Raw genomic sequence first — 114,262 nt, 5'->3', positions numbered from 1 at the left:
GAGGGCACCGGCGCCAGCCCGTACCTCGCCCGGATCACCGTCGGCGGCGTCCTCGTCCAGCTGCCGCTCGCGTACGGCCTCTCAGGTCTCGGACTGCCCGGCGTCTGCCTGGCCATGGCCCTCGCCATGGCCGCCCAGTGCGCGGCCCTGGCCCTGCTGCACCGGCGCACCCTCGCCGCACCTCAGCGCGAGCCGGACAGGGCCTTCTCGCGCTCCGCGTGAACCGCCTGCGCGGGCACGACCGCCCTCTCGGCGACGCGGGGCTCCGTCACCGTCTGGCGCCACAGGATGCGGCAGGCGATGAGGGTGGCGGCGATCAGCAGACCGTTCCGGGTGAACAGCACCGCGACGCCCAGCGGATCGCTCCGCGTCACGTGCGAGAACCACACCGGGAACTCGAACTGCGTCACCGCCGTCGCCCACACGACCAGACGCACCGGCCGCTCCATCCGGCTCGACCGGTACGCGAGACACACCGCCGCCAGGCCGACCAGCCACAGCATGTACTGCGGCGAGAGCACCCGGCTCGTCGTCGTGAACAGCAGCACCGCCACGAACGCCGTGTCCGCCACCGTCGACGAGGTGAAACGGCGCGCCCGGAAACGCCACACCAGCAGCCAGCCGAAGGCCGCGAACGTGAGCACCATCGCGGCCGTCGAGACGGTGGAGACGTACGGGCCGAGGAACTCGATCGAGCCGTAGTTCATCCGCGCCTCCCCGTCCCAGCCGAAGTGACGGGCCACATGGAAGACCATCGAGCCCAGCGACTCGACCTCCGTGCCCCGGTCGCGCTGGAAGGAGAGGAAGGCGAGCGCGCCCGGCATCCACAGCACGCAGAACAGCAGCACGGCGGCCGCCGCGCCCACCGCCGCCGGCCAGGAACGGAAGGTCGCCCGGCCCTTCGGCGTGCCCGCGAGCAGCAGCACCGGCCACACCTTCAGGACCGCGCCGAACCCGGCGAGCGCCCCCAGGACACGCGGACTCCGGCCCGCCGCGAGCAGCGCCGCCACCGCGACCGCCGTCACCATCACGTCGTACCGGGCGTACGCGGTCGGGCCGAGCAGCGGGACACCCGCGAGCCATATCCAGGCGCCGCGCGGCGAGCGGCCGGCGCGGCGGCCGGTGTGGAGGAGCAGCCCGAAGACGAGCGCGTCACAGAGGAAGGCGAGGACGAAGAACGCGGCCGAGTAGCCGAGGAACGGCAGCAGCCCCGGGGCGAGGATCGCGAACGCGGCGGCCGGCGGGTACTGCCAGGTCACGTCGTTCAGCGGATACGTGCCGGTGCGCAGGACCTCGTACCAGCCCTGGTAGATCTCCTCGATGTCGAACGTGATGTCCGGTCCGGGGATCACCACGACCTTGAAGACGCACAGCAGCAGGATGATCCGGGTCAGCGTCCAGAAGGTGACCGGAAGTCTCTGACCCGTGCGGAACCACTTCCCCACTGCGCCCGTCATCACTGTCTCGTCCTTCTCGCGTCGGCCCCGCTCACGCGGGGGAGTGGTGGTGCTGGGCGGTGGGTGCGCTCGCGGTAGATTCGGCCACGATGCACAAGACCCTGATCGTAACCAACGACTTCCCGCCGCGTCCCGGCGGAATCCAGGCCTTCCTGCACAACATGGCACTCCGCCTGGATCCCGAACAGATCGTGGTCTACGCCTCCACCTGGAAGCGCGGCCGCGAAGGGATCGAAGCGACAGCCGCGTTCGACGCCGAACAGCCTTTCACGGTCGTCCGGGATCGCACCACCATGCTGCTGCCCACTCCTCGGGTCACCGCCCGCGCCACCGCGCTCCTCCGCGAGCACGGCTGCGCGTCCGTGTGGTTCGGCGCGGCCGCGCCGCTCGGCCTGATGGCCCCCGCGCTGCGCAGGGCGGGCGCCCGCCGGCTCGTCGCCACCACCCACGGCCACGAGGCGGGCTGGGCCCAGCTGCCCGGCTCCCGGCAGCTGCTGCGGCGGATCGGCGAGGGCACGGACACGATCACCTACCTCGGCGAATACACCCGCTCCCGGATCGCCGAGGCCCTCACACCCGCCGCCGCCGGGCGGATGACACAGCTCCCGCCCGGCGTCGACGAGAAGACCTTCCACCCCGACTCGGGCGGCGCCGAGGTCCGCGCCCGCCTGGGACTCAGCGACCGCCCCGTGGTCGTCTGCGTCTCCCGGCTGGTCCCCCGCAAGGGCCAGGACACCCTGATCCGGGCGATGCCGCGGATCCTGCGCCGGGTCCCGGACGCGGTCCTCCTGATCGTCGGCGGCGGCCCGTACGAGAAGGACCTGCACCGCCTCGCCGCCGAGACCGGCGTGGCCGGATCCGTACGCTTCACCGGCGCCGTCCCCTGGTCCGAGCTTCCCGCCCACTACGGGGCCGGCGACGTCTTCGCCATGCCCTGCCGCACCCGCCGCGGCGGCCTCGACGTCGAGGGCCTCGGCATCGTCTACCTGGAGGCCTCCGCGACCGGCCTCCCGGTCGTCGCGGGCGACTCCGGAGGCGCCCCCGACGCGGTCCTCGACGGCGAGACGGGCTGGGTCGTCCGGGGCGAATCCGCCGAGGACACCGCCGACCGCGTCACCACCCTCCTCCTCGACCCCGAGCTCCGCGCCCGCATGGGCGAGCGGGGCCGCGCCTGGGTCGAGGAGAAATGGCGCTGGGACCTGCTCGCGGAGCGCCTCAGGGAGCTCTTGTAGCGCTCGGCCTCCGGGTCCGAGGGCGCGGTGAGGGTACGGAGACGGCCGGAGGCCCGGGGCGATCACCGCCCCGGGCCTCCGGCCGTACGTCCGCGCTCTCCGGGATCAGACCCCGTAGATCGCCTCGATCTCGTCCGCGAAGTCCTTCGCCACCACGTTCCGCTTCAGCTTCAGGGACGGGGTGATGTGACCCGCCTCCTCCGTGAACTGGGCCGGCAGGATGCGGAACTTACGGACCGACTCCGCCTTCGAGACCGCCGCGTTGCCGTCGTCGATCGCGCGCTGGATCTCCGCCATCAGCTCCGCGTCGTCGCGGAGGGTGGCCGCCGTCGAGCCCGTCGGCTTGCCGTGCTCCGAGGCCCAGCGGCCCAGGAACTCCTCGTCGATCGTGACCAGCGCGCCCACGAACGGACGGCCGTCGCCGACCACCATGCACTCCGCGACCAGCGCGTGCGCCCGGATCCGGTCCTCGATGACCGCCGGGGCGACGTTCTTGCCGCCCGCCGTCACCAGGATCTCCTTCTTCCGGCCGGTGATCGCGAGGTAGCCGTCCTCGTCGAGGGTGCCGATGTCGCCCGTGTGGAACCAGCCGTCCGCCAGCGCCTCGGCCGTCGCCGTCGGGTTGTTCCAGTACTCGGTGAAGATGTGCTCGCCGTGCAGCAGCACCTCGCCGTCGTCGGCGATCCGCACCACCGAACCCGGCAGCGGCTGACCGACCGTGCCGATCTTCTGCCGGTCCCAGGGGTTGAACGCCGTCGCCGCGCACGACTCCGTCAGGCCGTAGCCCTCCAGCACCGTGAAGCCGATGCCCCGGAAGAAGTGGCCGAGCCGCTCGCCCAGCGGCGCGCCGCCCGAGATCGCGTACTCGCCACGCCCGCCGAGCACCGCCCGCAGCTTGCTGAAGACCAGCTTGTCGAAGATCCTGTGCTTCAGCCTGAGGCCGAAGGACGGGCCCTGCGGGGTGCTCAGCGCCCGGCTGTAGGCGATCGCCGTCTGCGCGGCCTTGTCGAAGATCTTGCCCTTGCCGTCGGCCTGCGCCTTGGCGCGCGCCGAGTTGTAGACCTTCTCGAAGACCCGGGGCACGCCCAGGATCAGCGTCGGCCGGAACGAGGCCAGCTCGTCCGTGAGGTTCTTGATGTCCGGGACGCAGCCCAGCCGGATCGGCGCCATCACGGACGCGACCTCGACGAGCCGGCCGAAGACGTGCGCGGCGGGCAGGAACAGCAGCACCGAACACTCACCGGTACGGAAGAGCGGCTTCAGCCGCTCCACCACGTTGCCGCACTCCGCGAAGAACGCCCGGTGCGTCAGGACGCAGCCCTTGGGGCGGCCCGTCGTGCCCGAGGTGTAGACGATCGTCGCCGGGTCGTCCGCGTTCGCCGCCGACATGCGCGCGTCGAGCAGCTCGTCGGAGACGTCCGCGCCGGCGGCGGTGAGCCGTGCGACCGCGTCGTCCTCGATCTGCCAGACACCCTTGAGCTGCGGAAGCTCCGCCCGGACGGACTCCACCGCCTCCTGGTGCGCCGCGCTCTCGACGAGCACCAGGGTCGCGCCCGAGTCGCCGAGGATCCACTGGATCTGCTCCGCCGAGCTCGTCTCGTACACGGGTACGGTCACGCCGCCCGCGCTCCAGATCGCGAAGTCGAGGAGGACCCACTCGTAGCGCGTACGGGAGAGCAGCGCGACTCTGTCACCCGGCTCGACGCCGGCCGCGATCAGACCCTTGGCGGCCGCGCGGACCTCCGCGAGGAACTGGGTGGCGGTCACATCGGTCCACGCCCCGGCGACCTTGCGGCCCATCACGGCGACGTCTGGATGCTGGGAGGCGTTGCGGCGGATGAGATCCGTCAGGTTGCCGTCCGCGGGGACCTCGTACAGGGCCGGAAGGCTGAACTCGCGCAAGACTGCTGCTCCTCATCGGGCGCCGGCGCCACGGCTCTGTGTGATGCACCGGTGAAGTCCAAGAACGGTCAGGTGCTCCGTGGGGGTGAGCACGACTGGACTGCCCGGACGTTACCCACCAGTACATGGTTCCGGATAGGGGGTTCCGGCCAGATGTTCCGTGCGTCACACAAGTGTGGCGGTGCTCTGCGCACAGTAATCCACCGGTTTCCCGACTCGGAAGTAACCGCAGGTCCGACGCCCTAAGGTGGGCCCATGCGAGTCCATGTGGTCAGTGACGTGCACGGCAACGCCGGAGACCTCGCCAGGGCGGGGGACGGGGCCGACGCCCTCATATGCCTGGGAGACCTGGTCCTCTTCCTCGACTACGCCGACCACAGCCGCGGGATCTTCCCCGACCTCTTCGGCGTCGAGAACGCCGACCGGCTCGTGGAACTGCGCACCGCCCGCCGCTTCGACGAGGCCCGTGACCTGGGCCGCCGCCTCTGGGCGGAGCTCGACGTCGACCGCGAGACCGCGATCGAGGCCGCGGTCCGCCGCCAGTACGCCGACCTCTTCGCCGCCTTCCCCACCCCCACGTACGCCACCTACGGGAACGTCGACATCCCCCGGTTCTGGCCAGAATTCGCCGGACCGGGGACGACCGTCCTCGACGGCGAGCGGATCGAGCTCGGCGGCCTCGTCTTCGGCTTCGTCGGCGGCGGCCTGCGCACCCCGATGCGCACCCCGTACGAGATCTCCGACGAGGAGTACGCGGCGAAGGTCGAGGCCCTCGGCGACGTCGACGTCCTCTGCTCCCACATCCCGCCGGACGTCCCCGAGCTGACGTACGACACCGTCGCCCGCCGCTTCGAGCGCGGCAGCCGGGCCCTGCTCGACGCGATCCGGCGCACCCGGCCCCGCTACGCCCTCTTCGGCCACGTCCACCAGCCGCTGGCCAGGCGGATGCGGATCGCCGCGACCGAGTGCGTGAACGTCGGCCACTTCGCCTCGACGGGCAGGCCCTTGGCACTGGAGTGGTGACAGGCCCCGCGCCGCGGCGCGATAGCCTTCCGTCGGCACGTCTGTGCCCCCTTGACTTCCGCCGGACCGCACAGTGGAGGAACCACCACGATGGCCGAACACACCAGCTCGAGCATCACCATCGAGGCGGCACCGGCCGACGTCATGGGTGTGATCGCCGACTTCGCCCGATACCCGGAGTGGACCGGCGAGGTGAAGGAGGCCGAGGTCCTGGAGACCGACGGCTCCGGCCGCGCCGAGAAGGTCCGGCTGCTCCTCGACGCCGGGGCGATCAAGGACGACCACACCCTCGCCTACACCTGGACCGGTGCCGACGAGGTCAGCTGGACCCTGGTCAAGTCCCAGATGCTCCGCTCCCTCGACGGCTCCTACCGGCTCGCCGCGCTCGGCGGCGACCGGACCGAGGTCACCTACCAGCTGACCGTCGACGTCAAGATCCCCATGCTCGGCATGATCAAGCGCAAGGCGGAGAAGGTCATCATCGACCGCGCCCTCGCGGGCCTGAAGAAGCGCGTCGAATCCGGCGCGTAGCCCACTGCCGTGTGGGCGCGCACACGGCAGTCCCGCCCGGCCCACGCCGTGCGGGCCCGCCCGCGCCGCCCGGCCTTTGCCGCAGTGTGCGCGCGCTGCCCCCCCGCCACCGCCGGTGTGGGCATTCGTCCCGCTGGGGCGGGACGGGTGGGTACACGGGACGCGCGCTTGGCGGCGCGTCCGCCCCTTGTGCCTGGACCCGCACCAGTACTTTGGCGCGGATCGGGTGCGGGTCAGGGCGCGGAAGCCTGGGCCCGGCAAGGGGCGACGTTCCGTTGTGCCCACCCGTTCCGCCCTGGGGGTCCCCCCGGACGGAGTCTGGGGGAGGAACAACTGCCCACAACGGGGTGGGCAGCGCCCACAACGGGGTGACGCCGGTCGTGATCAGTCGTTCCGCGCCGGCGGAGCTGCTGTCCACAACGGAGGCGGCGGCGACGCCCGTCGACCCCCGCGTTTCCGCCCGGGGCAGGCGCGGGTGGGTGTGAGGCGTCCCGGTAACGTCCTCCGCATGCGGATCATCCTTGTCACCGGCCTCGGCGGCGCCGGGCGTACCACCGTCGCCGCCGCGACCGCCCTCGCCGAGGCACACGCGGGCCGCCGGGTCCTGCTGGTCTCCGAGGACGCCGACCCGCTCCTGGGCGGCGGTGGCGGTGGCGGCGGCCTCCGGGTCCTGCGTCCCGAGCCGGCCGCCGACTTCCGCCGCGAGTTCCTCGCTCTCCAGGCCCGTTCCTCCACCGCCCTCGACCTGCTGGGCGCCGTGCCCTTCGAGGACGCCGAGCTCACCGAACTTCCCGGCAGCCGCCAGTTCGCCCTGCTCCGTTCCCTGCGCGACGCCGCCGAGGGCGACCACGATCTGGCCGTCGTCGACCTGCCGCCGCTCGCCGAGGCGCTCGCCGTCCTGGCCCTGCCCGAGCAGCTCCGCCGCTATCTGCGCCGCCTCCTGCCCCCGGAACGGCAGGCCGCCCGCGCCCTGCGCCCGATGCTCGCCCAGCTCGCCGGGGTTCCCATGCCCGCGCAGTGGCTGTACGAGACCACCGGGCGCTGGGAGGCCGAGCTCGCCGCCGTCCAGGCCGTCGTCGAGGCCCCCACGACCTCCGTCCGGCTCGTCCTGGAACCCGGCCCCGCCGCCGTCCGTGCTCTGCGCACCGCCCGGCTCGGCCTCGCGCTCCAGGGCGTCTCCCTCGACTCCGTGGTCGCCAACCGGCTGCTGCCCGCCGAGTCGGAGGACCCCTGGCTCGCCGGGCTCACCGCCCAGCAGCACCGGCACCTGGCGGAGCTCCGTACCGCCGGCGGGGCCGTCGACGAGCTCCCGCACCTGGGCCGGGACCCGCGCGGGCCCGAGGACCTCGCGCTGCTCGCGCCCGCGAGGCCGGCCGCGCTGCCCGAGCCCGTACCGGAGTGGACGATCGAGGACCGGCGGGAGGAGGACGGTGTCCTGGTGTGGCACATCGGCCTCCCGGGGGCCGTCAAGGAGGAGCTGTCCCTCGTCCGCAGAGGTGACGAACTGCTCCTCACCGTCGGATCCGTCCGCCGCAACGTGCCTCTGCCGGCGGCTCTGCGCCGCTGCACCGTCACCGGTGCCGGACTCGTCGAAGGGGACCTCCGGGTGCGCTTCACCCCCGACCCCGGCCTCTGGCCCCGTACCTCCTGAGCGGGCGTGTACCGTCGAAGTACCAGCCACTGAGGAGTACGCCATGAGCGATTCGGATGCCTGGGCCAAGGCGTGCGCCGAGGACCTGGAGGCGGAGAAGGCCCGCCGTCGCGCGGAGCGCGGCGCGGAGCCCGGATCCCCGGCCGAGGAGTTCCGCAAGCTCTTCGAGGCCGTCGCCGGCAAGGTCTCGGGCGGCCTCGGGAACCCGCTGCTCGGCGGCCAGGCCGTGCAGACCGTGCAGCAGCTCGTCAACCAGGCGAAGGCCGCGGTCGAGCCCGTCATCGAGCGCAATCCGCAGGTCTTCGACCATCTCGCCGCCGCCGGGAGCGAGCTGCTCGCCGCCTACCGTTCCGCCGTCGAGAGCCATGAGAGCCGCTGGACGCGCGGCGAGAAGGTCACCCCCGACGACCCGACCGACCCGCGCCGGGACGCGGACGGGCCGCGCGTGGACGGGCAGGACGCCAAGCCCGAGGCCGACCGCGACGAGCACGGCGACGGCCACGACGACGAGCACGGGGCCGACCGTGAGGACGGCCGCGGCGACGACCGCAAGGACGACGAAGGGCCGGGAACCGGCCAGCACATCGACCTCGACTGATCGGGACGCCCGTCCCCCTCGGGTACGGTGGGCCCTAGCGGGGCTCGACCGAAAACTGAGGGACACATGGGACTCACCATCGGCGTCGACATCGGCGGCACGAAGATCGCGGCCGGCGTGGTCGACGAGGAGGGCAACATCCTCGACACGCACAAGGTGCCCACCCCGCCGACCCCCGAGGGCATCGTCGACGCGATCTGCGCGGCCGTCTCCGAGGCCGGCAAGGGCCACTCGATCGAGGCTGTCGGCATCGGTGCCGCGGGCTATGTCGACGACAAGCGCGCCACCGTCCTCTTCGCGCCGAACATCGACTGGCGGCACGAGCCGCTCAAGGACAAGGTCGAGCAGCGGGTCGGCCTGCCCGTCGTCGTCGAGAACGACGCCAACGCGGCTGCCTGGGGCGAGTACAGGTTCGGCGCCGGCCAGGGCCACGAGGACGTCATCTGCATCACCCTCGGCACCGGCCTCGGCGGCGGCATCATCATCGGCAACAAGCTGCGCCGCGGACGCTTCGGCGTGGCCGCCGAGTTCGGCCACATCCGGGTCGTCCCGGACGGTCTGCTGTGCGGCTGCGGCAGCCAGGGCTGCTGGGAGCAGTACGCCTCCGGACGGGCGCTCGTCCGCTACGCCAAGCAGCGCGCCCACGCCACCCCCGAGCGGGCCGAGGTCCTCCTCGGGCTCGGTGACGGCACCCCCGAGGGCATCGAGGGCCGGCACGTCAGCCAGGCCGCCCGCGCCGGCGACCCGGTCGCCGTCGACTCCTTCCGCGAGCTGGCCCGCTGGGCGGGCGCCGGTCTCGCGGACCTGGCCTCGCTCTTCGACCCCTCGGCGTTCATCGTCGGCGGCGGCGTCTCGGACGAGGGCGACCTCGTCCTCGACCCGATCCGGAAGTCCTTCCGGCGCTGGCTGATCGGCGGCCAGTGGCGACCGCACGCGCAGGTCCTCGCGGCCCAGCTCGGCAACAAGGCCGGACTGGTCGGCGCGGCGGACCTGGCCCGCCAGGGCTGAGAACGCGCACGGCCCGGGTACGGAGGCTCGCTCGCGAGGTCCCGCGCACGAAGGGCATCGGCAAGGCATACGGCGACCGCCCGTCGCGTCCCACGTGGACGCGGCGGGCGGTTGTCGTACGTTACGTGCCATGGCGATCAGTGAGCTGCCCAACTCCCGCACCGAGGCGGACGGTTCGGCCGTCCTCCGGGTCCTCAGCTACAACGTGCGCTCGATGCGCGACGACGAGGACGCCCTGGCCCGGGTGATCCGGGCCTGCGCCCCGGACATCGTCTTCGTCCAGGAGGCCCCGCGTTTCTTCCGCTGGCGCAAGCACGCCGCCCGGCTCGCCGCGAAGAGCGAGCTCCTCGTCCTGAGCGGCGGCGCCACCGCGGCGGGGCCGCTGCTGCTCTGCTCCCCGCGGGCCACCGTGGAGCGCACCGAGGACGTCCTGCTGCCGCTCACCCCCGGTCTGCACCGGCGGGGTCTGGCGACCGCCGTCGTCCGGTTCGCCGGGGCCCGGGTCGGGCTCGTCAGCTGCCATCTGAGCCTGCGGAAGGAGGAGCGGTACGCCCAGGCCGGAATGGTCCTCGACCGGGTCGCCGCCCTGGGAACGCCGTACACCCTCGTCGCCGGCGACCTCAACGAACGGCCCGAGGGTCCCGCCTTCCGGCGGCTGGCGAACGAGCTCCGGGACGGCTGGGAGGTCAGCCCCTGGGGAGGCGCGAACACCTCGACCCCCGCCGATCCGCACCAGCGGATCGACGCGATCCTGGCCACCCCGGGCGTCGAGTTCCTCGGCTGCGGGGTGCCCACGGACCTCGACCCCGCGGATCTGCGGGCCGCCACCGATCACCTTCCGGTGCTCGCGGCGGTCCGCGTCCCCGCGTCGTAGGACGGCTCAGACGACGGCGCCGTCCCCGCGTCCTAGGACGGCTCAGACGACGGCGCCGTCCCCGCGTCCTAGGACGGCTCAGACGACCGCGCCGCGGCCCGGGTCGTCGAAGCCGTCGTCATCCTCGTCGTCGTGCTTCATCCGCCCCACCAGGGTCGCGAAGCCACCCAGGAAGCCGCCGATGCAGAGGGTCGTCAGCCACCAGGTCATGTCCCACTGGAGCAGGACGGCGAGCAGCATGAGGACCGGGCCGCCGACGACGGCGAGCCAGGCGAACCTGGTCGTCACGTCCGCCTCGGGCAGCGGGGGCGGCTCCGGCGGGACGAAGTGGCCCTCGTCGGAGCCGCCGGGGGAGTCGTCGTCCGGCTCGGCGGGCGAGTAGTCCCGGGGGCCGGCGGGGCGGACGCCGGGCGCGAAGACGACGGAGCTGCCGAGCGCGGGCCGCTCGGGACCGGTCTCGGGCTCCTCCTCGGCCGCGGGCTCCTCGGCGGGCTCCGGCGCACTCTCCCCGGTCGCCGGCCTCGGCTTCCAGGGCGTGCCCTTCCCGGCGGCCGGCCCCGGCCGCACCGGCCGGACCTCGCCGGCGGCCGTGTCCCCGTCGCCGTCCTCGTCCTCCGGCTCCGGCAGCGACAGGTTCTCGACGGTCCGGTAGGGCTTCGCCCCCGGCGGATCCACCGGCTCCTCGCCGTACCCCGCGACGATCGCGGCCCAGGCCGCCTCCTCGTCGATGGGCTGCGGCTCCAGCTCGCCGCCGTCCTGCTGCTCAGCCACCGCTCCTGCTCCCCTTTTCGTCGACCGGAAGCGGGGCGAGACGCTCGACGAAGGCCAGGCTCTCGTCGAAGATCCGCTCCGCGTCATGGTCCAACGTCGCGACGTGGTAGCTCTGTTCCAGCAGGATCTCCCGGACGTCCGTCGAGGAGATACGGGAGAGGATCCGGGCCGAGTCGGCCGGCGGCACGACATGGTCCTGGGGGCTGTGGAGCAGCACCACCGGCTGCGTGACCTGCGGAAGCTCCGCGTCCACGGTCCGGAAGAACTGCCGCAGGGAGTGCGCGGCGTGCAGCGGTACCCGGTCGTAGCCGACCTCGGTCACGCCCTCCTTGGCGATGTCGCTTGCGATGCCCTTGGTCGAGGTGACCAGATGGCGGGCGACCGGCAGCGCGTGCGCGGCCAGGCCGTGCACCTTGTTCCCGGGGTTGACCAGGACGATGCCCTTCACGGCGTCCCCGTACCGGGCGGCGAGCCGCAGGGTCAGGGCGCCGCCCATGGAGAGGCCGAAGACGAAGACGGTCTCGCACCGCTCCACGAGCTCGCGCAGCGCCCGGTCCACCTCCGCGTACCAGTCGTGCCAGGTGGTGAGCTGCATGTCCTCCCAGCGGGTGCCGTGGCCGGGCAGCAGCGGCAGCGACACCGTCAGCCCGCGCGCGGCGAGATACTCGGCCCACGGGCGCATCGACTGGGGGGAACCGGTGAATCCGTGACAGAGAAGGACGCCGACCTCTCCGCCCTCGTGGCGGTACGGCTCGGCTCCGGGAAGGACCGGCACCGGGGTCTCCTGTTCGCTCGGCTTCGCGTGCTGCTTCGGGGTGCGCCTTCGGGTGCGCCGAAGCGACGGAAAATGGGGAAGGACCTTCACGGTACGCGACCGGACCGACACCGACCAGGGCCGTAGCGGGGGCCGTACGCCGGTACGGGATAAAGTCGTCGCGACGGCACACGGAAGGCATGGCGAGTTGATCTACGGCGCAATGAAGTTCTCCCTCGGAGGGTCCCTGAAGATTGCCTTCCGGCCCTGGGTGGAGGGTCTGGAGAACATTCCCGCCGACGGGCCCGCGATCCTGGCGAGCAATCACCTGTCGTTCTCCGACTCCTTCTTCCTCCCCGCCGTCCTCGACCGCAAGGTCACCTTCATCGCCAAGGCGGAGTACTTCACCTCGCCGGGTGTGAAGGGCAAGCTCACCGCCGCCTTCTTCAAGGGTGTCGGCCAGCTTCCGGTGGACCGGTCGGGTGCCCGCGGCGCGGGCGAGGCGGCGATCAAGGCCGGTATCGAGGTCATCGAGAAGGGCGGGCTCTTCGGGATCTACCCCGAGGGCACCCGTTCGCCCGACGGCCGTCTCTACCGGGGCAAGCCCGGTGGTCTCGCGCGCGTGGCCCTGGCCACCGGCGCGCCGGTGATCCCGGTCGCCATGATCGACACCGAGAAGATCCAGCCGCCCGGCAAGGTCGTCCCCAAGCTGATGCGCCCGGGGATCCGGATCGGCAAGCCGCTGGACTTCACCCGCTACCAGGGCATGGAGGGGGACCGCTTCATCCTCCGTTCGGTGACCGACGAGGTCATGTACGAGATCATGAAGCTGTCCGGCCAGGAGTACGTCGACATCTACGCGACCGCCGCCAAGCGGCAGATCGCGGACGCGGAGAAGGCGGCCAAGGAGGCCGTCAAGGCCGAGATCGCGGCTCGGGAAGAGTCCGGCGCGTAGGCGTCCCGTTCGGGGACGTCCGGGGGTGGGGGAGATGGCCAAGCGCGAGCGTGTCGTGCGCATGTCGGTCGAGCAGCCGTTGTGGCGGGCGCTGACCGGCTACCGCGTCCTGACGATGGTCTACGCCGTCCTGCTGTTCGCCTTCGGCGGCGACCGGTACGAACGGCCCTGGATCGCCGTCGCCTACCTGGCGGTGATGTGCGTCTGGACCCTCGCGACCCTTCCCAAGGTGGCGAACGCGGCCCGCTGCACCAAGCGCTTCCTCGGCGTCGACATCACCGTCGCTCTCGTCGGCATCCTCCTCACCCCGCTCGCCGACGCCCACGCCCAGACCATCGAAGGCCCCACCCTCCCGTCGATATGGACCGCCGGCGCCGTCCTCGCGTACGCGATCAAGGGCGGCTGGCGCTGGGCCGGAGTCGCCTCCTCCCTCGTCGCCGTCGCCAACATCATCGAGCGCGGCCACCCCACCCGGGACACCTTCCACAACGTCCTGCTCGTCTGGGTGGCCTCCATCGCCATCGGCTACGTCGTCGAGGTCGCCCGGGCCTCCGAGCGCACCCTCGCCCGCGCCCTGGAGATCGAGGCCGCGACCCGGGAGCGGGAGCGGCTCGCCCGCGACATCCACGACAGCGTCCTCCAGGTCCTCGCGATGGTGCAGCGGCGCGGCACGGCGCTCGGCGGCGAGGCCGCCGAACTCGGCCGGATGGCGGGGGAGCAGGAGGTGGCCCTCCGCACCCTCGTCGCGGGCGGGCTCGCCCGGCCCAGCCTGGTCTCCGAGGACGAGTCCGAGGGGGCCGTCGTACGGGTCGTCGAGGTCGACGACGACTCCGACGACGACACCCCCCTCGATCTGCGCCTGCTGCTCGCCCCGCGCGCCGGGGCCAGGGTCACCCTCTCCGAGCCGGGCGCGCCCGTCATGCTGCCGCCGCCGTCCGCGCGCGAACTGGCCGCCGCCGTCGGCGCCGCCCTGGACAACGTGCGGGTGCACGCCGGGGACGAGGCCCAGGCCTGGATCCTCGTCGAGGACTGGCCGGACGAGGTCGTCGTCACCGTCCGGGACGACGGGCCCGGCATCCCGGAGGGCCGCCTCGCGCAGGCGGAGGGCGAGGGCCGGATGGGCGTCGCCCTCTCCATCCGGGGGAGACTGCGGGATCTGGGCGGTACGGCCGAGCTGGTATCGGTCCCCGGACAGGGCACGGAAGTCGAGTTGAAGGTTCCACGGGGGAAGGCAGGACAAGGAAGATGAGCGAGCAGCAGGCCGAGCGGCAGATCAGAGTGATGGTCGTCGACGACCATCCGATGTGGCGGGACGCGGTCGCCCGCGACCTGGCCGAGGCGGGCTTCGACGTGGTGGCCACGGCCGGCGACGGGGAGCAGGCCGTACGCCGTGCCCTCGCGGTCGTGCCCGACGTCCTCGTCCTGGACCTGAACCTGCCGGTGAAGCCGGGCGTCCAGGTGTGCAAGGAGCTGGTGGGCGGCCGCCCCGGGCTGCGGGTCCTGGTCCTCTCGGCGAGCGGTGAGCACGCCGACGTCCTGGAGGCCGTGAAGTCCGGCGCCACCGGCTACCTCCTCAAGTCGGCGAGCACCGAGGAGCTGATCGACGCCGTGCGGCGGACGGCGGTCGGCGACCCCGTCTTCACCCCCGGCCTCGCCGGGCTGGTCCTCGGCGAGTACCGTCGGCTCGCCTCCGAGCCCGCCCCCGCGGCCGGCGCCGACGAGCCGAAGGCACCGCAGCTGACCGAGCGCGAGACCGAGGTCCTGCGGCTGGTCGCCAAGGGGCTCAGCTACAAGCAGATCGCCGAGCGTCTGGTCATCTCGCACCGCACGGTGCAGAACCACGTGCAGAACACCCTCGGCAAGCTCCAGCTGCACAACCGGGTGGAGCTCGTCCGGTACGCCATCGAGCGCGGCCTCGACGACGCCTGAGCCCCGCCCCGGGGCGTCCCGGGGCGTCCGGCGTGCCGGGCGGGGCGACGGGATGGGTCGTATATTCGCGAGGAGCGCGCACATACGACCCATCACCGGCATGAGGGGAATCCCGTGGAAATCCTGGCATTCGGGGTGCAGGCGGACGAGAAGCCCCTGATCGAGAAGGCCTTCGCGGGACACCACGACGTCCGCTGCCTGAGCGTCTTCCTCTCCGAGGACACCGCTCCCATCGCGGCCGGCTACGAGATCGTCTCCACCAGCGTCAACGCCAGCCTGGACCACCGGGTCCTGCAGACACTCGCCGCCGGTGGGACCCAGCTGATCGCCCAGCGCTCCACCGGCTTCAACAACATCGACCTGGAGGTCGCCGAGCGCCTCGGTCTCACCGTCGCCCGGGTCTCGTACTACTCGCCGTACTCCGTCGCCGAGTTCGCCTGGACCCTCGCCACCGCCGTGAACCGCAGGATCGTCCGCGCCTCCAACCGCACCCGCGACTTCGACTTCCGGCTCGACGGACTGATGGGCCGTGACCTGCGGGGCCGTACCGTCGGTGTCCTCGGCACCGGCAAGATCGGCGAGGCCTTCACCCGGATCGCCCACGGCTTCGGCATGAACCTCCTCGGCTGGGACGTCGCCGAGAACCCCGCGTGCCTCGCACTCGGCATGGAGTACGTCGAGAAGGATCGGCTCCTCGCCGAGGCCGATCTGATCAGCCTGCACGTACCGCTGCTCCCGGCCACCCAGCACATCCTCGACGCGGCCGCCCTCAAGTCCATGAAGGACGACGCCATCCTGGTGAACTCCAGCCGGGGCGGGCTCATCGACACCGAGGCACTGGTCGCCGAACTCCGGGCCGGACGCTTCGCCGGGGTCGGCCTCGACGTGTACGAGGCGGAGGCCGGGCTCTTCTTCCTCGACAAGTCCCTGGAGGTCGTCGAGGACGACACCCTGGCCCGCCTGGTCACCTTCCCGAACGTGGTCGTCACCTCCCACCAGGCGTACTACACCGAGGACGCCGTCGGCCAGATCATCGACACCACCGTCCAGAACGTCCTGGACTACACGGCCGGCCGGCGCAGCGAGAACGTCCTGGTGCCCCGCCTGCCCCGGTGACGGGCCGATGCCGGTGCCCCGCGATGCCTGCCGGTCTCCCGGACCGGCAGGCATCGCGCTCCCCGCGCCGGGACGCCTCCCTCAGACCAGGACCCCGGCGAGGAGCGAGGCCGTCAGAGCGGCGCCGTCCGTCGTCAGCACCGACTCGGGATGGAACTGCACGCCCGCGAAGCCCGGCCCGCGCAGCGCGTGCACCTCGCCGCTCTCCGCGTCCCGGCTCACCTCGATCCGGTGCAGCGCCAGCTCCGTCGCCGTCCGGTCGTCGCAGCGCGCGGTGAAGCTGTTGTAGAAGCCGACCGTCTGCTCCTGACCGAAGAGGTCGATCCGCACCTGGGCGCCCTGGAACGGGGTCCGCTTACGGACGATCTCCAGGCCCAGCTCGGCGGCGATCAGCTCGTGCCCGAGGCAGACGCCGAGGAGACCGTGCCGGTGGTCCCGGACCAGCTCCGCGGTCAGACCCCGCAGGAAGCGCATCTTCGGGTCGGCCGCGTCCGAGGGGTTCCCGGGGCCGGGACCGAGGACCACCGGTCCCTCGTGGGCGAGGGCCAGCTCGCGCAGTCCCGGCTCGTCGTAGCGGAGCACCGACACGTCGAGACCCGAGGAGCGCAGGACGTGCGCCAGCATCGCCGTGAAGGTGTCCTCGGCGTCGATCACCAGGGCGTGGCCCGCCAGTTCGGCCGACCGCACCTGCATCCGGAGCCAGAACGGCGCGAGGTCCGCCCGGCGCGCGTCCAGGGCGGCCCGCACCCGCGGATCGTCGGCGAGCGCGGCGGCGGCCGGTGCCGCCCCGCCGGCCGGCCGGCCCTCCCGCACCCCGAGCGCGGTGAGCACCCCGGCCGCCTTGGCGTGGGTCTCGGCGACCTCGCCGGCCGGGTCCGAGTGCCGGACGAGCGTGGCGCCGACCGGGACCCGGAGCCGGCCGTCGGAGGCGATGTCGGCCGTACGGATCAGGATGGGGGAGTCCAGGGTCTGCGCACCGTTCTCGTCGGTGGCGAGCAGGGCGAGGGCCCCGGCGTAGTAACCGCGCCCGCCCACCTCGTGACGTTCGATCACCCGGCACGCGTTCTGCACCGGTGAGCCGGTCACCGTCGCCGCGAACATCGTCTCCCGCAGCACCTCGCGCACGTCCAGGGTGGAGCGGCCCCGCAACTCGTACTCGGTGTGCGCGAGATGGGCCATCTCCTTCAGCCGAGGACCGATCACCACCCCGCCCATGTCGCCGACCGTGCACATCATCTTGAGCTCCTCGTCGACCACCATCGACAGCTCCTCCGTCTCCTTGCGGTCGGCGAGGAAGGCGAGCAGGCCCTCGGCGGTCGGAGCGGCCCCGGACGGGTAGCGGTACGTGCCGCTGATCGGGTTCATGACCACCGTGCCGCCCGACATGCGGACGTGCACCTCGGGGCTCGCCCCGACCAGCGTCCGGTCACCGGTGTGCACGACGAACGTCCAGTACGCGCCCCGCTCGCCCGCGAGCAGCCGCCGGAACAGGGCGAGGGCGTCGGCGCGCCCGAAGTCCGGGATCTCCCCGGTGTAGGTGCGCCGGATGACGAAGTTCGCGCCCTCGCCGGAGCCGATCTCCTCGTCGATGACCCGCCGCACGATCCGCGCGTACTCCTCGTCGGAGACGTCGAACCCGCCGCCCTCGACGGTCACGTCGTGCGCCGGAAGCTGCTCCAGGGCCTCGGCGAGCGGCAGCTCGTGGGCCTCCTCCGCGGTCAGGACGGAGAGCGGGGTGCCGTCGTCGCGCACATCGAAGCCGCGCTCCCGGATCTGGCGGAAGGGCACGAGGGCGAGGGTCGGCAGCGGGCCCACGGGCAGCTCCGCGAGGCGCTCGGCCTCGTGGACCCGGCCGATCAGCACCTCGACGGTGTCGTGGTCACGGCCGGGGGTGCGGCGGCGGATGAGGGCGAAGGGCGGGGCGGTGGGGTCGAGGAGACGGGAGAGGTCCATGGGGCGTTCGTTCCTTCCGTTGGTGTGCGGAGAGGAACGGCCCGGGCACGAGAAAGGCCGCCCCTCGGGGCGGCCTTGGCGTCTTTTCGTGTACGCGCGATCAGTGGGCCGCCGGATGAGCGGTCCACCACCAGTTCTGGATCTGAGGCGCGAACATGCGAGCACTGTAACGCAGCCGGGCACGGGAACGGGGCCCGGTCCGCACCGTGGACGGTGCGAGCCGGGCCCCGTGGAGCCGTCGAGCTGCCTCGACTACCGGATCCGCGTGATCTGTTCGATCAGAAGATCAGGTTGTAGATCTGCCAGCCCGGGCCGACCTGCACGCGCGGGGCGTACGGGGCGGTGGCGCTGCCGGTGCCCTTGTACAGCCACATCGCGCCGGAGCCGTCACGGCCGACGAAGTCGACCTTGCCGTCACCGGTGAGGTCGCTCGGGCCGACGACGCTGTTGTAGACCTGCCAGCCGTTGCCCACCTGCACGCGCGGGGCGTACGGGGCGGTGGCGCTGCCGGTGCCCTTGTACAGCCAGAGCGCGCCCGTGCCGTCGCGGCCGATCAGGTCCGCCTTGCCGTCCGAGGTCAGGTCACCGGTGCTGACGATGTTGTTGTAGATCTGCCAGCCGGTGCCGATCTTCACCCGGGTGGCGAACGGCGTGCCCGGGGTGCCCGTGCCCTTGTACAGCCAGATGACACCGGACTTCTCGCGGGCGATCAGGTCCGGCTTGCCGTCCCCGGTCAGATCGCGGACGCCGATGATCTGGTCGTAGACGCCCCAGCCGCCACCGGTCCGCAGCCGCGCCTTGAAGGGCGCCGCCGGGTTGCCGCTGCCCTGGTAGTACCAGAGGACACCGGAGGCGTCCCGGGCGACCGCGTCACCGACGGCGTCGGCGCGCAGCGCGGTCAACGGGGTGATGGCGTTGTAGACGCCCCAGCCGCCACCGACCCGGTACCGGCTCAGGAACGCGCCGGGGGCGGTGCCGGTGCCCTGGTACTGCCAGAGGACACCGGAGGTGTCACGGGCGAGGAGGTTGTAGCGGTTGTTCGTGGCGACGGGGGCGGCGCCGGGGGCCTCCACGATGTCGCTCTGCTTCACCCAGGTGATCTTGTGGTGGAAGCGGATCGGCACGAAGAGGGTGCTGCCGGTGACGTTCTTCTGGGCGGAGCCGAACCAGTCGTCGCCCGCGACGGCCGGGCCGGCCTTCACATAGGCCTGGCCGGACGCGAAGGTGAACTTCGACAGCGGGTCGTTCTCGTCACCCGGCGCCTCCAGCCCGGCCGCGGTGTAGGCGGCGGTGTCCGGGAAGGAGCGGCCGAAGACCTTGGTCGAGGCCGTCCCCGACTTGAGCTTCACGGTCGTGGCGCCGTTGACCGGCACCGTGTACTGGCCGCCGGGGTTGTAGAACCAGGCCTTCTCGCCGGCGAACCAGATCGCCGTCCAGTCGGTCCGGGCCTCGGCGACGACGTAGGAGCCGCCGGCCCGGACCTTGTTGCCGTAGTTCGAGCCCTCGGACCAGAGCGAGCTGAAGTACGGGTCCTTCAGCGTGGTCGCGCTCGTCGACGGCGACGTGTAGAGGTAGCCGAAGTTGGACGGACGCGCCGGGACGGCCGCGCTGCCGGTGGTCAGCGTCGGCTGGTTCGCCGTGGTGAACGGCGGCACGACACGGACCACCTGGCCGGCCTTGAGCAGACCGCCCGCGCCCTTGTCGCCCTGCGGGGCGCCCAGGAGCGACATGTAGTAGTTCCAGTCCCAGTACGGGCCGGCGTCCCAGTGGAGCTTGTCGACGTCGCCGTCGGTCTGGAGCGCCACCTCGTCGTGGCCGATGATGTGCTCGCGGTCGATCGGCACGTTGTACGTGGTCGCGAGGTACTTCACCAGCTGCGCGGAGGAGCGGTACTGGGGCTCGGTGTACCAGCTGCCCTCCTTGATGGCGTAGCCCTCGTGCTCCACGCCGATCGAGTGCATGTTGTGCGTCCAGTTACCCGCGTGCCACGCCAGATTCTTGTTCTCGAGCATCTGGGTGACCAGGCCGTCCGAGGCCTTGATCAGGTAGTGGGCGCTGCCCGCCCCCTTGGGGTTGGTGAGCGTGTCGAGCGAGCCCTGGTAGGGGCCCTCGGTGTCGTGGATGACGATCTGACGGATGTTCACGCCCTGGTTGGGGCGGTCACCCGCGGTGTAGTTCTTCTGCCCCGCCGCGTTGGGAACGCTCAGCTTGACGTCGCAGCTCAAGCCGGTGGGGCACTCGGGGAGCGCGGCGGCCGTCGTGCTCGCGAGGCTCGCGGCCAGCGGCACGTTCGCCGGCTTGACCGGCTCGACCGAGGGGTCGGCCGGCAGGGTCACCTGCTCGCCGTCGAGGGTGAGCGCCCGCTCGCCCTTCTTCACCGACTCGAAGACGCGCTTCGCGAAGAGGTCGGCGCCCTTCCTGTCGGAGGACTGGCCGTAGCGGGCCACGGCCGGGTACCAGTCGCCCGCGTCGTCGGACAGCTCGGCGCCGGCCTGCTTCTGGTAGTCGGCGAGCAGCGCGGCACCGGCCCGGATGGAGGCGGCGCTGTCGTTCTGGACGGCCTCGCTGGAGCTGTCGATCAGCTCGGCGCCCTTGTCCAGGGTGTGGAGCCGGGGGTCGTCGGTGTCGACGAGCGCCTTCTCCAGGATGCTCCGGACCATCGCGCGGTCGAAGGTCTTCTCGATCTCCGGCCGGCCGGAGCCGTTGAAGTGGTCGATCTGCTCGTCGGTGACCTTCGTCGCCACGTCCTCCGGGTCGACCTTGGTCAGACCCATGACGTTGTACGCGCCGGTCGTGCTCGGCTCGCCGTCGTGCGACTCCCAGCGGGTCTGCTGGTACGACACCGCCATCAGCACGCTCTGCGGTACGTCGAACTCACGCGCCGCGTTTGCGAACTGTGTCTGGAGGGAAGGGTCACCCCCTGACGGGTCGCCCGCCGCGCCGAGGAGGCCCGGTGACGCGACCGCGATGGTGCCGATCGTGGCCGTGGCGACGACCGCGGCCGCCGCTCCGTACAAGAGTCGTTTCTTCTTGCGGTCCCTGCGGTGCCTCTGCGTCACGCCCACCCCTGTGGTTCGGCTGTTGTCAAGTGAAACGGGCCAGAGGGTAACACCACTCGAACGAGTGAAGATCGGCGGAAGACATTTCGGGCGCGCGTCTCAGCCACTGGGCAGGGGGACAGGACCGGACGAAGAACCCCGTAATGTTGTGCGTGTGACCGTGAACGCTGAATCCCACGCCGTCGCCAAGGCGACCTGGCGAGACCTGCCCGCGGCGCAGCAGCCCGAGTACCCCGATGCCGAGGCTCTGCGCGATGTGATCGCGGACCTCGAGTCGTATCCTCCGCTCGTCTTCGCCGGCGAGTGCGACCAGCTGCGTGCCCGGATGGGAGCCGTCGCCCGTGGCGAGGCGTTCCTGCTCCAGGGCGGCGACTGTGCCGAGGCCTTCGACGCCGTGTCCGCCGACCACATCAGGGCCAAGCTCAAGACGCTGCTCCAGATGAGCGCCGTCCTCACCTATGCGGCCTCCGTGCCCGTGGTGAAGGTCGGCCGTATCGCCGGCCAGTACTCGAAGCCCCGCTCCAAGGGGACCGAGACCCGTGACGGCGTGACCCTGCCGACGTACCGCGGCGACTCGGTCAACGGCTTCGACTTCGACGAGAAGTCCCGCATCCCGGACCCCGAGCGCCTGAAGCGGATGTACAACGCCTCCGCCTCCACGCTCAACCTGGTGCGCGCCTTCACCACCGGCGGCTACGCCGACCTGCGCCAGGTGCACGCCTGGAACCAGGACTTCGTGAAGTCGTCCCCCTCGGGCCAGCGCTACGAGGCGCTCGCCCGCGAGATCGACAACGCGCTGAACTTCATGAAGGCCTGCGGCACCGACCCGGCCGAGTTCAAGGCCGTCGAGTTCTACGCCTCCCACGAGGCGCTGCTGCTCGACTACGAGGGCGCCCTCACCCGTACGGACTCGCGCACCGGCAAGCTGTACGACACCTCCGGCCACATGGTCTGGGTCGGTGAGCGCACCCGCCAGCTCGACCACGCCCACATCGAGTTCGCCGCGCGCATCGCGAACCCGATCGGCATCAAGCTGGGCCCGACCACCTCGGTGGACGAGGCGCTGACCTACATCGACCGCCTCGACCCCGACCGCGAGGCGGGCCGGCTGACCTTCATCGTCCGCATGGGCGCCGACAAGGTCCGCGACAAGCTCCCCGAGCTGGTCGAGAAGGTCACCGCCTCCGGCGCCGTCGTCGCCTGGGTCACCGACCCGATGCACGGCAACACCTTCGAGGCCGCCTCCGGCCACAAGACGCGCCGCTTCGACGACGTGCTCGACGAGGTCAAGGGCTTCTTCGAGGTCCACAAGGAGCTGGGCACCCACCCGGGCGGCATCCACGTCGAGCTCACCGGTGACGATGTCACCGAGTGCGTGGGCGGCGGCGACGAGATCTTCGTCGACGACCTGCACCAGCGCTACGAGACGGCCTGCGACCCGCGGCTCAACCGCAGCCAGTCCCTGGACCTGGCGTTCCTGGTGGCGGAGATGTACCGCGACCAGTAAGTAGGTACCTACGAGGATGGGGCGCGGATCCATGTGATCCGCGCCCCATCCTCGTATGAAGGGCTTTTACGGTCCCGCGCCGCCGGGTAAGGTTAGGTTAGCCTAATCGATCACGGTGGGAGGTGAACCGCGTTGTACGTCTGCTCATGCTTCGGTGTCACGGAGAAGCAGGTCAAGCAGCATGCGGACGCGGGCGCCTGTACGCCGCGCCAGATCGCCTCGGCCTGCAAGGCCGGAACGGACTGCGGTTCCTGCGTCCGACGCATCCAGGCCATCCTCGGCCGCGGCAACTGCCCGCGCCGCGATCTCCTGGATCAGGGCATGCCCGCCCTGACGGCCGACTCCGTCGAGCCGGAAGGGCTCTCGGAGGCCGCCTGAGCCGTACCGGGGCCGAGCGGGCCCCTCACGGCGATCAGCTGGGCTGCTCGATGAGCGTCGAGATGTAGAGCGCCTCGCCCAGGGACTCGATCAGCTCCAGCTGCGTGTCCAGGTAGTCGATGTGGTGCTCCTCGTCGGCCAGGATCTCCTCGAAGAGGTTGGCCGACGTGACGTCCCCCTTGGCCCGCATGACCTCGATGCCGCGCTTCAGGCGGTCGATCGCCTCGACCTCGACCTGGCGGTCCGCCTGGAACATCTCGGTGAGGGTCTGGCCGACCCGCACATGGAAGAGCCGCTGGTAATTGGGCAGGCCGTCGAGCATCAGGATGCGCTCGGTCAGCTTGTCCGCGTGCTTCATCTCATCGATGGACTCTTCGCGCGTGTATTTGGCGAGCTTCGTCCACCCCTTGTTGTCCTGGATGCGGTAGTGCAGCCAGTACTGGTTGATGGCCGTCAGCTCGCCGGTCAGCTGCTCGTTGAGGAACTCGAGGACCTCGGGGTCGCCCTGCATCGCAGAGGCTCCTTCCACGTTGCGTGTCTACGCCGTCACTGGGCAGGATGGCCGCATCCTCGCACCCCGAATGGGGGGCGTCCAGTAAGTGCAGGCTTAGTGGGAGTTGCCCCGATCCTGGCCCCTCGGACGTCGCCTGGTCATGACCACCCCTCGCGGTCTGTCACCATGGATGGCATGGGTCAGCCGGAGAGCGGAGTACACCGGGAAGCGGGGCAGCCGGATCGTTCGACGGACCTTCCGCCTGGTCAGCGGCTCCAGCGCGGCTGGCCGGTCACCCATTACGGGCCCGTCCCCAAGTTCAAGCCGGACCGCTGGGAGTTCCGCGTCTTCGGCGCGACGGCCGACGGTGACAAGCGCTGCTGGAACCACGAGGAGTTCTCGGCCCTGCCGTTCTCCTCGGTCGTGGCCGATCTGCACTGCGTCACGAAATTCAGCATGCTCGGGGCCGAATGGGGTGGTGTCCCCGCCCGTACGGTGCTGGAGCTCGCCCCGCCGGCGCCCCAGGTCACCCATGTGATGGTCTGGGCCGAGTACGGCTACAGCGCCAACATGCGGCTCGACGACTTCGCCTCGGACCGTACGATCTTCGCCACCCACAAGGACGGGGAGCTGCTCACCGCCGAGCACGGCTTCCCGCTGCGGCTGGTCGTCCCGCACCTGTACGCCTGGAAGGGCCCCAAATGGGTCCGGGGCGTGGAGTACATGGCCACCGACCGCCGTGGCTTCTGGGAGGAGCGGGGCTATCACAACCTCGGCGACCCCTGGACGGAGCAGCGCTACTCGTACCAGGAGGAGCCGGGAGACGGCCCGGAGCTGTAGCGTCCGCCCCGGACAGTCCCTCCTCGCGGAGCCGCTGTTCAGTGGTGGTACTGGTGGACCACCGCATGGCCCTTGCCGCGGCCGATCATCCACTTGTTGACCGGCGTGGTGATCACGAAGGCGCCGGCGAGCGCGATGGCGAGCACGATCCAGAAGAGCGGATCGGAGAGGTGGGCGTCCATGGCGCCGGGCCAGAGGGCGATGATGCCGTTGTCGATGATCTCCATCACCGCGATGGAGAGGGTGTCGGCGGCGAGGGCCACCTTGAAGGCTGTCTTGAAATCGACGCCGGCGGACAGGATGCCGCGCAGGGTGAGCGCGTAGCCGAAGAAGAAGGCCAGGACGATCGCGAGGATCATCGTCTGCGTGTTGCCCCAGCCGAGCGCGGTGCCGATGATCATGCCGAGCACCTCGCCGATGGCGCAGCCGGTGAGGCAGTGCAGCGTGGCCCTGGCGGCCATGGACCAGGAGGCCTTGCCGGGGGCGTGATGCGCGCCGTGGTGCCCCTGGTGATCGCCGTGCTGCTCCCGGTGGCCGAGACCGTCCTGGTGGCTCTCGTGTCCTGCGGTGTGTCCGGTGTGCTCCGCGTGGCCCTCGTGGCCGGTGTGCTCCGAGTGGCCCGCGTGGTCGCCGTGGTCGTGATGGGTGTGCGCGTCGTGCTGCATCGGGTGCCCCCCATGGTCGGGTAGCGGTTCCTGCCGTTACAGGAACCGTATACCCCCCTGGGGTATTCCTCAACGGGGAATCGTGTCAGCCCCTGAGCTTCTTGAGCAGCTCCACGTCCGCGAGATGACCCGCCTTGCCCCCCGGCGTCTCGATGATCAGCGGAACGCCGTCGGTCGCCGGGTGGCCCAGCAGGTTCCTGAACCCGTCCTCGCCGATGTGCCCCACACCGATGTTCGCGTGCCGGTCCTTGCGCGCGCCGACCACATCCTGGGAGTCGTTGGCGTGGATCAGCTTCAGCCGCCCCTCGCCCACCGTCGCCACCAGCGCGTCGAGCGTCTGCGTCGCACCGTGCGGACCGGTCAGATCATGGCCCGCGGCGAAGATGTGGCAGGTGTCGAGGCAGATCCCGAGCTTCGGATGCCGGTCCAGCGCGTCGAAGTACGGCCCGAAGTCCTCCGCGCGCGAGCAGAGCGAGAAACCCTGGCCCGCCGTCGACTCGAGCAGCAGATACGGATCGTCCTCGTGCGTCAGCTCGTCGAGCAGCGGCAGCAGGCGCTCCCGCACCTGGGCGAGCGCCACCGCGCGCGGGCGGCCCCCGGTCGCCGAGCCGGTGTGCACCACCACACCCTTCGCTCCGATCTCCCGGCCCCGCCGCAGCGAGTGCCGCATCGACTCCACCGACTTCTCCGCGGTGGCCTCCGTGTGGGAGCCGAAGTTGATCAGATACGGGGCGTGGACCCACGCCGAGATCGACTCGGCCGCGCACTCGGCGCGGAACCGCTCGTCCTGCGCGGGGTTGCCGGGCGGAGTGGCCCAGCCGCGCGGATTCGCGACGAAGACCTGCACGGCCTCGGCGCCGAGCTCACGGGCATAGCCGAGGCCGATCGTGGCGAGGCCACCGGCCACGGGGACATGGCCGCCGACGGGGTTGCGCATCAGTTCCTACAGTCCCTTGATCGTGATCGTGACGGTGGAGCCCTCGGGCGCGGTGGACCCGCCCTCGACGGACTGGCTCGCGACGGTGTCGCCGAGATAGGGGAAGGACTTCTTGACCTCCACCTCGAAGCCCGCCTCCTCCAGCGCCGTCCGCGCGTCGTCGCTCGTCTCCCCGGTGACGTCCGGGACCTCCACCAGCTTCGGGCCCTTGGAGACGGTCAGGGTGATCGCGTCGCCCCCGGCGGCGCGGCTGCCCTCGGCGAGGGACTGCGCGGCGACGGAACCGGCGTCCTCCGGAGAGTTGATCCGCTCCGGGGCGACCGCCACCTTCAGGCCGGCCTCCTGGAGCGTGGCCGTGGCGTCGGCGACGGTCTCGCCGGTGACGTCGGGCACATCGATCGGAGCGCCCTTGCTGACGACCAGTGCGACGGCAGAGTCGGGGGCGCGCTCGGTGCCCGGCTCGGGGTCCGAGGAGACCACGGAGCCCTGGGCGACGGTGTCGCTGAACGCGGTGGTGACCACCCCGGTCACCAGACCCTCCTCCTCCAAGGTGCGCCTGGCCTCGGCGAGCGGCTTGTTCTTGAGGTTGGGCACCTTCACGATCTCCGGACCACGGGACAGGGTGAGGGTCACCGTGCCGTTGCCCCGCAGACGTTCGCCCGGAGCCGGTTCCGAGGCCATGACGGTGCCGCGCTCGTACACATCGCTGAACGCGCGCTTCGTCGTGCCCACCTCGAGTCCGGCGTCGGTGATCCGCTTCGTCGCGGTCGCCTCCGTCTGGCCGAGCACGGCGGGAACCCGGGTGAACTGGCCGGAATTGATGTACCAGACACCGGCGCCGAGGCCGAGGGCCAGAAGCACACCGAGGACCAGGGCGAGCGGGCCGCGAGGCGGCTGCCGAAGGGACCGCCGACCACCGGCCGGCGGAGCCTCGGGAGCCGGCAGCCGGTTCGTGTGCAGCACCTGCTGGACATCTGCCCCGGCCGGCACGGACCGGGCGATCACACTCGTCCGGTCCTCCGCCGTGTCCCGGGGGGCCTCGGACCGGGCCTGCGGCGGAACGGCGTCCAGCTGCTCCTCACCGAGCCCGGAGCGGGCCTCCCGGAGAAGGGCGAGCAGGGCGACGGCGTCGTACGGGCGGACCTCGGGGTTACGGGCCGTGGCCGCCGCCACCAGCTGGTCCAGCTCCAGGGCGAGCCCCGGAACGGCGGCCGAGGGAGCCGGGACGTCCGTGTTGAGGTGCTGGTAGAGCACCTGGGCGGGGGTGTCACCGGAGTGCGGCTTGCCGCCCGTCAGCATCTCGTACAGGACGACACCGCAGGCGTACACGTCGGCACGCGTGTCGGCGGTGCCGTGCTCGATCTGCTCCGGCGCCAGATAGGAGACGGTCCCGAGGACCGAACCGGTGGTGGCCGTCGCCGAACCCACGGCCCGCACCAGACCGAAGTCGGCCACCTTCACCCTGCCGTCGTCCCCTATCAGGACGTTCTCCGGCTTCATGTCCCGGTGCACGAACCCCGCCCGGTGCGCGGCGCCGAGCGCCGCGAGCACGGGCTCCAGGATGTCGAGAGCGGCCCGCGGCGCGAGGGCGCCGCGCTCACGCAGGACGTCACGAAGAGTGCAGCCGGCGACGTACTCCATCGCCAGATAGACGTACGCGCCCTCGGCGCCCTGGTCGAAGACACCGACGACATTGGGGTGCGAGAGCCGGGCCACCGACTTCGCCTCGCGGATGAAACGCTCCACGAAGGCGGCGTCGGTGGCGAGGGCCGGATGCATCACCTTGAGCGCGAGGACGCGGTCGAGACGGGTGTCCACGGCCCGGTAGACCGTGGCCATCCCGCCGACGGCGATGCGCGCGTCGACGCGGTAGCGGCCGTCGAGCAGCCGCCCGACGAGGGGGTCCTGAAGGGTCGTGTCCACGGCGTCGAGTCTACGAGCCGGTGCCGGGGGGCTCGGCCCGCGCGCCCACGACTGCAGCCCACCTGTGACGATCACGACACGCGACGGCGCGCTCCACAGGACGCTGCGGCTCAGCGGGCGCTGCCCTCCGTGTACCGCCGCTGGGCGTCACCCGGGCGGGCTCGCGGGGCTGGCCCGGCTCACTGCCCGCGTGGGCCCGCGCACGCTGCCCCGCCCACCGCCCGTGTGGGCATTCGTCCCGCTGGGGCGGGACGGGTGGGCACACGGGACGCGCGCTTGGCGGCGCGTCCGGCCCTTGTGCCTGGACCCGCACCAGTACTTCGGCGCGGATCGGGTGCGGGTCAGGGCGCGGAAGCCTGGGCCCGGCAAGGGGCGGCGTTCCGTTGTGCCCACCCGTTCCGCCCTGGGGGTCCCCCCGGACGGAGTCTGGGGGAGGAACAGCTGCCCGCAACGGGGTGGCGACGACGCCCGTCGTGACCGGCCTTTCCGGCCCGGCGGCACCGTTACCCGCAACGGAGTGGGCAGCGCCCGCAGTGCTGGGGGCGGGGTGGGTGTTCAGAATGCCGGGCGTTCCGGGTCCAGGGTGGCGCGGCCCTCTGTCGGGGACGACGCCTCCGCGAAGTGGCGGCGGGGGATCCGCCCCGCCCGGTGGGCCAGCCGCCCCGCCTCGACCGCGTGCCGCATCGCCGAGGCCATCAGGACCGGTTCCTGCGCGCGGGTCACCGCCGACGCCAGCATCACCGCCGCGCACCCCAGCTCCATCGCGAGCGCCGCGTCGGACGCCGTGCCGGCGCCCGCGTCGAGGATCACCGGGACCCCGGCCCGTTCCGCGATCAGCTGGAAGTTGTGCGGGTTGCGGATGCCGAGTCCGGAGCCGATGGGGGAGCCGAGCGGCATGATCGCCGCGCAGCCGACGTCCTCCAGTTTCCGTGCGAGGACGGGGTCGTCGTTGGTGTAGGGGAGGACGGTGAAGCCGTCGTCGACGAGGGTCTCGGCCGCGTCGAGGAGTTCCACCCCGTCCGGCAGCAGCGTCCGCTCGTCGGCGACGACCTCCAGTTTGATCCAGTCCGTGCCGAGCGCCTCGCGGGCGAGCCGGGCGGTCAGGACGGCCTCGCCGGCGGTGAAGCAGCCCGCGGTGTTGGGGAGGACCCGGATGCCGAGGCGTTCCAGGACGGAGAGGACCGAGCCCTGGACGGTCGGGTCGAGCCGTCGCATGGCGACGGTGGTCAGTTCGGTGCCGCTGGCGATCAGGGAGCGCTCCAGCACGTCGAGGCTGGGCGCCCCGCCGGTGCCCATGATGAGGCGCGAGGAGAACTCCGTACCCCCGAGGGTGAACACGTCGTCGGACATCGCGTTCAGCCCCCCTGTACCGCGGTGAGGACCTCCACCCGGTCGCCGTCGCCGAGCAGGGTCGACGCCCATTCGCCGCGGGGCACGACCGTCTCGTTGAGGGCGGCGGCGACCCCGGACCGGGCCGTCGTCAGGGTGGCGACGAGGGCGTCGAGGGAGAGGGGGCCGGAGAGCACGCGCGGCTCTCCGTTCACGGACACGTTCATGCGGGCTGCTCCTGACGTACGGGAGGAGTACTGGAAAAGCGGCGGGGGGTGAAGGGGCGTGCCTCGTCGGGGAGGGTGCCCGTGGTGAGCGCCTCGGCCATGACGTCGCCGGTGACGGGGGTGAGCAGGACCCCGTTGCGGTAGTGGCCGGTGGCCAGGTGGAGGCCGGGCAGGGCGGTGGGGCCGAGCAGCGGCGCGTTGTCGGGGGAGGCGGGGCGCAGGCCCGCCAGGGTCTCGGTGAGCGGGAGTTCGGTGATCCCGGGGACGAGTTCGTGGGCGTCGCGCAGCAGCTCGTACACCCCGCCGGCCGTCACCGTGGTGTCCCAGCCGAGTTCCTCGCTGGTGGCGCCGACGACGAGTTCGCCGTTCTCGCGGGGCACCAGGTAGACGTGGCTGCCGCGGACGACGGCCCGGACGGTCCGGGAGAGGAAGGGGGCGTACGGGGCCGGGACGCGCAGCCGCAGTACCTGGCCCTTCACGGGGCGCACGGGTGGCAGTACCTCGTCGGGCACGCCCGCGAGCCGGCTGCTCAGGCTGCCGGCGGCGAGGACGACCTGGTCGGCGGTCAGTTCCTCGCCGCCGGCGAGTACGGCGCCGCGCGCCCGGTCGCGTACCACCGTCAGGCTCTGTGCGAGGGTCCGGTGGAAGATCACCCCGGCCCGCTCGCAGGCGACGAGGAGCGCGGCGGCGAGCCGGCGCGGGTCGACCTGGTGGTCGCCGTCGACCCGCAGTCCGCCGCGGACCCCGGGGGCGAGCATCGGTTCGAGGCGGCGGCACTCGCGGCCGCTGAGCCATTCGGAGCTGAGGCCGCACCGGGTCTGCAGGGCGTGCAGTTCGCGCAGGTGGGACCGGTCGTCGGCGTCGAGGGCGACGGCGAGGGTGCCGCAGGCGCGGTAGCCGACGTCGTGGCCGGTGGAGTCCTCGAGTTCGGCGACGAACGCGGGATAGCGTTCGGCGGAGGCGAGGTTGAGGCCGAGGAGGGTCTCCTCGCCGTAGTGGAGTTCGGTGACGGCGGCGAGCATCCCGGCCGCGACCCGTGCGGCGCCGCCGCCGGGGTCGGGGTCGACGACGGTGGTGCGCAGTCCTCGCCGTGCGGCCCGCCAGGCCGTGACCAGACCGATGACGCCGCCCCCGATGACGAGGACGTCGGACCCGCGGACGGCGGACACATCGGTATCGGGCGCGTGGGTGTCGGGCAGGTCGGTATCGGAGACAGCGGTGTCGGACGCGTGGACGGTGGACACGTGGACATCGGAAGAACGCATGGGCGTCCAGCCCCTCCCTTCGCCGGCATGACCCGGATCAGGTTCGTACGGTCGGAGGCCGTCCCAGCCTCCCTCTCAGCCCGGTGCGTCCGGGCTCCCGCGAGTGCTTTACGCCCGCCAGACTAGCTTCCGCCTCCGGGGGGCCACAGACCCCTCCCTTCCTGACGGTTCGTCAGATGCGTAAGGTGGTCGGGTGAGCGAGCAGAAGCAGGCACAGCAGCACGTCGTGATCGTCGGCGCCGGGATGGCGGGCGTACAGACCGCCGTCGCGCTGCGCGAACAGGGCTTCACCGGCCCCGTGACCCTCATCGGGGCCGAGCCCCACCAGCCCTACGACCGGCCCCCGCTCTCCAAGGCCGTCCTCCTCGGCAAGGCCGAGGGCTCCGCCTTCGACATCGACTTCGAGGACCTCGGCGTCGAGCTCCGCCTGGGCCTGGACGTCACCGGGCTGCGCGCCGCCGACCACGAGATCGACACCGAGGCCGGGCCCGTCGCCTACGACACCCTGGTCGTCGCCACCGGCGCCCACCCCGTCGTGCTGCCCGGCACCGAAGGCGTCCCCGGGGTCCATCTGCTGCGGACCCTCGACGACGCCGTGCGCCTCGGGCCGGTCCTGGAGCGCCGCCACAGCGTCGTGGTCGTCGGCGCCGGATGGATCGGCGCCGAGTTCGCCACCGCCGCCCGCCAGGCCGGCTGCGCCGTCACCGTCGTCGAGGCCGCCGACCGCCCCCTCGCCGGTGCCCTGCCCGCCGAGGTCACCGCCCCGATGGCCGAGTGGTACGGGGAGAACGGTGCGGAACTCCTCACCCACGCGCGCGTGGACACCGTCGAACCGGGCAGGGTCGTCCTCGCCGACGGCCGCGAGCTCCCCGCCGACGCCGTCGTCGTCGGCATCGGGGCCCGCCCCGCCACCGACTGGCTCACCGGCTCCGGCATGGCCCTCGACCGGGGCGGTGCCATCACCGCCGACGAGCGGCTGCGCACCTCCCTGCCCGATGTGTACGCCGTCGGCGACTGCGCCTCCTTCCCGTCGGCCCGCTACGGCCGGCGCCTTCTCGTCCACCACTGGGACAACGCCCTCCAGGGCCCCCGCACGGTCGCGGCGGCGGTCACCGGGGCGATCACCGGGGCCGGCTCGGGGCCGTACGACCCCGTCCCGTACTTCTGGTCCGAGCAGTTCGGCCGCTTCGTCCAGTACGCGGGTCACCACGCGGACGCGGACGAGCTGCTCTGGCGCGGCGACCCGGCGGAGGAGGCCTGGTCCGTGCTCTGGCTGCGCGCCGGGGTGCCGGTGGCCCTTCTCGCCGTCGGCCGCCCCCGCGACCTGGCCCAGGGCCGCAAGCTCATCGAGAAGGCCACCGCCGTCGACCCCGTGCGCGCGGCGGACCCCTCCGTACCCCTGAAGGCGGCCGTCGTCTAGGCCGTCGCCCGGGCTCTTGTCCAGGCCGCTGTCCAGGCCGTCGCACGGGCCCTCGCCGGGGGCCCGACTACCGACTGTCGGTCCGGGATGGCAGGCTTGTCCCGTGACCGAGATTGACGTAAAGATCGATGCGCTCGTCCCCGCCTGGCTCTACGTGCCCGACATCGCGGAGATGCTCGATATCGAGGTGACGCGCGTGCGGCAGCTGATCAAGGAAGGCCAGCTGATCGCCGTGCGCCGTGGAGAGAACAACGCCCTGCAGATTCCCGCCGCCTTCATCCAGGGCGACAAGATCGTCAAGGGCCTCGTCGGGCTCCTGACCGTCCTGCGGGACGACGGCTTCACCGACGAGGAGATGCTGGAGTGGCTCTTCACTCCGGACGAGAGCCTGCCGGGCACGCCCGCGCAGGCGCTCAACGAGAACCGCGGCACGGAGGTGAAGCGCCGCGCCCAGGCGCTCGCCCTCTGACGCCCGCACGCACCGAAGACACGCACGAGCGGATGTCGCGGCGCCGGCCCCCACGGGCCGGCGCCGCGGCGCCCGTGACACCGACGGGGGGAACCCACCCATGCCCACGCCTCGTGAGCGGCTCGCCGACGCCCGGCTGTACCTGTGCACCGACGCCCGGAAGCGCCAGGGCGACCTGCCCGACTTCCTCGACGCCGTGCTCTCCTCCGGCGTGGACATCGTGCAGCTCCGCGACAAGGGCATGGAGGCCGGTGAGGAGCTGGAGCACCTCGCCGTGTTCGCCGATGCCGCCCGCCGGCACGGCAGGCTCCTCGCGGTGAACGACCGGGCCGACGTCGCCCACGCCATCGACTCCGACGTGCTGCACCTGGGCCAGGGCGACCTGCCCGTGCCCGCCGCCCGCGCGATCCTCGGCGACGAGGTCCTGATCGGCCGCTCCTGCCACGCCGAGACCGAGGCGGCCGCGGCCGCCGTCGAGCCGGGCGTCGACTACTTCTGCACCGGGCCCTGCTGGCCCACCCCCACCAAGCCCGGACGGTACGCACCGGGCCTCGGCCTCGTGCGGTACACGGCCGGCCTGGCCCAGGACCGCCCCTGGTTCGCGATCGGCGGCATCGACGAGACGAATCTGGACGAGGTCCTGGACGCGGGCGCGCGCCGGATCGTCGTCGTCCGGGCGATCACCGAGGCCGACGACCCGGCCGCCGCGACGGCCGCCCTGGCCAAGCGGGTCCGGGAGCGCGCGGGGGAGTAGCCCCAGGTCCGGCGGGGAAGCCCGCGGAGCCCCGTGCCGGGGCCCGCGACACGTCCGGCGGTTCCTCCAAGGATCCGCCCGGCCGCCTGTCCGAAAAGGTGTCCATCACTCGGACGCCGTTTACGCCGCTCACCGCGCCCCGTCTAACCTGCCCGTATGGCCCTTGGTACCGCTTCCGTCCGCTCGGACCACGCCCGCACGGTCCGCGAGATCCTCGCTTCCGGCGGCACGTCGTACTCCTTCGAGTTCTACGCGCCCCGGACCGCGAAGGGCGAGCAGGTCCTGTGGAACGCCATGCGCCGGGTCGAGGCGGTCGGTCCCAGCTTCGTCTCCGTGACCTACGGCGCCGGCGGCTCCACCCGCGGCGGCACCGTCAAGGCCACCCAGAAGATCGCCTCCGACACCACGCTGACCCCGGTCGCGCACCTCACCGCCGTCGACCACTCCGTCGCCGAACTGCGGAACATCCTCGGCCAGTACGCCGACGCCGGCATCCGCAACATGCTCGCCGTCCGCGGCGACCCGCCGGGCGACCCGCTGGGGGAGTGGATCGAGCACCCGGAGGGCGTGAAGTACGCCGCCGATCTCGTCCGGCTCATCAAGGAGTCCGGCGACTTCTGCGTGGGCGTCGCCGCCTTCCCCGAGATGCACCCCCGCTCCGCCGACTGGGACACGGACATCCGGCACTTCGTGGACAAGTGCCGTGCGGGCGCCGACTACGCGATCACCCAGATGTTCTTCGACCCGGAGAACTATCTGCGGCTGCGCGACAGCGTCGCGAAGGCCGGGTGCGAGACGCCGATCATCCCCGAGGTCATGCCCGTCGTGAACGTGAAGACGCTCGACCGGCTGCCCCAGCTGAGCAACGCCCTGTTCCCCGCGGATGTGAAAGAGCGCATCCGCGCCGTCAAGGACGATCCCGCCGCTGTACGCTCCATCGGTATCGAGTTCGCGACGGAGTTCTGCGCGCGTCTGCTCTCCGAGGGTGTCCCCGGACTGCACTTCATCACGCTGAACAGCTCCACCGCGACGCTCGAGATCTACGAGAATCTCGGACTGCACCAGCAGTCGTGACCGGTCGTACCCGCCCCGACCCGCGGCGGTGACCGTGGAGAGGGGCGGCGGGGCATGGGGTGGACGGTCCTCTACATCGCGTTCGGCGTGGTCGCACTGTGGCTGCTGGGGGAAGTGCTCCTGCAGTACAAGGCGCGGCTGCGCTGGCGTGTACTCGCCTTCTGTGGCTTTGTCGGTGTGGTCCTCGGCGTGCTGCTGCCCTCGGTGGGGGTCATCATCGCCGGGGCCGTCGCCTTCGCCGTCGGCCAGACCTATGTGACGCTCTCCTTCCGCCGCGGCTTCTCCACCGGCTGGGCGATCGGCGGGAGCCCGGGCGCCAGCCGCCGCCGCAGGTCGGGCGCCCGGGCGCAGGCCGGGCCCACCCTTGAGGTCACCGAGCTGTCCTACGAGGCCGAGGCCACCCCGTACGCCGGGCAGGAGGAGGCCGACGCCCGGGCCGCCGGTGAGCCCGGCGCGGTCTACGAGCCGCTGCCGATGCCCGAGGACACGGGTCAGTACGGGGTCTACAACCTGGGCCAGGACACCGGCCAGGGTGCTCCCCAGGCCACCGGCTACGAGACGGGGCAGGGGTACGGGACCGGCTACGACACGGGATACGACCCCTACGCGCCCTCCTACGACCAGCAGCAGCCGGCCTACGACTACGGCCAGACCGCCGGGCAGCAGCAGTACGCCGCCTACTCCGACCCGTACATCGGCCCCGGCACGGACGGCCAGCAGTACGGCTCCTACTACGGCGACCCCTACGCCCCCTCGTACAGCTACGACACGCCGCCCGGCGGGGTCTGGGTCCCGCAGCAGCGCGACACCGAGCCCGACGCCCAGCAGCAGCCGCAGCAGCCGCCGCAGGCCCCGAGCCCGTACGGCTACGAGCCCTACCCGGACGACCAGCAGCAGTACCGGTACTGAGTGACCGTGTGGGGCCGCCGGATCGTCCGGCGGCCCCACACGCATGTCCACCGGCGTCTACCGGGAGCCGCTGAAGTCCGCGCCCTCCACGATGAATCCCGCCACCAGCGCGCCCGACATGCCCGCGTGGGCGAGCCCGCCGCCCGGGTGCGACCAGCCGCCCGCGAACCAGAGGCCGGGCAGCGGGGAGCGGTTGTCGGCCGGGAGCAGCCGGCCGCCCGCCCCGGCGAGCGCGGGCCCCGGCACCTCGGCGGAACCGGTGTCCCGCCGGACGTCCTCCGGAGTGCGGACGTGCTGCCGGAGCAGTCGCTCCCGGAGCCCCGGGACCGCCCGCCCGGCCGCATCGACCATCAGCCCGGCGAAGGCCTCCCAACCGGCCGCGTCCCGCTCCTGGTCCGACCGCACGGTCGCCGTGACCGTCAGCGCCTCGTGGTCCGCGTCCGGGCGCAGCGCCGGATCGTCCGGGCGCAGCACGGTCACCGTCGGGCGCCCGCCCTCCGCGTGCACGACGGTGCGGTGGACCGCCTCCGCCTCCCGTGCCCCGCGCAGCGCCAGACAGACCGTCACACGGCTCGTCCCGTTCACCTGATGGCGCGGCCAGTCGTCGCCGTCGCTCCACTCGACGACGTGATCGCGGTAGAGGGCGGGCACCGGGGCCCCGGAGACGACATGGTCGGCCTCGACGGTCCCGCCGCCCGCCAGCCGGACGCCCACCGCCCGGCCGTCCTTCTCCAGGACGTCCTCCACGGGCGTGTCGAAGACGAACTCGACACGCCGCTTCCGGCAGCGCTCGTACACCGCGTCGGCGAGCGCCCGCAGGCCCCCGGCCACGTACCAGCTGCCGAAGGTCTGCTCCATGTACGGCAGGACGGCGGCCGAGGCCGGGGCGGTGGCCGGGTCGAAGCCGTACGACCACGCGTAGGCGTCGAGAAGGGCGGCGAGCCGGGGATCGCGCAGCTCCCGCGCCCCGATCTGCGCCAGCGTCGTCGTCGGGCGGCGCAACAGGCCCGCCTTCGGGGCCGGATACGGCTCACGGGCCGACGGCGCCGGGCCGGCCGGCTGCGGCTCCTCCAGGAGCGGCCGGCGGGTGCGGTCCCATGCCTCGCGGGCCCGGACCATGAAGTCGCCCCAGCGCTCGCCCGCGCCCGCGCCGAGCGCCGCGTCCAGGGCCGCGACCGTACCGGCCCGGGAGGCGTTCGGCAGGTCCACGCGGGTGCCGTCGGCGAAGACATGACGACTCGCCGGGTCGACCTGCGTCAGCGTGACGCACTCCTCCAGCGGCTCCTTGCCGGTCTTCACGAACAGATCCCGGTACACGGCGGGCAGATGCAGGAGCCCCGGGCCCGTGTCGAAGGCGAAGCCGTCCCGCTCGAAGCGGCCGACCGCGCCGCCGTACGTCGCCCCCCGCTCGTACACCGTCACCCGGTGGCCCGCCACGGCCAGCCGGGCCGCCGCCGCCATGGCGCCGAGTCCCGCGCCGATCACCACAATCCGTGCCATGTCAGCGACTTTATCCGGCGCCCCGGCCACGGCCGAAGGCCCGGGCGGCCCGCCGGTCTCAGAAGTGTTCCGACCCGTCGCCGGACGGCGCCCTCGCCCGGGCGCGGGCCTCCGCGTCGGCGAGCTGTCTCTCCTCACGGCGCTGCGACCTGCGGCGCCAGAAGCGGCGGATCCGCTGGGCGAGGAAGACCAGTATCGCCAGACCGAGGGCGAGCAGGACGGCCGCGACGACCGCGGCCGCCACCGGATGGAAGATCGCGAAGGTGACGATCGCCGCCACCCCGAGGTCCTCCGCCAGACTCAGCGCGACGTTGGAGAACGGCTCCGGCGAGGTGTTGACCGCCATCCTCGTCCCCGCCTTGACGAAGTGGCTGAGCAGGGCCGTAGAGCCGCCGACCGCGCCCGCCGCCAGCTCCGGCAGCGAACCGTTCTGTCCGGCGAGCAGGGCGCCGACGACGGCTCCCGCGACCGGCCGGATCACCGTGTGGACGGAGTCCCATATCGAGTCGACGTACGGGATCTTGTCCGCCACCGCCTCGCACAGGAAGAGCACGCCCGCGACGACGAGGACATCGGTGCGCTGCAAGGACTCGGGCACCTCGTCGGTGAGCCCGGTCGCGCCGAAGACGCCGAACAGCAGGACCACCGCGTACGCGTTGATCCCGCTCGCCCAGCCGCTGGTGAACACCAGGGGGAGTACGGACACGCTGGCGATCGTAACCAGTCTGAGTATCCGTACCTAGGGGTCCAGATGAGTAGATGCGCGGATGGGCACCGGGCCGTCCGGAAGGAAGAGTGGAGCCCACGGAAGGGGCGCGGCCCCGGGAACCGCCGACACGGGGCGGCGGAACCGGGGCCGCGTGCCTGCCGATACGGGGCACGGGGGTGTCACGGGGGTGTACGAAGGAAGGCCGGTTCGACGGGGCTCGGGGGGATCGAGCCTCGCCGGACCGGCCTTTTCGTCGTTCCCGCGGTCTGAGGCCAGGGGCGGTTTCCGGACATTCCCCGACGCGGACCGGCGATCCCCAGGGGGGTGTCCCGCCGATCGGACCGGGCTCGGGACGCCCGCCTAGCAGCCGCCGACCCGGCCGTGCAGCAGCCGGGAGAGCGCCGCGTGCACGTCGTCCAGTGAACGCTCGCTCTGGAAGGCCTGCCAGTCGAGGGCCGCCACGAGCACCATCCCGACCAGCGCCGCCGCCGTCAGCTGGACGTCGATCTCCTCGCTCAGCTCACCGGCCGCCACGGCCTCGCGCAGCACCCCCTCGACCACCGCGACCGCCTCCTGGCGGACCACCAGGAGCGTCGAGTTCCAGGCCCTGTTCGTGCGCCAGAGCTCGGCCACGTACAGCTGGGTGAAGGCCGGATAGCGGTCGATGAAGACCAGACCCGCCCGGATCATCGCGTCCAGCGCGTCGACGCGGCTCCCGCCCCGCTCGGTGGTCTCCTCGGCCGCCGTCCGCAGCGAGGCGGCGAGCAGCGACACCCCGTGGCGCAGCAGCTCCTCGAAGAGCTCGGTCTTGCTCTTGAAGTTGTAGTAGACCGTGCCCTTGGCCACGCCGGCCCGCTCGGCGATCTCGTCGACCGTCGTCGCGGAGAAGCCCTGCTCCGCGATGAGGGTGACGGCCGCCTCGTAGAGCTTCGCGCGGGTGGCCTGGCGTCGGGTGCTGCTGCTGTCCATGGGGTCGATTCTCACAGGTGTCACGGGCGTCACCGGCCCTGTCTCACAGGCTCAGTTCGGGGTGGAGCCGGTCGAGCGTCCAGACCTGCTTCCTCCTGGCGGACACCGCGGTCAGTGCCAGGGCGCCCACGGTGAACGCGGTCAGGACCGCGCAGGCCTGCCACACCGGCCCGATTCCGCCGCCCGTGATCAGCCGGCGCAGCGCCTCGACCACGTAGCTCATCGGCAGGAAGGGGTGGACGGCGTTGAAGAAGCCCGGACTGGTCTGTACGGGGTACGTGCCGCCCGCCGAGGTCAGCTGGAGCATCAGGACCGCCAGTACCAGGATCCGGCCTGCCGCGCCGAAGCGGGCGTTGAGCCACTGGATGATCGCGGCGAAGCAGCAGGTGACCAGGGCCAGGAAGCCGACCGTGCCGGCGGCCCGGTCCATCTGGAGGCCGAGACCCCAGTGCAGGACCGACATGAGCGCCGCGACCTGGAGGACGCCGATCGCCGCCACCGGCAGCCAGCCCGCGAGCGCGATCCGCCAGGCGGAACCGCCGGCGGCGAGCGCGCGCCGGTTGAGCGGCTGGATGATCATGTATGCCACCATCGCGCCGACCCAGAGGGAGAGCGGGATGAAGTACGGGGCGAAACCGGTGCCGTAGTTCGGCGCCTTGTGCAGCGACTGGGAGGCCAGCTGCACCGGATCGGCCATGACCTCCGTACGCCGGTCGCGGTCCCGCTCGTCGTAGTCCGGGATCCGCTCGACCCCGTCGTGCAGACCGCCGGCCAGCTGCCCGGAGCCGTCGGCCAGCTTGAACAGACCGCCGTCGAGGTCGCCCGCGCCCTTCTTGAGCTTGCCGACGCCGGTGTCGAGGTTCACGGAACCGGTCTTGGCTTCGGTGATGCCGGTGTGGAGCTTGTCCGCGCCCGCCGCGACCTTCTTCGCGCCCGTGTTGAGCGCGTTGATCTTCCGGATGGCGTCCTCGACGTCCTCGTCGAGGTGCGGGGCGCGGGCGGCCAGCTCGTCGGCCTGCCGCGTGAGCTTGGCGAGGCGCGCGTCCAGGGTCTTGAGGTCGTCGGTGTTGCCCTTGGTCAGCTCGTGGACGTCGTCCGCGATGGTGGCCACGTCGTCGGCCGTGACCGAGGCCTCCTTGAGCTTGGCGCAGATCCGGGCGTCGGCCTCGGGCTTGAGCTCGCACTCCTCGCGGTGGATCGCGGCCAGACCGTCGTCGGCCTTGTGCGCGGCGCTGCGGACCAGCGGGGCGCGCCTGACCAGATCGTCGAGGTTGTGGCGGACGGCCGTGGCCGAGTCGGAGACGAGACGGGCGGTGTCGCGGATCGACTTGCCGTTGTTCGCCAGATAGGGGCGGACCTTGTCGGCGGTGCCGTTCACCTTGTCGGCGAGCGACTGGGTGCCGTTCGCGACCTTGCGGGAGCCGCTCTCCAGGTCCTTGGCGCCCTTGTCGAGCTTCTTCAGGCCCGCGGCCAGGTCGCCGCTGCCGGTCTTGGCGTCCTTGAGACCGTTCGACAGGTCCTTGGAGCCCTTCTTCGCCTTGTCGACGCCCTGCTTGAGGTCGTCCGCGCCCTTCGCGGCCTTCGCCGTGGCGTCGTGGATGTCGGAGAAGGAGATGAAGATCTTGTCGAGGAAGGTGCGGGAGGACTTGGTGGAGGCCGCGGTGCGGACCTCGGAGAAGACCGTCCGGGAGATCTGGCCGACGATGTAGTTATTGGCGTCGTTGGTCCGCACGCGGAGGGCGCCGGTCTCGGGAGAGGCGCCGGAGCTGGAGGCGATGCGCGAGCTGAAGTCGCCCGGCATGGTCAGGGACAGGTAGTACGTGCCGTCCTCGACGCCCTTGCGGGCCTCGGCGTCGCTCACCCGGTGCCAGGCGAAGGTGTTGCTCTCCAGGAGCCCCTTGGTGAGGTCGTCACCGGCGTTGATCTTCTTGCCGTCGGCGGTGGCACCCCGGTCCTCGTTGACGAGGGCGACGGGGATCTTGTCGAGCCTGCTGTACGGGTCCCAGAACGAGTACAGGTACAGGGCGCCGTACAGCAGGGGCAGCAGCAGGATCGCGACGAGCGCGGCGCGCGGCAGCTTTCCCCTGCCGAAGCGCTTCAGCTCAAGCGCGGCCAGTTTCGGCGAGCGCATCGGCCGCCCCCTCCTCGGTCGTGTCTTCGGTGGAGTCCTCGGTGACATCGCCGCCGGCGGCGGCGGTCCCGGTGGTGGCCCCGGCGGCGGTGGCGGCGGGGCCGGAGTCCTCGGAGTCCCCGGGGCTCGTGTCCCCGGCGCTCTCCTTCTCGGCGCTCTTCGGCCCGGTGCTCTTGTCCGCGGCGCTCTCGGCCGGGGTTCCCTCGGTCGCGGCGGGGGGCTTCGACTCCGCCGTGCCGTCGAGCGTGGTGATCCGCAGGGCGTCCTCGGGGGCCTCGCTGCAGACGGCGAGGACGGTCGTCCCGGAGTCGGCCACCGAGCGGAGCAGCGTCCAGGCCTCGGCCCGGTCGGAGTCCGAGAGCTTCAGGTCCGTGTCGTCCACGGCGAGCAGCCGGGGACGGCTGATCAGGGCCAGGGCGATGGAGAGCCGCAGTGCCTCCAGCCGTTCCAGATCCCGTACGGAGGTCCGCTCGCCCTTCGGCAGGGCGGCCAGGTCGAGCCCCGCGGCCGCGACGGCCTCGTCGATCCGGGCGCGCGCCGTCGCCCGGCGTTCGGCCGGGCGCCGCAGGAGTGCCCGGACGGAACCGTCGAAACGGCGCTGGAGCAGGGCCCGCTCGTTGAGGTGCTCGGCCACCGTGAACGCCGGGTCGAGCTCACTCACGCCGGGCACCTGGCCGAGGGCGCTGATCCGGCGCACCCCGCCCATCTTCTTGGGCAGCGGGAGGCCGCCGACCTCGGCGGTGCCCTCCTTGGCCCTCATCCGGCCGGTGAGCGCGAGCAGCAGACATGTGCGGCCCGAACCCGACGGCCCCTCGATCGCCACCAGCGAGCCCGGCTCGGCCCGGAAGGAGACCTCCCGGAAAGCCCAGCCGCGCGGCCCCCTCAGTCCGAAGCCGTCCGCGACGACGGCGGCGCCGTGCGGCCGCTCCTCGGCTTCCGCTCCCACGGGCCCACCCCCCGAATCCCCTTTTGAACTGACTGGTCAGTTCAAAAGTTACCCCCGAGTTGGCTTATCAGGCAAAGCCGCAGGTCAGCGTGATTGTCAGTGGGGCCCGGCACGATGGACACATACGGCCACAACGCCGTCACGCGACGACAGGAGGACTCGTCATGGCAAGCCCTTCCGCAGCAGCCGCGCCCCGCCGCCGTCCCGCCCCCGTGCAGACCGGACCCGCGTCCGACATCCACCCCGTCCCGCGCCGCACCGCCGCCCCGCCCGCCGCCCTCGACCTCCTCGCCAAGGCCCGCGCCGGCCTGGTCGAGGCAGCCACCCTCGACCGCCCCCACGAGCGGTACGCCGCCGCGCACCTCGCCGCCCTGCGGGCCGCCGCCGCCGTGCTCGCCGCCCGGGCCCGGCCCGAGACCGGCCGCCGCCGGCAGCGGATACGGAGCGCCTGGGAACTCCTCGCCGAGCTGGCCCCCGAGCTCACCGAGTGGAGCGCCCTCTTCGCCTCCGGCGCCCAGCGCCGGGCCCGCGCCGAGGCCGGGATCGCCGGAGCGGCGACCCGGCGCGAGGCCGACGACCTGCTCAGGGACTCCGCGCTGTTCCTGCGCCTCGTCGAGCGGCTGCTCGCCCTCCACCCGGTGCTGCCCCGCCAGCCGGGCGCCGACGAGGCCGGAGGATGATCCGAAAGGCGGGACCGAGGCCATAGGGTGGGGGACGTCCGTACCCGTCACCGAGGAGTCAACAGCCGTGCCGGACCCTTCCCCTGTCTTCGGTCGAGAGGCGACGTCGCGCCCGTCGCGCGCCTCCCTGCGTACCGCCGTCGTCTGGGACGTCCTCAAGGACGCCCTCGACCGCCGGATCGAGGCCACCGGGAAGGACAGCCTCGACGTCCTCGACACGGGCGGCGGCTCCGGGAACTTCGCGGTGCCGGTCGCCCGCCTCGGACACCGGGTCACCGTCGTCGACCCCAGCCCCAACGCGCTCTTCGCACTGGAGCGCCGGGCCGCCGAAGCCGGGGTCGCCGACCTCGTCACCGGCGTCCAGGGCGACATCAGCGGCCTCTTCGACGTGGCCGGACGCGAGGGCTACGACACCGTCCTCTGCCACGGGGTCCTGGAGTACGTCGACGACCCCGCCGAAGGCGTACGGAACGCGGTCGCCGCGCTCCGTCCCGCCGGCAGCCTCAGCCTGCTCGCCGCCGGACTCGGCGGCGCCGTCCTGGCCCGCGCCCTCGCCGGACACTTCACCGAGGCCCGCCACGCGCTCTCCGACCCGGCGGGCCGCTGGGGCACGGGCGACCCCGTACCCCGCCGCTTCACCGCCGAACAGCTCACCGAGCTCGCCGACGGGGCGGGACTCGAGGTCGGCGCCGTACACGGGGTCAGGGTCTTCGCCGACCTCGTCCCCGGCGTCCTCGTCGACACCGAACCCGGTGCGGCCGAGGCCCTGCTCAAGCTGGAGGCGGCGGCCGCCGAACTGCCCTCCTTCCACGCCATCGCCACGCAACTGCACGTACTGGGCGAGAAGCGGGCCTGAGCAGGACGGCCACCCGCCCGGCGGTCCGGGCGGCGCACTCCATGGAGTACGCCACAGCCAGCCCGGGAAAGGCCTCCGCCCCGTATGATCGGGGGACAGCATCCGGCATGACGGAGGAGGGCCTGGGGAATCAACGCCTCAGCAACCGATCCGCATGGCGGCCCGGATTGGCTATTCGGCATTGAGGGCGGGTTTCACGGGGGCGATTCCCTGCCTATCCTGAAAGGGCCGCAAACCGGTCGCCCCCGCGACCGACGACTAGGAGGACTCCGTGCCGCTCTCGGAGCACGAGCAGCGAATGCTCGAGCAGATGGAGCGAGCGCTGTACGCCGAAGATCCCAAGTTCGCGACAGCGCTCGAGGGAAGCGGACTGCGTACGTACACCCGGCGACGGGTCTACCAGGCAGTCGCCGGCTTCCTGGTGGGTATCGCGCTCCTCATGGCCGGAATGGTCGCACAGCAGATCTGGATCAGCGTGGTGGGATTCCTCGTCATGCTGGGCTGCGCGGTCCTGGCGGTCACCGGATGGCGCAAGGCGCCGAAGCCGGGTGAGCAGCAGGCCAGTGGTGGGATGGCGGCCGGAGGCCGTCAGACCCGGCAGCGACGCTCCATGATGAACCGGATCGAAGCGCGGTGGCAGCGCCGCCGTGACGAACAGCAGGGCGGCGGCCACTGACGGCCCCCTGAGCGGAGGCCCCGCACCCCTTTGTGTGACCGAGCCCCGTGGACCCGCGCGACCCGCGCCGGACCACGGGGCTCGATGGCGTCCCGCCCCGGTTGTGCCCCTGCGCGCCGCGCGGTTGCGGGCCGCCAGCCTCGTCGTGGGTAGTTGTTCCTCCCCCAGACTCCGTCAGGGGGGACCCCCAGGGCGGAACGGGTGGGCACAACGGAACGTCGCCCCTTGCCGGGCCCAGGCTTCCTTGCCGTAACCCGCACCCCTTGTGCGCCGAGCCAGTGGTGCGGGTTCAGGCGCAGGGGGCGGACGCGTCGCCAAGGGCGCCGTCCCGTGTGCCCACCCGTCCCGCCCCAGCGGGACGATTGCCCACACGGGGGTGGGGGAGCGGCCGGAGCCGGCGGGCGGGCCCGCTCGGCGGTGGCGGGGGCGGTGTGCGCGTGACGCACACGGCGGTGGGCCGGGCGGGGCGGACGGCGGCCCGACGCGGGCAGTGGACCGGGGCGCGAGCCCGTGGGCGGCCCGCACGGCGGTGGGCCGGGCGTGCCCGCGCGGCAGCGGGCGGCGGGAGCCGGCGACGCCCAGACGACCGGAGCGGCAGTGCCCAGGAGGCCGGGCCGGCGACGCCCGGGCGACCGGAGCGACGGCGCCCGGGCGCCCGGGACGACGGCGCCCCGGGCGGCCGGAGCGGTGGTGTGTAGGTCGGTGGCGCCCGGCGTGGGGGTGGGGCCGCCCTCGGGTGACGAGTGGACCCACCCCCGGCCGTCAGGCCGATTCGCGGGGCGTTCGGCGGAGGCGGGGCGTCGCCCGGGAGAGCAGTGCCCGGCGCTTGTCCGACCAGCGCGTCGTCGTCTCCGACCAGCGCGCCGCCAGCGACCAGCGGAGGCGGGCCGCCGAGCGCGGTGCGAGGGTCGCGCGCAGGCGGCTCCGGCGGTCGGCCGAGGCGTGGAAGCCCGCCCGGACCCGGCCCGCGTCCTCCGCCAGGCCCGCGGTGGGACGCGGGTGCGGCGCGTACAGCGCCTCCTCCACCGCCCGTGCGACCCGGTGCACCGCGTCCGCGGCCTCGCCGCCCAGCTCACCCAGGCGGACGATCCGCGCCGCCGTCCTTCTCGGCGTACGCGACTCGTCGGGTTCGACCCCGTAGTCCCAGGCCGTGTCGTTGATCTCCTGCCAGACCGCGAGTGTCCGTGCCGCCGTCTCCTCGGGGCCGCGTATCCCGGCAGAGCCCAGCCGGCGGGCCCGGACCCGGGTCCGCCAGAGCAGCGGGAGGAGCGGGAGGGAGAGCAGGACCAGGACGGCGAGGGTCAGCAGGACCACCGTCAGGGGGTCGGGCCCCGAGCCGTCCGAGCTCGCGGCGCCCACCGCCTCCTCCGGCCCGCAGTCACCGAGCCGGCGCTCCTGCGGGGTGCAGCTCACCGAGGCGCTGGGCGCGGCGGACGGCTGCGCGGAGGCGCTCTGCTGGGGCTGCGCGGGCCCGGTGGCCGTGCCCGAGGGCGTGTCCGCGCGCGTGTACGCGGGGGTGGAGCCCCGGGAGGGGGTGGGCTCGAAGCGGGTCCAGCCGGCGCCCTCGAAGTACAGCTCGGGCCAGGCGTGCGCGTCCCGGATGCCGACCGAGAGCGAGCCGTCGGTCTGGGTGGTGCCCGGCATGAAGCCCACGGCGACCCGGGCGGGGATGCCGAGCGAGCGGGCCATCGCCGCCATGGAGAAGGAGAAGTGGACGCAGAAGCCCTGCTTGTCCTTGAGGAACCGGGAGATGGCCTGGACGCCGGTGCCGGACTCGACGTCGACGTCGTAGCGGAAGCCGCCGTCCTGGGCGAACCAGTCCTGGAGCTTCACCGCCCGTTCGTAGTCGTTGCGCGCGCCCTTGGTGACCCGGAGCGCGGTCGCCTTCACGTCGGCGGGCAGCGAGCCGGGGACCTTGGTGTATTCGCGGCGCAGCTTCTCGGCGGCGGGTCCGGCGGCGGCCAGCTGCTCGGACGTCGGCCGCACGTCCAGGCTGGAGACCGTGTAGCGGGCTCCGCGGGTGGTCTGCTTGTCGTCGCCGACGAGCATCCGGCCCTCGGGCTCGTACCGCCAGCGTCCGTCGATCTCGACGCGGCCGGCCGGGTACGGCATCGGCAGCCACTTCTGCTCGTACCCGTCGGAGGCGACGAAGTTGCTGGTCACCTCGGTGCTCTGGACGGTCTGGGAGAGCCCGGCGGGCCACGGCAGCTGCTTGGGCACGTCCTCGATCGGGCGGACCGAGGACTTCCACGAGGTGCCGTCGAACTGGTCGAGGGCGACGAGCCGCAGATACATGTCGGAGGTGTCGCGGGAGTTGGTCCGGTAGCGCAGGACCTCCCGGTCCTCCGGCTGACGCAGATTGTCCTGGAGGGAGACCAGCGGGTTCACGGCCGAGATGGTGCCGCCCTTGCCGACGCCGCCCGTTCCCTCGCCGTCGCCGCCGCCGAACAGTCCGCCGGTGAAGCCGGGGAGCGCGAGCGGCACCACCATGGCGACGCCCATGGCCACGGCGCCGATCCGGCGGCCGGTGCGGGCCGGGGCGAAGGCGGGGCCGCTGCCGCCGGCCACGGCCGAGCCGGGCCGGCCGGAGCGCTGGGCGCCGCCGAAGACCCGCCCCCACGCGGAGAGCCGGTCGCGGCCCTCGGCGAGGAGCAGCAGCAGATAGCCGGAGGCGGCGAGCAGGAACCAGAGCCAGCCCGCGCCGCCGCCGGAGAGTCCGGCCGCGACGGAGTACAGGGCGAGCAGCGGAAGTCCGGCCGGGGCGGCCTTGCGGAAGGTGACGGCGAGGGTGTCCACCAGGAGGCCGATCGCGACGACGCCGCCGACCAGCATGAGCCGGATGCCCTCGGTGTCCGGTGCGGGGATCGCGTACCGGCCGACGTCCTCGGCGCCCGCCGTGAGCAGTTCGGCGGCGTGGGTGAAGACCTGGGGGCCGGGCAGGAACCAGAGGATCGCCTGCTCGCGGGCGAAGATCACGGTCAGCGCGAGCAGGGTGACGGCGATCTGGGCGAGCAGGGTCAGCGGCCGGGCCAGCGGTGCCCGGCGGGCCAGCGTGCCCACGCCGCTCACCAGGGCGAGGACGAAGGCCGCCGTGAAGATCCAGGTCGCCGGCTTGACCAGGGGGAGCATCGCTCCGGCCGCCATCAGGGTGGCGCCCCAGGCGGCCAGGGTCAGCCGTGCGCGCCCGCTCATGACCATCCTCCGTAGGTGTCGGCGGCGGACTCCGCTCGGGCTCCGGCCGCCTGTTGCCACAGGTCGGCGAGCCGGGCACCGGGCGGTACGGCCAGTGCCGTCCAGCCCGCCTCCCGCAGCTGCCGTACCCGCTTCTCGACGGACCCGGCGACCGAGCCGCCGGTCAGCCAGGACCCGGAGTCCAGGACGAAGGCGACGGCCGCGCCGGCGCGGCCGCGCATCCGGGCGGTCAGGGCCGCCTGCTCCTCGTCGAGGTCGCCGATGAAGGCGATGAGCAGTCCTTCGCCGCCGCGCAGCACGTCCGAGGCACGGCTGAGGGAGCCGCCCTCGGAGTGGTCGACGACGGCGAGGGTGTCCAGCATGAGACCGGCCGACTCGGCCGAGTCCTGGGCCGAGCCCGCGAAGCCCTCGCCGCCCTCGCCGGGGACCGCGCTGCCGGTGTCGGTGACGAGCCGGACGGCGTAGCCGCGCTCCAGCATGTGGATCAGGGAGGAGGCGGCTCCGGAGACGGCCCACTCGAAGGCGGAGTCGGGGCCGGAGCCCTGGTAGGCGATCCGGCGGGTGTCGAGGAGGACGGTGCAGCGGGCCCGCTGCGGCTGCTCCTCGCGGCGGACCATCAGCTCGCCGTAGCGGGCGGTGGAGCGCCAGTGCACCCGGCGCAGGTCGTCGCCGTGGCGGTAGGCGCGCGGGATGATGTCGTCGTCGCCGGCGAGGGCGAGGGAGCGCTGCTGTCCGTCGCCGTATCCCGAGGCCTCGCCGAAGAGCTTCACCGGCGGGAGGGCCTCGGTCCTCGGTACGACGGTGAGGGTGTCGTAGGCGCTGAAGGCGCGGGTCAGCTCGCACATCCCGAAGGGGTCGTTGAGCCGCAGCTGGAGCGGGCCGAGCGGGAAGCGGCCGCGCAGGTCGGAGCGGACCCGGTAGGACACCTCGCGCCGTCCGCCCGCCTCGACCCGGTCGAGGACGAAGCGGGGCCGCGGCCCCAGCATGTACGGCACGTGGTCCTGGAGCATCAGCAGCCCGGTGGGGAGCTTGGAGACGTTCTCCATCCGCAGCTGGACCCGGGCCTCGGCGCCCGCCTCCACCCGCTGGGGGGTGAGCCGGCGGGAGGCCGCGACCCGGTAGCGGGTGCGGTGCAGCACGAGGACGCAGATCAGCGGCAGCGTGGCGAGCAGCAGTCCGACGCGCAGCAGGTCGGCCTGGCCGAGGACGTACGCGCAGGCGGCGGCGGCCACCCCGGCGGCGAGGAAGGAGCGGCCACGGGTGGTGAGACCGCCGAAGGCGGCCCGCAGACCGCCCCGGTCGTCCTCGTCGCCCCGCTGTCCGTCCTGCACGGCAGCGGTCGTCATCACAGGCGCCGGCCGCCGGGCTGCTGGCCGTAGAGGGGTCCGGCGGGCGGGGCCGCGGCCGGGACGGGGGTGCGCTGCAGGATGTCCTGGACGACCTGCTCGGCGGTGCGGCGGTTCAGCTGGGCCTGCGCCGTCGGCAGCAGCCGGTGGGCGAGGACGGGCGCGGCGAGGGCCTGGAGGTCGTCGGGCAGCACGTACTCGCGGCCGCTGAGCGCGGCGGAGGCCTTGGCGGCCCGCAGCAGGTGGAGCGTGGCCCGGGGGGAGGCGCCGAGCCGCAGGTCGGCGTGGGTGCGGGTGGCGGAGACGATGTCGACCGCGTACCGGCGTACGGCGTCGGCGACGTGGACCGCGCGCACCGCCTCGATCAGCTTGAGGATGTCGTGGGCGTGGGCGACCGGCTGGAGGTCGTCCAGCGGGGAGGCGGAGCCGTGGACGTCGAGCATCTGGAGCTCGGCCTCGGCGCTCGGGTAGCCGATGGAGACCCGGGCCATGAAGCGGTCGCGCTGGGCCTCGGGCAGCGGGTAGGTGCCCTCCATCTCGACCGGGTTCTGCGTCGCGACCACCATGAACGGGCTGGGCAGCTCGTACGTCTGGCCGTCGACGGTGACCTGGCGCTCCTCCATGGACTCCAGGAGCGCGGACTGGGTCTTCGGCGAGGCGCGGTTGATCTCGTCGCCGATCACGATCTGGGCGAAGATCGCGCCCGGCTTGAACTCGAAGTCCCGGCGCTGCTGGTCGAAGATCGACACGCCCGTGACGTCCGAGGGCAGCAGGTCGGGGGTGAACTGGATGCGCCGCACCGAGCAGTCGATGGACCGGGCCAGGGTCTTGGCGAGCATGGTCTTGCCGACGCCGGGGACATCCTCGATGAGGAGGTGTCCCTCGGCGAGCAGCACGGTCAGCGAAAGCCGTACGACCTCGGGCTTGCCCTCGATCACACTCTCCACCGATCTGCGGACTCTCTCCACAGTGGTGGTCAGATCAGTGAGGCTCGCTCGATCGTCATAGGTCGTCACCCGGCCCTCCTCGGCCTTCCGGAACACGGACACCTGCCCCCGGTGGAATCGCTCGGGGGGTGTCATTGGAGCATTCTTGTTCGCGTGGCCGGGTCGTGTCACTCGCCCGAGGACAAGTGCGAGGGAAATGCCGGGTTTTGGGTGTTTACGCCGGGTCGATCTCGCGCAGCAGGCCCGTCGTCACGTCGAAGACGAAGCCCCGCACGTCGTCGGTGTGCAGCAGGAACGGGGAGGTCCGCACCCGCTGCATGGACTGCCGTACGTCCTGGTCGACGTCACGGAAGGCCTCGACCGCCCAGGCCGGGCGCTGGCCGACCTCGTCCTCCAGCTCGTGCCGGAAGTCCTCGGTGAGCGATTCCAGGCCACAGCCCGTGTGGTGCACCAGCATCACGCTGCGGGTGCCGAGGGCGCGCTGGCTGATGGTGAGCGACCGGATCACGTCGTCGGTGACCACGCCGCCCGCGTTGCGGATGGTGTGGCAGTCGCCGAGTTCGAGACCGAGGGCCGAGTGGAGGTCCAGACGGGCGTCCATACAGGCGACGACGGCGACGCGCAGCACGGGGCGCGCGTCCATGCCGGGGTCGGTGAAGCGGGAGGCGTAGCGCCCGTTCGCCTCGACGAGACGGTCGGTGACCGTGCCGCCGGTGCGTATGGCGTCTGCAGAGGGGTGCGCGGAGGTCGACATGGTTCCGACGGTAATGGGCACAGGCCCTCCAGGCCTGCTGTGAGAGGGGACAAAGAACATCAATGAGCCTTGTTGTGAGCTAACCCACAGGGCGGGCGCCCCTCCCCGAACGGGTGACCCGTCCGGAATGTCCGGCCGGGTACGAGGCGCCGTGCGACGCGCCAGCCGGTTGATTGACCGGCGGGTCCCGTGGACTAAAGTGACGCGAAGTTCACGGAGACAACGAGCGATTTCCGCGGTTTCTCCCCCGTGTGTGCGGCGGTACCTACGGCTCGGCCTCCTTCCGCTCGCCGGTCACCTCCGCGCCGGATCTGAGAGGGCGCATTGAGCAACGACCGACACGTCCCGGTCATGCTCCAGCGGTGCCTGGACATGTTGGCCCCCGCCCTGGAGCGCCCCGGCGCGGTCGTCGTCGACTGCACCCTGGGCCTCGGCGGCCACAGCGAGGCACTCCTGAAGCGGTTCCCCGAGGCGCGGCTCGTCGCCCTCGACCGCGACAAGGAGGCCCTGCGGCTCTCCGGCGAGCGGCTCGCTCCGTACGGGGAGCGCGCCACCCTCGTCCACGCCGTGTACGACGAGCTGCCCGAGGTCCTCGACCGGCTCGGCCTCCCCACCGTGGACGGCGTCCTCTTCGACCTCGGCGTCTCCTCCATGCAGCTCGACGAGGCCGACCGCGGCTTCGCCTACGCGCAGGACGCCCCGCTCGACATGCGCATGGACCAGACGACCGGCATCAGCGCGGCCGAGGTCCTCAACACCTACGCGCCCGGCGAGCTCGTCCGCATCCTCCGCGCGTACGGCGAGGAGAAGCAGGCCAAGCGCATCGTCTCCGCGGTCGTCCGCGAGCGCGAGAAGGAGCCGTTCAGCAACAGCGCCCGGCTCGTCGAGCTCATCCGCGACTCCCTGCCGCAGGCCGCCAAGCGCACCGGCGGCAACCCGGCCAAGCGCACCTTCCAGGCCCTGCGCATCGAGGTCAACGGCGAGCTCGACAGCGTCGAGAAGGCGATCCCGGCGGCCGTGAAGGCCCTCGCCGTCGGCGGACGGGTCGCCGTCCTCTCGTACCAGTCCCTGGAGGACCGCATCGTCAAGCAGGTCTTCGCGGCCGGCGCGGCGACCACCGCCCCGCCCGGCCTGCCGGTCGTCCCGGAGAAGTACCAGCCCCGGCTGAAGCTCCTCACCCGGGGCGCCGAGCTGCCCACCGAGGAAGAGGTCGCCGAGAACCGGCGCGCCGCCCCGGCCCGGCTCCGGGGTGCCGAGCGGATCCGGGAAGACGTCCTGTGAGCACGGCGAAGGGGCCGCTCAAAGGGCGGGCCGCGCGGCTCGGACGGCTCATGCCGTCGGGGCCCAGCTCGGCCGCCCGCACCCCCTTCGTCCTGCTGGTCGTCGTCCTGCTCGGCGGCGGCCTGATCAGCCTGCTCCTGCTGAACTCGGCCCTCAACCAGGGCTCCTTCCAGCTCAACGAGCTCAAGGACAGGACCACCGAGCTCACCGACGAGGAGCAGGCGCTCCAGCGGGACGTGGACGACTACGCGGCCCCCGACGCACTGGAGCGGCGGGCCCGCGAGCTCGGCATGGTCCCGGGCGGCAGCCCGGCCTTCCTGGGCCCGGACGGCAAGGTGCTCGGCGAACCCTCGGTCGCGGTCGCCCCGAAGCCGAGCCCGGTCCCGAAGCCGAGCGCCGGGACGGCACCGCCCGCCGCCCCGAAACCCCGGTCGAACACCGGCACGGGCCCCACCGGCTCCGCCCCCGACGGGCCGGACGCCACCGGCACCGGCCCCGCACGCACAGAGCCCACACCGACCGCTCCGACGACCTCCGGCAGGTGATCGAGCAGTGCCCCCCAAGGAGCCCCCGCGCCGCCGCGTCCCCGGCCCCGCCGGGCCCGCGCGCCCCCGGCCCGCCTCCGCCGGAGCCCGCACGTCCCGACCCGCCCCGCGCCCGGCCGCCAGGCGCCCCGCGCCCCGGCCGCCGGCCCGGCAGCCCCGCACCATCCGGCTCGGCAGCCCCCGCCCCCGGCTGCGGCTGGTCTCCCTCGGTCTGACCCTGGTCATGCTGGCCTTCGTGGTGCGGCTGCTCCAGGTCCAGGCCGTCGACGCCAGCGCGTACGCGGCCAAGGCCGACAGGTACCGCTTCCAGGAGTACACGCTCTCCGCCGAGCGGGGCGAGATCACCGACCGCAACGGCATCGCGCTCGCCGCCAGCGTCGACGCGTACGACATCACGGCCGACCCCCAGCTCTTCACCCCCGAGGAGTCCAAGGTCCCCGACGCGCCCGAGCAGGCCGCCGCCCTCCTCGCCCCCCTCCTGGGCAAGGAGCCCGCGGAACTCGCGAAGAAGCTCCGTACCCCCAAGTCCCGCTACACCCTGCTGGCCCGCAAGCAGACCCCCCAGGTCTGGAACCAGATCAAGGACCTCCGGCGGGTCTACGGGCAGAAGGCCCAGCGCACCGCCGGCGGCAACGGCATCAACCTCCTCGGCGGCATCCTCAGCGAGCCCAGCACCAAGCGCGTGTACCCGAACGGCGAGCTCGCCGCCGGGATACTGGGCTACGTCAACGCCGAGGGCAAGGGCGCCGGCGGGGTGGAGTCCATGCTCGACCCGGCGCTCGCCGGCCAGGACGGCAAGATCCGCTTCACCCAGTCCGGCGGCCGCCAGGTGCCCACCGCGGGCTCCCAGGGCACCCCCGCCGTCCCCGGCTCCGACATCGAGCTGACCATCGACCGGGACATCCAGTGGGCCGCCCAGCAGGCCATCACCGAGCAGGTGAGGAAGTCCAAGGCCGACCGGGGCTACGTCGTCGTGCAGAACACCCGGACCGGCGAGGTCCTCGCCATGGCCAACGCCCCCGGCTTCGACCCCAACGACCTCTCCGCCGCCAATGCCGCCTCCATGGGCAACGCGGCCCTCCAGGACGCCTACGAGCCCGGCTCCACCAGCAAGGTCATGTCCATGGCCGCCGTCCTGGAGGAGGGCAAGGCGGCCCCCGACACCCATGTCACCGTCCCCAACCGGCTCCACCGCGGCGACCGGCTCTTCAAGGACGACGTCGACCACAAGACCTGGTACCTGACCCTCAACGGCGTCCTCGCCAAGTCCAGCAACATCGGCACCATCCTCGCCACCGGCCGGCTCGGCGCCACCCAGGCCGAGTCCAACCGGGTCCTCCACGGCTATCTGCGCAAGTTCGGCATCGGCAGCCCGACCGGTCTGCGCTACCCCGGCGAGACCGCGGGCATCCTCGCCAAGCCCCAGGACTGGTCCACCTCGCAGCAGTACACGATCCCCTTCGGCCAGGGCCTCTCCGTCAACGCCATGCAGGCCGCCTCCGTGTACTCGACCATCGCCAACGGAGGCGTACGCGTCGAGCCGACCCTCGTCCGCGGCACCAAGGGACCCGACGGGCGCTTCACCCAGGCCCCCAAGGCCAAGGAGTCCCGGGTCGTGAGCGAACAGACCGCCGACACCCTCGCCAAGATGCTGGAGTCCGTGGTCGACGACCGCGAGGGCACCGGCACCAGGGCCGCGATCCCCGGCTACCGCGTCGCCGGCAAGACCGGCACCGCCAACCGCGTCGACCCCGAGCTCGGCCGCTACAAGGGCTACACCGCCTCCTTCGCCGGATTCGCCCCCGCCGACGACCCGGAGATCACCGTCTACTGCGCCATCCAGAACCCCACCAAGGGCAGCTACTTCGGCGGCCAGATCTGCGGACCCATCTACAAGAAGGTCATGGAGTTCGCCCTCAAGACCCTCCACGTCGCACCCACGGGCCGCGAGCCCGCCCGACTGCCGGTCACCTTCGAACCCACCCCGTGACACTCCGGGAGCACCAGTGACAACGATCACCCCCCATTCCGGGAACCGGAAATCGAACTCCGGCGAGGCCCCGGGCTCTTTTGGCCCACCACAGGGTGGGCCCGGTACGCTCACCGCCGTGCCACACGCTGATCAGTACCGAACCGCCCCGCCCCGGCCGGAGCAGGCCCGCCCGACACCCCTGGGCGACCTGGCCGCGCAGCTGGGGGTCGACACCCCCCGCACCGCCGAGATCTCGGGCATCACCCACGACTCCCGGGCCGTGCGACCCGGCGACGTGTACGCGGCCCTGCCCGGGGCCCGCGCCCACGGCGCCGACTTCGTCGCCCAGGCCGCCGGACTCGGCGCCGCCGCGATCCTCACCGACCCGGCGGGCGCCGAGCGCGCCGCCGCCACCGGCCTGCCGGTCCTGGTCGTCGAGAACCCGCGCGGCCGGATGGGCGAACTCGCCGCCGAGATCTACGGACGACCCGGCGCCGACCTCCTCCAGATCGGCATCACCGGAACCTCCGGCAAGACCACCACCGCCTACCTCGTCGAAGGCGGACTGCGCGGCTCCGGGCACAGCACCGGACTCGTCGGCACCGTCGAGATGCGGATCGGCGACGAGCGCATCAAGTCGGAGCGGACCACCCCCGAGGCCACCGACCTCCAGGCGCTCTTCGCCGTCATGCGCGAGCGGGGCGTCGACGCCGTCGCCATGGAGGTTTCCAGCCACGCCCTCGTGCTCGGCCGGGTCGACGGCTGCGTCTTCGACGTCGCCGTCTTCAACAACCTCAGCCCGGAGCACATGGAGTTCCACTCCGACATGGACGACTACTACCGGGCGAAGGCCGGGCTCTTCACGCCCGAGCGCAGCCGCCTCGGCGTGGTCAACCTCGACGACGCCTACGGCCGCAGGCTCGCCGGGGAGGCGACCGTCCCGGTCGTCACCTTCTCCGCCGAGGGCCGCGCCGACGCCGACTGGCGCGCCGAGGACCTCGTCCTCGGCTCCCACGACTCGACGTTCACCGCCGTCGGCCCCCGGGGCGAGCGGATTCCCGCCACCGCCCCGCTGCCCGGCCCGTTCAACGTCGCCAACACCCTCGCCGCGATCGCCACCCTGGCCACCGCGGGCATCGACCCGAAGAGCGCCGCCGACGGCGTCGCCGCCGTCCCCGGCGTACCGGGCCGGCTGGAGCGGGTCGAGGCCGGCCAGCCGTACCTCGCCGTCGTCGACTACGCGCACAAGACGGACGCCGTCGAATCGGTCCTCCGCTCCCTGCGCGAGGTCACCGAGGGCAGGCTGCACGTGGTCATCGGCTGCGGCGGAGACCGGGACACCACCAAACGCGGCCCGATGGGCGCCGCCGCGGCCCGGCTCGCCGACACCGCCGTCCTGACCTCCGACAACCCCCGCTCCGAGGACCCCCTCGCGATCCTCACCGCCATGCTCACGGGCGCCGCCGAGGTGCCCGCGGAGGAACGCGGCGAGGTGCTCGTCCTCGCCGACCGCGCCGCGGCCGTCGCCGCGGCCGTGGCCCGCGCCCGGCCGGGCGACACCGTCCTCGTCGCGGGCAAGGGCCACGAGCAGGGCCAGGAGATCGCCGGAGTGGTCCGCCCCTTCGACGACCGCCAGGTCCTGCGCGAGGCCATCGCCGACCGCTTGCACACCCAGGCCGCCGCGCCGAGCGGCACAGACAGCCACCAGAACAGTCAGGGATGAAGCAGTGATCGCCCTCTCCCTCGCCGAGATCGCCGAAATCGTCGGCGGGCGCGCGCACGACATACCGGATCCGGCCACCCGGATCACCGGGCCCGTCGTCATCGACTCCCGCGAAGTGCGGGCCGGCAGCCTCTTCGTGGCCTTCGCCGGTGAGCACGTCGACGGCCACGACTACGCGGAGCGCGCCGTCGCCGCGGGAGCGGCGGCCGTACTGGCCGCCCGCCCCGTCGGCGTCCCCGCCGTGGTCGTGGACGACGTCCAGGCGGCGCTCGGGGCCCTCGCCCGAACCGTCGTCGAACGGCTCGGCACCGATGTCGTCGCCCTCACCGGCTCGGCCGGCAAGACCTCCACGAAGGACCTGATCGCCCAGGTCCTCGACCGGCACGCGCCCACCGTGTGGACGCCCGGCTCGCTCAACAACGAGATCGGCCTGCCGCTCACGGCGCTCCGCGCGAGCGACGAGACCCGGCACCTGGTCCTGGAGATGGGCGCCCGCGGCATCGGGCACATCCGCTACCTCACCGGCCTGACCCCTCCCCGTATCGGCCTCGTCCTCAATGTGGGCACCGCCCACATCGGCGAGTTCGGCGGCCGGGAGCAGATCGCCGTGGCCAAGGGCGAGCTCGTCGAGGCGCTGCCGTCGGCCGAGGAGGGCGGGGTGGCGGTCCTCAACGCCGACGACCCGCTCGTCCGCGCGATGGCGAGCCGCACCAAGGCCCGCGTGATCTTCTTCGGCGAAGCGGACGAAGCGGCCGTACGGGCCGAGAACGTCCACCTCACAGAGTCCGGACAGCCTTCTTTCAGGCTTCACGCACCCACCGGGTGCAGTGACGTGACCTTGCGCCTGTACGGTGAGCACCACGTGTCGAACGCGCTCGCAGCGGCCGCCGTCGCGCACGAGTTGGGCATGCCTGTCGAAGAGATCGCCACCGCGCTCTCCGAGGCCGGCACCCTGTCGCGCTGGCGCATGGAGGTCACCGAGCGTCCGGACGGCGTGACGATCGTCAACGACGCCTACAACGCGAACCCCGAGTCCATGCGAGCCGCCCTGCGCGCGCTCGCGGCCATGGGCAGGGCCGCACAGGCCCGAGGGGCTCGTACGTGGGCGGTGCTCGGCAAGATGGCCGAGCTCGGTGACGCATCGCTCGTCGAGCACGACGCGGTCGGACGGCTCGCCGTCCGGCTCAACGTCAGCAAGCTCGTCGCGGTCGGGGACAGGGAAGCGTCCTGGCTGCAACTGGGCGCATATAACGAGGGTTCGTGGGGTGAGGAGTCGGTGCACGTGTCCGACGCGCAGGCGGCTGTCGACCTGTTGCGCAGTGAGCTGCGCCCGGGGGACGTCGTCCTTGTGAAGGCTTCAAGGTCGGTCGGTCTCGAACAGGTCGCCCTGGCACTCCTCGACACCGAGGGCGAGGTCGCCGTCCGATGAGGCAGATCCTCTTCGCGGGGGCCATCGGGCTCTTCCTGACCCTGATCGGCACCCCGCTGCTGATCAAGCTGCTCGCCCGCAAGGGATACGGGCAGTTCATCCGCGACGACGGCCCCCGCGGCCACGCCGGGAAGAAGGGCACGCCCACCATGGGCGGTATCTCCTTCATCCTGGCCACGCTCATCGCGTACGCCCTGGCCAAGGTCATCACCGGGGAGGACCCGACGTACTCGGGCGCCCTGGTGCTGTTCCTGATGGCGGGCATGGGTCTCGTCGGCTTCCTCGACGACTACATCAAGATCGTCAAGCAGCGTTCGCTCGGCCTGCGGGCCAAGGCGAAGATGGCCGGCCAGCTGATCGTCGGCATCGCCTTCGCCGTGCTCTCGCTGCAGTTCGCCGACCTGCGCGGGCTCACCCCGGCCTCCGACAGGCTCTCCTTCATCATGGACTTCGGCTGGTCCATCGGACCGGTGCTGTTCGTGGTCTGGGCGCTCTTCATGATCCTGGCCATGTCCAACGGCGTGAACCTGACGGACGGTCTGGACGGCCTGGCCACCGGTGCGTCGGTGATGGTCTTCGGCGCGTACACCTTCATCGGGCTCTGGCAGTTCCAGGAGTCCTGTGCGAACGCCATGACCCTGACCAACCCCAACGCCTGCTTCGAGGTGCGCGACCCGCTCGACCTCGCTGTCGTCGCCTCCGCGCTCATGGGCTCCTGCTTCGGCTTCCTCTGGTGGAACACCTCACCCGCCAAGATCTTCATGGGTGACACGGGCTCGCTCGCCCTCGGCGGCGCCCTCGCCGGTCTCGCCATCTGCTCCCGTACGGAGTTCCTGATGGCTCTGCTCGGCGGCCTGTTCGTGCTGATCACGATGTCCGTGGTCATCCAGGTCGGTTCGTTCAAGATGACCGGCAAGCGCGTCTTCCGGATGGCGCCACTCCAGCACCACTTCGAACTCAAGGGGTGGTCCGAAGTCCTGGTCGTCGTCCGGTTCTGGATCATCCAGGGCATGTGCGTGATCGTGGGCCTGGGCCTCTTCTACGCGGGATGGGCAGCAGAGAAGTGACAGAACAGCTCGACTGGAACGGCAAGAAGGTCACCGTCGCGGGACTCGGGGTCTCCGGCATCCCGGCCGCCCGCGTCCTGCACGGTCTCGGCGCGCTCGTGACCGTCGTCAACGACGGCGACGACGAGCGCTCCCGGGCCCAGGCGGCCGAGCTGGAGGCGGAGGGCATCACCGTCCGCCTCGGCGACGGGGCGACCCTGCCGTCCGGCACCGAGCTGATCGTCACCACCCCCGGCTGGCGGCCCGACAAGCCGCTCTTCACGGCCGCCGCAGAGGCGGGCGTGGAGATCTGGGGCGACGTCGAGCTGGCCTGGCGGCTGCGCGGGCCCGATGCGGCCCCCTGGCTCGCGGTCACCGGCACCAACGGCAAGACCACGACCGTCCGGATGCTCGCCTCGATCCTGGAGGCGGCAGGCCTGCGGACCGCCGCCGTCGGCAACATCGGGGTCTCGCTCCTCGACGCCGTCCTCGGCGAGGAGCAGTACGACGTCCTCGCCGTCGAGCTCTCCAGCTACCAGCTCCACTGGGCGCCGTCGATCCGCGTCCACTCGGCCGCCGTGCTCAACCTGGCGCCCGACCACCTCGACTGGCACGGCTCCATGGAGGCGTACGCCGCCGACAAGGGCCGGATCTACGAGGGCAACCAGGTCGCCTGCGTCTACAACGTCGCCGACAAGGCCACCGAGGACCTGGTCCGCGAGGCCGACGTCGAGGAGGGCTGCCGCGCCATCGGCTTCACCCTCGGCACCCCCGGCCCGTCCGAACTCGGCGTCGTCGAGGGCATCCTCGTCGACCGGGCCTTCGTCGAGAACCGGCAGAAGAACGCCCAGGAGCTCGCCGAGGTCGCCGACGTCCAGCCCCCGGCCCCGCACAACATCGCCAACGCCCTGGCGGCGGCAGCCCTGGCCCGCGCCTTCGGCGTCGACGCCAAGGCCGTACGCGACGGCCTGAAGGCCTTCCGGCCCGACCCGCACCGCATCGAACTGGTCGAGGAGGTCCAGGGGATCGCGTACGTCGACGACTCCAAGGCCACCAACACCCACGCCGCGGAAGCCTCGTTGGCGGCCTACGACCCGATCGTCTGGATCGCCGGCGGTCTCGCCAAGGGCGCGACCTTCGACGAGCTCGTCCAGAAGTCGGCGAAGCGCTTGCGCGGGGCCGTCCTGATCGGCGCCGACCGGGCCCTGATCCGCGAAGCCCTGGCGCGACACGCCCCGGAGGTACCGGTGGTGGACCTCGACCGGACCGACACTGGGGCGATGTCCGAGGCGGTCCGCGAGGCGGCCCGGCTCGCCCGCCCGGGGGACACGGTCCTCCTCGCCCCGGCCTGCGCCTCGATGGACATGTTCACCAACTACAACAAGCGGGGCGAGGCCTTCGCGGACGCGGTCCGCGCTCTCGCCGCCACCGGGGACGCCTGACCCGACCAGTGGGAGGGTCCGGCAGGACCGGGCACGACCGGAGGGGGCAGCGACCATGCCGAGCAAGATCGCAGGGACACGCGGGCCTTCCGCCGTACGCGGCGGAGGGCGGGCCCCCGCGACCCCGCGGCGGCCGCGCGGCGGGGGCGTGCGACGGCTCTACGAGCGGGCGCGGAAGGCCTGGGACCGCCCGCTCACGGCCTATTACGTGATCATCGGCGCGGGCATGCTCATCACCGCGCTCGGCCTCGTGATGGTCTACTCCGCCTCGATGATCACGGCACTCCGCTACGACCTGGTGCCCTCCTACTTCTTCCGGAAGCAGTTCTTCGCCGCCCTGCTCGGCACCGGACTGCTCCTGGTCGCCTCACGCATGCCCGTGAAGCTGCACCGGGCCCTCGCCTACCCGATCCTGGTCGGCGCCGTCTTCCTGATGGTGCTCGTACAGATCCCCGGGATAGGGCACGCGGTCAACGGCAACCAGAACTGGATCTCCCTCGGCGGCCCCTTCCAGCTCCAGCCCAGCGAGTTCGGCAAGCTGGCGCTGATCCTGTGGGGGGCCGATCTGCTGGCCCGCAAACACGACACGCGGCTCCTGACCCAGTGGAAGCACATGCTGGTGCCCCTGGTCCCGGGGGCCTTCATGCTGCTGGGGCTGATCATGCTCGGCGGCGACATGGGCACCTCGATCATCCTCGCCGCGATCCTCTTCGGCCTGCTGTGGACCGCCGGAGCGCCCACCCGGCTCTTCGTCGGAGTGCTCACGGTGGCCGGCGCGATCGGCTTCCTGCTGATCAAGGCGAGCGCGAACCGGATGAAGCGCTTCGACTGCATCGGTGCGACCGACCCCGGTGGCGAGGGAGCCCCCTGCCTGCAGGCCGCGCACGGAATCTATGCTCTGGCCTCGGGCGGATGGTTCGGTTCCGGACTCGGTGCGAGCGTCGAGAAATGGGGCCAACTCCCCGAAGCGCACACCGACTTCATCTTCGCGGTCACCGGTGAGGAACTGGGTCTCGCGGGGACGCTGTCGGTACTCGCCCTGTTCGCGGCTCTAGGCTATGCGGGTATCCGCGTGGCCGGAGGCACGGAGGACCCCTTCGTGAGGTTCGCCGCGGGAGGTGTGACCACCTGGATCACGGCTCAGGCCGTGATCAACATCGGTGCGGTGCTCGGTCTGCTGCCGATCGCCGGTGTCCCGCTCCCGTTGTTCTCCTACGGTGGGTCGGCCCTGCTGCCGACCATGTTCGCCGTCGGGCTCCTCATCGCCTTCGCGCGACAGGAACCCGCCGCGAAAGCGGCCCTGGCCATGCGCCGCCCCGGCTGGGGCAAGCGGGCCGGGGTGAGATGGAAGTCGATGCGACGGCGCGTCAAGAAGCGCCCGTCCGGAGAGCGGTGAATTTCGGTGCATGTCGTACTCGCCGGCGGGGGGACCGCCGGCCACATCGAGCCCGCGCTGGCCCTCGCGGACGCCCTGCGCAGGCAGGACCCCAGCGTGGGGATCACGGCGCTCGGCACGGAGAAGGGTCTGGAGACCCGGCTCGTGCCCGAGCGGGGCTACGAGCTGGCCCTCATCCCCGCCGTACCGCTGCCCCGCAAGCCCACCCCCGAGCTGATCACCGTCCCCGGGCGGCTGCGCGGCACGATCAAGGCCGCAGAGCAGGTCCTGGAGCGCACCAAGGCGGACTGCGTGGTGGGCTTCGGCGGCTATGTGGCGCTGCCCGGCTATCTCGCGGCCAAGCGCCTCGGGGTGCCGATCGTGGTCCACGAGGCCAACGCCCGGCCCGGCCTGGCCAACAAGATCGGTTCGCGGTACGCGGCCGGGGTCGCCGTCGCCACCCCGGACAGCAAGCTCCGCAACGCCCGCTACATCGGCATCCCGCTGCGGCACACCATCGCGACCCTCGACCGGGCGCGGGTCCGGCCCGAGGCGCGAGCCGCCTTCGGGCTCGACCCGAACCTGCCGACGCTGCTGGTCTCCGGCGGCTCGCAGGGCGCCCGGCGGCTCAACGAGGTCGTCCAGCAGATCGCCCCGGTGCTCCAGCGCTCCGGCATCCAGATCCTGCACGCGGTCGGCCCGAAGAACGAAATGCCGCGCGTCGACAACATGCCCGGAATGCCGCCCTACGTGCCGGTACCGTACGTGGACCGGATGGATCTCGCGTACGCCGCCGCCGACATGATGCTCTGCCGCGCGGGCGCGATGACCGTCGCGGAGCTCTCCGCCGTCGGGCTGCCCGCCGCGTACGTCCCACTGCCCATCGGCAACGGCGAACAGCGGCTCAACGCCCAGCCGGTGGTCAAGGCCGGCGGTGGACTCCTCGTCGACGACGCGGAGCTGTCGCCGCAGTGGGTGCAGGGCAACGTCCTGCCCGTACTGGCCGATCCGCACCGGTTGTACGAGATGTCCCGCGCCGCCGCCGAGTTCGGCCGCCGGGACGCCGACGAGCTGCTCGTCGGCATGGTGTACGAGGCGATCGCCGCCCGCCGACAGGCGTAGCGCGGCGGCTGAGGGCAGGAGACGCCACGTGGCAGCCGGACCGACGACCGCCGAGAAGAGCGGCGCGAACGCATCGAAGGGGTCGTCGGAGGCTCCGTCCCGCACGGGCACCCGGAACGGAAAGTTCCGGGTGCCCGGCACCCGGGCGCTCCTCGTCGCCCTCGCCGTTCTCCTGTTCGCGGCCGGCGGATTCTGGGCCCTGTACGGCTCCTCCTGGTTCCGTGTGGAACATGTGAAGACTTCCGGAACGGCGGTCCTGACCCCGCGTGAGGTCGAGGCCGTCGCCGCCGTCCCGATGGGTGCCCCGCTCGTCACCGTCGACACCGAGGCCATCGGGGCGCGGCTCCGGGAGGAGTTTCCGCGGATCGAGTCGGTGGACGTCGTGCGGTCCTGGCCGCACGGAATCGGGCTGAAAGTGACAGAACGGAAGCCCGTTCTCCTGATGGAAAAGGGCGGAAAGTTCATCGAAGTGGACGCCACCGGTGTGCGGTTCGCCACCGTCGACACCGCACCCCGCGGCGTCCCCCGGCTCGCCCTCGACAGCGCCTCCTCCCCGAGCCTGCGCCGCTTCGGCGCGGACCGGCTGCTCCGGGAGGCGGTGCGCGTCAGGGGTGAACTCCCGGCGGAAATCGCCCGGGACACTCGTGTCGTACGCGTCACCTCGTACGACTCCGTCACTCTGGAGCTGACCAGGGGGCGCACCGTCTTCTGGGGCAGCGGCGAACACGGTCCGGTCAAGGCCCGGGTTCTCACCGCACTCCTGAAGGCCACGCCCAAAGCGGGGCACTTCGATGTAAGTGCCCCCACGGCGCCCGCCTCGTCCGGGAGTTGACGGGTATCGCCCCTGGCCAGCACCCTGGTTGGCCAGCGCTACGGGTGATCACATAGGGTGAAAAGAAAAACGGGAGGTTCGGCGTGTTCGTTGAACGTGCGCCACTTGTCGACTTAGTGTCCTGTTCGGAAGAGTCCAGCGAACAGAGACACTGGTAACCCTAAACTTCAACGTTAGGGTTCGGGTCGGCGTTTCGGACCGTCCCAATCGGCATCCGTCGGAGCGGCGCGACCAACCGCGCAGCGACGACACGTAACTCGAGGCGAGAGGCCTTCGACGTGGCAGCACCGCAGAACTACCTCGCAGTCATCAAGGTCATCGGTGTCGGCGGCGGTGGTGTCAATGCCATCAACCGAATGATCGAGGTCGGCCTCAAGGGCGTCGAGTTCATCGCGATCAACACCGACGCGCAAGCGCTGTTGATGAGCGACGCCGACGTCAAGCTCGACGTCGGCCGTGAACTCACCCGCGGCCTCGGGGCCGGGGCCAACCCGGCCGTCGGTCGCAAGGCGGCAGAGGACCACCGTGAGGAGATCGAGGAGGTCCTCAAGGGGGCCGACATGGTCTTCGTCACCGCCGGCGAAGGCGGCGGCACCGGCACCGGCGGCGCCCCCGTCGTCGCCAACATCGCGCGCTCGCTCGGCGCCCTCACGATCGGTGTGGTCACCCGGCCGTTCACCTTCGAGGGCCGGCGTCGCGCCAACCAGGCGGAGGACGGCATCGCCGAACTCCGCGAAGAGGTCGACACCCTCATCGTCATCCCCAACGACCGGCTCCTGTCGATCTCGGACCGCCAGGTCTCCGTGCTCGACGCCTTCAAGTCGGCCGACCAGGTGCTGCTGAGCGGTGTCCAGGGCATCACCGACCTCATCACCACCCCGGGTCTGATCAACCTCGACTTCGCAGACGTCAAGTCGGTCATGTCCGAGGCCGGTTCGGCCCTCATGGGCATCGGCTCCGCCCGCGGCGACGACCGCGCGGTGGCCGCGGCGGAGATGGCGATCTCCTCGCCGCTCCTCGAAGCCTCCATCGACGGCGCCCGCGGCGTGCTGCTCTCCATCTCCGGCGGCAGCGACCTCGGTCTCTTCGAGATCAACGAGGCCGCGCAGCTGGTCAGCGAGGCGGCACACCCCGAGGCCAACATCATCTTCGGCGCCGTCATCGACGACGCCCTCGGCGACGAGGTCCGGGTCACCGTCATCGCGGCCGGCTTCGACGGCGGCCAGCCGCCGGCCCGCCGGGACAACATCATCGGCTCGGTCTCGGCCAAGCGCGAGGAGCCGGCCCCGGCCCCCCGCCACGTCGAGCCCTCCCGCCCCATGGGCGGCCTCGGCACGGTCGCCCCGCGCGAGGAGCAGGTCCAGGCCCCGGCCGAGCCCGCCCCCGCCAACGAGGCCCCGCTGTCGTCCGCCCCTCCGGTGGTCCCGCCGGCCCGTCCGTACGCGGACAGCCAGGCCGAAGAGCTGGACGTCCCGGACTTCCTGAAGTGATAGGACAGCGCTTCGACGCGAACGGCGCGCACTTCGCCTTCACCGACCGGTGGGGCGGAGTGAGCGCCGTTCCGTACGAGGAGCTCAACCTCGGCGGTGCGGTGGGGGACGACCCCGAGGCCGTACGCACCAACCGGACGCTCGCCGCCGGAGCCCTCGGGCTCGACCCGGCGCGGGTGGTCTGGATGAACCAGGTGCACGGCGCGGACGTCGCCGAGGTCGACGGCCCGTGGACCACCGGCACGATCCCGTCGGTGGACGCGCTCGTCACCTCCCGGCCGGGACTCGGCCTCGCGGTCCTCACCGCGGACTGCGTCCCGGTTCTGCTGGCGGACCCCGTCGCCGGAGTCGCGGCCGCCGCCCACGCCGGGCGGCCCGGGATGGTCGCCGGAGTCGTTCCCGCCGCCGTCGCGGCCATGATCGAACGCGGCGCCGACCCCGCCCGTATCGTCGCCCGCACCGGCCCCGCCGTCTGCGGGCGTTGCTACGAGGTGCCGGAGGCCATGCGGGCCGAGGTCGCGGAGACCGAACCCGCCGCCTGGGCCGAGACGAGCTGGGGCACCCCGGCCGTCGACGTCACCGCCGGAGTCCACGCCCAGCTCGAACGGCTCGGCGTCACCGACCGGCAGGCCAGTACGGTCTGCACCCGGGAATCCGGTGACCACTACTCGTACCGCCGCGATCGCACCACGGGGCGACTCGCGGGATATGTCTGGTTGGACACTGTATCCACCCGGGGGACGACCCCCGGATCCCCGGCAGGAAAGAACTGATGACGGACCGCACGGCGGAACTCGCCGAGAATCTGGCCCGGGTGGAGGCGCGCATCGCCGCCGCCTGCGCCGCAGCCGGGCGCGCGCGGGAAGAGGTGACGCTCGTCGTGGTCACCAAGACCTACCCCGCGAGCGACGTGAGAATCCTCCACGGACTCGGCGTCCGGAACGTCGCCGAGAACCGGGACCAGGACGCCGCCCCCAAGGCGGCCGCCTGTGCCGACCTTGATCTGACCTGGCACTTCGTGGGCCAGTTGCAGACCAACAAGGTCAGATCCGTGGTGGGTTATGCCGATGTGGTGCAGTCTGTCGACCGCTTGAAGCTCGTTTCCTCTCTCTCCGCCGCCGCGGAGAAGGAGGGCCGCGAGCTCGGCTGTCTCCTTCAGGTCGCACTCGACGCCGAGGCCGGCGAGCGGGGCGACCGTGGTGGTGTCGCACCGGACGGGATCGAGGAGTTGGCGGCCGCCGTGGCCGCCGCCCCCGGACTGAGGCTCGACGGACTCATGACCGTCGCCCCGCTCGCCGGCCCGTACGCGGGTCGGCAACGCGCCGCCTTCGACCGGTTGATGGATTTGTCGACTGCCCTGCGCGCGACCCGTCCGGCTGCGAACATGGTGTCAGCAGGGATGAGTGCGGACCTCGAGGAGGCCGTCGCCGCCGGAGCGACACACGTACGCGTCGGTACGGCGGTACTCGGAGTCCGCCCGAAGCTCGGGTAACGTCGCGAAGCAAGTCGGACCACAGCAGAAAATATGGTCATTCCGCAGAACGGCGGGATGGCCCGTGGATCGCGGGCACTCGGTGACGCTGCGACATTGGCCGGTATGGCGATCCACCACAGAGCGGAGGAATCGGAGAATGGCCGGCGCGATGCGCAAGATGGCGGTCTACCTCGGCCTCGTGGAGGACGATGGGTACGACGGCCGGGGCTTCGACCCCGACGACGACTTCGAACCCGAGCTGGAGCCGGAGCCCGAGCGCGAGCGGCGCCACACCCCCCCGCGCCAGGTGGAGCGTGAGGAACCGGTACGAGTGGTGCAGCCCCCGGCCCCCCGGGAACCCATCGCCCATCCTGTCCCGGTACTCGCCGAAAGCGGACGTCCGGCCCGAATTGCCCCCGTGGCATCCATCACACCCGAACGCCCGAGCATGGAGAAGAACGCACCGGTGATCATGCCCAAGGTCGTGTCCGAGCGGGAGCCCTACCGCATCACCACGCTGCACCCCCGGACCTACAACGAGGCCCGTACCATCGGGGAACACTTCCGTGAGGGCACCCCCGTGATCATGAACCTCACGGAGATGGACGACACGGACGCGAAGCGACTTGTCGACTTTGCCGCCGGACTCGTCTTCGGGCTCCATGGCAGCATTGAGCGCGTGACGCAGAAGGTGTTCCTGTTGTCGCCTGCTAACGTCGATGTCACGGCGGAGGACAAGGCCCGGATCGCAGAGGGCGGATTCTTCAACCAGAGCTGAGAACACAAGAACCGGACGGACCGGTCGCGAAGCGGCCGGACAAGTGAGAGCACGTAAGTCAGGGGAGAGGGAAACGCGGGATGGGCGTCGCACTACAGGTGGTCTACATCGTGCTGATGTGCTTCCTCGTCCTTCTCATCGTCCGACTTGTCATGGACTACGTCTTCCAGTTCGCCCGTTCATGGCAACCCGGTAAGGCGATGGTGGTCGCCCTTGAGGCCACCTACACTGTCACCGATCCACCGCTCAAGCTTCTGCGGCGACTCATCCCGCCGCTGCGTCTCGGGGGCGTGGCACTCGACCTGTCCTTCTTCGTTCTGATGATCATCGTCTACATCCTGATCTCCATCGTGAGCAGCTTCGCGAGGTGAATGTGGACGATACGGTCTTGCCGACTGCCGACGACTACGTAGAGGTGAAGAAGAGATGTCGCTGACCCCCGAGGACGTGCGGAACAAGCAGTTCACGACCGTCCGCCTTCGAGAAGGCTATGACGAGGACGAGGTCGATGCCTTTCTCGACGAGGTCGAGGCCGAGCTGACCCGCCTGCTCCGCGAGAACGAGGACCTGCGCGCCAAGCTGGCCGCCGCGACACGCGCCGCCGCGCAGAACCAGCAGCAGCAGGGCATGCGCAAGCCCCCGGAGCCGCAGGACCGCCCCGTCGGTCCCGGCGCCCCCGTGCCCGCCGCCATATCCGGACCGCCGGTCCAGCAGCAGCCGCCGCAGATGGGCCCGCCGCAGCTGCCGTCCGGTGCCCCGCAGCTTCCCGCGGGCCCCATGCAGGGCGGGCCCATGGGCCCCGGCCCCATGCAGGGCGGCCCGATGGGTCCCGGCCCGATGCAGGGCGGCCCCATGGGCCACCCGCAGCAGCAGATGCAGCAGCAGATGCCGCCGCAGATGCAGCAGCAGCAGCCCGCCCAGGGCCCCGGTGGCGACAGCGCCGCGCGTGTCCTCTCGCTGGCCCAGCAGACCGCCGACCAGGCGATCGCCGAGGCCCGCTCCGAGGCCAACAAGATCGTCGGCGAGGCGCGCTCCCGCGCCGAGGGCCTGGAGCGGGACGCCCGCGCCAAGGCGGACGCTCTTGAGCGGGACGCGCAGGAGAAGCACCGCGTCGCGATGGGCTCCCTGGAGTCCGCCCGCGCCACGCTGGAGCGCAAGGTCGAGGACCTGCGCGGCTTCGAGCGCGAGTACCGCACGCGTCTGAAGTCGTACCTGGAGTCGCAGCTGCGTCAGCTGGAGACCCAGGCCGACGACTCGCTCGCTCCGCCGCGCACCCCGGCCGCGGCCTCGCTGCCGCCGGCCCCGTCGATGGCCTCGGCGGGCGCGAGCGCCCCGTCCTACGGCGGCAACGGCGCGATGGGCGGTGCGCCGTCCATGGGTGGCGCCCCCTCCTACGGCGGTCAGCAGCAGATGTCTCCGGCGATGACCCAGCCGATGGCTCCGGTCCGTCCGCAGGCACCGCAGCCGATGCAGCAGGCGCCGGCGCCGATGCGTGGCTTCCTGATCGACGAGGACGACAACTGACGGCGCGTGGTCGCGCGATGAGCGCGTAGCCGTCGGCAGGCTGAAGGGCCGGGCCCCCGGGAAACCGGGGGCCCGGCCCTTTGCCATGCCCGAGCCCCGCCCCCGGCCCCCGGGGCCCCGAGGGCCAGGCATGGCCGACGGCGTCCACCCTGGCCCGCGCCGCAGGCCTCGCGGGGCACCGCGGCGTCCGCCGGGGCCACCCCGGCCCCGGGTGCCGGGCGCCTGCGGCGGGGCTGTCCCCCACCCCGCCCCTTCCCGAAACCGGGGCTCCGCCCCGGACCCCGGGGTGGGCCCGGGGCACCGGCTTCGCCCCGAGGGCGGCTACGGGGCCTGTGAGGCAGACAGCGCTGCGGCGCCCGCCCGGGGCCGAGCCGCAGGGCTCACGGGGCGCTGCGGCGTCCGTCGGGGCCGGGCCGGCGGGCCCCGCCACCGGCGGCCCCGGGGCACCGGCTTCGCCCCGAGGGCACCCACGGGCCCCGCGCAGACAGCGTCGCGGCCCCCGGTGCGGCCCGGCCGGCAAGGCCCCGGCGTCCCCGGGGACTGCCGGTCCCTGCGGGCCCCCGCCCCCGGGATCGCCCCGTCACCCCCACCCGCCCCGGCAGGGTTTCGGGAAGGGGTGGGGTGGGGGAACGGCGAAAGGCCCGGCGCCCCTCGGGGTGCCGGGCCTTTCTGGTGGGTTCCTAGGCCTTGCGGAGGCGGAACGTCAGGTTCAGGGACTCGTCCGTGAACGGGGTGCCGTACGTCGTGTCCGCCTCGCCCTGGGTCCAGTCCGTCGCCAGGACCTCGTCCGCGATCAGCTCCGCGTGGGCCGTCAGGGCCTCCGCCGTCTCCGGGGAGTCCGTCTGCCAGCGGAGGGCGATGCGGTCCGCCACGTCCAGGCCGCTGTTCTTGCGGGCCTCCTGGATGAGCCGGATCGCGTCACGGGCCAGGCCCGCCTTGCGGAGCTCCGGGGTGATCTCCAGGTCGAGGGCGACCGTCGCGCCCGAGTCGGAGGCCACCGACCAGCCTTCGCGGGGGGTCTCCGTGATGATGATCTCCTCGGGGGTGAGGGCGATCTCCTCGCCGTTCACCGTGAGGACCGCCTCGCCCGCGCGGAGGGCCAGCGACAGCGCCGCCGCGTCCGCCGCCGCCACCGCCTTCGCCACGTCCTGGACGCCCTTGCCGAAACGCTTCCCGAGGGACCGGAAGTTGGCCTTCGCGGTGGTGTCCACCAGCGAGCCGCCCACGTCCGACAGGGACGCCAGGGAGGTGACGTTCAGCTCCTCCGTGATCTGGGCCCGCAGCTCCGGGGAGAGGGCCGAGAAGCCCGTCGCCGCCACCAGGGCCCGGGAGAGCGGCTGGCGGGTCTTGACGCCCGACTCCGCGCGGGTCGCCCGGCCCAGCTCGACCAGGCGCCGGACCAGGAGCATCTGCTCCGACAGCGTCTTGTCGATGCGGGTCGAATCGGCCTCCGGCCAGCCCGTCAGGTGGACGGACTCGGGGGCCTCCGGCGTCACCGGCACCACCAGGTCCTGCCAGACCCGCTCCGTGATGAACGGGGTCAGGGGGGCCATCAGGCGGGTGATCGTCTCGATCACGTCGTGGAGGGTGCGCAGGGCCGCCTTGTCGCCCTGCCAGAAGCGGCGGCGCGAGCGGCGGACGTACCAGTTGGAGAGGTCGTCGACGAAGGCCGAGATCAGCTTGCCGGTGCGCTGGGTGTCGTAGGACTCCATCGCCTCGGTGGTCTCGGCGACGAGCGTGTTCAGCTCGGACAGGAGCCACTTGTCGAGGACCGTGCGGTCGGCGGGGGCCGGGTCGGCGGCCGACGGGGACCAGCCGGACGTACGGGCGTACAGCGCCTGGAAGGCCACCGTGTTCCAGTACGTCAGGAGGGTCTTGCGGACGACCTCCTGGATGGTGCCGTGGCCCACCCGGCGGGCCGCCCACGGCGAGCCGCCGGCCGCCATGAACCAGCGGACCGCGTCGGCGCCGTGCTGGTCCATCAGCGGGATGGGCTGGAGGATGTTCCCCAGGTGCTTGGACATCTTGCGGCCGTCCTCGGCGAGGATGTGGCCCAGGCAGACCACGTTCTCGTAGGACGACTTGTCGAAGACCAGGGTGCCGACGGCCATGAGGGTGTAGAACCAGCCTCGCGTCTGGTCGATGGCCTCGGAGATGAACTGCGCGGGGTAGCGGGACTCGAAGAGTTCCTTGTTCTCGTACGGGTAGCCGTACTGCGCGAAGGGCATCGAGCCCGAGTCGTACCAGGCGTCGATGACCTCGGGGACCCGGACGGCCTCCAGGGAGCAGCCCTCGGTGGGGCAGCCGAACGTCACCGCGTCGATGTACGGGCGGTGCGGGTCGAGCTCCGACTGGTCCGTGCCGGTCAGCTCGGTCAGCTCGGCGCGCGAGCCCACGCACGTCAGGTGGCCGTCCTCGCAGCGCCAGATCGGCAGCGGGGTGCCCCAGTAGCGGTTGCGGGAGAGCGCCCAGTCGACGTTGTTGGTCAGCCAGTCGCCGAAGCGGCCGTGCTTGACCGACTCCGGGAACCAGTTGGTCCGCTCGTTCTCCGCCAGCATGCGGTCCTTGACGGCCGTCGTGCGGATGTACCAGGACGGCTGCGCGTAGTACAGCAGGGCCGTGTGGCAGCGCCAGCAGTGCGGGTAGCTGTGCTCGTACGCGATGTGCTTGAAGAGCAGTCCGCGCGCGTCCAGGTCGGCGGTGAGCGCCTCGTCGGCCTTCTTGAAGAAGACGCCGCCGACCAGCGGCACGTCCTCCTCGAAGGTGCCGTCGGGGCGGACCGGGTTCACGACCGGCAGGCCGTACGCCTTGCAGACCTTGAGGTCGTCCTCACCGAAGGCGGGGGACTGGTGGACCAGACCCGTGCCGTCCTCGGTCGTGACGTACTCGGCGTTCACGACGTAGTGCGCCTCGGCCGGGAAGTCGACGAGCTCGAAGGGGCGCCGGTAGGTCCAGCGCTCCATCTCGGCGCCCGTGAAGGACTCACCGGTGGTGACCCAGCCCTCGCCGAGCGCCTTCTCGACGAGCGGCTGGGCGACGACGACGCGCTCGTCGCCGTCGGTGGCGACCACGTAGGTGACCTCGGGGTGGGCGGCGACCGCCGTGTTGGACACCAGGGTCCACGGGGTCGTCGTCCAGACGAGGAGCGCCGCCTTGCCGGCCAGCGGGCCGGAGGTCAGCGGGAAGCGGACGTACACGGAGGGGTCGACGACCGTCTCGTAGCCCTGGGCCAGCTCGTGGTCGGAGAGGCCGGTGCCGCAGCGGGGGCACCAGGGGGCGACCCGGTGGTCCTGGACGAGCAGGTCCTTGTCGAAGATCTGCTTCAGGGACCACCAGACCGACTCGATGTACGAGGGGTCCATGGTCCGGTAGGCGTCGTCGAGGTCGACCCAGTAGCCCATGCGGGTCGTGAGCTCGGCGAAGGCGTCGGTGTGCCGGGTCACGGAGTCGCGGCACTTGGCGTTGAACTCGGCGATGCCGTACGCCTCGATGTCCTTCTTGCCGGCGAAGCCGAGTTCCTTCTCGACGGCGAGCTCGACCGGCAGGCCGTGGCAGTCCCAGCCGGCCTTGCGGGCCACGTGGTAGCCGCGCATGGTCCGGAAGCGGGGGAAGACGTCCTTGAAGACGCGGGCCTCGATGTGGTGGGCGCCGGGCATGCCGTTGGCGGTGGGCGGGCCCTCGTAGAACACCCACTCGGGGCGTCCTTCGGACTGCTCAAGGGTCTTGGCGAAGACCTTGTTCTCGTGCCAGAAATCGAGCACGGCGTGCTCCATCGCGGGCAGGTCGACCTGGGCGGGCACCTGGCGGTACTGCGGCGGTGTCATCGAGTTCCTCCGGCGGACTGTCGTCATTCCGTCGGAGGGACGAGAGCGCTGCTCCCGCGGTACCACCCTCCTTGGCCCGGGGCACACGCCCTGAGCCCCCTCATTGGGGTCGCGACGCCGGGTCTAGTCACCGCGCTCTCCTGCGGCTTTCTTCCGACGGCTCCGGGGTGATGCTTCACATCGGGCGGGCCCCCGGGCTCTCACCGTCCCCGGGTCGCTCATGGCTGCGTACGACGCTACTCGTCCCCATCCAAGCCTTTCGCTGTGGCCAGTGTACGGGGCCCGGCGCAGGGCGGCAGACCGGTTTTCCCGTGACCCGAATGGCCATACGGGGCGGGCCGGAGTTGGGGTGGGGCCATGTGGGGGAGGGGTGGGACGGATTACCCGGCGGGGAGCTGGGCACAACGGAGGCAGGCCTGCCCCGAGGGATGCGGGGGCGGGTGGGAACGGCGGCGAGCCCCGTTGCCGCGGGCCTTGGGCCGATTTATCGTCCCAGCACGATTCGCGAGCAAGATCACAAAATGTGAAGGGGCCGCGACATGGTGGCGAAGAAGACCGCCGCGAAGAAGCCCTCGGCCGCCGGTTCCACCGGTACGGGCGAGGGCGCCAAGGACGTGGCCGGGAAGAAGACGACGGTCGGCGAGCCGCCGACGGTCGCGGAGCAGACGCCTGCCGCACGGAAGTCGGTCGCGAAGAGACCGGTCGCGAAGAAGGACGCCGTGCGGAAGACGGCCGCGAAGAAGGCGGCCGCCGAGGAGACGGACGCCCTGACGTCGGTCGACGGGGACGCGGACGCCGGGGAACCGGCCGCCGGGCACGACGCCGACGGGAAGACGCCCGCCAAGAAGGCCGTGGCGAAGAAGGCGGCGGCCAAGAGGGCGCCCGCCGCCAAGAACGCGAAGAAGCAGACAGGAGCCAGGACGGTGGCAGCGAAGAAGACCGCGGGAGGCGTCACGACCGCAGCGGACGAGGCCGGTGTGCCGCCGGCCCGTACCGGCGAGCTCGCGGTGCGTCCCGGCGAGGATCCCTGGACCCCGGCCGAGGTCACCGAGGCCCGCACCATGCTCCAGTCGGAGGTGCTGCGGCTGCGCAGCGAGCTCGCGCACTCCCAGGAGGAGCTCACCGGCCTCATGCGGGACTCCGGCGACGGTGCCGGGGACGACCAGGCCGACACCGGCACCAAGAACATCACCAGGGAGCACGAGCTGGCCCTGGCGGCCAACGCCCGGGAGATGCTGGAGCAGAGCGAGCACGCTCTGGAACGGCTCGATTCCGGCACGTACGGCCTCTGCGAGGTCTGCGGGAAGCCGATCGGCAAGGCGCGGATGCAGGCCTTCCCGCGGGCCACGCTCTGCGTCGAGGACAAGCAGCGTCAGGAGCGGCGCGGCTGACGATCTCGGCTGCCGGTCTCGTACGCCTGTGCCGTACTCTCGGTGCACGGTCAGGCATCGAGGTCGAGGGACTCACTCACGTGGCAGAGGCGGAGCGCATCATCGGTACGCCGGATTCAGCAGGGGCCGAGGAGTCGGCCGCTTCCGACGCGACGGCCGCCGCCGACGGTACGGCCACGCCCGACGGGTCGGCCGCTCCCGAGGAGCGGCCGAGGGGCAGGCGCAGGATCCTCGCGCTCTTCGTCGTGGCCGTCCTGGCCTATCTGCTCGACCTCGGCAGCAAGATGCTGGTGGTCGCCAAGCTGGAGGGCCGCGAGCCGATCCCGGTGATCGGGGATCTGCTGCGCTTCGACGCCATCCGGAACCCGGGGGCGGCGTTCGGCATGGGCGAGGCCTTCACGATCATCTTCACCTGCATCGCCGCCGCCGTGATCGTCGTGATCGTCCGGCTGGCGCGGAAGCTCTACAGCCTGCCCTGGGCGATCGCGCTCGGTCTGCTGCTCGGCGGTGCGCTGGGCAACCTCACGGACCGGATCTTCCGCTCGCCCGGCGTCTTCGAGGGCGCGGTCGTCGACTTCATCGCCCCCGCGAACTTCGCCGTCTTCAACCTCGCCGACTCGGCGATCGTCTGCGGCGGCATCCTCATCGTGATCCTGTCCTTCCGGGGTCTCGACCCCGACGGCACCGTCCACAAGGACTGAGCCCAGAACGGAGTGCGTCCGGCACAAGGCATACTCGACGAGTGAGTACGAGTCCCGAGATCCGCACGCTGCCCGTTCCCGACGGCCTGGAGGGCGAGCGCGTCGACGCCGCCATCGCCCGTATGTTCGGGTTCTCCCGTACCAAGGCGGCCGAGCTGGCCGCCGCAGGAAAGGTCCAGGTCGACGGCTCCGTCGTCGGAAAGTCCGAGCGGGTCAGCGGCGGCGCGTGGCTCGAGGTCGAGATGCCCGGCGCGGCCGCGCCCGTGCAGATCGTCGCCGAGCCCGTCGAGGGCATGGAGATCGTCCACGACGACGACGACATCGTCGTGATCATGAAGCCGATCGGTGTGGCCGCGCACCCCAGCCCCGGCTGGACCGGCACCACGGTCATCGGCGGCCTCGCCGCCGCCGGGTACCGCATCTCCACCTCCGGCGCCGCCGAGCGCCAGGGCATCGTGCACCGCCTCGACGTCGGCACCTCCGGTCTGATGGTGGTCGCGAAGTCGGAGTACGCGTACACCTCGCTCAAGCGCCAGTTCAAGGAGCGCGTGGTCGACAAGCGCTACCACGCGCTGGTGCAGGGCCACCCGGACCCGATGAGCGGCACCATCGACGCCCCCATCGGCCGGCACCCGAACCACGACTACAAGTGGGCGGTCGTCGCCGACGGCAAGGCCTCTGTGACGCACTACGACCTCATCGAGGCGTACCGCTCGGCCTCGCTGCTCGACATCAAGCTGGAGACGGGCCGCACCCACCAGATCCGGGTGCACATGTCCGCCCACCGCCACCCCTGCGTCGGTGACCTCACGTACGGCGCCGACCCGACGATCGCCAAGCGGCTCGGCCTGACCCGGCAGTGGCTCCACGCCGTCCGGCTCGGCTTCGAGCACCCCGGCGACGGCTCGTGGGTCGAGTTCTCCAGCACGTACCCCGAGGACCTCCAGCGGGCCCTCGACCGGATCGCGGCGGAGAGCCAGTGACCGCCTCGTACCGCGTCCGTGAGGCGCTCGGCGCCGAGGACCGGGAGGCCTGCTTCGCGGTCCGCCGCGAGGTCTTCGTCGAGGAGCAGGGCGTTCCGCGCGAGCTGGAGTACGACACGTACGACGCGACGGCGGCGCATGTGCTCGCCGTGCGCGAGGACGGGGTGCCGCTCGGCACCGGACGGCTGCTGTCCGGTGCGGACGCGGTCGGCAGGACCGGCGCCGACGCCTCCGTCGGCTCGCTCGGCCGGCTCGCGGTCTCCAAGGCCGCGCGCGGCCTCGGTGTCGGCGCGGCGCTCGTGCGGGCCGTCGAGGACGTGGCGCGCGAGCGCGGTCTGTCCGCGGTCGACCTGCACGCGCAGACCCACGCGCTCGGCTTCTACGAGCGGCTCGGCTACGAGGCGTACGGCCCCGAGTTCCCGGACGCGGACATGCCGCACCGGGCGATGCGCAAGGTCCTGTAGGCCTTCCCGCGCCACCCGTAGGCCTCCTGCCCCCTGGAGTACTCGCCGCGTTCCGGCGTACACAGGGGGCAGTCGCCTTTAAAACGGACATACGTGACAGGGTGGGGGCCGTGGATCAATTGGCCCTGTTGTTCTTGCTGCTGCTCGGTGCCCTGCTCACCGTGCCCCTCGGGGACCGGCTCGGACTGCCCGCGCCGGTCCTGATGACCCTCATCGGGATCGCGCTGGCCCTGCTGCCCTTCGTTCCGAACGTCGAGATCCCGCCGGAGTTCATCCTCCCGTTGGTCCTGCCGCCCCTGTTGTACGCCTCCGTGCAGCGGACCTCCTGGCGCCAGTTCGCGGCGAACAGACGGCCCATCTTCCTGCTCGCCGTCGCCCTCGTCTTCGTCACCACGGCCGCCGTCGGCGCGGTCGCGCACGCGCTGGTGCCCGGTATCTCGCTGGCCGCCGCGATCGCGCTGGGCGCCCTCGTCGCACCGCCGGACCCGGTCGCGGCGACCGCCGTCGCCGGCTCGCTGGGGCTGCCGCGGCGGCTCGTGTCGATCCTGGAGGGCGAGGGGCTCTTCAACGACGTGACCGCGATCGTGCTCTACCACGTGGCGATCGCCGCCGTCGTCAGCGGCGCCTTCTCCTGGCCCGACGCGGTGGGCGAGTTCGTGCTGTCCGCGGTGGTCGCCATGATCGTCGGTCTGGTGCTCGGCTGGCTCACCAACAAGCTCATCGGACTCCTGGGGGACGCCACGCTCCAGACCGGGCTCACCCTCCTCGTCCCCTTCGTGAGCTACGTCCTCGCCGAGGAGCTGCACGGCTCCGGCGTTCTCGCGGTCCTGATCACCGCCCTCTTCCTCGCCGAGCACGCGGTCGACGCCGACGACGTCATGGGCCGGCTCGCCGGACAGACGTTCTGGCAGATCGTCGACACCCTCGTCACGGGCATCGCCTTCGGGCTCATCGGCCTGGAGCTCGTCCATGTCTTCGGGGTGGCCGAGGGGCGCGGCTGGGAGATGCTCGGCTGGGGCGCGACCGTGGTCGCGGTGGTCGTCGGGGTCCGGCTGCTGTGGCTGCTGCCCGCGACCTGGCTGGCGAAGCGGCTCCACACGCGCCGGGACGTCGACGAGGAGATCCCGATGAGCTGGCGGGAGACCGTCGTCATGTGGTGGGCGGGGATGCGCGGGGTGGCCTCGGTGGCGCTGGCGCTCGCCATCCCGCTCCGCACCGACGACGGCGAGCCCTTCCCCGGCCGGGACGAGATCGTCTTCATCGCCTTCTGTGTGATCATCGCCACGCTCGTCGTCCAGGGGCTCACGCTGCCCTGGCTGGTGAAACGGCTCGGCGTGCGGGCCGACGCGGACGCCGAGCGGGTCCTGGAGCGGGATCTCGCCATCCGGGCCGCGAAGGCGGCCAGGCGCAGGCTCAAGGAGATCGAGGAGGTCGAGGAGCTGCCCGAGGAGGTCCAGGAGCGGCTGCTGCGCGGGGCGTACGACATCGGGGCCAGGATCAGTCCGGACATGGTCGACGAGGAGCGGAGGGCGGCCTTCGTGGAGCGGACGAAGCGCTTCAAGGCGGTGCAGCGGATCCAGCGGGAGCTGATGTCGGCCGCCCGGCACGAGGTGCTCTCGGCGCGCAGCGAGCCGGGCGCCGACCCGGAGGTGGTGGACCGGGTGCTGCGGCAGCTGGACGTCCGCAGCATGCGGTGACGGGGACGGGCGGCGGCCGGCGGGGAGGCGGGCGGACCGGTGGGGAGGCGGCCGGCGGGGAGGCGGGCGGTGAGGCCGGCGCGGCGGCGGGCGGCCCGGTGGGCGGCCCGGTGGGCGGCGCGGCCGAGTCCCGTGGGGCGGGTGGCAGGATGGGACGCATGGACATCATGCTCTTCCACTCGGCCTACGGGCTGACCCCTTCCGTCGAGGCCGCTGCCGAGCGGCTCCGTGCCGCCGGGCATCAGGTCTGGACCCCGGACCTCTACGGGGGCCGGACGGTCGGGACCGTGGAGGAGGGTATGGAGCTCCGGAACGAGATCGGCAAGGACGAGCTGCTGAAGCGGGCGGTCCTCGCCGCCGCCCCCTACTCGGAGCGCGGTCTGGTCTACATGGGCCTCTCGCTCGGGGCCTCGGTCGCGCAGACCCTGGCGCTCGGCGACGAGAAGGCGCGCGGGCTGCTGCTCTTCCACGGAACCTCGGACCTCGCGGAGTCGGCCTCGGTGGACGAGCTGCCCGTGCAGCTGCACGTGGCCGATCCCGACCCGTTCGAGACGCACGACTGGCTGTCGTCCTGGTACCTCCAGATGCGCAAGGCCGGGGCGGACGTGGAGATCTACCGCTACCCGGGCGCGGGGCACGTGTACACGGACCCGGAGCTGCCCGACTGGGACGAGGAGTCGGCCGGCCGGACGTGGTCGGTGGCGCTGGCCTTCCTGGACAGCCTGTAGGACCGCGGTGAACGGGTGTGGCCCCCGGGGGAGTTCCCCCGGGGGCCACACCCGTGTTCGGCCGGATCAGGCGCGGTACGCCGTCCAGTAGTCGTTCATCCGGGTCACCTGGCCCGAGGTGAACTGGTACATGCACGAGTCGTACGTGTAGTCCATGAAGTTGTGGATCGGGTCCACGCCGGTCTTGTTGGTGCAGGTGTCACGACCGGTCGGGCACTCGAACGCGGCGCTCTTCTCGGCCGGGGTGTCGGCCACGCCGTCGCCGCTGCCGCTGCAGCCGCCCTGGAAGGTGTGGTAGAGGCCCATCCAGTGGCCGACCTCGTGGGTGGCGGTGTCGCCCTGGTTGTAGTTGGCCGCGGAGCCGCCGGGGAGCGAGGCGTCGAGGACGACGACACCGTCCATGGACGGCTGCGAGGCGTACGAGGACGGGAAGGTCGCCCAGCCGAGGAGGCCGCCGCCCAGGTTGGCGGTGTAGAAGTTGAGCGCGCCCGCGCCGCCCTTGCGGAGGGTCTGCTTCATCTGCTTCTCGGCGGTGGAGCCGGAGGACAGGTTGTACCAGGACGCGTTGTCCGTGTAGTCGGTACCGGCCAGGGTGAACTGGAAGTTGGAGTTCACGTTGCCGGTGCCCTGGCCCGCGTAGGCCGCGTTCAGGACGTTCATCTGGTTGGTGACGGCGGTCGCGGAGAGCTTGCCCGTCGTACCGGAGTGGATGACGTGGAAGTAGACGGGGATGTTCACCACCGCGGCGGCTCTGCCGGCGGAGGCGCCGAGGCGGGCCTCGGAGCGGGCGGCGGACAGCTTCTTCTTGAAATCGGCGTCCATGGCCGCGGCCTTGGTGGCCGTGAGCTCGTTCGGCTCGGCGGCGTGGCTGTCGGCGCCGCGGACCTTGCGGGCACCGGAGAGGGCGGTGGCGCCGTCGGCGCACTCCTCGGCGGAGGCGCCGGCCAGGGTGGTGGTACCGCTGGCGACCGGGGCGGAGAGCGGGGCAAGGGCCAGGGTTCCGGCCATGACGGCGGTACCGAGCATCCGACGTGACATACGCGGGGATATACGGGCAAGAGCACGCATGGTGACTCCTCGTGGGGGGTGGGGGGAGGAACTTCCTCCGCCACGCCGGGGAGATTACGCGTCCATGTCAGACACTGTTGAGCAGTGATCAAGCCCAATCATTCATGGGGCAATTCGGGGCATCAGGAAGAAAATCTTGTGCCCTTCCCGGAGTTTGAGATGCCGACGTAACAGTCGGAGTGTCAGAGGCGGGTGGTGTGTCCGGATTCGATCTCTGAAATCGGCCACCCGCCGTAGCGATGTGATCTCCCGTTAACAGAAGAGATCATGGCTGAAAATCGACGGTGATGGTGCGTCAGGGGAACGTCAGCGAACGGGCTGGTACACCCGCTCGACACGCTGCGTTCCGCTCAGCGTCCGGTACGACCGCGCCCAGGCCGTCGTCGCGGCCGGATCCGCCTTGTCGGAGACCGTGTAGTAGTCCATCTGTGAGCGCTCGGCGGTCACGTCGAGCACCCCGTAGCCGTGGTGGTCCATGTCCACCCACTTCACATGCCGGTTGGCGGCCTTGACGGCGCCCGCGGCCACCACCGAGAGCGTCCCCGGGGCCACGTGCAGCAGGTCGTCCAGGTTGTCCGAGGTCACCGAGGTGACCACGAACTCGGTCGCGGCGGACGCCGACAGCGGGTACGTCGCCGCCTTCACCGGCACGTCGTTGGCCCAGGCCATGTGGATGTCGCCGGTCAGGAAGACCGTGTTGCGGATGGCCCGCGAGGTCAGATGCGCGAGCAGCTCCCTGCGGTCGTCGGTGTAGCCGTCCCACTGGTCGACGTTGACGGCGAGCCCCTCCTTCGGCAGCCCCAGCAGCTCCGCGATCGGCTCCAGGAGGTGGGCGGGCAGGGATCCGAAGGCGACCGGCGAGATCATCACCGAGGTGCCGACCAGCTGCCAGGTCGCGTCCGAGGCCGTGAGCCCGGACTTGAGCCAGTCGAGCTGGGCGCGGCCCGTGATGCTCCGCGCCGGGTCGTCGACCGATCCGCTGCCCGCCTTCGCCGGGGCGGAGCGGAAGGAGCGGAGGTCGAGGAGGTGCAGATCGGCCAGCTTGCCGAAGCGCAGACGCCGGAAGACCGTGCCCTCCGTGGAGGTGCGGACCGGCATCCACTCGAAGTACGCCTGCTTGGCGGCGGCGACCCGGGCCGCCCAGTCGCCCTCGGTGCCGGGGGTGTGGTTCTCGGCCCCGCCCGACCAGGCGTCGTTGGCGAACTCGTGGTCGTCCCAGATGGCTACGACCGGGTGGGCCGCGTGCAGCGCCTGGAGGTCGGTGTCCGTCTTGTAGTGCCCGTGCCGGGTGCGGTAGTCGGCGAGCGAGACGATCTCGTGGCGGGGCTCGTGCCGCCGGACGGTGTACTTCGCCTCCGGGTAGGTGCCGCTGCCGTACTCGTACACGTAGTCGCCGAGGTGGAGGACCGCGTCCAGGTCGGCGCGGGCGGCGAGATGGCGGTAGGCGGAGAAGTGGCCGGACTCCCAGTTCGCGCAGGAGACCACGCCGAAGCGGACACCGGGCGCGGCGGCGTCGGTGGCCGGCGCGGTCCGGGTCCGGGCGGCGGGGGAGACGGCGGAGCCCGCGGTGAAGCGGAACCAGTAGGAGGTGGCCGGGCGCAGGCCCCGGACGTCCGCCTTCACCGTGTGGTCGGAGGCGGCGCCCGCCGTGGTCGTACCGGAGGCCACGGTCCGGGCGAAGGCCCGGTCCTCGGCGAGCTCCCAGCCGACCTGGACTGCCGGGCCGAGGCCGGATCCGGGGACGGCCTCGGGGACGGGGGTGACGCGCGTCCAGAGCAGGACGCCGTCGGGCAGGGGGTCGCCGGAGGCGACGCCGTGGAGGAACGCGGGTGCCCCGGGGGCCGCGTGGGCCGTGGAGGCGGCGCCCAGCAGGGCGGGCGCGGCGACGGCGGTGACGGCGGCGGCCTTGACGACCGTGCGCCGAGTGGGGGCGGGGGAGAGAGAACGACTGGTCACGGGCAGTCAGATTACTGACCAGTATGGTGGGTGGGGAGCGGTGCGGGGAATGTTCGTCCGTTCGTCGCCCCGGGGTCGCGGCTGATCCGCGTACACGCCCCCTCCCGGCTGGCCAGTCTGAGTCGGAATCAGAGAAAGGTTCTAGAAGAAACTTCCAGGAACCTTGGCATTCCGGACAGCTCGGCTCCGGGCGGCCGGATCTGGACGGCTCGGGCCCGGGCAGGCCGCCTTCCGGACAGCCCGGGTCGCCACGAGGGGGAGACCGATGGCGCAGCACCAGCCCTGGTACGGAGACCGCACGCCACAGCGGCCCGTACCCCAGAACCCCTACGCGCCGGAGGGCTACGGCACACCGCCCCCGCCCCCGAGACGCTTTCGCGCCGCGCCCCTGATCGCCGCCGTCCTCGCCTTCCTGGTCCTCGCCGGCGTCGGCGCGTACGTCGTCGTGACGCGTGACGGAGGGGACCGGGCCGCCCCGCCCGCGGCCGGGCCGAGTGCCTCGCCGAAGCGGACCACCCCGCCCCCGAAGACCGGCCCGCCCACCAGGGCGCCGCAACACGTCCCCACCACCGAGGAGATCAACGCGGCCCGGAAACCCGGGGACGCGCGCGCGTGGGTCGTCGACGACACGACCGATCTGCCCCGGGGCTACAACAGCTTCGAAGACCTGTGGACGGTCGGCGACCTCGTCGTCCAGGCCGCGTACCGGAAGGTCAGCGCCTACCGGATCTCGGACGGTACCGAGGTCTGGAGCCTGCCGCTGCCCGCGCCCGTCTGCGAGACCCCGGCCCATCCGACCCCGGACGGCAAGGTCGTCCTGGTGTACAAGAGCAGCCAGGCCAGGAACGGGAACAGGTGCAACCAGCTCCAGATGATCGACCTCAGGGCGGGGAAGGCGGGCTGGCACAAGAAGCTCACCGAGACCGGCTCCGCGGACGACACGATCATCGTGCACACCGCCATCAGCGGGGGCACCCTCGCGGTGGTGCAGAGCCTGAAGGCCACGGCCTACCGGGTCGGTGACGGCGCGAAGCTCTACGACATCCCCATGGAGGACCCCGGGAAGTGCCACCCGGTCGACGTGGCGGGCGGCGTGCGGCTCCTGGTGAAATCCGACTGCGCCCTCAGCGCCTCCGTGGACCGGAGGAACTACGGCCAGATCCGGGAGATCGACCCGCGTACCGGAAGGGTCCGCTGGCGGTTCCGGACCGAGCCGGGCTGGAAGCCCGGTTCGGTGTTCTCCGTCGACCCGCTCGTCATCAGCACCGGGAAGGTCGAGAACCCCTCCGAGAACTGGCGCGTGGTCGCCCTCGGACCGGACGGAAGGGCCCGCCGGACCATCGACGCCAGGGCCAAGGGCTTCCAGCACTGCGCGAACACCGGCTGGGGCGCCGAGTTCCAGTCGTGCCCGGGCGTGGTGGCCGGCGACGGCATGGTCGTGCTCGGCGGCATCGACCGGGTCGGCGGCTACGACCTCACCACCGGGAAACTCCTCTGGGGCGTGAAGGCCGGAGACTCCGATGCCGTTCTGTACCCCCTGCGCACCGAGCCGGGGAAGAAGGCGCTCGTCTACGAGGCGGCGACCTGGGACCAGCCGGGCCTCGTGTCACGCCTCGGCCCGGGCGGCGTCGACACGAGGAAAGAGGTGCAGCGGCACCCAGGGTCGGCGCGGTCCACGGAGTCCCGGATGCTCGCCGGATGGGTCGTGTACGCGCACGGGCGTCTTGTCGTCACGCCCTCGGGCGTGACCGGCGACGACGGGGACCACCAGGCGCGGATGCTGTCCTTCGGCCCGTGACACGCGGTCTGCCGCCCGGCTCCTGACCGGCGGGTGTTCCCTCGGTCCCGACCCGCCCGCCGCGTGAAACGGCGGGCGGGTCGGGTCGGGGGGTGAGGGAGGGTGCGTGCGTCAGCCCTTGAGGGCCGTCGCGATCGCCGTGTCGAACTCGGCCGGCGTCATCGGCGGGTTGTCGCTGCCCGCCACCGTCACCTTCTTGCCGTCCATCTTCAGGGTCGGGGTGCCCGTCACCCCGCTGGCGTCGAAGGCCTTCGACATCTTCATCGCCCAGGCGTCGAAGGTGCCGTTCTCGACGTTCTTCTTGAACTCGGCGTTGCTCTTGAGGGCCGGCACCGAGTCCGCGACCTCCAGCAGGTAGGAGTCCTTGGCGAACTTGTCGTCGTTCTCCTCCGGGTGGAACGTCGTGGAGTAGAGCGCCGCCTTGTACTTCAGGAAGGCCTCGGGGCTGACGTTCAGGGCCGCGCCGAGTGCCGAGAGGGCGTTCTTCGAGCCCTCGCCCGTCGCGGCGTCGTCGATGAAGGTGGCGCCGACGTACTTGATCCTGTACTTGCCGGCCTCGACGTCCTTCTCGACCGTGGTGCCCACCGACTGCTCGAAGGTCGCGCAGACGGGGCAGCGCGAGTCCTCGTACAGCTCCAGGGTCTTCTTCGCGGACGACTTGCCGACGACGACGGTCGTGCCGTTCGTGCCCGAGGTGTTCTTCGGGGCCGTCACGGTCGCCTTCGCCGCGGCCTCCCACTGGGAGGGCTTGTTGGACTGCACCACGGCGTAGCCGATGCCGCCGGCGGCGGCCAGGACGGCCAGGGCCGAGACGCCGACGACGAGCTGGCGGCGCGCGCGGTCCTTCTTCGCCTGGCGCTCGCGCTCGACGCGGATCCGCTCGCGGGCGGCAGCCTTGTTGGTCTGGTTGTTGCGTGCGCTCATGATCGTGATCTCCGTGAGGTGGGGAGGGAAGGGGGACTGCGTGCCTGTGTGCTCGCGCTGCTCAGACGAGAGCGAAGCGCGGGCACGGCGGTCCCCGTCGTCCCACGGAGTGCGTGAGGAACCGGGTACGGGAGGCACGGGGCCGTCCCGCGGGCCGCCCGGCGCGCCGCGGCGCCGGACCACCGGTACGGAAGAAGGCCACTACGATCAGCAGCGGCCGGAACGCGAAGGCCGCGACCGCGCCGAGCAGCCGGGCGAGCGCCCGTTCCCCGCCCCGCAGCCAGGCCGCGGCCGCGAGCCCGACGGCCACGTGGGCCAGGAGCAGCAGCCACGGCAGCGCCGGGTCGGGGGAGTCGAGCAGGGCGGCCGCGGTGCCGCTCTCGGGGACCGCGACACCCGGCAGCGGGGTGCCGACGGCGCCGCCGCAGAACACCTCCACGCCCACCGCGCGCAGCGAACCGGCGACCGGGCCGCCGGCGGCGCCGTAACAGACCACCTGGCCGCTGGTGAAGAGCGTGTCGGCCGCCAGCTCCAGGGGGACGAGGAGCCCGGCGATCGGGCCGAGGCCGCGCTCGCGGCCGGCCAGGGCGTACGCCACGGCGAAGACGCCGACCGCGACCGGGACGACCGTCCCGAGCGGCAGCGGCACGCGTGAGAGCAGCACGTGGGACGCCACGGACAGCGTCACGACCAGTGCCGTGAAGAACGCCGCCCGCAGCGCCCTCAGCTGCGTCCCTGCCATGTCCATCGTCGTGGAGTGTCCCATGTCCGGCCGTAAGGGCCCCCTAAGGCCAAGCTGTGGGAAGCCCCACCGGCCCCACGGCGGCCCCGGGAACCGACTCCGGAGCCGGGCCCTTAGAGACCCGGGATCCGGCCGTTGCGGAAGAGGTCCACGAAGATCTGGTGGTCGGTCCGCGCGCGTGCCCCGTAGCTGTGCGCGAAGTCCACCAGGAGGTCCCCGAAGCCCTCCTCGTCGGCGGCGATCGCCGCGTCGATGGCCCGCTCCGTCGAGAACGGCACGAGCGAGTGCCCGCTGGAGTCGTCCGCCGCCGCGTGCATGGTCGCCGCCGCCCGGCCCAGGTCCGCGACGGTCGCCGCGATCTCCTCCAGGTCGTCGATGTCCGACCAGTCCAGGTCCACCGCGTACGGCGAGACCTCCGCGACCAGCTGCCCGGAGCCGTCCAGCTCCGTCCAGCCCAGCCACGGGTCGGCGTGCGCCTGGAGGGCCCGCTGCGAGATGACGGTGCGGTGGCCCTCGTGCCGGAAGTACTCCCGTACCGCCGCGTCCGTCACATGGCGGGAGACGGCCGGGGTCTGCGCCTGCTTCAGGTAGATCACGACGTCGTTCTCCAGGGCGTCGCTGTTGCCCTCCAGGAGGATGTTGTACGAGGGGAGGCCGGCCGAGCCGATGCCGATCCCGCGCCGCCCGACCACGTCCTTGACCCGGTACGAGTCGGGGCGGGCCAGGCTGGACTCGGGCAGGGTCTCCAGGTAGCCGTCGAAGGCCGCCAGGACCTTGTACCGGGTGGCGGCGTCCAGCTCGATCGCGCCGCCGCCCGCGGAGAAGCGGCGCTCGAAGTCCCGGATCTCCGTCATCGAGTCGAGGAGCCCGAAGCGGGTCAGCGCGCGGGCGTCGCGCAGGGCGCCGAGCAGCGCCCCGTCGGCGGTCTCCAGGGTGAAGGCGGGCACCTCGTCGCCCTTGGCGCCGGTCGCCAGGGCGTGGATCCGCTCCCGGTAGGCGGCGGCGCAGATGCGGACCAGCTCGGTGATCTGCTCGTCGCTGAGCGCCTTGGCGTAGCCGATGAGGGCGAGGGAGGCGGCGAGCCGCTTGAGGTCCCAGGTGAAGGGACCCACGTACGCCTCGTCGAAGTCGTTGACGTTGAAGATCAGCCGCCCGTTGGCGTCCATGTAGGTGCCGAAGTTCTCGGCGTGGAGATCGCCGTGGATCCAGACCCGGCCGGTGCGCTCGTCCAGGTAGGGGCCGCCGTGGGCCTCCCGCTCCAGGTCCGCGTAGAAGAGGCAGGCCGTCCCCCGGTAGAAGGCGAAGGCCGAGCCGGCCATCTTCCGGAACTTGACGCGGAAGGCCGCGGGGTCGGCGGCGAGGAGCTCGCCGAAGGCGGTGTCGAAGACGGCGAGAATGTGCTCACCGCGCTCCGTGGCGGTGGGCTGGGGGACCGACATCGAGGTGCCTCCTGGTACCGGACGATCTGCAAAACTGTTCATGACAATTGGGACAGGCGTTCCAAGCGCTCAACGCGCGACCCTAGCCGGGAGTGCCCGACGTCTGTCAGTCGCGAGACGTAGACTTCCACGCTGTCCCCCCAGACTGTCCGCAGCCTGTCGCTCAGCGTTTTCCGGAGGCCTCCCGCCGTGACCAAGCCGCCCTTCACGCACCTCCACGTCCACACCCAGTACTCGCTGCTGGACGGTGCCGCGCGGCTCAAGGACATGTTCGACGCGTGCAACGAGATGGGCATGACGCACATCGCCATGTCCGACCACGGCAATCTGCACGGGGCGTACGACTTCTTCCACACGGCCAAGAAGGCCGGCGTCACGCCGATCATCGGCATCGAGGCCTACGTCGCGCCCGAGTCCCGGCGCAACAAGCGGAAGATCCAGTGGGGCCAGCCGCACCAGAAGCGGGACGACGTCTCCGGCTCCGGCGGCTACACCCACAAGACGATCTGGGCGGCGGACAACACCGGACTGCACAACCTCTTCAAGCTCTCCTCCGACGCCTACGCCGAGGGCTGGCTCCAGAAGTGGCCCCGGATGGACAAGGAGACCATCTCCCAGTGGTCGGAGGGGCTCATCGCCTCCACCGGCTGCCCCTCCGGCGAGCTGCAGACCAGGCTCCGGCTCGGCCAGTTCGACGAGGCCCTCAAGTCGGCCTCCGAGTACCAGGACATCTTCGGCAAGGAGCGGTACTTCCTGGAGCTGATGGACCACGGCATCGAGATCGAGCGCCGGGTCCGCGACGGGCTCCTGGAGATCGGCAAGAAGCTCGGCATCCCGCCGCTGGTCACCAACGACTCCCACTACACGTACGCGCACGAGTCGACCGCGCACGACGCCCTGCTCTGCATCCAGACCGGCAAGAACCTCTCCGACCCGGACCGCTTCCGCTTCGACGGCACGGGCTACTACCTCAAGTCCACGGACGAGATGTACGCCGTCGACTCCTCGGACGCCTGGCAGGAGGGCTGCCGCAACACGCTCCTGGTGGCCGAGCAGGTCTCCACCGACGGCATGTTCGTCGAGAAGAACCTCATGCCGAAGTTCGACATCCCGGAGGGGTACACCGAGGTCACCTGGTTCCGCGAGGAGACCATGCGGGGCATGGCCCGCCGCTTCCCCGGGGGCATCCCCGAGGACCGCATGAAGCAGGTCGAGTACGAGATGGACACCATCATCTCGATGGGCTTCCCGGGCTACTTCCTCGTCGTCGCCGACTTCATCATGTGGGCGAAGAAGCAGGGCATCGCCGTGGGCCCCGGCCGAGGCTCCGCCGCCGGCTCGATCGTCGCGTACGCCATGGGCATCACCGACCTCGACCCGATCCCGCACGGACTGATCTTCGAGCGCTTCCTCAACCCCGAGCGCATCTCGATGCCCGATGTCGACATCGACTTCGACGAGCGTCGGCGCGTCGAGGTGATCCGGTACGTGACGGAGAAGTACGGCTCCGACAAGGTCGCCATGATCGGCACCTACGGCAAGATCAAGGCGAAGAACGCCATCAAGGACTCCGCGCGCGTCCTCGGCTACCCCTACGCCATGGGCGACCGGCTCACCAAGGCCATGCCCGCCGACGTCCTCGGCAAGGGCATCGACCTCAACGGCATCACCGACCCCTCGCACCCGCGCTACAGCGAGGCCGGCGAGATCCGCGCGATGTACGAGAACGAGCCGGACGTCAAGAAGGTCATCGACACCGCCCGGGGCGTCGAGGGCCTGGTCCGCCAGATGGGCGTGCACGCCGCCGGCGTCATCATGTCCAGCGAGCCGATCGTCGACCACGCGCCGATCTGGGTCCGGCACACCGACGGTGTGACCATCACGCAGTGGGACTACCCCCAGTGCGAGTCGCTCGGCCTGCTCAAGATGGACTTCCTGGGCCTGCGAAACCTCACCATCATGGACGACGCCGTCAAGATGGTGAAGGCCAACAAGGGCATCGACCTCGACCTGCTGGCCCTGCCGCTCGACGACCCGAAGACCTTCGAACTGCTCCAGCGCGGTGACACCCTCGGCGTCTTCCAGTTCGACGGCGGCCCCATGCGCTCGCTGCTCCGGCTGATGAAGCCCGACAACTTCGAAGACATCTCCGCCGTGTCCGCCCTGTACCGGCCGGGCCCGATGGGCATGAACTCGCACACGAACTACGCCCTGCGCAAGAACGCGCAGCAGGAGATCACCCCGATCCACCCCGAGCTGGAGAAGCCGCTCGAAGAGGTGCTCGCGGTCACCTACGGCCTCATCGTGTACCAGGAGCAGGTGCAGAAGGCCGCCCAGATCATCGCCGGGTACTCGCTCGGCGAGGCCGACATCCTCCGCCGCGTGATGGGCAAGAAGAAGCCCGACGAGCTGGCGAAGAACTTCGTCATCTTCGAGGCCGGAGCCAAGAAGAAGGGCTTCAGCGACGCGGCGATCAAGGCCCTCTGGGACGTCCTGGTCCCCTTCGCCGGCTACGCCTTCAACAAGGCCCACTCGGCCGCGTACGGCCTGGTCTCCTACTGGACCGCCTACCTCAAGGCCAACTTCCCGGCCGAGTACATGGCGGGACTGCTCACCTCGGTCAAGGACGACAAGGACAAGTCCGCGATCTACCTGAACGAGTGCCGCCGCATGGGCATCAAGGTGCTGCCGCCCAATGTGAACGAGTCCGAGTCCAACTTCGCCGCCCAGGGCGACGACGTGATCCTCTTCGGCCTCTCCGCCGTCCGGAACGTCGGCACCAACGTCGTCGAGTCGATCATCAAGTCGCGCAAGGCGAAGGGGAAGTACTCCACCTTCCCGGACTTCCTCGACAAGGTCGAGGCCGTCGTCTGCAACAAGCGGACCATCGAGTCGCTGATCAAGGCCGGTGCCTTCGACGAGATGGGCCACACCCGCAAGGGCCTGGTCGCCCACCACGAACCGATGATCGACAACGTGGTGGCGGTCAAGCGCAAGGAGGCCGAGGGACAGTTCGACCTCTTCGGCGGCATGGGCGACGAGGCGACCGACGAACCCGGCTTCGGCCTGGACGTCGAGTTCTCCGACATCGAGTGGGAGAAGTCCTACCTGCTCGCCCAGGAGCGCGAGATGCTCGGCCTCTACGTCTCCGACCACCCGCTCTTCGGCATCGAACACGTCCTGTCCGACAAGACGGACGCGGCGATCTCCCAGCTCACCGGCGGCGAGCACTCCGACGGCGCGGTCGTCACCATCGGCGGCATCATCTCCGGCCTCCAGCGCAAGATGACCAAGCAGGGCAACGCCTGGGCCATCGCCACCGTCGAGGACCTGGCCGGCTCCATCGAGTGCATGTTCTTCCCGGCCACCTACCAGCTGGTCTCCACCCAGCTCGTCGAGGACACGGTCGTCTTCGTCAAGGGACGGCTCGACAAGCGCGAGGACGTGCCCCGGCTGGTCGCCATGGAGCTGATGGTCCCCGACCTGTCGAACGCCGGGACCAACGCACCGGTGATCCTCACCATCCCCACCGTGAAGGTGACCCCGCCGATGGTCACCCGGCTCGGTGAGATCCTGGGCCACCACAAGGGCAACACCGAGGTACGGATCAAGCTCCAGGGCCCCCGCACCACGACCGTCCTCCGGCTCGACCGGCACCGGGTACAGGCGGACCCGGCGCTCTTCGGAGACCTGAAGGTGCTGCTCGGCCCGTCCTGCCTGGCGGGCTGACCGGAACCGGGACCGCTCGGACCGGGGCTTCTCTGACCGGGACCGCTCGGACCGGGGGCTTTCGTACACGCGCAAGGGGCGCGCCCGTCGTCACGGGCGCGCCCCTTTGCCGTACTCGGGCTCCGTCAGTTGTGGCCGAAGCGCTTCTGACGGCCCTTGCGTGCCATGTCACCCGGTGTGACCTGGCTGGCGCGCTGTTCGGCCTGGGACTCCATCGCCGACTGCTGCGCCTGCTGGGCGCCGCGCTCGGCCGGCGACTGCTGCTGCTTCTGACTGCGGTTCTGATTCCGGTTCTTGGCCATGGGGATGCCTCCTCAAAGGGACCTAGGGGCCAGGGCCGCTGTCAGACTCACATATGGTACGAAGCGCCGCATGTTGGATCATTACGGAGCGTAAGGGCTTGGTGGGCGTGACATCCGCCACGCCGATGATCCAGTTCCGACCGTCGAGCCCCCGGCCTTCGGGCAGACTCGAAGGAAAACCGAGCACCTTCCGATCCCGAGGTTCCCGAAAGAGGGTGGAACACGTGGACCGCTGCGTCGTCCTGGTGGACGCCGGCTACCTGCTGGGCGCCGCCGCCAGTCTTCTCGCCGGGGAACCGGCCCGCTCCCGGATCACCGTCGATCACGCCGGGCTCATCCAGCAGCTGCGCCAGCGCGCCGAGGCCGAGACCGCGCTGCCCCTCCTGCGGATCTACTGGTTCGACGGCGCACCCGACCGGGTGCCCCAGCCCGAGCACCGCAGACTGCGGGTGATGCCCCGGGTCACCGTCCGGCTCGGCGCCCTGACGAGGAGCGACGGACGCTGGGCCCAGAAGGGCGTCGACGCGGCCATGCACACCGAGCTGACCGAGCTCGCCAGGAACAGGGCCTGCTCCGACATCGTGCTCGTCACCGGCGACGGCGATCTGCTGCCCGGTCTGATGTCCGCCAAGGAGCACGGCGTCGCCGTCCACCTCTGGGCCGTCCAGGCCGCCGACGGCGACTACAACCAGTCCGAGGACCTGGTCGCCGAGGCCGATGAGCGAAGGGTCCTCGACCGGGCCTGGATCACCCGGGCCGTCCGCGCCAAGGACCTCACCGGGATCTGCTCGCCCCCGCCCGCCCCGCGCCCCGAGATCGCGGCCATCCTCTCCGCGCCGCTGCCCGAGGCGGCCCTCGCCGCCTCCGCCGAACGGGCCGCCGAGGCGGCGGCCGCGGCCGCCGCCGCCGGGGAGGTCTCCACCGCCCACGCCAACGGTCACGTCCACAGCCACCACGACGGCAACGGCAGCGGACACGTCCGCGACGACGAGCACGGCCACGGCGGCGTCCCCGCCCCGAGCCCCGGCAAGGGCGTCCCCACCCCCAAGGACCTCGCGGGACTGCGCGCCCCCGGCGCCCTCCCCGCCGCCCCGGGCGGCCCCGTGCCGCAGGGCGCCAGCGCGCTGCGCTGGTCCTCCGACCGGGGCTGGGTCGAGCGTCCCGCGCCCACCCTCGGCGAACCGGCCGAGACCGCCTCCCTGCCCACCCTCGCCGCCCTCACCAGCGCCGAGCAGCGCTGGGCGGACCGCGAGGAGGACATCACCACGGTCGGCGGCGATCCGTTCGAGGTCGGACAGGTGTTCGCCCGTCGGTGGATGGAGCGGCTCCCCGAGCAGAGCCACGTCCAGAAGCTGTCCACCCTCTACCCCCGCATCCCGCACCGCATCGACGGCGAACTCCTCCGCTACGCCGCCCGATTCGGCCTGCTCGCCCACAAGGACGACCAGATCGACGAGCACGACCGCTACGCGATCCGGGCGGGTTTCTGGCGCGAGATCGACGTCCGGGCCGCCGCCGAACACGCCCCCGCGCCCGGAGCGGGCCCGGCGACCCCGTAGGCTCTTCCCCCGTGAGTACGGTGTGCGTGGTGCGGGATCTGGTCAAGACGTACCCCGCCACGCGCGGCCGGCGCGGTGCGCCCGCGACACCCGAGGTGCGGGCCACCGACGGGATCAGCCTGGACGTGCGCGGCGGCGAGATCTTCGGCCTGCTCGGCCCCAACGGAGCCGGCAAGTCCAGCCTCGTCCGTCAGCTCACCGGTCTCATGCGCCCCGACTCCGGAAGCGTCCGGCTCCTCGGCCACGACCTCGTGCGCCACCCCGAGCGGGCGGCCAGGCTCCTCGCCTACCTCGGCCAGGAGTCCACCGCCCTCGACGACCTGACCGTCGCCCTCGCCGCCGAGACCACCGGCCGGCTGCGCGGCCTCACCGCCCACGACGCGCGCGCCGAGCGCGACGCCGTCCTGGAGGAGCTCGGCCTCGGCGCACTCGCCTCCCGGCCGCTCAGGAGGCTCTCCGGCGGACAGCGGCGGCTCGCCTGCGTCGCCGCCGCGCTCGTCGGCGAGCGCCCCGTCCTCGTCCTCGACGAGCCCACCACCGGCATGGACCCGATCGCCCGGCGCGCCGTCTGGGCGGCCGTCGACCGGCGGCGCGCCGAGCACGGCACCACCGTGCTCCTCGTCACCCACAACGTCATCGAGGCCGAGACGGTCCTCGACCGGGTCGCCGTCCTCGAACACGGCCGGGTCATCGCCTGCGACACGCCCGCCGGACTCAAGGAACGCGTCGCGGGCGAGGTCCGCGTCGAACTCGTCTGGCGCGAGTCGGCCCCGGTCCACCTGCCCGAGGTCGCCGCGCTGCGCGGGCTCGCCCAGGAGACCGGACGCCGCTGGGTCCTCCGGCTCGCCCCGGACGCGGCCCGCGCGGCCGTCGCCACCGTCACCGGCGGGGCCGCCTTCGCCGCGCTCGACGACTTCACCCTGGCGACGCCCAGCCTGGAGGACGTGTATCTGGCGCTGGGCGGCGCGACGGAGGGGCTGGTGAAGGCGTGACCCCGCACAGGGCGCACGTACCGCGCACGCAGCACGTACCGCACGCACCGTCTGCCCCGCAGGCCACGCACGCACCGTCTGCACCACCGACCGCACACGTACTGCCTGCACCGCACGTACCGCACGTCACCCTCAGGAGCTGTACGCAGTGAGCACCGTGCCCGCCGAGGTCCTGCCGACCGGCGCGCTTTCCGTCCGGGCCCGCGACGACGAGGAGGCCGCCGCGCCCCTCGCCCCGCGCGCCCGGCTGCTGCCGGCCCTGGCCGCCGTCTACCGCGCGCAGCTCTCCCGCGCCCGGGTCGCCCGCATCCCGCTGCTCTTCGTGGCCACCTTCCAGTCCATCGGGATCATGGTCCTGATGCGCGGGGTCGTCGACGGAGGCTCCGAGGCGCGCGCCGTCGTGGCCGGCTCCACCGTCCTCGTCGTCGCCTTCGTCGCGCTCAATCTGCTCGCCCAGTACTTCGGGCAGCTGCGGGCCACCGGCGGCCTCGACCACTACGCCACCCTGCCCGTGCCGCCCGCCGCCGTCGTGCTCGGCGCGGCCGGGGCGTACGCCTCCTTCACGGTGCCCGGGACCGCCGTCACGGCCGTCGCGGGATCCGTGCTCTTCGGGCTGCCCCTCGGGCACCTCTGGATCCTCGCCGCCGTCGTCCCGCTCGCCGGGGCCGCGCTCGCCGGGCTCGGCGCGGCCCTCGGCCTCCTCGCGCCCCGTCAGGAACTGGCCACCCTCCTCGGCCAGCTCGGCATGTCCGCCGCCCTGCTCCTCGGCGTGCTCCCCGCGGAGCGGCTGCCGGCGCCCGTCGGCTGGGCACGGGACCTGCTGCCGTCGACGTACGGCGTGGAGGCCCTGGCCCGCACCTTCGACCCGCATCCCGACTGGGCGGTCGTCGCCCTGGACCTCGCCGTGTGCGGCGTGTGCGGCGTGGTCTCCCTGGTGGTCGCCACCTGGGCGTACCGGCGGGCCGCCGTCCGCTGAGGCGGGTCACAGGCACACCTGGCACGATGGCGGAGTGACCGCACCTCTGACTCCGCCTCACCAGCCACCGCCGCACGACCCCGACTGGCCGCCGCCGCCTCCGCCGATGCTCGGACCGGCCGGGGACCCGATCACGGCGGCCGAGGTCCTCCAGGGTGTGCTGGTGACCGTCGTCTCCGCGCTCGCGGGCGCGCTGCTCGGGGTGCTGTGGCTGAATCTGGCCCCGCGCGTCCTGCTCATCTCGGACGGCAAGGGGGTCTACCTCCGGAACTCCGAGGGGGAGACCGCGATCGGCGCGGACGGAACGTTCGTGCTCCTCGCCCTGGCCTTCGGAGCGGTGGCCGCGCTCGTCGTCTTCCTGCTGCGCCGCAAGGGCGGCGTCCCGCTGGTGCTCGGTCTGGCGCTGGGCGGTGTGCTGGGCTCGCTGCTCGCCTGGGGCCTCGGGACGTACTTCGGCCCGACGAGCGACGTGGTGGCCCACGCCAAGGCGGTCGGCCCCAACATCGCGTTCGAGGCGCCGCTCGAACTGAATCTGGGCGCCGCCGCGATGCTGGCCTGGCCGCTCGCCGCGATGATCGTGCACCTGGCGCTCACGGCCGCCTTCGGCCCGCGCGACCCTGAGCCCGAGCCGTGGGAGCAGCCGAAGCCGTACACCCAGGGCCCGAGCGCCGGCTGACGGCCCCGGCCCCGCCGGAGGGCCGCGCCGGACGTCAGGCGCGGCCGATCGGGGCCAGGACGGCCGAGGTGAGCGCGGCCAGATCGGTGGGGGAGAGCTCCACCTCGAGGCCGCGCCGGCCCGCCGAGACACAGATCGACGCGTGGTCCGACGCGGAGGCGTCGAGGACCGTGCGGAGCCGCTTGCGCTGGCCGAGCGGGGAGATCCCGCCCCGGACGTAGCCCGTGGTCCGCTCGGCCGCCGCCGGGTCCGCCATCGCCGCGCGCTTGCCGCCGACCGCCGTGGCCAGTGCCTTCAGGTCGAGCTGGCCCGCCACCGGCACCACCGCGACCGTCAGCTCGCCGTCGACGTCCGCCACCAGGGTCTTGAAGACCCGGCCGGGGGAGACACCGAGGGCCTCCGCGGCCTCCTCGCCGTACGAGGGGGAGGCCGGGTCGTGCTCGTACGCGTGCAGGGTGAACGGGGTCCCTGCGGCCGCCAGGGCCACCGTCGCCGGGGTGCCGCCGCCGCTCTTCCTCTGCTTCTTCGCCACGCGCGCCTCCTCGGCTCAGTTCGGGTACGTCGGGGCCTGTGTCAGGTCCACCACCGGCAGCGACGGCAGATGTCGCAGCACCGCCGTCTCCGCGCGCAGCAGCGTCAGCTCCTCGCGGAGCCGGGTCGCCGTGTCCGGGGCCTGGAGCAGCCGCTGCTTCGATGGTGTGTCGAGCACCGCGGCCGCCGCGACCAGATACGACACCACGGAGGGGTCGTCCGGCAGCTCGCTGGTCGTCAGCGAACGCTCCCGCGCCCCCGCCAGCCGCTTCTGATAGCTGCGGAAGGCCCGCAGCACCCCCTCGGAGAGGGTGCCGGCCTCCTCGCCCTGCTCCTCCGGGATCTCCTCGATCTCGGCGACCAGGAACGGCCCGCTCGCGTCGACCGACAGCAGTTTCACCCGGGTCGTGCCGGTGGCCATCACCTCGAAGCTGCCGTCCGCGCGCTCCCGGATCGTCGCCGCGTCGGCGATACAGCCGACCCGGTGGAAGGACTGGATGGGGTCGGGGCCGAAGCCCGCGGCCGGGCCCCGCTCCGGCAGTGCCGTCTGGTCCGGCATGCCGGGGGCGGTCGGCGCGACCTCGCGGCCGTCACGGATGGCGACGACGGCGAAGCGGCGCGGCTCCGAGTCGTCGATCGTGAGCAGCTCGCGCATCATGGCGCGATAACGCTCCTCGAAGACGTTCAGCGGCAGCACGAGGCCCGGGAACAGCACCGCGTTGAGCGGGAAGAGAGGCAGGCGAGCGGTGGTCACAGCGGTCAAGCCTAATGGCCGCCGGGCCCGCCCCGTCCGGCCCGTCCACGTCCGGTGTCCCAGAGAGGGGTACGGCGGGACAACTCGCCCCCGACCCGGTCCCGCGCGGCGAGGAAACGGCGCAGCGGATCCTCCCGTACGGCTCCCCTCCCGGGGCCCCGGGAGGCCCCCCACGGGAACGAGGTCGCGTGGACCCCGATCCGGCCGAACTCCTCCCGCGCCTCCTCCCACCGGGCCCGCTCCACCAGCACGTACGCGAGCAGGTTGCGGACCTCGGCCGGCCAGGGGTCTCCCGTCGGGAAGACCGCCGACACGTCCAGGGCGCGGTCGGCCGCCCGGTCGATCCGCGCCTCCGGCACGGACGGGTCCCGGTCCGGCGGCACCCGGAGCCGGTCGTAGGCCGCGCGGACCGGCAGCGCCCGTACGAGCGAGTCCGGGGCCGCGTCGTCCGCCGCCTGTTCCGCGAAGTCGAAGGCGGCGCGGTGCGAGCCGTACCACTGCGCGGAGAGGTACTTCAGCGCCGCCACATGGCAGCCGTAGTGGTGCGGGGAGCGGCGCACGGCCTGCTCCCAGAGCGATTCGAAGACGGTGTGCCCGGCGTGCGAGCCGCGTGCGTGGTCCAGGGCGAGACGCCACGGCACCGGGTCGTGCGGGGTCCCCTCGACGACCGCGTGGATCAGCGGGCCGAGCTCGCGCAGCCGCTCGGCCCGCGCGGGCGACTCCCAGGCCTGGCGTACGGCGAGCTGTGCCGTGACGAGCAGGGCGTCGGGGTCGCCGGGCGCGACGGAGAGCCAGTGGGTCAGCCAGTCGCCTCTGCTGTACGCGAAGGTGGCGAGCCGGGTGACGTACCGGTCGCGGTCCTCCCACTCGCCGGAGTCCCGGGTGGTGGCGAGCAGTTTCGCGGCGGGCTCCGGATCGGCGAGGGCGGCGGCGACCAGGGCGGGCGCGAGCCGTTCGTCCGGGGCGTCGAGCAGCACGTCGTCGTCCGGCACGAACCCGGCGGCTGGGCGCGGGGTGTGCCGGACCGAACGGACGGCGCCGAACAGGGCACGGAACAAGGACATGGTGGGACGTATTCTCTCCCGGCCCCCGCCCTCACGGCAGCAGACGTCACGCCCCTCACACCAAACCTCCGCCCCCTCACCCCCTGCTCAGCAACCGGGTCGCGCCCGCCGCCACCGTCGTCGCCAGGATCCAGCCCAGCAGGATCAGCACCGCCGCCGCCCACTGCCAGATGCCTTCGAGGCGCCAGTAGCCGTCCTGGCCGAGGTTGATCACCGGGAGGAGCAGGTCCAGCGCGTACAGCGGGCCGTTCCACGCGGGGGCCTCCTCGGCCTTCAGCGGTATCGGACGGTAGTGGGAGAAGGCCACGGTCCCCGCCGCCCACAGGACCGCCATCCACAGCGCCGCCCGGCCCGGCCGGTAGCCGTAGGCCACGGTCCAGTCCTGGAGGTATCCCCACAGCTTCCCCGCCACCGGCAGGGTCTCCCGTCTGCGCCGCTGCTTGGCGAGCAGCACCTCGCGGGCGTCGGCGTCCTCCCCGCTGTTGCGCAGGACCGTCGCGAGCCGCTCGTACGGCTCGGGCGCGTACTCCGGGGTCGCCGCCGCGACCCACTCCAGCCGCCGGGCCAGCGGGAAGTGCCCGTACGGCACGAGGTTCTCGTAGGCGAAGCCGCCCATCGCGAGTCCGCCGGGGCCCGGCCAGGCGGTCGACAGGTCGATCAGGGTGACGACCTTCGCGCCGTTGAGCACGACGCGGCCCTCCTCCGGCCGCTCGCCGTTGAACCGGAGCTCCGGGGTGACGATCCGGCGGAGCGAGACCTCCTCCCGGCGCGCCCCGCTCAGCAGGAACCGGGCGTGGTGCAGGTCCACCGCGTCCCCGAAGCGGCCGTCGTCGAGGCGCACCCCGCCGTGGCACTCGACCGGCTTGCGGCGGGCGCCCTGGGCGGGCGTCACGCCGTACGGCGGGGTGGACGTCGAACCGCCGCCCGGATATCCCGAGTTCCCGTACGTCCCGGCGTCCTCGTACACCCAGGCCGCGTTCAGATAGAGCGAGCGCTCCACCGTCAGCTGCGGGGCGTTCAGCGCGCGGCGGCCCTGCGCGCCCCGCAGCACACTGCCCCGCAGGCTCAGCGAGACGCCGACCTTCGCCCCGCGCAGGCTCAGCTCCCCGTGCGTCTCGATCAGCTCGGCCTGGAGGTCCTGGGCGACGACCAGCCCGTCCGCCGCGATCGCACGGCCCCGCCGGTCCGGCCACACCTGGATCTGGTTGACGAGCAGGTCGGTGCCGATCTGCGCGTCGGTGAGCCGGATGCCCCGCTTCACCCGGCAGCGCGGCAGGTGCAGGTCCCCCTCGGTGTGCAGCCGGGCCGCCTCCAGCCGCGGCAGGGAGCACTCGACCATCCGCAGGGTGCCGAAGCGGGCCTCGGGCAGCACCACCTCCCCGTCGAACCGGCAGCCGTGCAGCTCGACGTACGGCCCTATCGTCCCGCCCGCCAGGTTCAGCACGCCGGTGATCCGGACCCCGCGCAGCTTCAGCGCGGCCACCCGCCCGGACCGGGCCGGCGGCCCGGCGAGCAGCAGCAGCGCCACCACGTCGGCGCGGACGCTCCGCTCCTCTCCCCACTCCCGCCCCCCGAAGGGGTCGTCCCGCTCCGCGATCCCCTCCGTCAGATCGCATGTCCTTCCGATGCGGAACGCCCGCCACACGGCCCGCTCCGGGCCCGTGAGACCGTCCGGCATTCCGTCCTCGTGCGGCTCGGTCACTGCCGCCCCCCTCGCTTTCCACGATCCGTTCCCACGACTCCGCGCATTCCGCTTTCGATGCTTTTCCGGGGTTTCGTGGATTCGTACAGCCGTTCTTCCCGCTGAGTGACGGGCTGAACGCTAACGGTCAGGAGTGGCGACAAGACGCCAGTGTGGCGTGTATCAGCCAGTGATACGGGCGTCCGGCGCTGTGGGCCGTCTGCGAGAATTGACCCGTGATCTCTCGAATCGATCTGCGCGGCGAGGCCCTCCCCGAGGGTTCCGCCCTGCGCGACCTGCTGCCCCGTGCCGAGTTCGACGTGGAAGCCGCCCTGGAGACGGTGCGGCCGATCTGCGAGGACGTCCGGCATCATGGCGCGGCCGCGGTGATCGAGTACGGGGAGAAATTCGACGGCGTCCGGCTCGCGAGACTGCGCGTCCCCGCCGAGGCGATCACCCGCGCCCTCGACGAGCTCGACCCGGCCGTCCGCGCCGCCCTGGAGGAGTCCATCCGGCGCGCCCGCCTCGTCCACCGCGAGCAGCGCCGCACCACCCACACCACCCAGGTCGTCCCCGGCGGCACGGTCACCGAGAAGTGGATCCCGGTCGAGCGCGTCGGCCTCTACGTGCCGGGCGGCCGCTCCGTCTACCCGTCCTCCGTCGTGATGAACGTCGTCCCGGCCCAGGAGGCCGGCGTCGAGGGCGTGGCCATCGCCTCACCCCCGCAGAAGGAGTTCGGCGGACTGCCGCACCCGACGATCCTCGCCGCCTGCGCCCTGCTCGGCGTCGACGAGGTGTACGCCGCGGGCGGGGCTCAGGCGATCGCCATGTTCGCGTACGGCACCGCCGACACCGACGGCGAGCCCGGCTGCGCCCCCGTCAACCTGGTCACCGGTCCCGGCAACATCTACGTCGCCGCCGCCAAGCGCCTCCTCAAGGGCCGCATCGGCATCGACGCCGAGGCCGGCCCGACGGAGATCGCGATCCTCGCGGACTCCACCGCCGACCCCGTGCACGTCGCCGCCGACCTCATCAGCCAGGCCGAGCACGACCCGATGGCCGCCTCCGTCCTCGTCACCGACTCGGACGAGCTGGCCGCCGCCACCGAGGCCGAGCTGAAGACGCAGGTCGCCGCCTCCAAGCACGTCGACGACCGGATCGTCCCGGCCCTGGCCGGCCGTCAGTCCGCGATCGTCCTCGTCCGCGACCTCGCCGACGGCCTCAAGGTCGTCGACGCGTACGGCGCCGAGCACCTGGAGATCCAGACCGCGGACGCCGCCGCCGTCGCCGACCGCGTCCGCAACGCGGGCGCGATCTTCGTCGGCCCCTGGGCGCCGGTCTCGCTCGGCGACTACTGCGCCGGCTCCAACCACGTCCTGCCCACCGGCGGCTGCGCCTGCCACTCCTCGGGCCTCTCCGTGCAGTCTTTCCTGCGCGGGGTGCACATCGTGGACTACACGCGCGACGCGCTCGCCGACGTGGCCCACCACGTCGTCACCCTCGCCGAGGCCGAGGACCTCCCGGCCCACGGCGCGGCGGTCAAGGCCCGTTTCGGATGGAAGGTGCCGGAGACCAAGTGACCGGAATCGATGATCTGCCCGTCCGGGACGAGCTGCGCGGCAAGTCCCCCTACGGCGCGCCCCAGCTCGACGTCCCCGTCCAGCTGAACACCAACGAGAACCCGTACCCGCTGCCCGAGCCGCTGGTGGCCCGGATCGCGGAGCGGGTCGCCGAGGCCGCCCGCGGCCTCAACCGCTACCCCGACCGGGACGCCGTCGAGCTCCGCACCGAGCTCGCCCGCTACCTCACCCGGACCGGGAAGCACCCGGTCGCCACCGAGAACGTGTGGGCGGCCAACGGCTCCAACGAAGTCCTCCAGCAACTCCTGCAGACCTTCGGCGGCCCGGGCCGTACCGCGATCGGCTTCGAGCCCTCGTACTCGATGCACGCGCTGATCGCCCGCGGCACCGGCACCGGCTGGATCTCCGGGCCGCGCAACGAGGACTTCACGATCGACGTGGCGGCGGCGGAGAAGGCGATCGCCGAGCACCGGCCCGACGTCGTCTTCATCACCTCGCCCAACAACCCCACCGGCACCGCGGTCGCCGCCGACACCGTCCTCGCCCTGTACGAGGCGGCCCAGGCGGCCAGGCCCTCGATGGTGGTCGTCGACGAGGCGTACGTGGAGTTCAGCCACCGGGACTCGCTGCTGCCCCTCGTCGAGGGGCGCCCGAACCTGGTGATCTCCCGGACCATGTCCAAGGCCTTCGGCGCCGCCGGACTGCGCCTCGGCTACCTCGCCGCCCACCCGGCCGTGGTCGACGCCGTCCAGCTGGTCCGCCTGCCGTACCACCTCTCGGCCGTCACCCAGGCGACCGCGCTCGCCGCCCTTGATTACACCGACACCCTCCTCGGGTACGTCGAACAGCTCAAGGCCGAGCGCGACCGGCTCGTCACCGAGCTGCGCGGGATCGGCTGCGAGGTCACCGATTCGGACGCCAACTTCGTGCAGTTCGGGAAGTTCCCCGACACGCACGCGGCCTGGCAGCGGATCCTCGACCGGGGCGTCCTGGTCCGGGACAACGGCGTACCGGGATGGCTGCGGGTCACCGCCGGCACCCCCGAAGAGAACGACGCGTTCCTCGACGCGGTTCGTGAATTGATGAAGGAGCAGGAGCGATGAGCCGCGTAGGCCGCGTTGAGCGCACCACCAAGGAGACCTCCGTCGTCGTCGAGATCGACCTCGACGGCACCGGAAAGGTCGATGTGTCGACCGGGGTCGGCTTCTACGACCACATGCTCGACCAGCTCGGCCGGCACGGTCTGTTCGACCTGACCGTCAAGACCGACGGCGACCTGCACATCGACTCGCACCACACCATCGAGGACACCGCCCTCGCCCTCGGCGCCGCCTTCAAGCAGGCCCTCGGCGACAAGGTCGGCATCTACCGCTTCGGCAACTGCACCGTCCCGCTGGACGAGTCGCTCGCCCAGGTGACCGTCGACCTCTCCGGCCGCCCGTACCTCGTGCACACCGAGCCCGAGAACATGGCGCCGATGATCGGCTCGTACGACACGACGATGACCCGGCACATCTTCGAGTCCTTCGTCGCCCAGGCCCAGATCGCGCTGCACATCCACGTCCCGTACGGGCGCAACGCCCACCACATCGTGGAATGCCAGTTCAAGGCCTTCGCCCGCGCCCTCCGCTACGCCTCCGAGCGCGACCCGCGCGCCGCCGGAATCCTCCCCTCCACGAAGGGCGCGCTCTAACCGTGAACGGCCTCTCCACCATCCTCATCGTCGTCGGGCTCTTCCTGCTCGGCGGCATCTACTCCTTCGTCAAGCAGCAGCTGCCCAAGGGCGTCATCGTGCTCGTCGCCGTCGGCGCCGCGATGTCCCTCTCCGCCGGTGTGCTGCGGCTGGACGTGTGGTCATGACCACGATCACCCCCAAGAAGGTCGTCGTCTTCGACTACGGCTTCGGCAACGTGCGCTCGGCCGAGCGCGCCCTCGCCCGGGTCGGCGCCGACGTCGAGATCACCCGCGACTACGACACCGCGATGAACGCCGACGGGCTCCTCGTCCCCGGCGTCGGCGCCTTCTCCGCCTGCATGAAGGGGCTCAAGGAGGCCCGCGGCGAGTGGATCATCGACCGCCGGCTCTCCGGCGGCCGCCCGGTCATGGGCATCTGCGTCGGCATGCAGATCCTCTTCGCCCACGGCTTCGAGCACGGCGTGGAGAGCGAGGGCCTCGACGAGTGGCCCGGTACGGTCGAGCCGTTGAACGCCCCCGTCGTCCCCCACATGGGCTGGAACACGGTCGACGCGCCGCAGGACACCCAGATGTTCGCGGACCTCGACGCCGACGCCCGGTTCTACTTCGTGCACTCCTACGCGGTGCGCGAGTGGACCCTGGAGGTCGGCAACAAGAACATCCGCGCCCCCAAGGTCACCTGGGCCACCCACGGCGAGCCCTTCGTCGCGGCCGTCGAGAACGGCGCCCTGTGGGCCACCCAGTTCCACCCCGAGAAGTCCGGCGACGCCGGAGCACAGCTGCTCACCAACTGGATCGGAACCCTGTGACCGTGTCTTCTAACAGCGTGCTCGAACTCCTCCCCGCCGTCGACGTCCGCGACGGCCAGGCCGTCCGTCTCGTGCACGGCGAGTCCGGCTCCGAGACCTCCTACGGCTCCCCGCTCGAAGCGGCCCTCGCCTGGCAGGGTTCCGGCGCCGAGTGGCTGCACCTCGTCGACCTCGACGCCGCCTTCGGCACCGGTGACAACCGGCAGCTGATCGCCGAGGTCGCCCAGGCCATGGACATCAAGGTCGAGCTCTCCGGCGGCATCCGCGACGACGCCTCCCTCGCGGCCGCCCTGGCCACCGGCTGCACCCGCGTCAACCTCGGCACCGCCGCCCTGGAGACCCCCGAGTGGGTCGCCAAGGTCATCGCCGAGTACGGCGACAAGATCGCCGTCGGCCTCGACGTCCGCGGTACGACCCTGCGCGGCCGCGGCTGGACCCGCGACGGCGGCGACCTCTACGAGACGCTCGCCCGCCTCGACTCCGAGGGCTGCTCCCGCTACGTCGTCACCGACATCGCCAAGGACGGCACGCTCCAGGGCCCCAACCTGGAGCTCCTGAAGAACGTCTGCGCCGCCACCGACAAGCCCGTCGTCGCCTCCGGCGGCGTGTCCTCCCTCGACGACCTGCGGGTCCTGTCCGGCCTCGTCCCGCTGGGCGTCGAGGGCGCGATCGTCGGCAAGGCGCTGTACGCCAAGGCGTTCACCCTGGAGGAGGCGCTGGCGGCGGTGGCTTCCGCATGACCGACGCTGTGAAGAAGGTCGTCACCGGCGCGCCGTGGGAGGAGCAGTTCGGCTACTCCCGCGCCGTGGAACTGCCGAACGGCCTGGTCCTCGTCGCCGGCTGTACGTCGGTGGTCGGCGGCCAGATCGCCGGCGGCGGCCCGTACGAGCAGACGGTCAACTCCTTCAACGTGGCCCTGGCGGCGCTGAAGCGGCTGGGCCTCGACGCGGAGCACGTCGTCCGCACCCGGATGTACATCACCCACGCCCGGGACGTGGACGAGGTCGGCCGCGCCCACAAGGAGCTGTTCGACGCCGTCCGCCCCGCCGCCTCGATGATCATCGTCTCCGGCTTCGTCGACCCGAGCCTGGTCGTCGAGGTCGAGGTCGAGGCGTACCGCCCGGAGGGAGGGACGGCATGACTCTCGCCGTACGAGTGATCCCCTGCCTCGACGTGGACAACGGCCGCGTCGTGAAGGGCGTCAACTTCCAGAACCTGCGCGACGCGGGCGACCCCGTCGAGATGGCCAAGCTGTACGACGCCGAGGGCGCCGACGAGCTGACCTTCCTCGACATCACCGCCTCCTCCGGCAACCGGGAGACCACCTACGACGTGGTGCGCCGCACCGCCGAGCAGGTGTTCATCCCGCTCACGGTCGGCGGCGGCGTCCGCGCGGCCGAGGACGTCGACAAGCTGCTGCGGGCGGGCGCCGACAAGGTGGGCGTCAACACCGCCGCCATCGGGCGCCCGGAGCTGATCCAGGAGATCGCCGAGCGCTTCGGCCGCCAGGTGCTCGTCCTGTCGGTCGACGCCCGGCGTACGGCCTCGGGTTCCTTCGAGGTGACGACGCACGGCGGCCGCAAGGGCACCGGCATCGACGCCGTCGAGTGGGCGCACCGGGCCGCCGAGCTGGGCGCGGGGGAGATCCTGCTCAACTCGATGGACGCGGACGGGACGAAGGACGGCTACGACACCGAGATGATCGCGGCCGTACGCAAGCACGTCACGGTCCCGGTCATCGCCTCCGGCGGCGCGGGCAGGCTCTCCGACTTCCCGCCGGCCGTCGAGGCGGGCGCGGACGCGGTGCTCGCGGCCTCCGTCTTCCACTTCGGCGACCTGCGGATCTCGCAGGTCAAGGACGAGCTGCGGCGGGCGGGCCACCCGGTCCGCTGACCTGACCCGATGTCATGAAGGGCCCCTTCGGGGGCCCTTCGCCTTTCCCGGAAGCGCAGGATCAGTTGTGCAATTTTCATTGCGCAAGTTTTCTTTCGCATCTAGGGTCATGGACATGACCTCGCCGGAGAACCGCCGGATCACCGATCTCGGCACCCTCAAAGCCATCTCGCACCCGCTGCGGATGCGCCTCTACCGCGCCCTGTTCGTGGCCCGCACCGCCACCGCGTCCCAGCTCGCCGACCAGGTCGACGAGGCCGTCTCCCTCGTCAGCTACCACCTGCGCAAGCTCGCCGACCACGGCCTCATCGAAGAGGCCGAGACCCAGTCGACCGACGGCCGCGAGCGCTGGTGGCAGCCCAGCTCCTACGGCTTCAGCATCCACGACGAGGACCTCCGCGACGCCCCCGAACTCGCCGCCGCGAGCGCCGCCTTCGGCCGTACGGTCGACGAGCAGCGCACGCGGATGTACGCCCGCTTCCTCGACGAGCGGCACACCTGGTCCGACGCGTGGCGCGCGGCCTCCCCCAGCTCCGAGTGGCTGCCCCGCCTCACCGCCGACGAGCTCGCCGCCCTCGGCGCCGAACTCGACACCGTCCTCAGGAAGTACGACCAGCGGGCCCGCGCCGCCGAGGCCGCGGGTGACACCGAGGGCCGCGAGAACGTCGCCATCCACCTCAACGGCTTCCCCTACCGCGGATGACCGCCACCGCCCCCGTCGCCGCGCCCGCCGCCCCGGCACGGCCCGCCCACCGCGACCCCCGGGTGCTGCGCTGGCTCGGCGCCTACACCGCCTCCACCCTCGGCGACAGCGTCTACCACCTCGCCCTCTCCTGGGCCGCCGTCCGCGGCGGCACCCCCGCCGAGGCCGGGCTCGTGATGGCCGTCAGCGCCGTACCGCGCGCCCTGCTGATGCTCGGCGGGGGAGTGGTCGCCGACCGCTTCGGCCCCCGCCGGGTCGTCATCGTCTCCGACACCGTCCGCTGCCTCGTCGTCCTCGCCGTCGCCGCGCTCGTCCTCGTCGCCCCGCCCACCCTCTGGGTGCTGGCCGGCATCGCCCTGGTCTTCGGCATCGTCGACGCCCTCTTCCTGCCCGCCGTCGGCGCCCTGCCGCCCCGGATCGCCCCGCACGACCAGCTCGCCCGGGTCCAGGGCATGCGCGGCCTCGCCTACCGCTCCGGAGCCGTTCTCGGCGCCCCCCTCGGCGGCCTCGCGATCGCCCTCGGCGGACCGGGCGTCGCGTTCGCCGTGGCGGGAGCGCTCTTCGCCGTCTCCCTGCCCCTGCTGCTGGCCCTCCGGCTCCGCCCTCTCACCGGAGAGGCGGCGAGCCAGAACGGCACCGCCTTCGGCGATCTCGTCGACGGAATGCGCTATCTGCACGGCCACCGCGTCCTCGGACCGCTCATGATCGTCATCGCCCTCAGCGACCTCGGCTTCGTCGGCCCCCTCAACGTCGGCCTCGCGCTCCTCTCCGACCAGCGCGGCTGGGGGGCCTCCGGCATCGGCTGGGTCCTCGCCGGCTTCGGCGTCGGCGCGGGCGGCGCCTCGCTGCTGCTCGGCGTCAAGGGCCGGGTGCCGCGCGCCGGAGCCGTCCTCGGCTGGACCATGACGGTCGGCGCCGTCTCGATCGGCGCCCTCGCCTTCGTCCCGCGGCTGCCCCTGGCCGTGGGCGTCGCCCTCGCCATCGGCCTGTTCGCCGGCCTCTCCGGAGCACTCTGCGGGGCCCTCGTGCAGACCGAGTGCGACCCCGCCTACCTCGGCCGGGTCTCGGCCGTCTCCAGCCTGATGAGCCTCGGCCTCGCCCCGCTCAGCTTCCCGCTCACGGGCGCCGCGATCGGCCTGTGGGGCGTCGGCCCGGTCTTCACCGTCAGCGCGGGCGTCTGCGCGCTCGCGGGCCTCTACGGCCTCTCGGCCAGGGCCGTGCGCCGCGCGGAACTGCCGGGCTAGAGCCCGGGCCGGGCGCGCCGCCCGTCAGAGACCCAGCTGCTTCGTCTCGCTCAGCCGCTCGATCGCCTCCGGCTCCCCGTCCAGCTCCACCTTGGCCGAGGCCTGGCGCCCGTACAGGTACATCGTGAGCTCGCCCGGCTCACCGGAGACCGTCACCACCGGGGTGCCCCGGTGCGCCACCGCCGTCTGGCCGTTCGGCCGGCGCAGCACCAGGCCGACCGGCAGCTTGCGGCCCAGGAGGCGGGCGGAGCGTTCGAGGCGCGACCAGAGGGCGTCCGCGAAGACCGGGTCGAGCTCGCGCGCCGACCATTCGGGCTGGGCCCGGCGTACGTCCTCGGCGTGGACGTAGAACTCGACCACGTTCGCACCCTCGTCCACCTGCTTGATGGTGAACGGCGAGAACCGCGGCGGCCCCGTCCGGATGAGCCGGATCAGCTCCTCGTACGGCTTCTCGGCGAACTCCGCCTGCACCCGCTCCTGCCGGTCCTTCAGCACCGGTACGAGCGAACCGGCCGCCGCGTCCGGGCGCCGTTCCCGCACCACCACATGGGCCGCGAGGTCCCGGGTGCGCCAGCCCTCGCAGAGCGTCGGGGCGTCCGGACCGGCCGCCTCCAACAGATCGGCGAGCAGAAGCCGTTCACGTTTGGCATGGGTCGACATGACCGCCAGCCTACGGCGGGCGCCACCGGTCCGCCCAGTGGACGCCCCGCCGGACACCGTCCCGGATCGCGGCACAATGGCGCCATGAGCAGCAATCTCGACCCGGCCATCTCCGCCCGGCTCAAGCGCAGCCCGGACGGGCTCGTCCCCGCGATCGCCCAGCAGTACGACACCGGTGAGGTGCTGATGCTCGGCTGGATGGACGACGAGGCCCTGCACCGCACCCTCACCACCGGACGCTGCACCTACTGGTCCCGCAGCCGCCGGGAGTACTGGGTCAAGGGCGACACCTCCGGGCACGTCCAGCACGTCAAGTCCGTCGCCCTCGACTGCGACGCCGACACCGTGCTCGTCAAGGTCGACCAGGTCGGAGCCGCCTGCCACACCGGCGCCCGGACCTGCTTCGACGCCGACGTGCTCCCCGTCTCCGAGTAGGGTCTGGCGCCATGGATCTCGACACCTTCCGCAAGCTGGCGGCCGACCGCCGCGTCATCCCCGTCAGCCGCCGGCTGCTCGCGGACGGCGACACCCCGGTCGGGCTCTACCGCAAGCTGGCCGCCGAACGGCCCGGCACCTTCCTCCTCGAATCCGCGGAGAACGGCCGCAGCTGGTCCCGCTACTCCTTCATCGGGGTCCGCAGCGACGCCACCCTGACGGTGAAGGACGGCGAGGCCCACTGGCTGGGCACCCCGCCCGTCGGCGTCCCCACGGACGGCGACCCGCTCCAGGCCCTGCGCGCCACCGTCGAGACCCTCCACACCCCGCGCGACCTGGCCTCCGGCATGCCGCCCTTCACCGGCGGCATGGTCGGCTACCTGGGCTACGACATCGTCCGCCGCCTGGAGAAGATCGGCGACTCCACCCGCGACGACCTGAAGCTCCCCGAGCTGACCATGCTCCTCACCAGCGACCTCGCGGTCCTGGACCACTGGGACGGCTCGGTCCTGCTGATCGCCAACGCGATCAACCACAACGACCTGGAGACCGGTGTCGAGGAGGCGTACGCGCACGCCGTCGCCCGCCTCGACGCCATGGAGGCCGACCTGGCCCGCCCGGTCGCCACCGCCCCCACCGCCCTGCCCGCCTCCGCGCTGCCGGAGTTCTCGGCGCTCTGGGGCGGCCCGGCCTACCAGGACGCCGTCGAGGACATCAAGGAGCGCATCCGGGCCGGCGAGGCCTTCCAGGTCGTGCCCTCGCAGCGGTTCGAGACCCCGTGCGCCGCCTCCGCGCTCGACGTCTACCGCGTCCTGCGGGCCACCAACCCGTCCCCGTACATGTACCTCTTCCGCTTCGAGAACGGCTTCGACGTCGTCGGATCCAGCCCCGAGGCCCTCGTCAAGGTCGAGGACGGGCACGCGCTGCTCCACCCCATCGCCGGCACCCGGCACCGCGGCGCCACCCCGCAGGAGGACCACGACCTCGCCGAGGAACTGCTCGCCGACCCCAAGGAGCGGGCCGAGCACCTCATGCTCGTCGACCTCGGCCGCAACGACCTCGGCCGGGTCTGCACGCCCGGCTCCGTCGAGGTCGTCGACTTCATGTCCGTCGAGCGCTACTCGCACGTCATGCACATCGTCTCCACCGTCACCGGCGAGGTCGCCGAGGGCAGGACCGCCTTCGACGTCCTCACCGCCTGCTTCCCGGCCGGGACGCTCTCCGGAGCGCCCAAGCCCCGCGCCATGCAGATCATCGAGGAGCTCGAACCCTCCCGGCGCGGCCTGTACGGCGGATGTGTCGGTTATCTCGATTTCGCCGGCGACGCGGACACCGCCATCGCCATCCGCACCGCCCTGCTCCGCGACGGAACCGCGTATGTGCAGGCCGGAGCGGGTGTCGTCGCCGACTCCGATCCCGTCGCCGAGGACAACGAGTGCCGGAACAAGGCCGCGGCCGTCCTCCGCGCCGTCCACACCGCCAACCGGATGAACGGCAACTGAGCACGTAGGGGATAGTGGGGTACGTGAGTGCCGTACCCGTACCCCAGCCCCGGGCCGCCCGCGCGGCCGTCCCCACCGGCGGCCGCCGCAGCCTGGCCGCGGCCCTCCTCCTCGGCGCCCTCGGCGCCACCGTCGTCCTGCTCTCCGCGGGCCAGATCTGGGCGGAGGGCACCGCGTCCGTCGGCGGCGGCAGCGTCCCCGTCGAGGCCGACGGCGGCACCGTCACCGGCGTGCCGACCGCCCTCGCGATCGTCGGCCTCGCCGCGCTCTTCGCCGTCTTCGCCGTCCGCCGCACCGGCCGCACCCTCGTCGCCGCGCTCCTCGCGCTCAGCGGCGCGGGCGCCGCGCTCGCCGCCTTCCTCGGCGCCTCCGACAGCGCCGCCCTCGACGCCGAGGCCGCCCGGATCAGCGGCGACACCGCCGCCGCGGTCGCCGGCCTCAGCCACACCGTCTGGCCGTACGTCACCGCCGCGGGCGCCGTCCTCATCCTGCTCGCGGGCCTCTTCGCCCTGCGCTTCGGCAAGAGCTGGCCCGCGATGGGCGGCCGCTACGAACGCTCCGGCGCCCCGCGCGCGGCGCGCAAGGCCCCCACGACCGACCCGGACCGGCCCGAGGACCTGTGGAAGGCCCTGGACCGGGGCGAGGACCCCACTCACGGCGCCTGACGGCGCCTGACGGGGCCGGCCCGCGGGGCCCGATCGCGTCGCCGGCCGCGACGCGTGATCGTCCCGGTACCCCCGATTCACCCTCGCGCGCCCGTGTGCGGGACAATGAGCGCCGAGAGTCCGCGCACGCGTGACCTCACCATCGAGCAACTGCAACGAGGAGCAACTCATGGCGGGCAGCGCCCACGGACACACCCCGGCCGCCTGGACCGGTGTCATCATCTCCTTCATCGGCTTCTGCATCGCCGGAGTCTTCATGGTGGCCGCCAACCTGCCCGGTTTCTGGGCCGGCATGGGTGTCATCGTGCTCGGCGGCATCGTCGGCGGCGCGATGAAGGCCGCGGGCCTCGGCATGCCGAAGGAGTCGGCGGCCGTCGCCGCCGCCCGCGAGGCCGCGACCGCGCAGGCCCGCGCCTGACGCGACACGAAGCATGGGAGAGCGCAGTCCGGCCGTGCCGGGCTGCGCTCTCGCGCGTCCGGGGCGAGAATCACCGGGTGGACCCCCAGCCGACGGCCGGAGCCGTGACCGACGCATCCAGCACCCGACCGGGTGAACCCGTGCCACCGGCTGAACCGGTCCGGCCGGACGCCGCGCCACGCCCGGACACCGCTGCGGGCCCGGACGCCATGGACCGCCCGGACGTCGTCGGGCCGCCGCACGCGCACGCGTGGCCGGGTGGAGGCCCCGTACCGCCGCCGCACGCGCACGCGTGGCCGGGTGGCGGGCCCGTGCCGCCACCGGCCCGGTCGCTCGCGCGGAGGCTGCTCGCCCCCGTCGCCACGCTCACCGGGGTCGCCGCCGCCTTCGCGTACGTCGGGACCGTCGACCCCAACGAACCCGGGCACTACCCCGTCTGCCCCCTGCTCCGCTTCACCGGCGTCTTCTGCCCCGGATGCGGCGGACTCCGCAGCGCCCACGCCTTCGTCCACGGGGATCTCCCGGCCGCCCTGGGCGCCAACGCCCTCGCCGTCGTCGGCTACGGCCTCTTCGGCGTCCTCATGGTCCTCTGGCTGATTCGCACCATCCGCGGGGTGCCCATGCGCCTCGCGGTCTCCCCGGTCTGGTGGTGGGGGATCGGGGCCGTCCTCGCCCTCTTCACCCTGGTCCGGAACCTTCCCCTCGGCTCCGCACTGGCCCCCTGAGGGCCCGTACGGCGCCACGGGGACCCCTACGGGAGTCCCAGTAGATGGGACGCCGCTCCGGCCGATGCGAGTCCGGGGCCGTCCTGCGGATAGGATCGATGTGGCTGAACCTGGTTCATCATCACCATCACCGTCCCGGAAGGGGGCCCCTCGCGTGAGTGTGCTCGACGAGATCATCGAAGGCGTACGCGCCGACCTCGCAGAGCGGCAGGCGCGGGTCACCCTCGACGAGCTCAAGGAGCGCGCCGCCAAGGCGCCGCAGGCCAAGGACGGCGTCGCCGCACTGCGCGGCGACGGCGTCAAGGTGATCTGCGAGGTCAAGCGCTCCAGCCCGTCCAAGGGCGCGCTCGCCGCGATCGCCGACCCGGCCGGACTCGCCGCCGACTACGAGGCCGGTGGCGCGGCCGTCATCTCCGTCCTCACCGAGCAGCGCCGTTTCGGCGGCTCGCTCGCCGACCTGGAGGCCGTCCGGGCCAAGGTCGACATCCCGGTCCTGCGCAAGGACTTCATCGTCACCGCGTACCAGCTCTGGGAAGCGCGCGCGTACGGAGCGGATCTCGCGCTCCTCATCGTCGCCGCCCTGGAGCAGGAAGCGCTGGTCTCCCTCATCGAGCGCGCCGAGTCCATCGGGCTCACCCCGCTCGTCGAGGTCCACGACGAGGACGAGGTCGAGCGGGCCGTCGACGCCGGCGCCCGGATCATCGGCGTCAACGCGCGCAACCTCAAGACCCTCAAGGTCGACCGCTCCACCTTCGAGCGCGTCGCCCCCGAGATCCCCGCGAGCATCGTCAAGATCGCCGAGTCCGGCGTCCGAGGCCCGCACGATCTCATCGCCTACGCCAACGCGGGCGCCGACGCGGTCCTGGTCGGCGAGTCGCTCGTCACCGGCCGCGACCCCAAGGCCGCCGTCGCCGACCTGGTCGCCGCCGGCGCCCACCCGGCTCTCCGGCACGGCCGGAGCTGACCGCGTCATGACCCGCCGCCGCGCCACGCCGACCCCTCCGGGCACCGCCCGGGGGACCGTCGGCGTGCCGTCGGTGGCCGCCGGACGAGGCGGTCGGCTCCGTACCGCCGCCGCGTCCGTACCCGCGCCGCACGCCCCGCTGGCCCGGGGCTGCCGTCCGCGTGGCTGCCGTGCACCCGCCCGCCGTGTCCACGGCCGCCGGGTGCGGTACGTCATCGGGGACGAGCCGGGCCAGGTCAACGGCATGCGATGGCGCGCGCGCCTCGCGCGCACCTTCACGAACGCAGCAACGCCCGGCCACTGAGTCCCGGCCTTCCGAGGCCTCGGTGGACGCCGGACCGTGCCCTGCCGCCATTCCGCGTGTCACCGCGGCGTCGCCCGCCTCGGCGTGGGCGCACGGGACGGCGCGCTTCGGCGGCGCCTCCGCCCCTCGCGCTCTGACCCGTACCCATGGATCGGCGCACACGGGGTGCGGGTCGAGGCCCTGGAGCCCGGGCCCGGCAAGGGGCGACGTTCCGTTGTGCCCACCGTTCCGCCCCGGCGGAACAGTCGCCCACAACGGGGCGGGCGGCCCGGCGCGGGCGTAAGCCCGCCATGGCGTTGCCGTACGTGAGGGACTCGCGCGCATAACGTGACCATCAACCGCACGTGAACCCGGGGCACCCGCCCCGCGAGGAGCAGTCGCATGTCCAGCGAGTTCTTCATTCCAGACCCGGAGGGTCAGGTCCCCACCGCCGAGGGCTACTTCGGTGCCTACGGCGGCAAGTTCATCCCGGAGGCCCTCGTCGCCGCCGTCGACGAGGTCGCCGTCGAGTACGACAAGGCCAAGTCCGACCCGGAGTTCGCCCGCGAGCTCAACGACCTGATGGTCAACTACACGGGCCGGCCGAGCGCCCTGACCGAGGTGCCCCGGTTCGCCGAGCACGCCGGTGGCGCCCGGATCTTCCTCAAGCGCGAGGACCTCAACCACACCGGCTCGCACAAGATCAACAACGTGCTGGGCCAGGCCCTCCTGACCAAGCGCATGGGCAAGACCCGGGTCATCGCCGAGACCGGCGCCGGCCAGCACGGCGTGGCCACCGCCACCGCCTGCGCCCTCTTCGGCCTCGACTGCACCATCTACATGGGCGAGGTCGACACCCAGCGCCAGGCCCTCAACGTGGCCCGGATGCGGATGCTGGGCGCCGAGGTCGTGGCCGTGAAGTCCGGCAGCCGTACGCTCAAGGACGCCATCAACGAGGCGTTCCGCGACTGGGTCGCCAACGTGGACCGGACGCACTACCTCTTCGGCACCGTCGCCGGCCCGCACCCCTTCCCCGCCATGGTCCGGGACTTCCACCGGGTCATCGGCGTCGAGGCCCGCCGCCAGCTCCTGGAGCGCGCCGGACGCCTCCCCGACGCGGCGATCGCCTGCGTCGGCGGCGGCTCCAACGCGATCGGTCTCTTCCACGCCTTCGTCCCGGACGCGGACGTGCGCCTGATCGGCTGCGAGCCGGCCGGCCACGGCGTCGAGACCGGCGAGCACGCGGCCACCCTCACCGCAGGCGAGCCCGGCATCCTGCACGGTTCGCGGTCGTACGTCCTCCAGGACGAGGAGGGCCAGATCACCGAGCCCTACTCGATCTCGGCGGGCCTCGACTACCCGGGCATCGGCCCGGAGCACGCGTACCTGAAGGACAGCGGTCGCGGCGAGTACCGCGCCGTCACCGACGACGCGGCCATGCAGGCGCTCCGGCTGCTCTCGCGCACCGAGGGCATCATCCCGGCCATCGAGTCGGCGCACGCCCTCGCCGGCGCCCTGGAGGTCGGCAAGGAGCTCGGCAAGGACGCCCTGCTCCTGGTCAACCTCTCCGGGCGCGGCGACAAGGACATGGACACGGCCGCCCGCTACTTCGGGCTGTACGACGGGGAGGGTTCCAAGTGACGACCGGCAACATCCAGCTGCTCAGTGACACCCTCGCCAAGGCGAAGGCCGAGAACCGGGCCGCGCTCATCGCGTACCTCCCGGCCGGCTTCCCGACCGTCGACGGCGGCATCGCGGCGATCAAGGCCGTCTTCGACGGCGGCGCGGACGTGGTCGAGGTCGGCCTCCCGCACAGCGACCCGGTGCTCGACGGGCCGGTCATCCAGACCGCCGACGACATCGCCCTGCGCGGCGGCGTCAAGATCGCCGACGTCATGCGCACCGTCCGCGAGGCCCACGAGGCCACCGGCAAGCCGGTCCTCGTCATGACGTACTGGAACCCGATCGACCGCTACGGCATCGAGCGCTTCACCGAGGAGCTCGCCGCGGCCGGCGGCGCGGGCTGCATCCTGCCCGACCTGCCGGTCCAGGAGTCCGCGGTCTGGCGCGAGCACGCCGACAAGCACGGTCTCGCCACCGTCTTCGTCGTCGCCCCCAGCAGCAGGGACGCACGCCTCGCCACCATCACGGCGGCCGGCTCCGGCTTCGTCTACGCCGCCTCCCTCATGGGGGTCACCGGCACCCGCGAGTCGGTCGGCGAGCAGGCCGCCGACCTGGTCCGCCGGACCCGGGCCACGTCGGACCTCCCGGTCTGCGTCGGCCTCGGCGTCTCCAACGCCACCCAGGCCAAGGAGGTCGCGGTCTTCGCCGACGGCGTCATCGTCGGCTCCGCCTTCGTGAAGCGGATTCTCGACGCCGACGGCGACGAGAGCGCGGGACTCGCCGCCGTAAAGGAACTGGCGGCCGAACTCGCCGAGGGTGTCCGGCGCGTTTCGTAACCCATTTGGGTGGATGTGGGACCGGGGAGGCACGCACGTGCCTCCCCGGTTCGTTTCCGAGGCGTGAGCGAGAAGAACCGTGGTGACGGTAATCGGAGCGCGCGGGAGCGCCTCCAGCAGCAGCGTGAGCGCGAGAAGGCCCGTGAGAAGCAGCGGCGCGTCCTGATCGTGTCGGCGGCGGTGGTCGGCGTTCTCGGCCTGGCCGCGGTCGTCGGCGTGATCGCCGCCGGCAGTGACAAGGACAGCGGATCCGACAAGGCGGGACCGGTCGTCGCGCCGACCGGGGCGACCGAGGAGGACGCGAAGCCCGCCATTCCCACGGGGAAGACGGACGCCCCGTCGACGCTGTCGGTCTGGGAGGACTTCCGCTGCCCGGCGTGCGCCCAGTTCGAGAACGCGTTCCGGGACACGATCCACGGGCTGGAGGCCTCGGGCGCACTCAAGGCCGAGTACCACCTGGCCACCCTCATCGACGGGAACATGGGCGGCAGCGGCTCCCTCCGCGC

General features: G+C 72.2%; 106 protein-coding genes and 1 riboswitch (2 of these 107 running past the window's edge). Of the genes, 71 read left to right on the top strand and 35 right to left on the bottom strand.

Features of this window, described 5'->3' with window-relative positions; genetic code table 11:
- A protein-coding gene (locus tag ACH4MY_RS17085) for an MATE family efflux transporter (RefSeq protein WP_398003627.1) crosses the window boundary here: on the top strand, positions 1-222 show its 3' end. The gene continues 1,107 nt to the left of window position 1, outside the view; 222 of the gene's 1,329 nt are visible here — the last part of the coding sequence; its start codon lies off the left edge, out of view; its stop codon occupies positions 220-222.
- Here the strand turns inward: ACH4MY_RS17085 and ACH4MY_RS17080 are convergent.
- On the bottom strand, positions 183-1,457 hold the full coding sequence (locus tag ACH4MY_RS17080) for a glycosyltransferase 87 family protein (RefSeq protein WP_398003625.1): 1,275 nt from the start codon (positions 1,455-1,457) through the stop codon (positions 183-185). The two genes, ACH4MY_RS17085 and ACH4MY_RS17080, sit on opposite strands and share 40 nt — an antisense overlap.
- 89 nt (positions 1,458-1,546) lie before the next feature.
- On the opposite strand from ACH4MY_RS17080, the gene ACH4MY_RS17075 reads away from it, so the two are divergent.
- Positions 1,547-2,689 (top strand): glycosyltransferase family 4 protein, encoded by a 1,143-nt coding sequence (locus ACH4MY_RS17075; RefSeq protein WP_398003622.1) that lies wholly within the window; start codon positions 1,547-1,549, stop codon positions 2,687-2,689.
- Positions 2,690-2,794: 105 nt separating this feature from the next.
- Here ACH4MY_RS17075 and ACH4MY_RS17070 read toward each other — a convergent pair whose 3' ends face one another.
- Complete coding sequence (locus ACH4MY_RS17070) at positions 2,795-4,591, bottom strand: AMP-dependent synthetase/ligase (RefSeq protein WP_398003620.1); 1,797 nt, start codon at positions 4,589-4,591, stop codon at positions 2,795-2,797.
- 255 nt (positions 4,592-4,846) lie between these two features.
- Here ACH4MY_RS17070 and ACH4MY_RS17065 point away from each other — a divergent pair, with 255 nt between their 5' ends.
- The 6 genes from ACH4MY_RS17065 to ACH4MY_RS17040 all read left to right on the top strand — a co-directional run bounded on the left by ACH4MY_RS17065 (position 4,847) and on the right by ACH4MY_RS17040 (position 10,276).
- Entirely contained in the window at positions 4,847-5,614 is a 768-nt protein-coding gene (locus ACH4MY_RS17065; RefSeq protein ID WP_398003618.1) for a metallophosphoesterase, read from the top strand.
- A gap of 90 nt (positions 5,615-5,704) precedes the next feature.
- The gene (locus ACH4MY_RS17060; protein ID WP_351905596.1) at positions 5,705-6,145 is read left to right on the top strand and encodes an SRPBCC family protein; all 441 of its coding nucleotides are present in this window, start codon (positions 5,705-5,707) and stop codon (positions 6,143-6,145) included.
- Between the two features lie 508 nt (positions 6,146-6,653).
- Positions 6,654-7,796, top strand: a complete 1,143-nt coding sequence (locus ACH4MY_RS17055; RefSeq protein ID WP_398003616.1) for an ArsA-related P-loop ATPase — start codon at positions 6,654-6,656, stop codon at positions 7,794-7,796.
- Between the two features lie 43 nt (positions 7,797-7,839).
- Complete coding sequence (locus tag ACH4MY_RS17050; RefSeq protein ID WP_398003614.1) at positions 7,840-8,394, top strand: DUF5304 domain-containing protein; 555 nt, start codon at positions 7,840-7,842, stop codon at positions 8,392-8,394.
- Positions 8,395-8,460: 66 nt separating this feature from the next.
- On the top strand, positions 8,461-9,402 hold the full coding sequence (locus ACH4MY_RS17045) for an ROK family glucokinase (RefSeq protein ID WP_398003611.1): 942 nt from the start codon (positions 8,461-8,463) through the stop codon (positions 9,400-9,402).
- A 130-nt stretch (positions 9,403-9,532) separates the two neighbouring features.
- Positions 9,533-10,276 carry an endonuclease/exonuclease/phosphatase family protein gene (locus ACH4MY_RS17040; RefSeq protein ID WP_398003608.1) on the top strand — a complete coding sequence of 248 codons (744 nt, stop codon included), beginning with the start codon at positions 9,533-9,535 and terminating at the stop codon, positions 10,274-10,276.
- A 78-nt stretch (positions 10,277-10,354) separates the two neighbouring features.
- Here the strand turns inward: ACH4MY_RS17040 and ACH4MY_RS17035 are convergent, their stop codons facing one another.
- Complete coding sequence (locus ACH4MY_RS17035) at positions 10,355-11,047, bottom strand: hypothetical protein (RefSeq protein WP_398003605.1); 693 nt, start codon at positions 11,045-11,047, stop codon at positions 10,355-10,357.
- Positions 11,040-11,822, bottom strand: a complete 783-nt coding sequence (locus ACH4MY_RS17030) for an alpha/beta hydrolase (protein WP_398003602.1) — start codon at positions 11,820-11,822, stop codon at positions 11,040-11,042. The genes ACH4MY_RS17035 and ACH4MY_RS17030 overlap by 8 nt, the downstream gene beginning before the upstream one ends.
- Before the next feature lie 187 nt (positions 11,823-12,009).
- Between ACH4MY_RS17030 and ACH4MY_RS17025 the strand changes: the two genes are divergently transcribed.
- The 4 genes from ACH4MY_RS17025 (at position 12,010) to ACH4MY_RS17010 (ending at position 15,801) form a co-directional block, all read left to right on the top strand.
- On the top strand, positions 12,010-12,756 hold the full coding sequence (locus ACH4MY_RS17025) for a 1-acyl-sn-glycerol-3-phosphate acyltransferase (RefSeq protein ID WP_189830661.1): 747 nt from the start codon (positions 12,010-12,012) through the stop codon (positions 12,754-12,756).
- A gap of 34 nt (positions 12,757-12,790) precedes the next feature.
- On the top strand, positions 12,791-14,005 hold the full coding sequence (macS, locus tag ACH4MY_RS17020; RefSeq protein WP_398003598.1) for a MacS family sensor histidine kinase: 1,215 nt from the start codon (positions 12,791-12,793) through the stop codon (positions 14,003-14,005).
- The gene (locus ACH4MY_RS17015) at positions 14,002-14,685 is read left to right on the top strand and encodes a response regulator (protein WP_398003596.1); all 684 of its coding nucleotides are present in this window, start codon (positions 14,002-14,004) and stop codon (positions 14,683-14,685) included. The genes macS and ACH4MY_RS17015 overlap by 4 nt, the downstream gene beginning before the upstream one ends.
- Positions 14,686-14,799: 114 nt before the next feature.
- A complete protein-coding gene (locus ACH4MY_RS17010) occupies positions 14,800-15,801 on the top strand; it encodes a 2-hydroxyacid dehydrogenase (RefSeq protein ID WP_398003593.1) in 1,002 nt (333 codons plus the stop codon).
- A gap of 81 nt (positions 15,802-15,882) precedes the next feature.
- Here ACH4MY_RS17010 and ACH4MY_RS17005 read toward each other — a convergent pair whose 3' ends face one another.
- The 3 genes from ACH4MY_RS17005 to ACH4MY_RS16995 all read right to left on the bottom strand — a co-directional run bounded on the left by ACH4MY_RS17005 (position 15,883) and on the right by ACH4MY_RS16995 (position 20,813).
- Positions 15,883-17,754 carry an anthranilate synthase family protein gene (locus ACH4MY_RS17005; RefSeq protein WP_398003591.1) on the bottom strand — a complete coding sequence of 624 codons (1,872 nt, stop codon included), beginning with the start codon at positions 17,752-17,754 and terminating at the stop codon, positions 15,883-15,885.
- A gap of 100 nt (positions 17,755-17,854) precedes the next feature.
- Positions 17,855-17,911 carry a trp operon leader peptide gene (locus tag ACH4MY_RS17000; protein ID WP_071892416.1) on the bottom strand — a complete coding sequence of 19 codons (57 nt, stop codon included), beginning with the start codon at positions 17,909-17,911 and terminating at the stop codon, positions 17,855-17,857.
- Between the two features lie 121 nt (positions 17,912-18,032).
- On the bottom strand, positions 18,033-20,813 hold the full coding sequence (locus ACH4MY_RS16995) for an N-acetylmuramoyl-L-alanine amidase (protein WP_398003589.1): 2,781 nt from the start codon (positions 20,811-20,813) through the stop codon (positions 18,033-18,035).
- Between the two features lie 154 nt (positions 20,814-20,967).
- Between ACH4MY_RS16995 and ACH4MY_RS16990 the strand changes: the two genes are divergently transcribed.
- A complete protein-coding gene (locus ACH4MY_RS16990) occupies positions 20,968-22,320 on the top strand; it encodes a class II 3-deoxy-7-phosphoheptulonate synthase (RefSeq protein WP_398003586.1) in 1,353 nt (450 codons plus the stop codon).
- A 132-nt stretch (positions 22,321-22,452) separates the two neighbouring features.
- Positions 22,453-22,698: a bacterioferritin-associated ferredoxin gene (locus ACH4MY_RS16985; protein ID WP_398003584.1), complete on the top strand. Its 246-nt coding sequence runs from the start codon at positions 22,453-22,455 to the stop codon at positions 22,696-22,698.
- A gap of 34 nt (positions 22,699-22,732) precedes the next feature.
- On the opposite strand, the gene bfr is transcribed toward ACH4MY_RS16985, so the two are convergent.
- Positions 22,733-23,209 carry a bacterioferritin gene (gene bfr, locus ACH4MY_RS16980; RefSeq protein ID WP_073806778.1) on the bottom strand — a complete coding sequence of 159 codons (477 nt, stop codon included), beginning with the start codon at positions 23,207-23,209 and terminating at the stop codon, positions 22,733-22,735.
- A 177-nt stretch (positions 23,210-23,386) separates the two neighbouring features.
- Here bfr and ACH4MY_RS16975 point away from each other — a divergent pair, with 177 nt between their 5' ends.
- Positions 23,387-24,031, top strand: coding sequence for a sulfite oxidase-like oxidoreductase (locus ACH4MY_RS16975; protein ID WP_398003580.1), 645 nt, complete (start codon positions 23,387-23,389; stop codon positions 24,029-24,031).
- A gap of 38 nt (positions 24,032-24,069) precedes the next feature.
- On the opposite strand, the gene ACH4MY_RS16970 is transcribed toward ACH4MY_RS16975, so the two are convergent.
- The 6 genes from ACH4MY_RS16970 to thiO form a co-directional block, all read right to left on the bottom strand.
- Positions 24,070-24,696 (bottom strand): DUF4396 domain-containing protein, encoded by a 627-nt coding sequence (locus ACH4MY_RS16970; RefSeq protein WP_398003577.1) that lies wholly within the window; start codon positions 24,694-24,696, stop codon positions 24,070-24,072.
- Between the two features lie 85 nt (positions 24,697-24,781).
- A complete protein-coding gene (locus ACH4MY_RS16965; RefSeq protein ID WP_398003574.1) occupies positions 24,782-25,633 on the bottom strand; it encodes a deoxyribonuclease IV in 852 nt (283 codons plus the stop codon).
- A 6-nt stretch (positions 25,634-25,639) separates the two neighbouring features.
- Complete coding sequence (gene pknB / locus ACH4MY_RS16960; RefSeq protein WP_398003572.1) at positions 25,640-27,556, bottom strand: Stk1 family PASTA domain-containing Ser/Thr kinase; 1,917 nt, start codon at positions 27,554-27,556, stop codon at positions 25,640-25,642.
- 555 nt (positions 27,557-28,111) lie between these two features.
- Positions 28,112-28,906 (bottom strand): thiazole synthase, encoded by a 795-nt coding sequence (locus tag ACH4MY_RS16955; protein ID WP_398003569.1) that lies wholly within the window; start codon positions 28,904-28,906, stop codon positions 28,112-28,114.
- A 5-nt stretch (positions 28,907-28,911) separates the two neighbouring features.
- Positions 28,912-29,112 carry a sulfur carrier protein ThiS gene (thiS, locus tag ACH4MY_RS16950; protein ID WP_398003566.1) on the bottom strand — a complete coding sequence of 67 codons (201 nt, stop codon included), beginning with the start codon at positions 29,110-29,112 and terminating at the stop codon, positions 28,912-28,914.
- Positions 29,109-30,377: a glycine oxidase ThiO gene (gene thiO / locus ACH4MY_RS16945; protein ID WP_398003563.1), complete on the bottom strand. Its 1,269-nt coding sequence runs from the start codon at positions 30,375-30,377 to the stop codon at positions 29,109-29,111. The genes thiS and thiO overlap by 4 nt, the downstream gene beginning before the upstream one ends.
- A riboswitch (TPP riboswitch) is annotated at positions 30,375-30,488 on the bottom strand. Its footprint overlaps the gene before it by 3 nt.
- Positions 30,489-30,621: 133 nt before the next feature.
- Here thiO and ACH4MY_RS16940 point away from each other — a divergent pair.
- The 5 genes from ACH4MY_RS16940 (at position 30,622) to ACH4MY_RS16920 (ending at position 35,003) form a co-directional block, all read left to right on the top strand.
- Complete coding sequence (locus tag ACH4MY_RS16940; protein WP_398003882.1) at positions 30,622-31,797, top strand: NAD(P)/FAD-dependent oxidoreductase; 1,176 nt, start codon at positions 30,622-30,624, stop codon at positions 31,795-31,797.
- Positions 31,798-31,900: 103 nt separating this feature from the next.
- On the top strand, positions 31,901-32,266 hold the full coding sequence (locus ACH4MY_RS16935; RefSeq protein ID WP_398003561.1) for an Rv2175c family DNA-binding protein: 366 nt from the start codon (positions 31,901-31,903) through the stop codon (positions 32,264-32,266).
- A 100-nt stretch (positions 32,267-32,366) separates the two neighbouring features.
- On the top strand, positions 32,367-33,020 hold the full coding sequence (thiE, locus tag ACH4MY_RS16930; protein WP_398003558.1) for a thiamine phosphate synthase: 654 nt from the start codon (positions 32,367-32,369) through the stop codon (positions 33,018-33,020).
- Positions 33,021-33,176: 156 nt separating this feature from the next.
- Positions 33,177-34,094, top strand: coding sequence for a methylenetetrahydrofolate reductase [NAD(P)H] (gene metF / locus ACH4MY_RS16925; RefSeq protein WP_398003555.1), 918 nt, complete (start codon positions 33,177-33,179; stop codon positions 34,092-34,094).
- Positions 34,095-34,148: 54 nt separating this feature from the next.
- The gene (locus ACH4MY_RS16920; RefSeq protein ID WP_398003553.1) at positions 34,149-35,003 is read left to right on the top strand and encodes a hypothetical protein; all 855 of its coding nucleotides are present in this window, start codon (positions 34,149-34,151) and stop codon (positions 35,001-35,003) included.
- A gap of 57 nt (positions 35,004-35,060) precedes the next feature.
- Here the strand turns inward: ACH4MY_RS16920 and ACH4MY_RS16915 are convergent, their stop codons facing one another.
- From ACH4MY_RS16915 to ACH4MY_RS16895, 5 genes are all read right to left on the bottom strand, one after another.
- Positions 35,061-36,503: a phytoene desaturase family protein gene (locus ACH4MY_RS16915; RefSeq protein WP_398003550.1), complete on the bottom strand. Its 1,443-nt coding sequence runs from the start codon at positions 36,501-36,503 to the stop codon at positions 35,061-35,063.
- A 58-nt stretch (positions 36,504-36,561) separates the two neighbouring features.
- Complete coding sequence (locus ACH4MY_RS16910; protein WP_398003547.1) at positions 36,562-37,209, bottom strand: DUF4126 domain-containing protein; 648 nt, start codon at positions 37,207-37,209, stop codon at positions 36,562-36,564.
- 363 nt (positions 37,210-37,572) lie between these two features.
- Entirely contained in the window at positions 37,573-38,181 is a 609-nt protein-coding gene (locus tag ACH4MY_RS16905; RefSeq protein WP_398003544.1) for a TetR/AcrR family transcriptional regulator, read from the bottom strand.
- A 43-nt stretch (positions 38,182-38,224) separates the two neighbouring features.
- Complete coding sequence (locus tag ACH4MY_RS16900) at positions 38,225-40,312, bottom strand: YhgE/Pip family protein (RefSeq protein WP_398003541.1); 2,088 nt, start codon at positions 40,310-40,312, stop codon at positions 38,225-38,227.
- Positions 40,284-41,258: an ATP-binding cassette domain-containing protein gene (locus ACH4MY_RS16895; protein ID WP_398003538.1), complete on the bottom strand. Its 975-nt coding sequence runs from the start codon at positions 41,256-41,258 to the stop codon at positions 40,284-40,286. The genes ACH4MY_RS16900 and ACH4MY_RS16895 overlap by 29 nt, the downstream gene beginning before the upstream one ends.
- A gap of 164 nt (positions 41,259-41,422) precedes the next feature.
- Here ACH4MY_RS16895 and ACH4MY_RS16890 point away from each other — a divergent pair, with 164 nt between their 5' ends.
- The 3 genes from ACH4MY_RS16890 (at position 41,423) to ACH4MY_RS16880 (ending at position 43,470) form a co-directional block, all read left to right on the top strand.
- Complete coding sequence (locus ACH4MY_RS16890; protein WP_398003536.1) at positions 41,423-41,938, top strand: SAV_6107 family HEPN domain-containing protein; 516 nt, start codon at positions 41,423-41,425, stop codon at positions 41,936-41,938.
- 67 nt (positions 41,939-42,005) lie between these two features.
- Entirely contained in the window at positions 42,006-42,794 is a 789-nt protein-coding gene (locus ACH4MY_RS16885) for a class I SAM-dependent methyltransferase (protein WP_398003533.1), read from the top strand.
- A 271-nt stretch (positions 42,795-43,065) separates the two neighbouring features.
- Positions 43,066-43,470: a DUF3040 domain-containing protein gene (locus ACH4MY_RS16880; RefSeq protein WP_398003530.1), complete on the top strand. Its 405-nt coding sequence runs from the start codon at positions 43,066-43,068 to the stop codon at positions 43,468-43,470.
- A 762-nt stretch (positions 43,471-44,232) separates the two neighbouring features.
- Here the strand turns inward: ACH4MY_RS16880 and ACH4MY_RS16875 are convergent.
- From ACH4MY_RS16875 to ACH4MY_RS16860, 4 genes are all read right to left on the bottom strand, one after another.
- Positions 44,233-46,662: a DUF3488 and DUF4129 domain-containing transglutaminase family protein gene (locus tag ACH4MY_RS16875; RefSeq protein ID WP_398003527.1), complete on the bottom strand. Its 2,430-nt coding sequence runs from the start codon at positions 46,660-46,662 to the stop codon at positions 44,233-44,235.
- Positions 46,659-48,008 (bottom strand): DUF58 domain-containing protein, encoded by a 1,350-nt coding sequence (locus ACH4MY_RS16870; RefSeq protein WP_398003524.1) that lies wholly within the window; start codon positions 48,006-48,008, stop codon positions 46,659-46,661. Before ACH4MY_RS16870 ends, ACH4MY_RS16875 begins: the two co-directional genes overlap by 4 nt.
- The gene (locus ACH4MY_RS16865; RefSeq protein WP_398003521.1) at positions 48,008-49,024 is read right to left on the bottom strand and encodes an AAA family ATPase; all 1,017 of its coding nucleotides are present in this window, start codon (positions 49,022-49,024) and stop codon (positions 48,008-48,010) included. Before ACH4MY_RS16865 ends, ACH4MY_RS16870 begins: the two co-directional genes overlap by 1 nt.
- Before the next feature lie 145 nt (positions 49,025-49,169).
- On the bottom strand, positions 49,170-49,709 hold the full coding sequence (locus tag ACH4MY_RS16860; RefSeq protein ID WP_398003518.1) for a beta-class carbonic anhydrase: 540 nt from the start codon (positions 49,707-49,709) through the stop codon (positions 49,170-49,172).
- A 324-nt stretch (positions 49,710-50,033) separates the two neighbouring features.
- On the opposite strand from ACH4MY_RS16860, the gene rsmH reads away from it, so the two are divergent.
- From rsmH to ACH4MY_RS16780, 16 genes are all read left to right on the top strand, one after another.
- A complete protein-coding gene (rsmH, locus tag ACH4MY_RS16855) occupies positions 50,034-50,990 on the top strand; it encodes a 16S rRNA (cytosine(1402)-N(4))-methyltransferase RsmH (RefSeq protein WP_398003515.1) in 957 nt (318 codons plus the stop codon).
- Positions 50,987-51,535 (top strand): septum formation initiator family protein, encoded by a 549-nt coding sequence (locus ACH4MY_RS16850; RefSeq protein ID WP_398003513.1) that lies wholly within the window; start codon positions 50,987-50,989, stop codon positions 51,533-51,535. Before rsmH ends, ACH4MY_RS16850 begins: the two co-directional genes overlap by 4 nt.
- A 7-nt stretch (positions 51,536-51,542) precedes the next feature.
- Positions 51,543-53,525, top strand: a complete 1,983-nt coding sequence (locus ACH4MY_RS16845) for a peptidoglycan D,D-transpeptidase FtsI family protein (protein WP_398003510.1) — start codon at positions 51,543-51,545, stop codon at positions 53,523-53,525.
- A 16-nt stretch (positions 53,526-53,541) separates the two neighbouring features.
- Positions 53,542-55,230, top strand: coding sequence for a UDP-N-acetylmuramoyl-L-alanyl-D-glutamate--2,6-diaminopimelate ligase (locus tag ACH4MY_RS16840; RefSeq protein WP_398003506.1), 1,689 nt, complete (start codon positions 53,542-53,544; stop codon positions 55,228-55,230).
- A gap of 4 nt (positions 55,231-55,234) precedes the next feature.
- Positions 55,235-56,659 (top strand): UDP-N-acetylmuramoyl-tripeptide--D-alanyl-D-alanine ligase, encoded by a 1,425-nt coding sequence (murF, locus tag ACH4MY_RS16835; protein WP_398003504.1) that lies wholly within the window; start codon positions 55,235-55,237, stop codon positions 56,657-56,659.
- On the top strand, positions 56,656-57,726 hold the full coding sequence (mraY, locus tag ACH4MY_RS16830) for a phospho-N-acetylmuramoyl-pentapeptide-transferase (RefSeq protein ID WP_398003501.1): 1,071 nt from the start codon (positions 56,656-56,658) through the stop codon (positions 57,724-57,726). The genes murF and mraY overlap by 4 nt, the downstream gene beginning before the upstream one ends.
- Positions 57,708-59,147 carry a UDP-N-acetylmuramoyl-L-alanine--D-glutamate ligase gene (gene murD / locus ACH4MY_RS16825; protein ID WP_398003498.1) on the top strand — a complete coding sequence of 480 codons (1,440 nt, stop codon included), beginning with the start codon at positions 57,708-57,710 and terminating at the stop codon, positions 59,145-59,147. The genes mraY and murD overlap by 19 nt, the downstream gene beginning before the upstream one ends.
- A gap of 55 nt (positions 59,148-59,202) precedes the next feature.
- The gene (gene ftsW / locus ACH4MY_RS16820) at positions 59,203-60,543 is read left to right on the top strand and encodes a putative lipid II flippase FtsW (RefSeq protein ID WP_398003495.1); all 1,341 of its coding nucleotides are present in this window, start codon (positions 59,203-59,205) and stop codon (positions 60,541-60,543) included.
- A 6-nt stretch (positions 60,544-60,549) separates the two neighbouring features.
- Positions 60,550-61,644: an undecaprenyldiphospho-muramoylpentapeptide beta-N-acetylglucosaminyltransferase gene (gene murG / locus ACH4MY_RS16815; protein WP_398003492.1), complete on the top strand. Its 1,095-nt coding sequence runs from the start codon at positions 60,550-60,552 to the stop codon at positions 61,642-61,644.
- Between the two features lie 28 nt (positions 61,645-61,672).
- Entirely contained in the window at positions 61,673-62,476 is an 804-nt protein-coding gene (locus tag ACH4MY_RS16810; protein ID WP_398003489.1) for a cell division protein FtsQ/DivIB, read from the top strand.
- A gap of 278 nt (positions 62,477-62,754) precedes the next feature.
- Entirely contained in the window at positions 62,755-63,966 is a 1,212-nt protein-coding gene (gene ftsZ, locus ACH4MY_RS16805) for a cell division protein FtsZ (protein WP_398003486.1), read from the top strand.
- Entirely contained in the window at positions 63,963-64,739 is a 777-nt protein-coding gene (gene pgeF, locus ACH4MY_RS16800) for a peptidoglycan editing factor PgeF (RefSeq protein WP_398003483.1), read from the top strand. The genes ftsZ and pgeF overlap by 4 nt, the downstream gene beginning before the upstream one ends.
- Complete coding sequence (locus tag ACH4MY_RS16795; protein ID WP_398003481.1) at positions 64,739-65,458, top strand: YggS family pyridoxal phosphate-dependent enzyme; 720 nt, start codon at positions 64,739-64,741, stop codon at positions 65,456-65,458. Before pgeF ends, ACH4MY_RS16795 begins: the two co-directional genes overlap by 1 nt.
- Positions 65,459-65,597: 139 nt before the next feature.
- Positions 65,598-66,218, top strand: a complete 621-nt coding sequence (locus ACH4MY_RS16790) for a cell division protein SepF (RefSeq protein WP_398003478.1) — start codon at positions 65,598-65,600, stop codon at positions 66,216-66,218.
- A gap of 80 nt (positions 66,219-66,298) precedes the next feature.
- Positions 66,299-66,589 (top strand): YggT family protein, encoded by a 291-nt coding sequence (locus ACH4MY_RS16785; RefSeq protein ID WP_189830615.1) that lies wholly within the window; start codon positions 66,299-66,301, stop codon positions 66,587-66,589.
- Between the two features lie 55 nt (positions 66,590-66,644).
- Positions 66,645-67,742: a DivIVA domain-containing protein gene (locus ACH4MY_RS16780; RefSeq protein WP_398003474.1), complete on the top strand. Its 1,098-nt coding sequence runs from the start codon at positions 66,645-66,647 to the stop codon at positions 67,740-67,742.
- A gap of 680 nt (positions 67,743-68,422) precedes the next feature.
- Here ACH4MY_RS16780 and ileS read toward each other — a convergent pair.
- Complete coding sequence (gene ileS / locus ACH4MY_RS16775) at positions 68,423-71,566, bottom strand: isoleucine--tRNA ligase (protein ID WP_398003471.1); 3,144 nt, start codon at positions 71,564-71,566, stop codon at positions 68,423-68,425.
- 539 nt (positions 71,567-72,105) lie between these two features.
- Between ileS and ACH4MY_RS16770 the strand changes: the two genes are divergently transcribed.
- From ACH4MY_RS16770 to ACH4MY_RS16745, 6 genes are all read left to right on the top strand, one after another.
- Positions 72,106-72,957: a TraR/DksA family transcriptional regulator gene (locus ACH4MY_RS16770; RefSeq protein ID WP_398003468.1), complete on the top strand. Its 852-nt coding sequence runs from the start codon at positions 72,106-72,108 to the stop codon at positions 72,955-72,957.
- A gap of 80 nt (positions 72,958-73,037) precedes the next feature.
- Positions 73,038-73,658: a signal peptidase II gene (lspA, locus tag ACH4MY_RS16765; protein WP_398003465.1), complete on the top strand. Its 621-nt coding sequence runs from the start codon at positions 73,038-73,040 to the stop codon at positions 73,656-73,658.
- A 41-nt stretch (positions 73,659-73,699) separates the two neighbouring features.
- The gene (locus tag ACH4MY_RS16760) at positions 73,700-74,641 is read left to right on the top strand and encodes an RluA family pseudouridine synthase (RefSeq protein ID WP_398003462.1); all 942 of its coding nucleotides are present in this window, start codon (positions 73,700-73,702) and stop codon (positions 74,639-74,641) included.
- The gene (locus tag ACH4MY_RS16755) at positions 74,638-75,105 is read left to right on the top strand and encodes a GNAT family N-acetyltransferase (protein ID WP_398003459.1); all 468 of its coding nucleotides are present in this window, start codon (positions 74,638-74,640) and stop codon (positions 75,103-75,105) included. The genes ACH4MY_RS16760 and ACH4MY_RS16755 overlap by 4 nt, the downstream gene beginning before the upstream one ends.
- A 110-nt stretch (positions 75,106-75,215) precedes the next feature.
- Positions 75,216-76,802 (top strand): Na+/H+ antiporter, encoded by a 1,587-nt coding sequence (locus ACH4MY_RS16750; RefSeq protein ID WP_398003456.1) that lies wholly within the window; start codon positions 75,216-75,218, stop codon positions 76,800-76,802.
- A gap of 158 nt (positions 76,803-76,960) precedes the next feature.
- Positions 76,961-77,530 carry a dienelactone hydrolase family protein gene (locus tag ACH4MY_RS16745; RefSeq protein WP_398003453.1) on the top strand — a complete coding sequence of 190 codons (570 nt, stop codon included), beginning with the start codon at positions 76,961-76,963 and terminating at the stop codon, positions 77,528-77,530.
- A gap of 66 nt (positions 77,531-77,596) precedes the next feature.
- Here the strand turns inward: ACH4MY_RS16745 and ACH4MY_RS16740 are convergent, their stop codons facing one another.
- Both ACH4MY_RS16740 and ACH4MY_RS16735 read right to left on the bottom strand, forming a co-directional pair.
- Positions 77,597-78,568, bottom strand: a complete 972-nt coding sequence (locus ACH4MY_RS16740; RefSeq protein WP_398003451.1) for a zinc metalloprotease — start codon at positions 78,566-78,568, stop codon at positions 77,597-77,599.
- Positions 78,569-78,904: 336 nt separating this feature from the next.
- Positions 78,905-80,554, bottom strand: a complete 1,650-nt coding sequence (locus ACH4MY_RS16735) for an alkaline phosphatase D family protein (RefSeq protein ID WP_398003448.1) — start codon at positions 80,552-80,554, stop codon at positions 78,905-78,907.
- A gap of 265 nt (positions 80,555-80,819) precedes the next feature.
- Here ACH4MY_RS16735 and ACH4MY_RS16730 point away from each other — a divergent pair, with 265 nt between their 5' ends.
- Positions 80,820-82,352, top strand: a complete 1,533-nt coding sequence (locus ACH4MY_RS16730) for a PQQ-binding-like beta-propeller repeat protein (RefSeq protein ID WP_398003446.1) — start codon at positions 80,820-80,822, stop codon at positions 82,350-82,352.
- A 111-nt stretch (positions 82,353-82,463) separates the two neighbouring features.
- Here ACH4MY_RS16730 and ACH4MY_RS16725 read toward each other — a convergent pair whose 3' ends face one another.
- The 3 genes from ACH4MY_RS16725 to ACH4MY_RS16715 form a co-directional block, all read right to left on the bottom strand.
- The gene (locus ACH4MY_RS16725; protein WP_398003444.1) at positions 82,464-83,276 is read right to left on the bottom strand and encodes a DsbA family protein; all 813 of its coding nucleotides are present in this window, start codon (positions 83,274-83,276) and stop codon (positions 82,464-82,466) included.
- A 61-nt stretch (positions 83,277-83,337) separates the two neighbouring features.
- Positions 83,338-84,024, bottom strand: coding sequence for a hypothetical protein (locus ACH4MY_RS16720; protein ID WP_398003441.1), 687 nt, complete (start codon positions 84,022-84,024; stop codon positions 83,338-83,340).
- A gap of 107 nt (positions 84,025-84,131) precedes the next feature.
- Positions 84,132-85,457, bottom strand: a complete 1,326-nt coding sequence (locus ACH4MY_RS16715; RefSeq protein WP_398003438.1) for a DUF2252 domain-containing protein — start codon at positions 85,455-85,457, stop codon at positions 84,132-84,134.
- Positions 85,458-85,646: 189 nt separating this feature from the next.
- Between ACH4MY_RS16715 and dnaE the strand changes: the two genes are divergently transcribed.
- Complete coding sequence (dnaE, locus tag ACH4MY_RS16710) at positions 85,647-89,186, top strand: DNA polymerase III subunit alpha (protein WP_398003435.1); 3,540 nt, start codon at positions 85,647-85,649, stop codon at positions 89,184-89,186.
- Positions 89,187-89,311: 125 nt separating this feature from the next.
- Here dnaE and ACH4MY_RS16705 read toward each other — a convergent pair whose 3' ends face one another.
- The gene (locus tag ACH4MY_RS16705) at positions 89,312-89,488 is read right to left on the bottom strand and encodes a hypothetical protein (RefSeq protein WP_398003432.1); all 177 of its coding nucleotides are present in this window, start codon (positions 89,486-89,488) and stop codon (positions 89,312-89,314) included.
- 215 nt (positions 89,489-89,703) lie between these two features.
- Between ACH4MY_RS16705 and ACH4MY_RS16700 the strand changes: the two genes are divergently transcribed.
- The 4 genes from ACH4MY_RS16700 (at position 89,704) to ACH4MY_RS16685 (ending at position 93,691) form a co-directional block, all read left to right on the top strand.
- Complete coding sequence (locus ACH4MY_RS16700; protein ID WP_398003429.1) at positions 89,704-91,047, top strand: NYN domain-containing protein; 1,344 nt, start codon at positions 89,704-89,706, stop codon at positions 91,045-91,047.
- Positions 91,048-91,067: 20 nt separating this feature from the next.
- Positions 91,068-92,039, top strand: a complete 972-nt coding sequence (locus tag ACH4MY_RS16695) for an ABC transporter ATP-binding protein (protein WP_398003879.1) — start codon at positions 91,068-91,070, stop codon at positions 92,037-92,039.
- A 148-nt stretch (positions 92,040-92,187) separates the two neighbouring features.
- Positions 92,188-93,015, top strand: a complete 828-nt coding sequence (locus ACH4MY_RS16690; RefSeq protein WP_398003426.1) for an ABC transporter permease — start codon at positions 92,188-92,190, stop codon at positions 93,013-93,015.
- A gap of 34 nt (positions 93,016-93,049) precedes the next feature.
- Positions 93,050-93,691 carry a DUF2567 domain-containing protein gene (locus ACH4MY_RS16685; RefSeq protein WP_398003424.1) on the top strand — a complete coding sequence of 214 codons (642 nt, stop codon included), beginning with the start codon at positions 93,050-93,052 and terminating at the stop codon, positions 93,689-93,691.
- Between the two features lie 34 nt (positions 93,692-93,725).
- Here ACH4MY_RS16685 and ybaK read toward each other — a convergent pair whose 3' ends face one another.
- From ybaK to ACH4MY_RS16665, 4 genes are all read right to left on the bottom strand, one after another.
- Positions 93,726-94,223 (bottom strand): Cys-tRNA(Pro) deacylase, encoded by a 498-nt coding sequence (gene ybaK / locus ACH4MY_RS16680; protein WP_398003421.1) that lies wholly within the window; start codon positions 94,221-94,223, stop codon positions 93,726-93,728.
- Positions 94,224-94,238: 15 nt separating this feature from the next.
- On the bottom strand, positions 94,239-94,976 hold the full coding sequence (locus ACH4MY_RS16675) for an LON peptidase substrate-binding domain-containing protein (RefSeq protein WP_398003418.1): 738 nt from the start codon (positions 94,974-94,976) through the stop codon (positions 94,239-94,241).
- 11 nt (positions 94,977-94,987) lie between these two features.
- Complete coding sequence (locus ACH4MY_RS16670; RefSeq protein ID WP_398003415.1) at positions 94,988-96,040, bottom strand: hypothetical protein; 1,053 nt, start codon at positions 96,038-96,040, stop codon at positions 94,988-94,990.
- Positions 96,041-96,116: 76 nt separating this feature from the next.
- Positions 96,117-97,742, bottom strand: a complete 1,626-nt coding sequence (locus ACH4MY_RS16665; protein ID WP_398003412.1) for an oxidoreductase — start codon at positions 97,740-97,742, stop codon at positions 96,117-96,119.
- 215 nt (positions 97,743-97,957) lie between these two features.
- Between ACH4MY_RS16665 and hisD the strand changes: the two genes are divergently transcribed.
- The 10 genes from hisD (at position 97,958) to ACH4MY_RS16615 (ending at position 105,645) form a co-directional block, all read left to right on the top strand.
- The gene (gene hisD, locus ACH4MY_RS16660; protein WP_398003409.1) at positions 97,958-99,301 is read left to right on the top strand and encodes a histidinol dehydrogenase; all 1,344 of its coding nucleotides are present in this window, start codon (positions 97,958-97,960) and stop codon (positions 99,299-99,301) included.
- On the top strand, positions 99,298-100,404 hold the full coding sequence (locus ACH4MY_RS16655; protein ID WP_398003406.1) for a histidinol-phosphate transaminase: 1,107 nt from the start codon (positions 99,298-99,300) through the stop codon (positions 100,402-100,404). Before hisD ends, ACH4MY_RS16655 begins: the two co-directional genes overlap by 4 nt.
- A complete protein-coding gene (hisB, locus tag ACH4MY_RS16650; protein ID WP_015032911.1) occupies positions 100,401-100,994 on the top strand; it encodes an imidazoleglycerol-phosphate dehydratase HisB in 594 nt (197 codons plus the stop codon). The genes ACH4MY_RS16655 and hisB overlap by 4 nt, the downstream gene beginning before the upstream one ends.
- A gap of 2 nt (positions 100,995-100,996) precedes the next feature.
- On the top strand, positions 100,997-101,161 hold the full coding sequence (locus ACH4MY_RS16645; protein WP_327161502.1) for a hypothetical protein: 165 nt from the start codon (positions 100,997-100,999) through the stop codon (positions 101,159-101,161).
- A complete protein-coding gene (hisH, locus tag ACH4MY_RS16640; RefSeq protein WP_398003402.1) occupies positions 101,158-101,805 on the top strand; it encodes an imidazole glycerol phosphate synthase subunit HisH in 648 nt (215 codons plus the stop codon). The genes ACH4MY_RS16645 and hisH overlap by 4 nt, the downstream gene beginning before the upstream one ends.
- A 2-nt stretch (positions 101,806-101,807) precedes the next feature.
- Positions 101,808-102,545 (top strand): bifunctional 1-(5-phosphoribosyl)-5-((5-phosphoribosylamino)methylideneamino)imidazole-4-carboxamide isomerase/phosphoribosylanthranilate isomerase PriA, encoded by a 738-nt coding sequence (gene priA, locus ACH4MY_RS16635; RefSeq protein WP_398003399.1) that lies wholly within the window; start codon positions 101,808-101,810, stop codon positions 102,543-102,545.
- Positions 102,542-102,946: a RidA family protein gene (locus ACH4MY_RS16630; RefSeq protein WP_398003396.1), complete on the top strand. Its 405-nt coding sequence runs from the start codon at positions 102,542-102,544 to the stop codon at positions 102,944-102,946. Before priA ends, ACH4MY_RS16630 begins: the two co-directional genes overlap by 4 nt.
- On the top strand, positions 102,943-103,698 hold the full coding sequence (hisF, locus tag ACH4MY_RS16625; protein ID WP_398003393.1) for an imidazole glycerol phosphate synthase subunit HisF: 756 nt from the start codon (positions 102,943-102,945) through the stop codon (positions 103,696-103,698). Before ACH4MY_RS16630 ends, hisF begins: the two co-directional genes overlap by 4 nt.
- Before the next feature lie 115 nt (positions 103,699-103,813).
- The gene (locus ACH4MY_RS16620; protein WP_398003390.1) at positions 103,814-104,401 is read left to right on the top strand and encodes an ArsR/SmtB family transcription factor; all 588 of its coding nucleotides are present in this window, start codon (positions 103,814-103,816) and stop codon (positions 104,399-104,401) included.
- Positions 104,398-105,645 (top strand): MFS transporter, encoded by a 1,248-nt coding sequence (locus ACH4MY_RS16615; protein WP_398003387.1) that lies wholly within the window; start codon positions 104,398-104,400, stop codon positions 105,643-105,645. Before ACH4MY_RS16620 ends, ACH4MY_RS16615 begins: the two co-directional genes overlap by 4 nt.
- Positions 105,646-105,669: 24 nt before the next feature.
- Here the strand turns inward: ACH4MY_RS16615 and ACH4MY_RS16610 are convergent, their stop codons facing one another.
- Positions 105,670-106,305, bottom strand: coding sequence for a TIGR03085 family metal-binding protein (locus ACH4MY_RS16610; RefSeq protein WP_398003384.1), 636 nt, complete (start codon positions 106,303-106,305; stop codon positions 105,670-105,672).
- Positions 106,306-106,389: 84 nt separating this feature from the next.
- Here ACH4MY_RS16610 and hisI point away from each other — a divergent pair, with 84 nt between their 5' ends.
- The 10 genes from hisI to ACH4MY_RS16560 form a co-directional block, all read left to right on the top strand.
- Entirely contained in the window at positions 106,390-106,740 is a 351-nt protein-coding gene (gene hisI / locus ACH4MY_RS16605; RefSeq protein ID WP_398003381.1) for a phosphoribosyl-AMP cyclohydrolase, read from the top strand.
- Positions 106,741-106,751: 11 nt separating this feature from the next.
- The gene (locus tag ACH4MY_RS16600; protein ID WP_398003378.1) at positions 106,752-108,242 is read left to right on the top strand and encodes an anthranilate synthase component I; all 1,491 of its coding nucleotides are present in this window, start codon (positions 106,752-106,754) and stop codon (positions 108,240-108,242) included.
- Positions 108,243-108,256: 14 nt separating this feature from the next.
- Positions 108,257-108,907: a TIGR02234 family membrane protein gene (locus ACH4MY_RS16595; RefSeq protein ID WP_398003375.1), complete on the top strand. Its 651-nt coding sequence runs from the start codon at positions 108,257-108,259 to the stop codon at positions 108,905-108,907.
- A 169-nt stretch (positions 108,908-109,076) separates the two neighbouring features.
- Positions 109,077-109,325, top strand: coding sequence for an HGxxPAAW family protein (locus ACH4MY_RS16590; protein WP_398003372.1), 249 nt, complete (start codon positions 109,077-109,079; stop codon positions 109,323-109,325).
- A gap of 311 nt (positions 109,326-109,636) precedes the next feature.
- Positions 109,637-110,050, top strand: a complete 414-nt coding sequence (locus tag ACH4MY_RS16585; protein WP_398003369.1) for a DUF2752 domain-containing protein — start codon at positions 109,637-109,639, stop codon at positions 110,048-110,050.
- Between the two features lie 154 nt (positions 110,051-110,204).
- A complete protein-coding gene (trpC, locus tag ACH4MY_RS16580; RefSeq protein ID WP_398003366.1) occupies positions 110,205-111,014 on the top strand; it encodes an indole-3-glycerol phosphate synthase TrpC in 810 nt (269 codons plus the stop codon).
- 64 nt (positions 111,015-111,078) lie between these two features.
- Positions 111,079-111,318 (top strand): tryptophan biosynthesis modulator TrpM, encoded by a 240-nt coding sequence (trpM, locus tag ACH4MY_RS16575; RefSeq protein ID WP_398003876.1) that lies wholly within the window; start codon positions 111,079-111,081, stop codon positions 111,316-111,318.
- A 381-nt stretch (positions 111,319-111,699) separates the two neighbouring features.
- On the top strand, positions 111,700-112,938 hold the full coding sequence (trpB, locus tag ACH4MY_RS16570; RefSeq protein WP_398003363.1) for a tryptophan synthase subunit beta: 1,239 nt from the start codon (positions 111,700-111,702) through the stop codon (positions 112,936-112,938).
- Entirely contained in the window at positions 112,935-113,756 is an 822-nt protein-coding gene (trpA, locus tag ACH4MY_RS16565; protein WP_398003360.1) for a tryptophan synthase subunit alpha, read from the top strand. Before trpB ends, trpA begins: the two co-directional genes overlap by 4 nt.
- A gap of 63 nt (positions 113,757-113,819) precedes the next feature.
- Positions 113,820-114,262, top strand: partial view of a thioredoxin domain-containing protein gene (locus ACH4MY_RS16560; RefSeq protein WP_398003357.1) — the 5' portion only. The gene runs 400 nt beyond the window's last position; only the first 443 of its 843 coding nucleotides appear in the window; its start codon is at positions 113,820-113,822; its stop codon lies beyond the right edge, outside the window.

The sequence above is a fragment of the Streptomyces sp. NPDC017246 genome (assembly GCF_044331325.1).
Classification (GTDB): Bacteria; Actinomycetota; Actinomycetes; order Streptomycetales; family Streptomycetaceae; genus Streptomyces.
This window is presented reverse-complemented; position numbering and strand designations above follow the sequence as displayed.

Excerpts from the sequence above, each read along its gene's own strand:
- ACH4MY_RS17080 (WP_398003625.1), bottom strand. The coding sequence starts at position 1,457 with ATGACGGGCGCAGTGGGGAAGTGGTTCCGCACGGGTCAGAGACTTCCG.
- ACH4MY_RS17075 (WP_398003622.1), top strand. The coding sequence starts at position 1,547 with ATGCACAAGACCCTGATCGTAACCAACGACTTCCCGCCGCGTCCCGGC.
- ACH4MY_RS17065 (WP_398003618.1), top strand. The coding sequence starts at position 4,847 with ATGCGAGTCCATGTGGTCAGTGACGTGCACGGCAACGCCGGAGACCTC.
- ACH4MY_RS17060 (WP_351905596.1), top strand. The coding sequence starts at position 5,705 with ATGGCCGAACACACCAGCTCGAGCATCACCATCGAGGCGGCACCGGCC.
- ACH4MY_RS17055 (WP_398003616.1), top strand. The coding sequence starts at position 6,654 with ATGCGGATCATCCTTGTCACCGGCCTCGGCGGCGCCGGGCGTACCACC.
- ACH4MY_RS17050 (WP_398003614.1), top strand. The coding sequence starts at position 7,840 with ATGAGCGATTCGGATGCCTGGGCCAAGGCGTGCGCCGAGGACCTGGAG.
- ACH4MY_RS17045 (WP_398003611.1), top strand. The coding sequence starts at position 8,461 with ATGGGACTCACCATCGGCGTCGACATCGGCGGCACGAAGATCGCGGCC.
- ACH4MY_RS17040 (WP_398003608.1), top strand. The coding sequence starts at position 9,533 with ATGGCGATCAGTGAGCTGCCCAACTCCCGCACCGAGGCGGACGGTTCG.
- macS (WP_398003598.1), top strand. The coding sequence starts at position 12,791 with ATGGCCAAGCGCGAGCGTGTCGTGCGCATGTCGGTCGAGCAGCCGTTG.
- ACH4MY_RS17015 (WP_398003596.1), top strand. The coding sequence starts at position 14,002 with ATGAGCGAGCAGCAGGCCGAGCGGCAGATCAGAGTGATGGTCGTCGAC.
- ACH4MY_RS17005 (WP_398003591.1), bottom strand. The coding sequence starts at position 17,754 with ATGGACCTCTCCCGTCTCCTCGACCCCACCGCCCCGCCCTTCGCCCTC.
- bfr (WP_073806778.1), bottom strand. The coding sequence starts at position 23,209 with ATGCAGGGCGACCCCGAGGTCCTCGAGTTCCTCAACGAGCAGCTGACC.
- ACH4MY_RS16975 (WP_398003580.1), top strand. The coding sequence starts at position 23,387 with ATGGGTCAGCCGGAGAGCGGAGTACACCGGGAAGCGGGGCAGCCGGAT.
- ACH4MY_RS16970 (WP_398003577.1), bottom strand. The coding sequence starts at position 24,696 with ATGCAGCACGACGCGCACACCCATCACGACCACGGCGACCACGCGGGC.
- ACH4MY_RS16965 (WP_398003574.1), bottom strand. The coding sequence starts at position 25,633 with ATGCGCAACCCCGTCGGCGGCCATGTCCCCGTGGCCGGTGGCCTCGCC.
- ACH4MY_RS16955 (WP_398003569.1), bottom strand. The coding sequence starts at position 28,906 with ATGTCCGACGACGTGTTCACCCTCGGGGGTACGGAGTTCTCCTCGCGC.
- thiS (WP_398003566.1), bottom strand. The coding sequence starts at position 29,112 with ATGAACGTGTCCGTGAACGGAGAGCCGCGCGTGCTCTCCGGCCCCCTC.
- thiO (WP_398003563.1), bottom strand. The coding sequence starts at position 30,377 with ATGCGTTCTTCCGATGTCCACGTGTCCACCGTCCACGCGTCCGACACC.
- ACH4MY_RS16940 (WP_398003882.1), top strand. The coding sequence starts at position 30,622 with ATGGCGGGCGTACAGACCGCCGTCGCGCTGCGCGAACAGGGCTTCACC.
- thiE (WP_398003558.1), top strand. The coding sequence starts at position 32,367 with ATGCCCACGCCTCGTGAGCGGCTCGCCGACGCCCGGCTGTACCTGTGC.
- metF (WP_398003555.1), top strand. The coding sequence starts at position 33,177 with ATGGCCCTTGGTACCGCTTCCGTCCGCTCGGACCACGCCCGCACGGTC.
- ACH4MY_RS16920 (WP_398003553.1), top strand. The coding sequence starts at position 34,149 with ATGGGGTGGACGGTCCTCTACATCGCGTTCGGCGTGGTCGCACTGTGG.
- ACH4MY_RS16915 (WP_398003550.1), bottom strand. The coding sequence starts at position 36,503 with ATGGCACGGATTGTGGTGATCGGCGCGGGACTCGGCGCCATGGCGGCG.
- ACH4MY_RS16905 (WP_398003544.1), bottom strand. The coding sequence starts at position 38,181 with ATGGACAGCAGCAGCACCCGACGCCAGGCCACCCGCGCGAAGCTCTAC.
- ACH4MY_RS16900 (WP_398003541.1), bottom strand. The coding sequence starts at position 40,312 with ATGCGCTCGCCGAAACTGGCCGCGCTTGAGCTGAAGCGCTTCGGCAGG.
- ACH4MY_RS16890 (WP_398003536.1), top strand. The coding sequence starts at position 41,423 with ATGGCAAGCCCTTCCGCAGCAGCCGCGCCCCGCCGCCGTCCCGCCCCC.
- ACH4MY_RS16875 (WP_398003527.1), bottom strand. The coding sequence starts at position 46,662 with ATGAGCGGGCGCGCACGGCTGACCCTGGCCGCCTGGGGCGCCACCCTG.
- ACH4MY_RS16870 (WP_398003524.1), bottom strand. The coding sequence starts at position 48,008 with ATGACGACCGCTGCCGTGCAGGACGGACAGCGGGGCGACGAGGACGAC.
- ACH4MY_RS16860 (WP_398003518.1), bottom strand. The coding sequence starts at position 49,709 with ATGTCGACCTCCGCGCACCCCTCTGCAGACGCCATACGCACCGGCGGC.
- mraY (WP_398003501.1), top strand. The coding sequence starts at position 56,656 with ATGAGGCAGATCCTCTTCGCGGGGGCCATCGGGCTCTTCCTGACCCTG.
- murD (WP_398003498.1), top strand. The coding sequence starts at position 57,708 with ATGGGCAGCAGAGAAGTGACAGAACAGCTCGACTGGAACGGCAAGAAG.
- ftsW (WP_398003495.1), top strand. The coding sequence starts at position 59,203 with ATGCCGAGCAAGATCGCAGGGACACGCGGGCCTTCCGCCGTACGCGGC.
- ACH4MY_RS16795 (WP_398003481.1), top strand. The coding sequence starts at position 64,739 with ATGACGGACCGCACGGCGGAACTCGCCGAGAATCTGGCCCGGGTGGAG.
- ACH4MY_RS16790 (WP_398003478.1), top strand. The coding sequence starts at position 65,598 with ATGGCCGGCGCGATGCGCAAGATGGCGGTCTACCTCGGCCTCGTGGAG.
- ACH4MY_RS16785 (WP_189830615.1), top strand. The coding sequence starts at position 66,299 with ATGGGCGTCGCACTACAGGTGGTCTACATCGTGCTGATGTGCTTCCTC.
- ACH4MY_RS16780 (WP_398003474.1), top strand. The coding sequence starts at position 66,645 with ATGTCGCTGACCCCCGAGGACGTGCGGAACAAGCAGTTCACGACCGTC.
- ileS (WP_398003471.1), bottom strand. The coding sequence starts at position 71,566 with ATGACACCGCCGCAGTACCGCCAGGTGCCCGCCCAGGTCGACCTGCCC.
- ACH4MY_RS16770 (WP_398003468.1), top strand. The coding sequence starts at position 72,106 with ATGGTGGCGAAGAAGACCGCCGCGAAGAAGCCCTCGGCCGCCGGTTCC.
- ACH4MY_RS16745 (WP_398003453.1), top strand. The coding sequence starts at position 76,961 with ATGGACATCATGCTCTTCCACTCGGCCTACGGGCTGACCCCTTCCGTC.
- ACH4MY_RS16740 (WP_398003451.1), bottom strand. The coding sequence starts at position 78,568 with ATGTCACGTCGGATGCTCGGTACCGCCGTCATGGCCGGAACCCTGGCC.
- ACH4MY_RS16730 (WP_398003446.1), top strand. The coding sequence starts at position 80,820 with ATGGCGCAGCACCAGCCCTGGTACGGAGACCGCACGCCACAGCGGCCC.
- ACH4MY_RS16725 (WP_398003444.1), bottom strand. The coding sequence starts at position 83,276 with ATGAGCGCACGCAACAACCAGACCAACAAGGCTGCCGCCCGCGAGCGG.
- ACH4MY_RS16720 (WP_398003441.1), bottom strand. The coding sequence starts at position 84,024 with ATGGACATGGCAGGGACGCAGCTGAGGGCGCTGCGGGCGGCGTTCTTC.
- ACH4MY_RS16715 (WP_398003438.1), bottom strand. The coding sequence starts at position 85,457 with ATGTCGGTCCCCCAGCCCACCGCCACGGAGCGCGGTGAGCACATTCTC.
- ACH4MY_RS16705 (WP_398003432.1), bottom strand. The coding sequence starts at position 89,488 with ATGGCCAAGAACCGGAATCAGAACCGCAGTCAGAAGCAGCAGCAGTCG.
- ACH4MY_RS16670 (WP_398003415.1), bottom strand. The coding sequence starts at position 96,040 with ATGTCCTTGTTCCGTGCCCTGTTCGGCGCCGTCCGTTCGGTCCGGCAC.
- hisB (WP_015032911.1), top strand. The coding sequence starts at position 100,401 with ATGAGCCGCGTAGGCCGCGTTGAGCGCACCACCAAGGAGACCTCCGTC.
- hisH (WP_398003402.1), top strand. The coding sequence starts at position 101,158 with ATGACCACGATCACCCCCAAGAAGGTCGTCGTCTTCGACTACGGCTTC.
- ACH4MY_RS16630 (WP_398003396.1), top strand. The coding sequence starts at position 102,542 with ATGACCGACGCTGTGAAGAAGGTCGTCACCGGCGCGCCGTGGGAGGAG.
- hisF (WP_398003393.1), top strand. The coding sequence starts at position 102,943 with ATGACTCTCGCCGTACGAGTGATCCCCTGCCTCGACGTGGACAACGGC.
- ACH4MY_RS16620 (WP_398003390.1), top strand. The coding sequence starts at position 103,814 with ATGACCTCGCCGGAGAACCGCCGGATCACCGATCTCGGCACCCTCAAA.
- ACH4MY_RS16615 (WP_398003387.1), top strand. The coding sequence starts at position 104,398 with ATGACCGCCACCGCCCCCGTCGCCGCGCCCGCCGCCCCGGCACGGCCC.
- ACH4MY_RS16610 (WP_398003384.1), bottom strand. The coding sequence starts at position 106,305 with ATGTCGACCCATGCCAAACGTGAACGGCTTCTGCTCGCCGATCTGTTG.
- hisI (WP_398003381.1), top strand. The coding sequence starts at position 106,390 with ATGAGCAGCAATCTCGACCCGGCCATCTCCGCCCGGCTCAAGCGCAGC.
- ACH4MY_RS16600 (WP_398003378.1), top strand. The coding sequence starts at position 106,752 with ATGGATCTCGACACCTTCCGCAAGCTGGCGGCCGACCGCCGCGTCATC.
- ACH4MY_RS16590 (WP_398003372.1), top strand. The coding sequence starts at position 109,077 with ATGGCGGGCAGCGCCCACGGACACACCCCGGCCGCCTGGACCGGTGTC.
- trpB (WP_398003363.1), top strand. The coding sequence starts at position 111,700 with ATGTCCAGCGAGTTCTTCATTCCAGACCCGGAGGGTCAGGTCCCCACC.